This is a genomic window from Bradyrhizobium ferriligni (assembly GCF_056837965.1).
Genome location: NZ_JBXEJO010000008.1, coordinates 1 through 109,957, shown reverse-complemented (window position 1 = coordinate 109,957; position 109,957 = coordinate 1). Strand labels below are relative to the sequence as shown.

The following is a 109,957-nucleotide window of genomic DNA, read 5'->3' as shown; positions in this document are numbered from 1 at the left end:
CTCAGGCGTGTGCCGGCGCGGCGGTTCAACACAGAACGTGGAACCGTCAGATGATTGCCATCGAACCAACCTGGACGCCGGAGCGCGTCGACCAACTCAAGATCTACTTTGAAGCCGGCCTCTCCTGCCGCGACATCGCCGTCAATATCGGCGTCAGCCGCAATGCGGTGATCGGCAAGCTGTCGCGGCTGAACCTCACGCGTACGACGCCGGACGAACGACGGGCCCGGCGCAAGAAATCCGCCGCGCACGCCGTGCAGCGGGCGACCGCCAAGCAGCAGCTCCGGTTGCTTCAGGCTGTCTACGAGCAGCCCTGCGACGATGCACCGATCGTCAGCGCCAACAATTGCTCGCTGTTCGAGCTGAGCGAGCAGCGCTGCCGCTGGCCGATCAGCACCCCGGGCGCCGACGATTTCTGCTTTTGCGGCAACACGCCGCTCGGCGGCATGCCCTATTGCTCGGGGCATTACCGCCTCGCTTATCAGGCGGGCTCGCGCCAGCGCGCGATGCGCGGGTAGCCCTTGAGTGAAGCCGTCCCGTACGCGATGCGGGACGGTCGCTCAGCCGACCTTCCAGCCGGTTGCCGCTACGATGTTCTGGTAGAACTCCGGCGTGTAGGCCTGTTCCGGAGTCTTGCGCACGCGCTCGTCGAGCAGATGCGCGTCGTCGCCGACCAGGATGCGCCAGCGCTCGGCCTTGACGCCGTCGAGGATGATCTTGGCGGCGGCCGCCGCCGAGGTCGGCGCCTCGTCGCGGAAAATGCGATCGCGGTCTAGCGCAAGCTGCTGGATATCGGCATCCGACATTTTGGCAACGTCGATGCCCTGCCCCTTCAGGCGTTGACGCGCTTGCGTCAGTTCGTCAGCGGTGAGGTGATCGGAGCTGGTGCCGAGCTGCACCTTGCGCGAGTTCGACACGATCGAGGTGCCGATGTGACCGGGCATCACGACCGAGCACTTCACATGCGGCGCATTGAGGCGGAGATCGTTGATCATCGCCTCGGTGAATCCCTTCACGGCAAATTTCGCCGCGCTGTAGGCGGTGTGCGACACGCCCATGCCGACCGAGGCCCAGAAGCCGTTGACGCTCGAGGTGTTGACGATGTGCGCCTCGTCGGCCTTCACCAACAGCGGCAGGAAGGTGCGGACGCCGAGATAGACGCCGCCCCAACAGATGTTGAAGGTGCGCTCCCACTGCTCGCGCGTGTTGGAGAACAGGCTGCCGCCGCCACCGATGCCGGCGTTGTTGAACAGCAGGTGGATCTTGTCGGTCGCCTGCTGCTCGATCAGCTCATCGCGAAAGCGCTTGTAGTGATCCTCGATCGAGACGTCGGCAACGTGCGTCGTGATGCGCAGGCCCTGCGGCAGCTTCTCGACCTCGCAGAGCCGCTTGGTCTCGGCCATCGCCTCGGCCGAGACGTCGCACATCGCGACATTGCAGCCCTCGGCAACGAGCTGCCGTGCCAGCTCGCGCCCCATGCCCGTGCCGCCACCGGTGATGACGGCGATCTTTCCGGCAAAATCCTTCATGTGAGATCCGTTCCTTCCTTATTTTTCTTGCCCTGGTTCTTCTTTGTTTCGGCCGGAGCGCGGATCGCAGTCCCAACCGCTTGGCTGCGGCACCTTACATCACCGAATTGTCGCCCAGCAACGGCGCCTCCTCACGCGCAAGTGAGCCGCTTGCAGCAAATTGAAGCAGCGGCGGCGTAACGAGATCATTCCGCGTTGCGAACAATCCGACATCGACAACAGGAGACGATGATCGTGCACATCCTGAACAGATTGGTCGCGACAACGCTGATGGCGATCGCGGCCGGAATTTCCACCGCGGCCGCGGCCGCCGAGGTAATGCCAGCGAAGCAGCGCAACAGCACCTGCGCAGATGGACCACGTTGATCGCAGAGCGCGGCGCGCGGCAGCGCGCGATCGTCATAGGCGGAGCTCTGACAATGCTGGGATCAGGTCGCCCGAATTCGAATACTTATTTGCGAAGCGCGTGAGCCTCACGCGATGATCGCGTGCATGTTGGCGGCAGGCCACGCCGCGTCATGATGCGGCCCGCGCTATTCGGCGGTCTCGATGCGCACGGATGCGCGCCGCCGCAGGACGCCGGCACCCGCGCTCAGGGCCAGCTTGAACAGGCCGCGCCACGAGAAATCGATGATCACCTCATGGTGCCGCAATCCCTTGCCGCCCTTCACCAGACCGAGATCCCGGATCAGGCAATAGTGGCCGCTGCTCATGCGCGCCAGGCGGCTGTTCTTGAAGCGTCCCATGAATGGCGAGAATGCACTGCGGATCGATTCCGTCAAATCTTGACGGCGTCGAATCGGCAAGGCGACGGCAACCCGATCGCCAGCCGCAGCTTGCGCGGGCCGCGCGCGCCACCATCGTCGACGCTGGCTGCCCCCTTGAATCAAAAACCTCCGGCAGGGCATTGCCGGAGGTTTGGGAGGCTTAGCAGCCAGCTAAGAGCCATCATTCAATGTGTTGGCCGTGCCGTATATAGTTTAGTAGATCAGGTAAGTAAATAAGTTTGCGGCTGATGAATCGCATGGCTCGTCTTCGTCGTTCGCGTGGACCGAAATGGACGCAGCTCAGCTCTTCTCGGAATCTCCCGCAAACAAAAAACCCCGGCAGTTGCCTGCCGGGGTTCTGTAGGATCGTGATCAGATCAACCGGTATTACCAGTTGCGCTGAGCGCGGAAGAGCATCTGGACAGTGTCCTGATCCTTCAGCTCGTAGGTCGCGGTCGGCTTGCCGATAGCAGTCGACGATGTGGTGATGATGCCCGCATACTTCTGATCGAGGTGCGAGTAGGTCACGTCGGCCGAGAAGGTCAGGTTCTTGACCGGGGTCCAACGGGTGATCACGCCGATCTGCGCGATGTTGTAGTCGGGGTTGCAGGCGGTCACGCCAGCGCCGCCAGCGAATGCGGCACGGAACGAACCACCGACGCCAGCAACGCCGCAGATGAGCGACTTAGCCGCGTCGTTGTACGAGACAGCGGCGAACGCACCGTACAAGCTGGTGTTCCAGTAGGGATCCCAGTTGTGGGTGTACGCACCGCGCATACCCCAGGTCTTGATGGACTGCTGCTGACCGCCGGGGCCGAACACCGTGTCGGGTGCCGTTCCGAAGCCAACGCTGCCATAGACGCCCGGCAGGCTCGAACCGCCGAAGATGGCGATCGAGCTGGCCTGGCTGGCCAGTTCCTGGATGTTGTAACGGGTCGCACCGTCGGTGTAGACGCCCTGGATGTTGATGGTGTCGCCGGGTCCGGTCGGGATGTTCTTGATCGACAGGGCCAACGCACCAGCCCAACCCCACTTGTCGTCGGGATGACCGGTCAACTCGGTGCCGCCGTAGTAGGCAGCGTGGTTGTCATGCGCGGCGACCGACGCCTGGAAGATACCCCAAGCCTGGTCGACCTTGAGCGAAGCGACGAAGTCCGGAGCGATCGTGCCGGCGTAGTCGCTGGAGCCGTAAGCACCACCGACACCGAGGTTGTTCACGCCAGCCTGCATGTAGGCAACCTGGTCCTGCGCCGACAGAGCGAGCGACACGCCGTTGCCGAACTGCGCGGTGTAGGTGAACTGGTTGATGCCGTTGGTGGTGTTCACGCCACCGACGAGCGCGTCGTAGTTGTTGCCCGGATAACCGTTCCAGGGGGCAGCGAACTGCGAGACCGCCTTACCCATCGTGAAGCCGGCGAACTGGATGAAGGCATAGTAGACGCCGACCGTACCGGCAGCGACGTTGCCCGAACCTGCGTTGTTCGGCGCAGAAGACGAGCCGATCGCCGAGTACACGGTCGAGCCGTTGCCCTGGCCGGCATAGGTGTCGGACGTCCAGGTGAACACCGCATCGAAATAGGTGCGGACCACGCCGTATTCGGTCGCGGTGCGCGTATCGATGTTGAAGTCTTCACGCGAACGCCAGGTGTAGCCGTTCGTGAAACGGTTGTTGGCACCGCTGGCGCCGTTGTAGTTCGCGCCGTACACGCTGTTGCCGTTCACCACGACGTCAGCACGCACATAGCCGCCCAGCTTGATGCAGGTGTCGGTGCCGGGGATGTAGTAGAAGCCCGGACCGTAAAGCGAGCAAACCTTCACGTACTCGACCGCTTTGGCCTTGACGGGAAGATCGGCCGCCTGTGCCCCGCCGACCGCGACCAGCGCAGCCGTCGAGCCCAGGATAAGGCTCTTCAAATTCATATTAAACCTCCAAGTTGCTCATATGCGGAGAGTCCGAGGCCGCGAGCGCCCCGTGATCCTCCCGCATTGTCCAAGACCGTTTTCCCCAAACCCCGCACCCTCAGATCAATCTGTGGTGTGCGACGGACTTGAACGATCACCGCAACGGGACGATCGAGATTCCCCTACCGCCGGGTTCAATATGCATTGGCGAGTTCGCCAATCAAAATAGTTTATAAAGTCAGGAATGCGAATGCGGCCACACTGTGTCTCGCCGGCAACGCTGCCTGTAAGCCCTTTGCTTACCTGAGAAAACTTGTCACACCGCAAATAGTCCAACCGTCACACGACCATCATAATTACTTTACGTTCACTTGCGTTCGTTGGCGGCTTGCGGGAAAAAACGTACTGCAGCGCAGAAAACAAGAAATAAATCAGCACAAAGCTGAGTCGGCGCCCGAGGGAAGAGGAAGCTGTGTCAGTGACAAGGAAGGATACGACGCGCCAGCGCGCCATCGAACATCTCGACATCATCAAGCGATTCACGCTCGAGATTTCCGCCATCAACTCGCATCTGGAGCGCGTCCGTCAGTTCTGGGGCAGGTCGCTTGGCGTCAGCGGTCCGCAATGGATGATTCTCATCGCGATCTCGGATCTCGACAAGGATGAGGGCGTGCCGATCAACGTGGTGTCGAAGCTGCTGCACGTCGACCCGTCGTTCGTGACCACGCAGTCCAAGCTGCTCGAGCAGAAGGAGCTGCTGCGGCGCGCGCCCTCCCCGGCCGATGCGCGCGTGGTCCGCCTGTCGCTGACCGACAAGACCAAAAAGCACCTCGCGGGCCTCGCCGAACAGCACAAGGCGTTCAAGAAAACCGTCTTCGAGGAGTTCAGCGAGCCGGAGCTGGCCGAGTTCACGGCCAAGCTTTCGATGCTCACCAACCGCCTGGAAAAGGCCTGCCTGATTGTTGCGATGGAGGCCGAAGCCTGAAGTCGCGGCCACATCGGCCGGAAGGAACGCCGCCGAACGTTCCGAAAAATGGTCGGAGCGAGAGGATTTGAACCTCCGACCCCTAGTCTCCCAGACTAGTGCGCTAACCGGGCTGCGCCACGCTCCGATGCCGTTCCATTAGCTGCGATCCTGCGTTCGCGCAAGGCGGGGCAGGCTCTCAAAGACTGTATTCCGAGGCCGGTTCCCTTGGCAGGCGTCCTTGCCTCAGCCGTCCTTCATCGCCGCGTCGATCATCTGCCGGCAGGCAACCAGCTCCTGCAGCACGCGTTCGAGTCGCTCCCGATCGACTGACGGGACGGAGGGACGAACCGGCGGCGCCACGGCGGGCGCCTTGCCCGGCTGGGCGTGCGCCTTGTAGGTCGACAGGATCGGATCCTCGTCGGGATCGACGAATCGGTAGTCGATTCCCTTCTCGTCGCCGTCGCCCTCCTCGCCGTCGAAATCGAGGCCGTCGCTGCTCTCGAGGTCGTCGGGCTCGGCCATGCTGTTGCCGACGGCTTCCTCGACCGCGCCGAACGAGACCGCCGCGGTCTGGTCGGCGATGCCCTGCACCGACTTGATGCCGTGCTCCTTCAGGATCCGCTGCACGCCGCGGATGGTGTAGCCCTCGCCGTACAGCAGCCGGCGGATGCCCTTGAGCAGGTCGACGTCGTCGGGGCGATAATAGCGGCGTCCGCCGCTGCGCTTCATCGGCTTGATCTGCGCGAAGCGCGTTTCCCAGAATCTCAGCACATGCTGGGGAATATCGAGTTCATCAGCGACCTCGCTGATGGTACGGAACGCATCCGGCGCCTTGTCCAAATGCCCGCTCCTCTGGCTTCAATGCCTGGAGCCTTTTCCGTTCCGATTGAATCGGAACGGGGCTCCGGATTCTAGTTTTGCCGCGTTTTCTTCACGCGAACCGGGTATCCACTTCGCTTGAAAACGCTCTAGTCGGCCTTGCTGCCGTCGCCATTGGTGACGACATGGCCATTGATCCGCTGCTTCAGGATCGCCGACGGCTTGAACACCATCACCCGCCGCGGCGAGATCGGCACCTCGGTGCCGGTCTTGGGATTACGCCCGATACGCTGGCCCTTCTTGCGCACCATGAAGGAGCCGAACGAGGACAGCTTCACCGTCTCGCCCTTTTCCAGGCAATCGGTGATCTCCTTCAGCACCAACTCGACAAATGCCGACGATTCCGTGCGCGACAGACCCACCTTTTGGTAGACCGCCTCACACAAATCGACGCGCGTAACTGTTTTTCCGGTTCCCGTGGTCATCGCCTGCCCCGCACTCTCGGCGAACAATTTCTTGACTGAAATTAAAAGCTTAGCGCGCAATGGTCAACAGCGACAAGCATCCGGGTGCAGGAAAGATACCAGCAACCTGTCGATACTCTTTGGCGATGCGCTACCAGCGCACGAGCGCCGAGCCCCAGGTGAAGCCGCCGCCCATCGCCTCGAACAGCACCAGATCGCCCTTCTTGACGCGCCCGTCCTTCACGGCGACCGACAGCGCCAGCGGGATCGAGGCCGCCGATGTGTTGCCGTGCATGTCGACCGTCAGGACCACCTTCTGCGGCGCAATATGAAGCTTGTGCGCCGACGCATCGATGATTCGCTTGTTGGCCTGGTGCGGAATGAACCAGGTGATGTCCTCGGCGGTGAAGCCGGTGGCGTTGAAGGCGTCGACGATCACGTCGGTGATCATGCCGACGGCGTGCTTGAACACCTCGCGGCCCTCCATCCGGAGATGCCCGACCGTCCTGGTCGAGCCGGGCCCGCCATCGACGAACAGCTTGGCCTTGTGGCGGCCGTCGGAGCGCAGATGCGTCGTCAACACGCCGCGGTCGCTGGTGGTGCCGGAGTGCTGCTGCGCCTCCAGCACGACCGCGCCGGCGCCGTCGCCGAACAGCACGCAGGTGCCGCGGTCGTTCCAGTCGAGGATGCGCGAGAAGGTTTCGGCACCGATCACCAGCGCCCGCTTGTGGGTACCGGCGCGCAGGAAATTATCGGCGGTGGCCAACGCGAAGACGAAGCCGGAACAGACCGCCTGCAGGTCGAAGGCGACGCCATGGTTGATGCCGAGCCCGTGCTGGACGGCGACCGCGGTGGCGGGAAAGGTGTTGTCAGGCGTTGAGGTCGCGAGCACGATCAGGTCGATCGACTGCGCATCAACTTGCGCATGGGCGAGCGCGGCCTGCGCAGCCTTGATCGCAAGATGCGAGGTGAATTCGTCGTCGGCCGCGATGTGGCGCTCGCTGATGCCGGTGCGCTGCACGATCCAGTCATCCGACGTGTCGATCCGGCTGGCCAGTTCGGCATTGGTCAAAACCCGCTCCGGCAAATATGAGCCGCAGCCGAGCACTACCGAACGTATAGCAGTCACGAGACAGCCTCCTGCGCGGTCTGCGCCTGCACCAGGGCGCTGCCGTCGCGATTGAGCATCTGATTGATCTTGGTGAGGAGATCGAAGTGGGCCATCTCATAGCCAACATCCACCGCATAGGCAAAGCCTTCCGCGTTGGTGCCGCCATGGCTCTTGACCACCACGCCCTTCAGGCCGAGCAGCAGGCCGCCATTCGACTTGTTGGGATCGAGCTTGTCGCGCAGCTTCTGGAACGCGCCGCGGGCCAGCAAATAGCCGATCCGCGCCAGCCAGCTCGATGACATGGCCTCGCGCAGCAGCGTGAACATCTGGCGCGCGGTTCCCTCGGCGGCCTTGAGCGCAATGTTGCCGCTGAAACCTTCCGACACGATGACGTCGGCGAGACCCTTGCCGATCGCGTCGCCCTCGACGAAGCCGATATAGTTGAACTGGGTCGAGTTCATCGCGCGCAGCATCTCCGCCGCCTCGCGGATTTCCCCGTGCCCCTTGATCTCCTCGGACCCGATATTGAGCAGGCCGACAGTCGGCCGTTCGAGGTTGAACAGCACGCTCGCCATGGCGCTGCCCATCACCGCCAGCGTCGCCAGATGGCGGGCGTCGCCGCCGATCGTGGCGCCGAGGTCCAGCACGACAGAGTCGCCGCGCAGCGTCGGCCACACCGCCGCAAGCGCCGGGCGGTCGACACCGGGCAGCGTCCGCAGATTGACGCTGCCCATCGCCATCAGCGCGCCGCTGTTGCCGGCGGAGACCGCAACGTCGGCCTCGCCATGCTTCACGGCGTCGATCGCGAGCCACATCGAGGACGCCCTGCGGGTCCGCCGCAGCGCCTGGCTCGGCTTCTCATCGTTCTTCACGGCGACGTCGGTATGGATCACTTTCGATACCGCCTTCAGCGCCGGATGCTTGGCGAGCTCCGGCTCGATCTGGGCCCGGTCCCCCACCAGCAGGAATTCGCTGTCGGGATGACGGCTTAACGAGATTGCGGCGCCGGGAATGACGACGGAAGCGCCGACATCGCCCCCCATGGCGTCAAGCGCTATTCGAACCTTTTGAGGCATGAACGTCCCGGAAGCCTGCTTTCCCGCAGCCTTCAGACGAAGACCGCGAGCTTGAAGTCACCGCCGTCAACGGCGCGCGGCGAAACACCAACTCGCGTCCCGGCCGGGCCGCGACAATAGCGTGTCCTCGATCCGACACAACCTCTTGACCGCAAATGAGGCAGCTGCCGAACCGTCACGCAACACATCAAAGCATACCAGAAATACATTGTATTTCAATGTATTGTGACGCTTATTTGAAGTAACCGGGAACGCCGCTCGCGCAAGCTTGCAGGCAAGCCATCCCCGCAAATGTGGCGCCGGCTACCCTCAATTCCCCTTGGGCTTCTTGCCGTCCGGCTTTTCCTTCAGCGCCTTCAGCGCCGCGAAAGGATGATTTTCCGGGTCAGGCGCTTCAACCTTCTGTTCAAAGACCGCATCCACCTTGCGCGGATACGGGTCTATGCCGAGAAACAGCGCATCGGTGGCGAGCCGGCCGATGTCGATGAAGCCGCCGACGATCGGCTCCGGCGGGTCCGGCGTTTCCTCATCGCTGTCATCGGCGTCGTCGACCAGGTCGGCCATTTGCGGAATCTGCTCGGGCGGCGCGAACACCACATCGATCGGCTCATCGATCTCGTTCTCGATCGGATCGAGCGTCACCACGCAGGTCTGCCCGATCCTGGCCTTAACTCTGCCGGTGACGTGGTAGCTGCCGTCGCGCTTGGGCTGCAGGTCGAACTCTGCATGCGCGGAGACGACTTCCCGTAACTCGGCAACTTCGGCCATCGCCTTGCGCGCCGCCTCGTCGGCCGCGATCTCGCGATGCAGGCCGGTCTCCGGGATCTGCGCGACATTGACGAGAACCCGCCAAGGGTCGCGGTCGCGCCGTGCATCGGGCTGCCCTGTGGTGCCGCCGCTCATGCCGCCGTCCCCGCAGCCTGTGGTACCGGAAAGCGCCACGCGCCCTTGGCCAACGCCGCGAGATCGGCGCGCGCCAGCTCTTCGATCGCCTCCCGGGCGTAGGCGGCGAGCTCGCGGGCCTTGTCGATGTTCTGACCGTTGAGGATGTTCTTGCAGAACGACTCGGCCAGGGCCGCCTCGCTGTCGGTCAGCGCCAGATCATAGGCCGCGGTGCGGCCGTAGAAGGCTTCACCGAAGGCCTGCATGCGCTTGGGCACCGTGAGATCGCCAACGCCCATTTCGCGCAGATTGTCGTCCATATCGATGCAGAAATGATCGAACAGCGCCTGGGACAGCCCCACGCCGCCCTCGACGGATTTGAGGCGCCGCAGCACCAGCCACAGATGCATCAGAAGCAGGTCAAAACGGCCGTTAACCGTGTCCGGAACGCCCAAGTCACGGTAAAACAACGGTTCTCGCGCCTGCGTCACGATCATGCCATAGATGGTCTCAATGGTGCTGCGCGCGGGCACCCGGGGTCTTCTGAAGTGATTGAACGGCCAAAGCATGACGGGTTCCGGCTGCCGGTCCCCAAAGGGTCGCCTGTTGAGAGGCCGCCCATTGGAGCTCGGCATGATTGCAATCCATTGAGCTGCCCGGTACGTCAATGCCTCGGCCGATGCAAGGGGACGGATCAGTTCCGCCGATGAACCACACTCTTTCACGACAGTCTCGCGCCGCTTCCGCGCGCGGGTTCTTTTCGCGTCTCCGCGCCGTCGCGGCGATTGGCCTCGTCTGCGCCGCACTCGGCGGCTGCGCCGGCGAACAATTCCAGAAGGGCTACATCCTGCCCGAAGGGGCGCTCGAGCAGATCCCGATCGGCGCGAGCCAGGACCAGGTGCTCATCGTCCTCGGCACGCCCTCGACGGTCGCAACGCTGGACGGCGAGGTGTTTTATTACATCTCGCAACGGACCTCCCGCCCGGTCGCCTTCATGAATCAGCGGGTGATCGACCAGCGCGTGATCGCGGTCTATTTCGACAAGAACCGGCAGGTGCGCCGGCTCGCCAATTACGGCCTGAAGGACGGCAAGATCTTCGACTTCGTCAGCCGGTCCACGCCGACGTCGGGCCAGGAAATGTCCTACCTGACACCGCTCTTCAAGCTGCTGAGCTTCAACTAGAGCGAAGTGGACTCCGGTTCGCGTGAGAAAACGCGTCAAACCGGAGTCCAGAGCATGAGCCGCTGCGCCAAGTTGTCGCTTGCCCGAGGGGCAAGCGGTCCCCTAGTTTGCTCGCAAACAAGAGTCTGAGCAGGGGGTAAACGCATGAGAGCCAAGAGATTTTCCCGTCGTACGGTATTGTCGGGCACAGCCGCAATGACGGCCGCGTCGATCCTGCCGCGCACAAGCCTCGGCGCCGGCGACTGGCGGCCGACCGAGACCGTCCGCATCATCGTGCCGGCGGCAGCCGGCGGCTCGACCGACGTGATGGGGCGGCTGCTCGCGGCGCATTTGCAGCCGCTCTGGGGCCAGTCGGTGGTGGTGGAGAATCGCTCCGGCGCCGGCGGCACCATCGGCACATCCGAGGTCGCGCGCGCCAAGGGCGACGGCCACACCATCCTGATCGGCAATCCCGGCCCCAACGCGATCGCCTACAGCATCTTTCGCAACCTGACCTACAAGGCCGACCAGTTGCAGCCGGTCTCCAACATGATCCGGATCCCGAACATCGTGTCGGCGCATCCGTCGACCGGCCTCAAATCGATCCCCGAATTGATTGCCTTCCTGAAGAAGAACCCGGACAAGCTCACCTACGGCTCGTCCGGCACCGGACAGAGCCCTCACCTCACCGGCGCCTGGTTCCTGCAACTCACCGGGCTGAAGATGACGCATGTGCCGTTCCGCGGCGCCGGTCCCGCATTGCAGGCGGGGCTCGCCGGCGACATCCAGATCCTGTTCGACAATCTCTATCCGTCACTGCCGCAGGTGCAGGACGGCAAGCTCAACGGCCTCTGTGTCACCACGCCGGAGCGCAGCGATTCCGCACCGAACCTGCCGACGATGCGCGAGGGCGCGCCGGAACTGGCAAAGTTCGACGTCTCGTCCTGGTTCGGCGTCTTCCTGCCGAAGACCGCGCCCGCCCCGGTGCTCGACGAACTGAACCGCCAGGTCAAGGCGATGCTGGAGCGCGACGACGTCAAGAAGAACATCGCCGGCATGGGCGCGCGCGCCGACTACGGCACGCCCCAGCAATTCTCCGACTTCGTCGATGCCGAGACGAAGAAGTTCGCCGCGATCATCGAGAAGGAAGGCTTGCAGATGGAGGTGAAATAGCCTCCGAACAAGGCTCGCGCCGCGTACTCGGCGTCATCCCCGCGCAAAGGCTTCGCCTTTGTCGCTGGAGGAGCCGCGCGCTTGCGCGGCGTCTCGAAGGATGGCCGCATGCACCGCCTCTCATCCTTCGAGGCTCGCCCAGCGGCGCAATTGCGCCGCAAGGCTCGCACCTCCAGCGACAAAGGCGAAGCCTTTGCGCGGGGATGACGACTGCCGAGCTGTCGGGCGGATCGGCCGACCGCGTCCGCCATAGCGGTTGCGGCCAACGCTACGACGACTTGTTGATCTTCTTGACCTTGGCGTCGGTTGCTTCAATCGACATCGCCAGTTCCATGATCGCCTTCGACAGCAGCTCGATGGCCTCCTTCTGATCCTGTGATTTGGAAGCGCGGAGCGCGTAGTTCCGTGCGGATGAGAGTGACATCGATTGATCTCCGTGTTGTTCGCGTCTGGTTCTCGGCGGATATCGTTGAAAGTCGATCAGTTCGGTAAGCACGCCGAACGAAGCCATGCAGAAATAAAAATCCCGCGGCTCGCACCGCGGGATTTTGCGCTTCAGTCGTGTCGCGCCGCTCAGTGCGCCAGGATCGCCAGCAGCAGCAGCGCCACGATGTTGGTGATCTTGATCATCGGGTTCACCGCTGGGCCCGCCGTGTCCTTGTAGGGATCGCCGACGGTGTCGCCGGTCACCGCGGACTTGTGGGCGTCAGAGCCCTTGCCGCCGTAGTGGCCGTCCTCGATGTACTTCTTGGCGTTGTCCCATGCGCCGCCGCCCGAGGTCATCGAGATCGCGACGAACAGACCGGTGACGATGACGCCGAGCAGCATGGCACCGACCGCGGAGAAGGCCGCCGACTTGCCGGCTGCGCCGCCGCCCGCGATCGCGTAGATCAGGAAGTAGACCACGATCGGCGACAGCACCGGCAGCAGCGACGGGATGATCATCTCCTTGATCGCCGCCCGGGTCAGCAGGTCGACCGCCTTGCCGTAGTCCGGCTTGTCGGTGCCCTGCATGATGCCGGGCTTTTCGCGGAACTGACGGCGCACTTCCTCGACGATCGCACCGGCGGCGCGACCGACCGCGGTCATGCCCATCGCACCGAACAGATACGGCAGCAGGCCGCCGAACAGCAGGCCGACCACGACGTAAGGATTGTTCAGGGAGAAGTCCGGGTTGACGCCCTTGAAGTAGGCATGGGCGTTGGCGTCGCTGATGAAGAATTTGAGGTCCTGGTTATAGGCCGCAAACAGCACCAGCGCACCGAGACCGGCGGAGCCGATCGCGTAGCCCTTGGTCACCGCCTTGGTGGTATTGCCGACCGCGTCGAGCGCGTCGGTCGACTTGCGCACTTCCTTGGGCAGTCCCGCCATCTCGGCAATGCCGCCGGCGTTGTCGGTGACGGGGCCGAAGGCGTCGAGCGCGACGATCATGCCGGCCAGCGCCAGCATGGTGGCGGTCGCGATCGCGATGCCGAACAGGCCGGCCAGGCTGTAGGTGACCAGGATGCCGGCGATGATCACGATCGCGGGCAGCGCGGTCGCTTCCATCGAGACCGCAAGACCCTGAATCACGTTGGTGCCGTGACCGGTGACCGAGGCCGAGGCGATCGACTTCACCGGGCGATAGTCGGTGCCGGTGTAGTATTCGGTGATCCAGATGATCAGGCCGGTGACGACGAGACCGACCACGCCGCACCAGAACAGCGCCATGCCGGTATAGTCGACGCCGTCGAGCTTGCCGAAGCCGACCAGCCAATTGATCACGAGCGCGACGCCGACCAGCGACAGGATGCCGGTGGCGATCAGGCCCTTGTAGAGGGCGCCCATGATGGACTGGCTGGCACCGAGCTTGACGAAGAAGGTGCCGACGATCGAGGTGATGATGCAGATACCGCCGATCGCGAGCGGCAGCGTCATCATGTTCACCAGGATCGGCGTCTTGGCGAAGAAGATCGCCGCGAGCACCATGGTGGCGACCGCGGTCACCGCATAGGTCTCGAACAGGTCCGCCGCCATGCCGGCGCAGTCGCCGACGTTGTCGCCGACGTTGTCGGCGATGGTGGCCGGGTTACGCGGATCGTCCTCGGGGATGCCGGCCTCGACCTTGCCGACGAGGTCGCCGCCGACGTCCGCACCCTTGGTGAAGATGCCGCCGCCGAGACGGGCGAAGATCGAGATCAGCGAGGCGCCGAAGCCGAGCGCCACCATGGCGTCGACCACGGTGCGGCTGCCCGCTTCCAGACCCATGAACTTGACCAGCACCATAAAGTAGATGGTGACGCCGAGCAGCGCGAGACCGGCAACCAGCATGCCGGTGATCGCGCCCGCCTTGAAGGCGAGCTCGAGGCCGCCGGCGAGCGAGGTGGTTGCCGCCTGCGCGGTGCGGACGTTGGCGCGCACCGAGACGTTCATGCCGATGAAGCCGGCAGCCCCCGACAGGATGGCGCCGATCGCAAAGCCGATCGCCACGAGCAGGCCCAGGAAGTAGGCCAGCACAACGAAGATCACGATACCGACCATGCCGATCGTAGTGTACTGCCGCCGCAGATAGGCCTGTGCGCCCTCGCGCACCGCGGCCGCGATTTCCTGCATGCGGGCATTGCCCGCATCCGCGTTCAAGACCGACTGCGTCGCCCAGATCGCGTAGACGATGGAAAGCGCCCCGCAGAGCACAATCAACCATAAAGCTGTCATGTTGCCTCAGATCCTTGATGTAACCCCCGCGCCTTCTTGTGCCGCTAGGGGGCGGCAGGCGCTTATTTTGCGAGGACAATCCTCCCCAAAAACGGATTGCCTCAAATCGGGCGCGACCTTGCCAAAATCGTTACCGGTGTGCAACGCCACCTGTGGCCGAAAACGCCGATATCGGCAGCTATTTAGAAGGAAAATCGGCGCCATCAGGCGCGGGAAGTCTCGCGCTCGTTGCGTTCCGACGCGTTTCCTAACGCGAACCGGTGCCCGCTGCGCTCGAAAACGCTCTAGAAATGGCTGTAGGACAGCCGCTTCAACTTCAGTTCCCGACCCTGCCCGTCAAGGAGGCTTGGTGGCGACGAGCCTGCAATCAGGCCGCCGATTGCGGTTACCGCGACCTTGGCCTGCCGTGCGTCCCGCAGAAACGCGTCGACATGATCGCTCGGGACCGCGCACAAGAGCTCGTAATCATCACCGCCGGCCACCAACGTCTCGATATCAATCGCCTTGCGCGCGAGCAGCCCTGCGGCTGCAGACGACAACGGCACACTCGGCACATTGATCACGGCCGCCACACCACTGGCTGCGCAAAGCTTGGCCAGATCGCCGGCAAGACCGTCGGACACATCCATCGCGGCGCTGGCGTGGGTGCGGACGGCCTTGGCCAAGGAATTGCGCGGCTGCGGAACGCGGTAACGGGCGGCAAGAAAATCCCGCCCGACGACATCGTCCGCCAGAGCCGCGGCGACCGGGCCACCCCGGAGTACATCGAGGCCGAGCGCGGCGTCTCCGATTGTGCCGGTGACGAACACACGATCGCCCGCCTGAGCCCCCGCGCGATGCACCATCGTGCCCTGCGGCACCCGGCCGAACGCGGTGATCGAGATCATCAGCGGCCCCGGTGTCGAGACCGTGTCGCCACCGAACAGCGGGCAGCCGAAATGCGCGGCGTCCTCGCCGAGCGCCCGGGCAAACGGCTTCAGCCAGGCCTCCTCGGCGCCGCGCAGCGCCAGCGTCAGCACGAAGCCTGCCGGCACCGCGCCCTTGGCGGCGATGTCGGAGAGGTTCACCCGCAGCGCCTTGCGCGCCAGCGTGTCGGGCGGATCGTCGAGAAGGAAGTGCACGCCCTCGACGATGGCGTCCGTGGTGACCACGATGTCCTCGCCATCAGCCCTCAGCGCGGCGGCGTCATCGTCGAGCCCGAACGCACCCGGATCGGTCGCGAGCGGCTTGAAATAGCGCGCGATCAGGGAGTCTTCGCCGGATATCGGTTTGTCGCTCTGCGTCACGATAGCAGCCCCGTCATCCTGAGGTGCGAGCGGAGCGAGCCTCGAAGGATGCACGGCCCCAGCCGGGCCGCCGCCCTTCGAGACGGCCGCTGCGCGGCCTCCTCAGGGTGACGGTCAAGCGATCATATGTCTCCACTCAGCTCCGCACAAACTCGTCGCCGCGGAACTGGCGCGCGATCTGGTCGAGCACGGCGTTGACCATGCCGGTTTCGTCCTTCTCGACGAAGGCGTGCGCGACGTCGACATATTCGGAGACCACCACCCGGCCCGGCACGTCCTTGCGATGCTCCAGCTCGTAGGACCCTGCCCGCAGCACCGCGCGCAGGATGGCGTCGATCCGCTTCAGCGGCCAGCCCTTCGACAGCGCCTCGTCGATCAGCGGATCGAGCTTGGCCTGGTCGCGCACCACGCCGGAGACCACGTCGCGGAAAAACGCGGCTTCTGCCGGCAGGTATTTCTCGCCTTCGACCTCGTTGCCGAGCCAGTGGCTCTCGAACTCGGCGAAGATGTCGTTGATACCGGCGCCGCCAATGTCCATCTGGTAGAGCGCCTGCACTGCCGCGAGCCGTGCCGCGCCGCGGCGGTTGGCTTTTCTGTCGGGAGCTTTCGCGGGCTTCTTGTTGTCAGCCATGGTCAGGCCTTTGCCAGGCGGCGTTTGATCCGCAGCATCGCCAGCGCCGCGCGCGCCGCGTCGCCGCCCTTGTTCAGCTCGCTGGCGCGCGCCCGCGCCCAAGCCTGCGCCTCGGTGTTGACGGTGAGGATACCGTTGCCGAGCGGGAATTTCCGGCTGACGGCCAAATCCATCAATCCGCGCGAGGACTCCTGCGAGACGATTTCGAAATGGATGGTGTCGCCGCGCACCACGCAGCCGAGCGCGATCGCCGCGTCATAGGGCTTGCCGTTCGCTTCAGCCGCATCGATCGCGATGGCGATCGCCGCCGGAATCTCCAGCGCGCCCGGCACCGTGATCACGTCATGGCTGACGCCTGCGGCCTTGATCTCGGCAAGCGCGCCTTCCAGCAGCGCATCCTGGATGTCGTCATAAAACCGCGCCTCGACGATCAGCACGCGTGCGCCGGTAATGTCGGTCTGGTCCTTCAGGGGTGCGCGCCGCGCGTCAGCCATTGCAATACCAATCGGAACTTGGGGAGGAGTTGTGCAGCGTTTTAGGCGCAGCAGGGGCTAAAGCCAAGGGCAATACTGGCCCGGATGTCATCGCGATCAGCCCGATTTTTCAGGCCGGGTTCGCCTGCAATGCATAGGCCCGGGACTGGAAATCGCCCCGAAGCGAATAGGCAGATAAGGATGCCTGCCTCGGCCGCAATGTCCGGGCCGAAGCTATTTCATCTCCGACAGCCGCGCCGCGTAGCGGGCCATCAGATCGACCTCGATATTGACCTCGCTGCCGGCCTTCCAGCCGCTCAGGGTCGTGACAGCAAGCGTGTGGGGGATGATCAGCACCGAAAATGTCACGTCATCGACCGTATTCACGGTCAGCGACACGCCGTCCAGCGTGATCGAACCCTTCGCCGCGATGAAACGCGCCAGTTCGCGGCTGGTTCGCAGCTCGAAGCGCGCCATGTCGGGCAGGTCGTCGCGCTTGACGATGGTCGCGATCCCGTCGGCATGCCCGGCCACGATGTGACCGCCGAGTTCGTCGCCGATCTTGAGCGCGCGCTCGAGGTTGAGCTTGCCGCCCTGCGCCCAATGCTTGGCGGTGGTCATGCCGAGCGTCTCGGCCGCCGCATCGACATCGAACCAGGTCTTGCCATCGGCGGTGCCGGAGGCGACGACGGTGAGGCAGACGCCGTTGCAGGCGATCGAGGCGCCGTCGGCGATCGTGGTCTGGTCGTAGTCGCAGGCAATCCGCATCCGATGCAGTTGCCCCTGCGCTACCTGCTTCAGGCTGGTGATTTCACCGATATCGGTGACAATTCCGGTAAACATTACGCACGCTCGTAGATCATGAGACTGTCTTTGCCGAGGGTTTCGCTAGCACGAAGGCGAAAGGCCGGCGACTGCGTGATTGCGTCGAGCGGCATTGCGTCCAGCGCGGGAACGCCGTCGGCACCGATCGCATCAGGTCCGCGCAACAGCCAGATCTCGTCGACAAGGCCGGCTGCCACGAAAGAATTTGCCACGCGCGATCCGCCCTCGACCAGCAGCCGCGATATCCCCTTCTCCGCCAGCGCATGCAAGACGGCCGGCAGATCGAGACCTTCAGGCGCGCTGGCGGCGATGCGGATCACCTGCGCGCCGGCGGCGCCGAGCTTCACAGCGGCAGGCGCCTCCGCCATGTCAGAGGTCAGCACCCAGAGCGGCGTCTCGCGCGCCGAATGCACCAGGCGGCCGTCGCCTGAAATCCGCAGCGCGCGGTCCAGCACCAGGCGCACCGGCGAGCGCGCCGCCATCCCCGGCAACCGGCAGGTCAAGAGCGGATCATCTGCCTTGACCGTGCCGATGCCGACCAGGATCGCATCGCTCTGCGCGCGCAGCAGATGCACCCGGGTCCGCGCGGCCTCGCCTGATATCGCGACCGGCTTGTGGCCGCTGGCAGCGATCTTGTCGTCGGCGGACACCGCGAGCTTGAGGATCACATGCGGGCGCTTGTCGCGGATGCGGCGAAAGTGTCCGGCATGGTCGCGCGCAGCTTCCGCCGCACACAGCCCGACATCGACCGCGATGCCGGCGGCGCGCAGCTTGGCGTGCCCCTGCCCGGCAACTTCCGGATTGGGATCCTCGATCGCCGAGACGACGCGGGCGAGCCCGGCCGCAACCACGGCGTCCGCACAGGGCGGCGAGCGGCCGAAATGCGAGCAGGGTTCGAGCGTGACGTAGAGCGTGGCGCCGCGCGCGGCGGCACCTGCGCGCCGCAGCGCCTCGACCTCGGCATGCGGCCGGCCGCCTGCTTGCGTCCAGCCGCGGCCGACGATGATGCCGTCCTTGACGATCACGGCGCCGACCGCCGGATTGGGCCAGGTACGCCCGAGCCCGCGCCGGCCAAGCGCCAGCGCCAGTTGCATGAAGCGCAGATCGGCCGCCTTTGCCGCTTCCTTGGCTTCTTTGGCCTTCTGCGCGTACTGGTCTTCCAGAATGCGGAAGATCATTTGCGTAGCGTCGCGAGCCGCGGGTCCTCTTCGCCGGTCAACTCGTCGAGCACGGCCTCGAAGTCCTTGGCCTCGCGGAAGTTGCGATAGACTGAGGCGAAGCGCACATAGGCGACGTCGTCGAGCTGGCGCAGATGCTCCATCACGATCTCGCCGATCGCTTCCGAGGAGACCTCGGCTTCGCCGCCGCTTTCGAGCTCGCGCACGATGGTCGACACCATCTTCTCCACCCGCTCGGATTCCACCGGGCGCTTGCGCAAGGAAATCTGCAGCGAGCGCACCAGCTTGTCGCGGTCGAACGGCACGCGGCGGCCGTTGCGCTTGATGACGGTCAGCTCGCGCAACTGCACCCGCTCGAAGGTCGTGAAGCGGAAGTTGCAGGCCATGCAGACGCGACGCCTGCGAATGACCGCGGAGTCCTCGGTCGGACGCGAGTCCTTGACCTGCGTATCGAGAGAATTGCAGCTCGGGCAGCGCATCCGACGGGACCTCTACACGAGCATGATCCGGAAAAGTGCGAAGCGGTTTTCCGAAGAGATCATGCTCAAAAAAACGAACGGGCCTTACTGATAGATCGGGAAGCGATCGGTCAGCGCCTTGACGCGCTCCTTGATCGCGGCCTCGGCCAGCGGCGCCTTGCCGTCGGGCGACTGCGCCAGCGCGTTCAGCACTTCCGCGATCATGCCGCCGACCTGCTTGAACTCGGCGACGCCGAAGCCGCGCGTGGTCGCCGCCGGCGTGCCGAGACGCAGGCCCGAGGTGACGAACGGCTTTTCGGGATCGAACGGGATGCCGTTCTTGTTGCAGGTGATGGCAGCGCGCACCAGCGCCTTCTCGGAGATGTTGCCCTTCAGGCCCTTCGGCCTGAGGTCGACCAGCATCAGATGGTTGTCGGTGCCGCCCGAGACGATGTCGAGGCCGTGGCCGCGCAGCGTCTCCGCCAGCGCCTTGGCGTTCTCGACCACGTTCTTGGCGTAGACCTTGAAGTCGGGCCGCAGCGCTTCGGCGAACGCCACCGCCTTGGCGGCGATGACGTGCATCAGCGGACCGCCCTGCAGGCCCGGGAAGATCGCCGAGTTCAGCTTCTTGGCCAGCGTCTCGTCATTGGTGAGGATCAGGCCGCCGCGCGGGCCGCGCAGCGACTTGTGCGTCGTCGTGGTGGTGACGTGGGCGTGCGGCACCGGCGAGGCATGCACGCCGCCGGCCACGAGGCCCGCGAAATGCGCCATGTCGACCAACAGATACGCGCCGACCGAGTCCGCGATCTCGCGGAAGCGCTTGAAGTCCCAGGCGCGCGAATAGGCCGAGCCGCCGGCGATGATCAGCTTCGGCTTGACCTGCTCGGCCTGCTTCTGCACCGCGTCCATGTCGATGATCTGGTCCTCGCGGCGCACGGTGTAGTGCGCGGCCTTGAACCACTTGCCGGACATGTTGACCGGCGAACCGTGGGTGAGATGGCCGCCGGCCGCGAGGTCGAGGCCCATGAAAGTGTCGCCGGGCTGCAGCAGAGCCAGAAACGCCGCCTGGTTCATCTGGCTGCCGGAGTTCGGCTGGACGTTGGCGAAGCCGGCGCCGAACAGCTTCTTGGCGCGCTCGATCGCCAGCGTCTCGGCGACGTCGACCCACTCGCAACCGCCGTAGTAGCGCGCACCCGGATAACCCTCCGCGTATTTGTTGGTCATCACCGAGCCCTGCGCCTCCAGCACGGCGCGGCTGACGATGTTTTCGGAGGCGATCAGCTCGATCTCATGACGCTGCCGGCCGAGCTCGCCCTTGATCGCGGCGGCGATCTCGGGATCGGCCTCGGCGAGGGTCGCGGTGAAGAAGGAATCGGGCGCGGAAGCGGTCTTGGTGGATGAGGTCATCGGCGAAATATCTCCACCGCCGCAAGCCTTTAGGCAGGATGCGGACGGTCACGAGTGGCGGTCGAAGCTGGTTTCAGAGCGTTATCACATCGCCCCAAATTGGCCAAGCGGTTGCGGTCCCTGCCGGTCAATTATGCCAGATATGGTGGGGATGGCGGGGATTGCCAGCCGGCCGGACGGCCCGCCCGGGGACCCGGTTCCAGGCGCCAACCGCTCGTCTAGCGCTTACTTCCAACAATAATGATGGAACAGAGGACGTTTCGGACTTGAGGCAATAGGCCGGGTCCGGCTCCGCAAACGCGTCTGGCGGCGCGAACCGAACTGGCTCGCCTTCTAAGCGGCGGCTCGTCGCTACCAGTGCGCTCCGAAAGAGCATGCCCCGCTCCCGAATCTCGATCAGTCGTCCGACTCTACGGTGACTTGCGATGAAGCAAAGAGCCCTAGATCGGCAAGCAATAACTTCATTTCTACCGGTATCTCATGAACAGCCATCGCGTCCACAATCGACGTTGCTGTCAGATTGATCCCAAACTGATCTTGCAAGTGTGCGTTCATCGCGCTGAGGGCTTCCTTGCCAGGGATGACGGCTAGTCGATTGTCTTGCGAGCCCCACAATTCTTCAAATTCAGTTATTATCGCTTCGCTGAACGTAGCTTCGTTTACGCCGGAAGACCGGTGCCTCTCGAAGTTTCGACGAGCAGTAAGGTACTGAGCCTGGACGTAGGCCTTCTTTTGACGAGCGAAATCGTCCAGAAACTCCGCCGCGAATGGCTCGAATTTTGTTCGCCCGACTTTGCCGGACCTCCGCGCCTGATCAGCAGCTTTTCGCTCGGCCGCACGATCAATGGCTGCCGGAACAAGCACAAAGTTCTCAATTTCTTTCCGATGATGGATGTGCACGACCGAACAAAATTTCTCACATTCCAACGTGATAGACTCTCGCTCAACCTGACTTCGATAATCCTTGTCGAGAATTGCGGCAGCGAGTATCTTGCGCCCTAGTGTGGTCTCCATTCCGATCTTGAGGCTTCGAATTCTTTCTGGATTGAAACCTTCGACAGGAATAACTGCGAACTGCGTTCTGTTGCCAACGTTTACGTATTCAAGCTTCAGAGCGAACTTCGACAGCAGTTGAAAGTCCTGCCCCTCTACGAAAACGGCGCGTCGTGACTTGGCAAGCTGTGTCAAGATCGGATTCAAGTTCGAACCCAATATCGAGAACACTTCCTCCAGCTGACCTGGCTGTTTGATTCTGCGTCCCGTTCTCCGTTGCTTGTTGATCAACACAATGTCGTCGATTTCGGCTTCAGTGATGATCTCGGTCGAATGAGTAGCGATCAAGATGTCGGGCCCCATGTCTCTGAGAAGCTCGATCAACTGTCGCTGCAACTCCGAATGGAGGTAGATGTCCGGCTCATCAATTAAGAACAACGCGGTATCCCGCGACTGCACGATATGGGTCAACATCTGACACCAAACCTGAAATCCGAAGCCAGCCCAGAAAATTTCTCGTGGAATTCGCTCCTCGGGGCAAAACATGTGGAGACGCGGTTTTCCGTGCGTGGTCTCGACGACCGGGCGCTCTATGTCCATTCCTGGCCACGTCCGAACGAGAGCTGAGCGAAATTCGTCGAACTTTTCAGGAAAATGGTACCAAATATTTCGAAAGTTTCGCGCTGCGCGATAATTGAACAGGGCGAGCCGCGCAGCTTCTTGCTCAAACAGGTTTTCGTTGTGTTCTAACGGGCCAAGGATCGGCACAAAGCCAATTCTACAGTTGAAGGGCGATCTAAACGTACTGGGCGTAAACTGCGATTTTCCGCCCGACTGAGCGATCAAATAACAAACTCCTTGCTCGGGAAAGTAGAGTATCAATGTATTGGAATTTGATAGTTTGAACCGAATGGTAGCTGACTCGGAGTCATCGTAATTGTAGAAGAGATTCTCCTCGGCTATCGAAATGCTACTCAGATCGATGCTGTAGCCGTGAGTCATTCCTATATCGCTTGGGCCGCGAATTACCTCAGGCCGTCGGCTGAAGGCCCGCCGCATGCCGGCGGCGAGGATTCGGAACGCAGCCAGAATGGTCGATTTTCCAGCGTTATTCGGCCCCACTAGGATATTGAAGTGCTGAAGTGACAGATTGAACTTCCTAAATGCTTTGAAGCGGTGAAACTCCACCCCAACGAAGCGAGTTGCATCGTCATTTCTCATAGCTCCCCCGATTGTTGTCGCGCCGGAAACGTCTCTTTGCAGGGCACGCCCTGCCCCACTCGCGCCCACCACTTCCAGTTGTTACACTCTGGGTGGCCGTGAGCACCAACCGCAACGCCTCCTTTCGTCTAAAATCCGCACCCGGTCGTACCCCGCAGGAGCGGATGTACGATCATGACCGTGAGGTTTGCAGCTTCTTGCCGAATCGCTGGCGAAGACAGAGTTACGCCCCCTCCCGATAGCTCGGACGCCGGGATTGGCAGCTCAAGGTATCGACCTCCCTTGAACTCGGCGAAAACAGGTAGCCGATCATTCGGCTTGCGGCTCTCCCGATCACGCGACGACCGCTTCTCTCGATCACCACGCGCTCGATCGTGATGCATCGAGTCACGAGACGATTTTTGAATCGTTCGATTTTTGAATCGTTCAACACTGGATCGATTCAAAGCTCTCACGCGATGCGTGCAATTGCGCGTCATGCGCCGTTGTCTCCTGGTCACACAGCCAAGCTTTGCGCGCAACTTCGACAGCTTCTAACCGCGTGCAGGCTGCTCGCGAAAATCACCGTGATAACGACTCGCTCAAGATTTTTTTACGGAGCGTGGAATAAATGTCGTGCAGGTGGATTCGGCCGCAGCGGTTTGCTGCTTCGGCTGTCGTTGTGTTTTCGGTTGTTGGTGCGGACGATGTCTTCGCCCAGACGCAATTGCCGTCCGTGACCGTCGAAGCGCCGCAGCGGCAAGCGGCGCGATCGCAGCAGCCCGCGCAACGAACCGCACGCCCGCGCAGTGCCTCGCGCCGCGCGACAGCCGCGCCAGCGGGCGCGCAGCCACAACTCGCACAGCAGCCGGCAGGCGCCGGCGGCGGGCGCGAACGCGCCAACGGCCCGGTCACCGGTTATCTGGCGCGGCTCAGCGCCAGCGGCACCAAGACCAGCACGCCGATCATCCAGACACCGCAATCGGTGTCGGTCATCAGCGCCGAGCAGATCCGCGACCAGAAGATCGTCAGCAAGTTCGACGAGGTGCTGCGCTACACGCCGGGCGTCATCGGCGGCACCTATGGCGCCGATTTCCGCAACGACTGGTTCATGATCCGCGGCTTTCCCGCGCAGAACGAGTCGCTTTTCCTCGACGGCCTGCAGCTGTTCTACACCTCCTATGCGAGCTGGAAGCTGCAGCCCTTCAATCTCGAACGCGTCGAGGTGCTGCGCGGTCCGTCCGGCATCCTGTATGGCGGCTCGGCGCCGGGCGGCCTCGTCAACGCGGTGAGCAAGCTGCCGCAGGCGGAGCCCATTCGCTACATCGAGACCGGCGTCAACAATTTCGGCAACGCCTATACCCAGTTCGATATCGGCGGCGCGACGGCGCAGCCCGGCAATGGCCAGGTGCAGTACCGCCTGGTCGGCCAGGCCCAGGGCGGCGGCACCCAGACCGACTATGTCTACGACAACAACTTCTTCTTTGCCCCGTCGGTGACCTGGCGGCCCGATGCCGACACCAGCCTCACCGTGTTCGGCATGGCCTCGCACAGCAACACCCGCGCGCTGAACTTCCTGCCCTATGTCGGCACCGTCACCAACGCGCCGTTCGGCCGGATTCCGACCAGCCTGTTCGTCGGCGATCCCAGCGCCGACCAGTTCCGCCGCGACCAGCAGATGGTCGGCTACCAGTTCCAGAAGAGCGTGACTGACAGCGTCGATTTCCGCCAGAACGCGCGCATGGCGCATGTCGACGTCTATTATGCCGGCCTCTATGGTCTCGGCTACGCGACGACGCCGGCCGCCGCCGACATCACCCGCGGCAATTTCTACACCCGCGGCATCGCCACCCAACTCAACCTCGACAATCAGCTCGAATACCGTTTTACCACCGGCGCGCTGCAGCACACCGCGCTGGTCGGCGTCGATCTGAAATATTACGGCATCGACGACCGCCAGGGTTTTGGCATGGGCACGAATCTCAACGTGCTCAATCCGGTCTATGGCACCAACCTGCCGTACAGCGGCCCGCTCTATCAGAACGGCTATCTCGCCCAGGGCATGGCCGGGCTCTATCTGCAGGATCAGGTCAAGCTCGACCGCCTGACGGTCGTGCTGTCAGGACGCCAGGACTGGGTCGATCTCACCAACAACAACCGGATCGGCGCGTCCCAGGGCCGCGACGACAGCAAGTTCTCCGGCCGTGTCGGCGCGATCTACAATTTCGACAGCGGCGTTGCGCCCTACGTCTCCTACATGACGGGCTACAATCCGGTCATCGGCACCACCGCGGCCGGCCAATTGCTGCTGCCGGAAACCTCCGAGCAGACCGAAGTCGGCGTCAAGTACGAGCCGGTCGGGCTCAACGCGCGGTTCGGCGTCGCGTATTTCGACCTCAAGCGCAAGAACGCGCTGACCACCGATCCGAACAATCCGCTGTTCCAGACCCAGAACGGCGAAGTCACCTCGCGCGGTGTCGAGCTCGAGGCGGTCGCGAACATCACGCGCGATTTCAAGCTGGTGGCGAGCTACACCAATTACGAGCTGTTCGTCAGCAAGGACCTCAATCCTGCGCTGATCGGCACCGTGCCGACCAACGCGCCGCGGCAGCTCGCATCAGCGTGGACCGACTACACCTTCCGCGACGGCCCGCTCACGGGCTTCGGCTTCGGCGGCGGCGTGCGCTATGTCGGCTCGTCCTTTGCCGACACCGCGAACACCGCACGCGTCCCGGGGGTCGTGCTGGGCGACCTCGCCTTGCATTACGAATGGGACAACAACTGGCGCGCAGCGCTCAATGTCGTGAACGTCACCGACAAGGTCTACGTCGCGAGCTGCGCGACCATCAGCTCCTGCTATTACGGCGATCGCCGCCGCATCACGGCGAGCCTCGCCTACAAATGGTGAGCTGAACTTTCCGTTCACGGAAAATCATGTGACCGGGAGGCGGCATTCGGCCGCCTCGCTTTTTTCGCCGTCGTCAGGATGGTGTCAGCTTGTCGCGCTAGGTTTTGCGTCGCGGCGATATTTGCCGTGCCCAGACTGGCCCGCTCCGAAATGCGAGCCCCGGAGCGGGCCTTTTACGGTCTGGTCGCGCCCTAATCCTCGTTCGCCTTGAACCGCCCGAGCCCCTTGAGCACGAATGGCGCCAGCAGCGCGATCAGCGCGATGCCGAGCAGCGTCGCCGACATCGGGCTTTGCAGCAGCACCATGGGATCGCCGAGGCTGATGGCCAGCGCACGGCGCAGCTGGCTTTCGGCGATCGGCCCGAGGATCAGCCCGATCACGACGGGTGCGATCGGGAAGTCGAACCGGCGCATCAGAAAGCCCATCACGCCGAACGCCGCCAGCATCGACAGCTCGACGACCGACGGCTTCGCCGCGATCGTGCCCATGGTCGCGAACACCAGGATGCCGGCATAGAGCCAGGGCTGCGGAATCGCCAGCAGCCGCACCCAGAGCCCGACCAGCGGCAGATTGAGTACCAGCAGCATGCCGTTGGCGATGAACAGGCTCGCGATCAGGCCCCACACCAGGTCGGGCCGCTCCGCGAACAACAGCGGCCCCGGGTTGAGGCCGTATTGCTGGAAGCCCGCCAGCATCATTGCAGCCGTTGCCGAGGTCGGCAGCCCGAGCGTCAACAGCGGCACCAGCGTGCCGGCGGCGGACGCGTTGTTCGCCGCTTCCGGCCCTGCGACGCCTTCGATCGCGCCCTTGCCGAACTCCTCCGGATGTTTGGTCAGCCGCCGCTCGGTGGAATAGGACAGAAATGTCGGGATCTCCGCCCCGCCGGCCGGCAGCGCCCCGATCGGAAAACCGAACAGCGTGCCGCGCAGCCAAGGCTTCCACGACCGCCGCCAGTCCTCCCGCGTCATCCACAGCGAGCCGCGCACCGGCTCGAGCTTCTCCTCGGCGTGATGACGGCGCGAGGCGACATAGAGCGCCTCGCCGACCGCGAACAGGCCGACCGCGAGCGTCGTCACCTCGACGCCGTCGAGCAGCTCGGGGATGCCGAAGGCAAGCCGCGCCTGACCGGTCAGCTTGTCGATGCCGACCAGCCCGAGCGTGAGGCCGATGAACAGGCTGGTGAGGCCGCGGACCGGCGAGTCGCCGAAGGTTGCCGACACCGTGACGAAGGCGACGCACATCAGCGCGAAGTAATCCTCCGGCCCGAAGCGCACCGCGAAATCGACCAGCCATGGCGCGAGGAATGCGAGGCCGATGGTCGCGATGGTGCCGGCCACGAACGAGCCGATCGCCGAGGTCGCCAGCGCCGGACCGCCGCGGCCGGCCTTGGCCATCTTGTTGCCCTCGAGCGCGGTCGCCATCGACGCGCTCTCGCCCGGCGTATTGATCAGGATCGCGGTGGTCGATCCGCCATACATGCCGCCGTAATAGATGCCGGCGAACATGATAAGCGAGCCGCCGGGATCGAGCTTGTAGGTCACCGGCAGCAGCAGCGCGACCGTCAGCGCCGGACCGATGCCCGGCAATACGCCGACCGCGGTGCCCAGGAACACGCCGATCAGGGCGTAGAGCAAGTTCATCGGCTGCATGGCGACCGCCATGCCGTGCGCCAGCGCGGCGAAAGTGTCCATCACAGCAGTCGCTCCAGCAGGCCGGCGGGAAGGCTCAGCGTCAACAGCTTGTCGAACGCGAGATAAATCAGCGTCGTGATCACGAGCGCGATGGCGGTGTCGGCGAGGACGGCGCGGCGGCCGAACGCCGCCGACGTGGTGACGAACAGCGCCGAGGTCGCGAGGATGAAGCCGCCGCCAAAGCCGATGATGGCGATCAGGAGCGCCAGGCCGCCGATGATCAGCCACACCGGTATCGGATCCATGCTCTCGCGCGGCGGCAGGTTGCCGCGCAGCGCGTCGATCAGATTGCCGACCGCGAGGATGACAAGGCCGATTGCGATGACGACCGGCATCGCCTCCGGCCCCATGCCGTACATCGTGGTCGACGGCAGCTTGCTGGCGTCCCACACCAGCACCGCCGCAAGCCCGGCAAGCGCGGCCGCGATGACCACGCCGGCGCGATCGACGCGCCGCGCCGGCGCGGGCGGGAGATTTTCTGACGCCGCGTCCGGCATCACGACTTCACGAGGCCGACGGACTTCAGCACCTCGGTCACGCGCGTGATCTCCTTCTTCAGGAAATCCGCGAAGGCGTCGCCGCCGAGATAGGCGTCGTCCCAGCCCTTCTGCTTCAGGATCTCCTTCCAGGCATCGGACTTCACCATCTTCTCGACCGCATCGCTCAGCACCTTGCGCTGCTCCGGCGTGATACCGGGCGGTGCGACCACCGAGCGCCAATTGGCCAGCACGAGATCGATGCCCTGCTCCTTGAAGGTCGGGATGTCGACGCCGGGCAGACGGTTCGCCGACGTCACGCCGAGCGCGCGCAACTTGCCGGCCTTGATCTGGCCTTCATATTCGCTGAGGCCGGAAATGCCCGCCGCGACCTTGCCGCCGAGAATGGCTGCAAGCGACTCGCCGCCGCCCGAGAACGGAATGTAGTTGATCTTCTTGGCGTCGGCGCCGACCGTGCCTGCGAACAGCGCCGCCATCACATGGTCGACGCCGCCGGCCGAGCCGCCGGCAAAGGTCACCTTGGCGATATCGGCCTTCACCGCGGCGGCAAGATCCTGCGCCGTCTTGATCGGCGAGTTCGCCGGCACCACGATGACCTGGATCTCCTCGGTGAGGCGCGCAATCGGCGTCACCTGATCCAGCGTCACCGGCGACTTGTTCATGGCGAGTGCGCCCACCATGACGAAGCCGTTCACCATCATCTGGTTGCCGTCGCCCTTGGCGCCGTTGACGAACTGCGCGATGCCGACGCTGCCGCCGGCGCCGGGAACGTTGGTGACCTGGACGCTGCGCGCGACGCCGGAGGCGACGAGCGCCTGCTGCATCGAGCGCGCCGTCTGATCCCAGCCGCCGCCGGGCGCTGCCGGCGCCATCAGCTTGAGCTCGAGCTGCTGCGCGGGCGCCGGACCGCTCGCCCCAAGCAACAGCGCGACGACCGCGCCGAACAGGCGCATGTGGGATGGGATCATGGGGCTTCCTCCTGAATTTTCGGAAAGCAGCCTGCCGATCGCCGGCTGCATCCGGTCACGTGATCGCATCGCCACTCGGACAGCGCGGTCCCTTCGGGTCAGGAATCGCTCGCCGATCTCGCGTCTGCGTGTCCCTAGCGACCATTCGCCACAGCCTTCGGCAAGCCGCAGGGCGCGGCTAGCCAGTGCTGCAAATCGCCGCACCATCGCCGGTCATTTTTCGCTTGCTTTGATTCGGAGCGGCTCGCCAACGCAAGCTGGTTCTAGGAACCTTTGCCATTTCTTCCCGTTCCACCTCGGCCGATTGGTACGGCTATTGGAGGAGAGAACATGAACTTTAAGACCATTGTCGCGGCATCTTTGCTCGCCGCTTTCGTCACGCCGGCATTTGCAGCGGACGAATTCTACGTCGTGCAAGACGTGAAGACGAAGAAGTGCACGATCGTCGACAAGAAGCCGGTCGACACGACGACCACCGTCGTCAGTCCGTCGGGCACTGTCTACAAGACGCGCACCGAAGCCGAGACCGGCATGAAGAGCGTCAAGGTCTGTACCTCGGACTAGGAGGCGATCGCATGCCAGTCATCATTCTCTGGGCTGTGCCGGCGATCATCGTCATCGGCGGCGGCATCTACCTGATCGGCCATATGCACTGAAGGCAAGGAGACCTGTTATGAAGAAATTGGCTATCGGCTGCATCATGGCCGCAGCGTTCGCTACCGCCGCGCATGCCGCAACCACCATGCCCGCCACGCCGGCGGACAGTTCGACCATCACCAACTACTACAAGCAGAACGTCTACGACCCGAAGGAATCCAAGATCGGGACCATCGACGACGTGCTTGTCGACAAGTCCGGCAAGGTGACCGGTCTCGTCGTCGGGGTCGGCGGTTTTCTCGGCGCCGGCGAGAAGGACGTGATCGTGCCATTCACGGCCGTCAAGTCTCAAAAGAAAGACGACAAGTGGTGGCTCACGCTCGACGAGACCAAGGACAGCCTGAAGGCTGCGCCTGGTTTCAAATACGACCGCGCCAGCACGACCTGGAAGCCGGAGAACAAGTAGCACCGACGTCCCGCCTGCTCACTGAGAGCAGACGGAATGGGGGCGCTGTCCGGGTAATGCGCCAAACAACGAAATGGCCCCAGCACCTTTGGGGGCCTGGAGGCCGGTGCTGGGGCCGTTTGCCTGATCCGGGGCTGAGCTGTTGGAGCCAGGCAGCCCCATCCATCAAGAACCGCGCGGTTCCAGCATTAGCTTATGTAAATCGCTGCGGGATATCCCAAGGCGAGTGTCTTGCGCGCAACAGCCGATTGGCTGGGCAAAGCCGGCAGCTCAGAGCGAGGCCGGCGCGACCGTCGAATGAGGGTCTCGGTGGAGCCCTCGGTCGAATTTCAACCTGGCAATTTTCACCCGAGCAAAAGCCAGGCCATGGAGGCGATGAGAGCCACAAGCGACACGGTCGCGGCGCTCACAAAGGCAATCTCCACACCGTCGATATGGTGGTGGTTTGTATGCATTGAGCGTCCTCCTAGATGGGTGCCCGCGGACCTTGGGACAGCAGCCACGCCGTCAAATTGGCGGTGGTTTCGTCATGCCGCGCCTGCCTCAACAGGGTCTCTCGCTCTCGACAGGGAGGAAGGTTCTTGGCCCGTTGACGTAGCCGTTTGGCTTCCTGGGCAAGGCGTTTCTCAAGGGGGAAAATCTGCCTGACCCGGCGTCGTCGCTTCATGGCTCCTCTCTCCAACGCTGACGTTTGGCTGCCCCAAAGCAAAATCAAAAGCCCGGGGAGCGTGAAAAGTTCCCGCCAGCTTCGCGTCGGTGAGATCAGACGGATGGAACTGCCGCAACGGCGTGGAAGTTACAGGACATGGGCATCGCCAAGGACCTGAAGAAGCAGGCCAAGACCGCCGAGCAGGCGGCGGTGCGGACGGCTGACGAATTCGCGGCCGAGCAAATGAAGAACCTCGCCCAGGCGTTCCGGGCCCAGGCCGAGGTCGTCAAGCGAAACAAGAAAAAGAAGAAAGATGAGCTTCACCGTAAAGGCTAGGTGCAAGTTTGGAGAGATCGTGCACCGTCGCGGCACCGCCGAAGCAGCTCTGCGCAAGGCAAAAGAGCTTTCACGATCCCAGTGTTACGACATCCACATCGTGACACCTGAAGGCCGAGACTACGACTCGTCCGAGTTTGGGGATCTTCCCCGCACGCCGTTGGCTGTGCGCGTTGCTCAGAAAGGCCACACCTATCCATAGAGCAGCAGAGGTTTCAAAAAGGCCGGCTCAAAAAACGGCCCCAGCGAGGGGGTACAGGCTGAGGCCGGAGCAACTTGGTGCTCCATGCTAACCTGGACCCGACATCTGCCGCCTCTCCGTCCGGTATCGGCGCTTACGAAGTTGAGGTACCTCTTCTTGGCTACGAAACTCTTGGACCCGCCAGCCGACCAATTGTGGTCAGGATTTTTGCATCACCCATCCTGGGGCTAGAGCCATCGCCGCTCGCATGCATTTCAAGCGGGCGGCGTTCGGTTATGAGCGCCCCCCTCCGCGACCCGCCTTGCGCGCGCCATTGGCGAGACAATCAATAGCGGTTGCGATATCCCCGCCGCTGCTGACCAAATGCCGCGCGAGGATTGATGCCGCAGGTCACGTTCCTTCCGGAAGCTGACGCGAGACACTGGGCGCGGGTTCGGTACATGCAATCGCCGGGATAGCCGACGCCGCGCCCCTGCACGCACCAGGGATAATCCCGGGCGCTGGCCGGGCTCACATTTGCCAGCCCTGCAAAGCCGAACGCCAGGACGAACGCCAGGACAGCGAATAGGACAGTTGTGCGCATGATTGGCTCCTCGCAAGCAATCGAGGACCAACGGAGTGGCAAGATCAGCGTTCCCTTCGGGTCAGCGCAGGAACCATGCTCCGTCGGGTCGGTTGTCGGACACCATCCATCCCACAGAAGTCAATTGGCATGCCGTCACGACTGCTTTGGTTTCTGGCTTTTCCGGTTCTGGCTGTTCTGGGTGGCTGCGGCGATCAACTCGAGTGCGATTCAATCGAAACCCGGAAGGCCGTGCTCCAGACCATCTCCAACGATCACCGCAATCCGCTTGTCAATTTCGCCGCCAGGGAGTCAACGGCGAAGCCCACTGCGGAAAACTCAAAGCCGCAATACCTCCTCGGTGAAAAGATCGTCACGACGTCGGCCAGCGAGGACAAGCGAACATTGCAGTGTAGCGGCGGCATCTCGGTTTCCCTGGGCGACATCAAGGCTTCCAAGGAGGTCGAATTCACCGTGCAGAAATCAAGCGACGGAAAGCTGGCGGTTTCGGTTGCTCCATTTCAGTTTTGAGGTGCGACAAACTCAGTGTCATCCTGGCGAAAGCCAGGACCCATTACCCCAAATCTCAATTGTTGCGCGACGCTGGGGCCGCGATCCCGTTCATCGTCAAATGCGGTGGTTACGGGTCCTGGCCTTCGCCAGGCCGACGATCGTGTATGAGGAACCCATACCGTCATAGCCAGGTTGGCGATCCAGTACGCCGCGGCCTCTCGGCTCAATCACCGCGGCCTCTGGAATACTGGATCACCCGCTTTCGCGGTGATGACACCGAACAGCTGTTTGATAGTTGAATCAGACTGCGAAGCCACGCCGGCCTTACAGCCCGGTATACCCGGCCTTGACATGGTCGGTGCTGCCGTCGAGCTGGCGCAGATAGGTCAGCCCGCACACCGTCAACCGATGGGGATCGCGCTCGCCGGCGTCGAACAGCGTCTGCACGTACTCTGTCACCTTGGCGCGCGCTTCGTCGCTTGCAGCGGGCGTGCGGTTGAGCAGCAGATCATACGTCTGCATGATCCGATCGATCGCGGCTTCCATTGAAGTCTCCGGGTTGACGCTCAGGCGACCACCAGCGTCTCGGCCTCGAACTTCGCGATCGCCTTGTTGGCGAGGCGGAGGCGGTTCATCTCACCGCGCTGGAACAGCTTCACGATGATGCCGAGCAGGCGCTCATTGGTGGCGAAATTGTCGGGAATGGCGCCGGATTTGCGCAGATAGTTCGAGGCGATCGCGTAGGCGTCACCGACGACCTCGACATTCAGCACCTCAATCCCGCGTTCGAGCAACATATCCCTGCCTCTCCGTTGGCTAACGGATAAGCCGCAGGGAATGCCTTGGTTCCTCGCGGGGGCCCATTTATTTTCGCAGGTGCAGCATGAAAAACGCACCGGCCGGGCATGACCGATGCGTTGACTGGAGCAAGGCTGGACTGGAGGAAGGCTGCCGGTCTTCTCGAGCGGCCGGCTTGGCCATCAGGCGAAAACAGGAAGGCTCAGAGGCGATACAGGATCTGGTCGGTCCAGAAGCGCTCGAGGCGATGCAGCGACTTGTTGAGGCTCGCGAACTCCTCGTTCGAGATGCCGCCGACCTGCTCCACCGTCTTGACGTGCTTCTGATAGAGCGCATCGACGATCTTGCGGACTTCCTGGCCCTGCGGGGTCAGCCGGATGCGGACCGAGCGGCGATCGACGCGCGAGCGCTGATGATCGAGGAAGCCGAGCTCGACGAGCTTCTTCAGATTGTAGGAGACGTTGGAGCCGAGATAGTAGCCGCGGGTGCGCAGCTCGCCGGCGGTCAGTTCCTTATCGCCGATGTTGTACAGGAGCAGCGCCTGCACCGAGTTGATGTCGGCGCGGCCACGACGATCGAATTCGTCCTTGATGACGTCGAGGAGCCGGCGATGCAGCCGCTCCACCAAAGTCAGGGCTTCGAGATAGAGCGGCTGCACCGGAGCTTGACCGGTAGCGCGATCAGCGGCATCCGCCGCCGTTGTCGCAACGGCTTTCATCATGACACTTCCCCTGTTTGTCGTTTTTATCGACTTTATTCGACGAAACTTGTGTCCCGCCTGATAGGTCCAACGTAAGGGGGCCGTTTGAATATCCGCTTAAATAAGAGAATAAAGAGATCATGAATTTAAGACAGTGAATCGTGGATTAAGCCCATGGATCAAAGGCTTTTCGCAACTTTTCATTGACGGTGGCAGACCCTTGTTCACGCTTCGTCTGCCTGCCCTGTCACATTCGGAAACAGCATCGTCTGAATTCGAAACGGTGGCGTAACGGGTATGAGGGAACCCTTTACGGTGACCGATCGGTTACCGGAAAATTCTTTGAAAATTTTATCGGAGTACATCGGCGGGACGTGCACGCGACGCGCGCAAGCGGTGCTGATCCGGTGCGGGGCCAGACCGGTTCCGCCGTCGGCCCGCGCAAAGCCGGCCGGCACACGCGCCGAGATCCGGTGAAATGGGTCCCGACGGCAGGTCCCGCAGAGACGGTCCCGGAAGGGGTTGTCTCAAACGGATGCGATCTGTCGGAACCCAACTATCAGAACCAGCAATGCTGTCTTCTCGTTGCGCGCACGGCTGCCAAATTTTGCCGGCCGCGGCCAGCTATTCATGGCGTTGTCGCCACGGGGCAACAGTGCATCAGGCCATCGCCGCACGCCGGCCTATGGCGGGCGTTCGCGCGCCGACATCCAGGCCAGCGCGAGATAGGCCGCGAGCATCAGTGCCTCGAGCCCGACCACGGTGAGACTGCCGCCATAGATTCCGGGAAACATCAGCTCGATGACCGCCATCGACACCACGGTGGTCAGCCACACCACGGCGCCCCAGGGCGTCGCGAGCCAGAGCCCGACGGCGGCGACGAGTTCGATGACGGCGAAATAGATCGTGGCGGTCTGCCAGGCCATCGACTGGTTTTCGAAGGCCTCCTCCTCGCCGCCGACGAAGCCGGTCACCTGGGCCCAGTGATAGAGGCCCTTGGCGACCGAGACGACGGCCATGATGCGCAGGAAGATGACGAGGCGCCGCGTCCACGCATTGTCATCCGGCTCGATCCGGTCGGACGAGATCGCGCTCACCGAGATGGCATTGTCCCGCGCCTGATCGCGTGCAGAGGTGTCAGACATCCGAATCGCCGCATAGCGGCTGCAAAATGGGGTTCATGGGCGCAGTCTTGGCCCGCCGGGGACGCAAAATCAATTGCCGTTGCGGCAAATCAAGGGCGCCATGGATGCAATAGCGGCGCAATGACGGCGCCCCTGACAGGTGCTAGAACTGGACTTATATCAGGTCCAGACCTTATCAGGTCCAGACCAGCCGTCCGTCGAGGAGAAGAAGACATGGCGATCAAATTCGGGCGCCCGATCGAACTGCGCGATGCGCCGCGGCGCCAGACTGATGCCCTCGCCTCCCCCTCGCTCGACCTCACGATCCGGATGCGGCGCAATCGCAAGTCGGAATGGGCCCGCCGCCTGGTGCGCGAGAACGTGCTGACCACTGACGATCTGATCTGGCCGATGTTCGTGGTCGATGGCCACAACACCCGCACGCCGGTGGCCTCGATGCCCGGCGTCGACCGGCTCACCGTCGACCAGATCGTCCGTGACGCCGAGCGCGCGGCAAAGCTCAACATCCCCTGCATCGCGCTATTCCCGTTCACCGAGCCCTCGCTGCGCGACGAGCACGGCTCGGAAGCGCTCAATCCCGACAATCTGGTCTGCCAGGCGGTGCGCGCGATCAAGAAGGAGTTTCCCGACATCGGCGTGTTGTGCGACGTCGCGCTCGATCCCTTCACCAGCCACGGCCATGACGGGCTGATCGAGGGCGGCAAGATCCTCAACGACGAGACCGTCGCGGTGCTGGTGAAGCAGGCGCTGACCCAGGCCGAGGCCGGCTGCGACGTGATCGCGCCGTCGGACATGATGGACGGCCGGATCGGCGCGATCCGCGAGGCGCTCGACGACAACGGCTTCGGCGACGTGCAGATCATGTCCTATGCGGCGAAATACGCCTCCGCCTTCTACGGCCCGTTCCGCGACGCGATCGGCTCGGCCAAGACGCTGACCGGGGACAAGCGTACCTACCAGATGGACAGCGCCAATTCCGACGAGGCGTTGCGCGAGGTCGAGCTCGACATCGCCGAGGGCGCCGACATGGTGATGGTAAAGCCGGGCATGCCCTATCTCGACATCGTCCGCCGCGTGAAGGACCATTTCGCGATGCCGACCTTCGTGTACCAGGTGTCCGGCGAGTACGCGATGATCGCGGGCGCCGCCGCCAACGGCTGGATCGACGGCGAGCGCGCGATGATGGAGAGTCTGGTCGGCTTCAAGCGCGCCGGCGCCGACGGCATCCTCACCTATTTCGCGCCGAAGGCCGCCGAAAAGATCAAGGCGGAGAGCTGATAGTTTCCTCCGCCGTCATTGCGGGGAGCTCGCGACAAAATTGCAAAGCAATTTTGCGCTGAAGCGATGAAGCAATCCGTGCAGGCACGAGCTCAGCAAGCATTGCCTCGCTCCGCTCGCAATGACGGCGTGGAGGTAGAACCGCTCAATTCAGCCGCCGAATCGCCGGAATATGTCGGCTAGTTAATGTTCGCGCAGGCTTGGCGAACGCGCCTCCTGTTCCCATCTCCTGCGCGGGACTTTCATCGGAGGTTGGTCATGTCCTACGGCAATGACGGCAGCACCGGGCGCAACGAGGCCTGGCGCAACGACGGCGGCGTTCCCCCGCATGCGTTCGATCCGTTGATGCAGCCGGACCTGTTCCGCGGCGTGCTGACGCGGCGCGTGTTTGCGTTCCTGATCGACCTGTTCGTGCTGTCGGTGCCGGTGATCCTCGCGGTGATTTTCATCGCGGTGTTCGGCCTCGTCACGCTCGGTCTCGGCTGGGCGCTGTTCTGGCTGGTCTCGCCGGCCTCGATCGTCTGGGCGATCGTCTATTACGGCGCCTCGATCGGCGGGCAGCACTCGGCCACCATTGGCATGCGCATGATGGATCTGGAACTGCGGACCTGGTACGGCGCGCGCGGCTATTTCGTGCTCGGCGCCACCCACGCGGTGCTGTTCTGGGTGACGATCTCGTTCCTGTCGCCGCTGGTGCTCCTGGTTGGGCTGCTCAACGGCCGCCGCCGGCTGCTGCATGACATCATCCTCGGAACCGTCATTATCAACAGCTCGATCCGGACCCCGGTCGCTCCGGCCGCGCGGGCCTCCTATTAGGCCCGCCTAAACCAATTGACCGTTAGCCTCAGGGGGGCGATGCTCACTCGGCTGCCTGTATTGTTTGTGGAGCCCGACGATCTGACGTGACCCAGCATTCGCGTGATACTCCCCAGTTCTATTTGACGGCGCCCTCGCCCTGCCCGTATTTGCCGGGCCGCCACGAGCGGAAGGTTTTCACGCACCTGGTCGGCGACAAAGCGGGCGATCTCAACGACTTGCTGACCCATGGCGGCTTCCGCCGCAGCCAGTCGATCGCCTACCGCCCGGCCTGCGACCAGTGCCGGGCCTGCGTCTCGGTCCGGGTGATCGCAAACGAATTCCGCCCCTCCCGTAACTTCCGCAAGGTGCTGGCCCGCAACGCCGACGTCATCGGTGAGCAGCGCACCGCGGTGCCGACCTCGGAGCAATATTCGGTCTTCCGCGCCTATCTCGACCGCCGCCACCGCAACGGCGGGATGGCCGACATGACCGTGCTCGACTACGCCATGATGGTCGAGGACAGCCATGTCGAGACCCGGATCATCGAATACCGCAAGCGCAATGCCGACAGCGCGATCACCGGCCGCGGCGACGAGCTGATGGCGGTGGCGCTGACCGACGTGCTCAGCGACGGGCTGTCGATGGTCTATTCGTTCTTCGAGCCCGGGCTGGAGGCCCGCTCGCTCGGCACCTTCATGATCCTCGACCACATCGCCCGCGCCCGCCGGCAGGGCCTGCCCTACGTCTATCTCGGGTACTGGATCGAGGGCTCCAAGAAGATGGACTACAAAGGCCGCTTCCTGCCGCAGCAGCGGCTCGCGCCGTCGGGCTGGCTGCGCGTCGACGCCTCGGGCGAGGTGCTTGCCGAGCCGCAGGACTAGCTGCCGAAGAACGTATCGATCAGCAGCTTCACGTTCAGGATCACGATCAGCCCGGCGACGATCCACGCCGCCACCGCGACAGGGCGCGAAATCGCGAACGCGCCCATCTTGCGCTTGTCGGACACAAAGCGCACCAGCGGGATCACCGCGAACGGCAGCTGCATCGACAGCACGACCTGGCTGAACACCAGCAGCTGCGCCGTGCCGCTCTCGCCATAGAGCGCGGCGACCACGATGACCGGGACGATCGCGATGCCGCGGGTCACGACCCGCTGCAGCCAGTCGGGCAGCCGCAGATCGAGAAAGCCCTGCATCACGATCTGGCCGGCCAGCGTCGCCGTTACCGTCGAGTTGAGGCCGGACGCCAGCAGCGCCACGGCAAACAGCGTCGAGGCGATGCCCAGCCCAAGCAGCGGCGACAGCAGCTCGAACGCCTGGTCGATCTCGGCGACGTCGGAGTGGCCGCTCTTGTGGAAGGTCGCGGCCGCCAGCACCAGGATCGCGGCATTGACGAACAGCGCCAGCATCAGCGCGATGGTGGAATCCGTGGTCGCCCATTTGATCGCGTCGCGCCGCCCCTCCTCGGTGCGCGGATAGGCGCGGGTCTGCACGATCGAGGAGTGCAGATAGAGATTATGCGGCATCACGGTGGCGCCGATGATGCCGATCGCGATGTAGAGCATCTCCGGATTGGTGACGATCTCGCGCGACGGCACGAAGCCGCGGATCACGGCGGCAACCGGCGGCGCGGCGGCGGCGATCTGGACGACGAAGCAGACCGCGATGACGATCAGGAGCGCGATGACGAACGCCTCGAGGAAGCGGAAGCCGCGGTTCATCAGAAGCAGCAGCAGGAACGCATCGAGCGCCGCCAGCAGCGCGCCGCCGATCAGGGGAATGCCGAACAGCAGCTTGAGCGCGATCGCGGTGCCGATCACCTCGGCAAGGTCGCAGGCGATGATCGCGGCCTCGCAGGCGAGCCACAGCAGCAGGTTCACCGGGCGCGAATAGGTTGCGCGGCAGGCTTGGGCGAGATCGCGGTCGGTGGCGATGCCAAGCCGTGCTGCGAGCGCCTGCAGCAGGATCGCCATCAGGTTGGAGAGCAGGATGACCGACAGCAGCGTGTAGCCAAACTTCGATCCGCCCGCGAGGTCGGTGGCCCAGTTGCCGGGGTCCATGTAGCCGACCGAAACCAGATAGCCCGGCCCCGCGAAGGCCAGCAGTCGTCGCCACCACAGGCCGCCCGACGGCACCGCGACGGTCGCGTTCACCTCCGGCAGGCTGCGCACATGTCCGGCATCGCCCCGCCAGCCGCCTGGCACGGCATTGGGAACGGAAACGGAAGACAGTTCAGGGGTCCGAGCATCCATCCGACAAGGATGGCCGATCTCCCCCGTTATTGCAACTCATTTGCAACTGCATCTAGGCTCACGAAAATGACACCAGCCGCCCTCCTTGTAAAGCACTGAGGAAGTGCTTTACGTTAGGTGCATGATCAAGCTGCCCGTCGAGACGCCCACCGCGACGCTGCGCTACGCCCTCGCCCCTGACCCTTCAGGCACCGAGGCGATCGAGGCGACCTTTGCGGCCTACGACCGGATGATGGCGATCCTCGCCGAGGTCGCCCCCGTCGGCGCCAACCTGGTCTCGCTGCACGCCCAGGCCTACGAGAAGATCCGCAAGGAGACCGGCCTGCCCGCACGGCTGGTGACGCTCGGCCTGCGCGACCGCGCCAATTACATCGCAGGCTCCGCCGTCCGCCGGATACCGCTCGACGACAAGTTGTTTGCGATCAAGGGCCCAACTTCACTGACCATTAGCACTGTCAGCGGACGCGTCTTGGTGCCGTTCGATGTGCCGGGATATGTCTCGGGCTGGGAAAGCCCCTTCCCGGCGCATTTGATCTCGGATGGACGCGGCTACGAAATCCACATCGCCGTCAAATCGAAATCAGCACCACCGGAGGAGAAGACCATGCTTCACGAAGGCATCCTTGCGCGCATGGGCCGGCTTCTTGCCGCCATCGCGAGCCAGACCATCGACAATGTCGAGAACAACAACAAGGTCGCGCTGGTCAAACAGGCGATCCGCGAGATCGACGCCGGCGCCGACGAGGCACGCTATGCGCTCGGCAAGTCGCGCGCCGAAGAATTCCGTTTGAAGAAGCGGCGCGAAGAACTGGATACCGAAACGACCGGTCTGAACGAGAAGATTCGTCTCGCACTTGCGGAAAATCGCGAGGATCTCGCGCGCGCCGGCGTCGCACGGCAAATTGATCTGGAGTCGCAGATAATCGCGCTGGAACGCGCGATGGATTTCATCGAGCTCGAAATCGATGAGCAGACCAAGGCGCTGCAGGCCATGCTCGGCGCGCGCCGCGAGGCGGAGACGCGCTTGGCCGATCTCGAACAAAGCCTGATCCGCGAGGCCCAGGACGAAACCAGCCGGGGCCCATCCGCGACCAATACATTGAGTGCTGAGCGCGCCATGGCGGCGATCGCCCGGGTCACCAGTGTTCCCGCCTCCAGCGTGCTCGGCGACAAGGAGCTTGACGAACTCGATCGCCTGCATCGCGAAAAGGAAATCGCGGCGCGGCTTGAAAGGATCAAGTCAGAAAAATGAGTGCAGTTGGCGACATTCTGCTCGCCCCCGACGTGCGGCCCTTCGCGGTCGCGGCTGCGATCATGGTGGCACTTGGCGGTATCGAATTGCTGAGCACCATGATCGGACTTTCGATCAGCGAATTGATCGGCAAGGATTTCGCGGTCGAGGCCGAGAGCCACAACGCTCTCAGTGGCCTGTTTCTCTGGATCAACGCCGGGCGGCTTCCCCTCCTGATCCTGATCATCCTGATCCTCGGCATCTTCTCGATCGGAGGCTTCCTGCTTCAGGGACTGGCGCATGCCGCAGGCACCGCCATTCCGGTCTCGATTGCCGCGGTGGTTGCCGCCGCGGGCAGCATCCCCGTGATCAGAAATACCAGCCGCGGCCTCGCCCGCGTCATTCCGCGCGACGAGAGCTATGCGGTCAACGACAGCGACTTTGTCGGCAAGGTCGCGACCGTGTCGGTCGGCCCGCTCGATCAGGGCCTGCCCGGCCGGGTCCGTCTCAAGGATGTCTTCGGCAACTGGCACACCGTGTCGGCGCGTGCCAGCGCGGAGTCCGGGGCATTGCCGGTCGGCGCCAGCGTGCTGCTGGTCGATCGCGATGCCAAGGGCTTCATCGCGATTTCCGCTCCAGCCGACCTCGTCGACCAACAACAGTCTTCCAACAGGGCATAACACATGTGGGAACTTGCTGTACCCGTCGTTATTGGCGTCATCGTCATCCTCGTTATCGGTCTCTTGTTCGCAAAACTCTACAAGCGCTCGACCCGCGACGAGGCCTATGTCCGCACCGGCCTCGGCGGCCAGAAGGTGGTGCTCGACGGCGGCTCGCTCGTGCTGCCGATCTTCCACTCCACCGCCGCGGTGAACCTGAAGACGCTGCGGCTCGAGGTCGCGCGCGGCGGCCCGGACTCGCTGATCACCAAGGACCGCATGCGCGTCGATATCGGCGCCGAGTTCTATCTGCGCGTCAAACCCGACTCGTCGTCGATCGCGCTCGCCGCGCAGACGCTCGGCAACCGCACCAATGACGCGGCCGAGCTGCGCGAGCTGGTCGAGGCCAAGTTCGTCGACGGCCTGCGCTCGGTCGCCGCGACCATGAACCTCGAGGAATTGCAGGAGCAGCGCGCCACCTTCGTCAAGGCGGTGCAGGACGCGGTCGGCGCCGACATCCAGAACAACGGTCTCGAGCTTGAATCGGTGTCGCTGACGAAGCTCGACCAGAGCGACATCAAGCACTTCAACCCGAGCAATTTCTTCGACGCGCACGGCCTCACCACGCTGACCAAGATCACCAAGGAGCGTGAGCAGGAACGCAACCAGATCGTCCGCACCACCGAGGTCAACATCGCCCAGCAGGATCTGGTGGCGCGGCAGACCACGCTGACGATCGAAAGCACCAAGCGCGAGGCCGAGCTCGCCCAGCAGCGCGACATCGCCAACAAGACCGCCGCGATGCGCGCGCAGACGGCGCAGGTCGAGCAGACCGCGCTGCAGAACGAGGCCGAATACCGCATCCAGCAGGAGCTCGCGGTCGCCAACAAGCAGACCGAGGCCAACCAGGCCCGCGACACCCGCAAGATCGAGGCCGATCTCGCGGTCAAGCGCCGCAACACCGAGATGGAGCGCGACCTCCAGATCGTGGCGCAGGAAAGCGCCATCGCGGTCGCAGCCAAGAGCAAGGAGCAGTCGGAGGCCCAGACCATCGCCGAGACCGCGCGCGCGGTCGCGATCGCCGCCGAGGAAAAGGTCACCACCGCCCGCGCCACCGAGATCGCCGAGCGCGACAAGATCATCAACGTGATCGCGGCGCGCAAGGCGGCCGAGACCGACGCGATGCCGATCACGGTGATGGCCGAGGCCGAACGCCAGGCCGCCGCCAACAAGGCGGAAGCCACCAACGTGCTCGCCAAGGCCGATGCGGCCGCCGCCACCACCCGCGCTGCCGGCGTCAAGGCGCTCGGCCAGGCCGAAGCCGAGGTCGCGACGATGAAGGCGGAGGCGCGCAACACGCTGAGCGCCGACATGATCGCCTACGATCTCAACCTCGCGCGGATCAACGTGATCCCGAGCGCGCTCGCCGAGGCGGTGAAGCCGATCGAGAAGATCTCCGACATCCGGATCTTCGACACCGGCAGCATGCTCGGCCGCGGCGGCGCCAACGGCCACGCCAACGGCAATGGCGGCCTCGGGCTCGGCGACGGCCTCGCCGCGCAGCTGCTGTCGGTCTCGGCGTTCAAGCCGATGATCGACAAGATTCTCTCGGAGGCCGGCTTCCCGGCCGGAGCCGACGCGCTCACCAGCCTGACCAGCGCGCTGGCGCAGCGCAAGGCCGAGGTCGCCCCGTCGTCTGCAAACGGCGAGGACAGCCGTCCTGCAACACTGGTCGGCACCATCACCGGCCAGCTCGCGCCCACGCCGCAATGAAAGCGCCGAGGTGTTTGGCTGAATCAGTCTGATGGCAAACGCACTTCACCTCTCCCGCTTGCTTGCGGGGGAGGTTGGATCGCATCGACAGATGCGATCCTGTTGCCGCCTCAGGGCGTGATGTTCCCACAGATGGCGCCTGAACATGGGTGCATTCTTGCCCGTGCATGTCCGCCGTAGGTTGAACAAGTTGTTCTAGGCGAATGGCATGTCTATGAGCCGAAGCTGGATCGCCTTCGCTATCGCATGCGGCCTGTTCGACGCGTTGAGGTGCACGATCGCACGCTTCATGTGCGAACGTACCGTCTCGCAGGACAAGCCGAGGATCAGGGCAATGTCATCCGAGGTCTTCCCTTGCGCGGCGAGGGACAGGCACTCCTTCTCACGCGCGCTAAGCCAGGCCTTGGTGTCGGCGGCTTGGTTCCACAACCATCTGCGAAGAGAGGTGTTCTGGAATTGATGACACAAAGCGAACAGCGCATTGACGGCCGTCGGTGAAGAACCGGCCTCGTACTTGGTCGCGCTTTCCGAAATCGCACTGACGAACGCAAATGACCCGTTCGGCATGTGCATCGGAACCGTGATGCCGTAGTGCAGGTTCTTGTCGTTCAGGTGGTCCACGCACGCTCGCTCGCCAGCGCTCAGGCGTTCGAGGGCTTGCACGTCGACCCACCTGAGGGGCAAGGTCGTCGTGAAGCAGAACCGATAGTAGGGGTCGCAAAGGTGGCTCCAGTGCCGATCCCATCGATTTGGAAAGGCTCGCGTCTTCACGACGGGTGACGTGAAGCTGCCGTCTTGCGCTCTCGGCGTGCCGGCCATGCCGTAGGCAAAGGAAGAAAAGCCCAGGCTCGACAGGGCTTGATGCAGCGCATCCAGGGCGGACTCGAGGTCACCCGCCTGTTCAAGGTTGGCCGCGAAGCTTCCCATCAGAGCTTCGCGGTCGGTGGTGGGAAATGCGTGAGCTGCTGGGAGAGACATCAAGGTCCATCTCTCATCATGGGCAATAAATAACGGTCCTCCCGCGGCCCGCAGGTGTCAAGCCACTCTAGGCGGCCAGCTTCGGTCGCCGACGCCGCCAGGGGTGCGTCGCGCCTTCGAACGCGGACGCGATGCGGAACACCCTCAGGTCGTCATAGGCTGGACCGACAATCTGCATCCCGGTGGGCACGCTTGTTTCGGCATCGAAGCCGGTGGGCACGGACATCACCGGGAGGGTGCCGACCAGGTTGAAGGGATACGTCATGAACCAGCCGATAAATGGGTTCACCGACTTCCCGTTGATGGTGAGCGGCTCTTCGCTGCTGCGCCCTGCGACGATCTTCGTCGTCGCGGTAGTCGGACAGATCAGCGCGTCGTGGGTCTCGAAGAGCTTCGTCATCGATGCGTACATCTTCTGCCGCACGGTATTCAGGTTGTAGAACTTCGTGACGTCGAGTTTCTTGCCCTCTTCGAGAATCTTGATGACGTACGGGTCCACGTCGTTGCGGGACTTGCTCAGAAGGCTGCCTGCCAGCGCGTAGAACACGCCCTGCCACCGGGTATTCCATGTCTCTTCGATTTCCTTGGTCCAGCCGATGTCGACCTCATCGACCACGGCGCCGAGCGAACGCAGGACCGACACAGCATTGCGTGTGTTCTTCTCGACCTCAGGATCGACCGCGAAATAGCCCAGGTCCATCGACAGCGCGATCCTCATGCCGGCGATGCCGTCGAAGGTCGGCGGGATGACCACCTTGTCCCGCAGGGACGACATGTCGGCCGGATGCTGGCCGGAAGTGACATTCTGCATCAGCCCGCAATCGCCGACGCTGCGGGCCAGTTCACCATAGTGGATCAGCCATTCATTCGGGTGCTCGCGGTCGTTGGGGTTGCGTCCCCAAGGCGGCTTGTAGCCGAACACGCCGCTCATCGCAGCCGGGATGCGAATAGACCCGCCACCATCCGTGCCGTCCGACAAGGTCGTGTAGCCGGCGGCCAGGGCCGCGCCGCCTCCGCCGGTCGAGCCGCCGGGGGTATAGGCAGGGTTCCACGGGTTGTGCGTGACGCCCCAAAGCAAGGACGCCGTCACACCTGAATGCGCGAACTCCGGCGTCGTCGTGCGGCAATGCATGATCGCCCCTGCGGCGAGAAGGCGCTCAACAGTCGGCGCGGATTGGTCCGGAACGAAATCCTTGTAGAGCCGCGAGCCGTAGGTGGTGATCTTGCCCTTGACGGAGTGATAGTCCTTGATGGAACACGTGATGCCTTCCAGCGGGCGGACCGGTTCACCGCGCACGTACTTGCGCTCCGCAATCCGTGCCTGTTCCAGCGCCTCGTCGAAATAGGCGTACGTCGTTGCCTTGAGCGTCGGCTCCCATGCTTCGACCTGTTTGATCTGCGCCCGCAGCAGTTCGACCGGCGACAGCGTCTTGGCCTTGAATCTCGCGAGCGCCTCGCCGGCCGTCAGGTACGCAATGTCGTCGACATCGACCTTTTCGGACGGCCCAGCGGCGGCCGCGCGCGATGCTGCCGGTAGGACCGCCCCGGCGACGCCTGCAAGGGCGATGCTCAGGAGCCGGCGACGCTCCAGATCAGGCCGGCCTTCAAAACTCTCGTATGGGGCTTGGCTCATGATTGCTCGTTCCTGTTGGTGGAGTTCGGCTTGCGACTGGGCTGTGTGCGCCAATTCGACGCCGCGCGATTCCAAGTCGCAATTCCCCTAAAGGGTGAATCGAGATGCGAACGAGACGGAAGTGGTGCTGCGCCGTCACGCGGGCCTTTGTTTTGGTGTTGTCGGGAAACGGGTGGGATCGGATGTCTTCCAAACACACACTAAGGGCAGTCGAATTTTCCAAGGATTCCGTCATGTCCGCTGATACGCCTCGCCTGCCGGCCACCTTCAATCGCCTGGCCTGGTCCAATCTCGCCGCGCAGTCGGCCGAACAGATTGCGCTTGCGGCTGCGCCGATCGTCGCCGTGCTGCTGCTCGGCGTCGGCGAAGGCCAGACCGGCCTGTTGCAGACCGCGCTGACGCTGCCCTTCATCCTGTTTGCGATCCCCGCCGGCCTGCTCGCCGACCGCGTGTCGCGGCGGTGGGTGATGGCGGGCTCCGAGGCGCTGCGCGCGGCCGCGCTTGCCGCGATCCTGCTGCTCTTGTGGCTCGGCCTGATGACGCTGCCGCTGCTCGCCATGCTCGGCTTCATCGCGGTCTGCGGCACGGTTGCCTATAGCGTCGCTGCGCCGGCGCTGGTCCCTTCGCTGGTGACGTCACAGCAATTGCCGGCGGCGAACGCCCGCATCGAGCTCGCGCGTACCGTCGCGTTCGCCAGCGGCCCCGCGCTCGGCGGCGTGCTGGTCGGCTGGGTCGGTGCGGCGCCCGCATTCGGCTTCGCCGCGGCATTGTCGGCGATCGCAGTCGTGCTGCTCGCCGGCATCTACGAGCCGGCGCGGCAGCCTGCCCCGCGGCGCCATCCGTTGCAGGACATCAAGGAGGGCGCGGCCTTCGTGATGCACCACGCCTTGCTGCGGCCGGTGTTCATCACCCAGTTCATTTTCAACACCGCCTCCTTCCTGCTGCTCGCCGTGTTCGTGCCCTATGCGGTGCGTCATCTCGGGCTCAGCGCCACCGGCGTCGGCACCACGCTCGCGATGTACGGCGTCGGGATGGTGGTGGGCGCGCTGTTCGCCACCCGCGTGATGAAGCGGCTGGCGTTCGGCACCGTGATCGGGCTCGGCCCGGTTACCGGCTTCGTCGCCGCGGCCGTGATGGCGCTGACGACCTGGATTGCGACGCCGCTGCTCGCGGGCCTCAGCTTCTTCCTGCTCGGCGTCGGCCCGATCCTGTGGGTGATCTCGACCACCACGCTGCGGCAGTCGGTAACGCCGCCCTCGCTGCTCGGCCGCGTCTCGGCGATCAACATCATGAGTTACGGCGCGCGCCCGCTCGGCTCCGCGCTCGGCGCCATCGTCGGCGGCCTCTACGGCGCCGAGGCCTGTCTCTATCTCGCGGCCGCGATCTTCGCCGCCCAGGCGCTGGTGATCCTGATGTCGCCCGCGGTGTCGCTGACGCGGCAGCCCGACATGGTCGGCGAACCTGCGCGCTGCTGATCCCGGGTCTTCTCAGCCGTCATTGCGACTGGTTCGTCGCTTCAGCGCAAAATTGCTCTGCAATTTTGTCGCGAGCTTCTCGCAATGACGGTGGAGAGACGCTAGCTCGCCAGATACCGCTCGTATTTGCCGCCGACGACCTCGTCGGCGGCGACGGCCGGATCCAGCGTATAGAGATCCTGCGCATGGCCGATGCCGCGCAGCACGAAGCGGCCGGTGGAGACCAGATAGTTGCGGCCGGCGGCGTCGAGCCCGGTGCGAAAGTCCGTCGAAGTCAGTAGCTCGCGGTCGACCGAGGCGCACATCGAGGCGATCCGGCTGACCTCGTTGACGGCGGGCCCGACCACCGTGAAATCCAGCCGGTCCTCACTGCCGATATTGCCGTAGAAGACCTGGCCGACATGGAGCCCGACATAGGCCGTGGTGGTCGGCCGGCCCTCGTTCTCGCGGCGATCGTTCAGCACGCGGATGTTATGCCGGAATCTGTGCTCGGCCCGCAGCGCCGCCCGCTTGGCGCCTGCCACGTTCTCGCCGGTGAACATCGCCAGCACGCCGTCGCCGATCAGCTTCAGCACCTCGCCGCCGGCGTCATGGATCGCGTCGATCGAGGCCTGGGCGTAGTCGTTGAGGAACGGAATGATCTCGTCCGGGCCGATCCGCTCGCTGATCGCGGTCGAGCCGCGCACGTCGGAGTACCACAGCACGGCCTTGATCTTCTCGGTGATGCCGCGCTGCATGCGTCCGCGCAGCACCTGCTCCGCGGTATCGCGGCCGAGATAGACCCGTCCGAGCGTGCGGGCGATCTCGACCTGCGCGGCCGATTTGATCGCAAGCCCGAGCACCGGCACCAGGTCGCGCAGCGCCGCCATATGGTTCTCGTCGAACCCGTCCGAATGGCGGGTGGTGTAGTAGGAGTAGAAGCAGTCCATCTCGCCGATCGTGCCGGCCTCGCCGAAGCGATGCACGAAGGCGGCGAAATGCTTGTGGCCCTTTTCGGCCAGTTCGCCGATCATCGAGAAATCGTGCGAGGTGTCGGCGAGATCGATCACTATCTCGTCATGGCCGTTTTCGAGCATGTGGTAGAAGGCCGACCGCCGCCAGGTCTGGCTGGCCTCGCCGGTGCTGGTCGAGCCGTATTCGAAGATGTCGGCCTCATTGCTCTCGCCGTCGTTCCAGCGGAAACCGCGTCCCTCGAAGATCGGATGCAGGGTATCGATGAAGACGATGGCCCGCGACAGCGGCATGCCCGCGGCCCGGCAGCGCTCGCAGAAACCGCGCAGCAGGTCGTTTTCCGGCAGGCCCGTCAGACCCTGGCGGACCAGCCAATTCATCAGGCGCAAACGGGGCGTCAGTTCCATAAGTCGGATTATGCCGGGCAATTGGTGCGGGAGGAAGGGCTGGTCGTCGCGTGACAGATGCGGACGCCAATGCGGCATTGCAAGGCCGCCCGCCCCACCATTTCGCGCGGAACACGGCCGCCGAATGGCGCCGATTCCGCTTCCTTTTGTCCGGCCGCTCGCGCACAACAGCGCATGGACAACGACGCTGGCCCGCCAAACCCGATCCGCCGCCTCATGCAATGGGCGATCACCCCGCCGCAATCCTATGGGGTCTATCTTGTCGGTCTTATCCTGGTGTTCGTCCTGTCGTTCTACGCCGGCACGCTGAAGCCGAAGCACTCGCCTGCCCCATCGGTGACCACGCCTTCCGCCCCGCGCGGCTGATCAGACCGATTTGGTTTCCGACGTCGCGATCCAGATGCCCGCAAAGACCGCGATCAGGCCGACGATCAGATTGGCCGTGATCGGCTCGCCGACCAGTTGCTTCGCAAGCAGCCCGGCGGCGATCGGATTGACCGTCATGGTGTTGGCGACGCGGGTCGGCGAGGCCCGCTCGAGCGCCAGCACCCACAGGATGAAGGCCAGCGCACCGCCGGCTATGCCGAGATAAAGCCCCGCGATCCATTGCGATGTGCCGAACTCGCGCAGCGTCGCCAGGCTGCCGGTGAACGACCCCACCGCCACCAGCGCCGCCGCGCCGGCGCCCATGCCGACGGCAAGGAAACCGAGCGCGCTGGAGCGGCGGATGAACGGTCGCGACAACACGTTGTAGAAGGCCATGCAGAGCACCGCGGCGGCCATGATCAGTTCGCCGCGCCATGCGCCCGGTGGCGCCGCCGCCAGCCCGGATGCCAGCGCCGCCGCCACGCCGAGCACCGCGATCGAAACCCCGATCGATTTGCGCATTGTCAGCGGCTCGACGCCGAGCAAGGCGCCGACCACCATGGTGGAGAGCGGCAAGGTCGCCAGCGCCAGGCTGGCGCGCGCCGCCGTCGTGTAGGACATCGCGAGATTATAAAGCACGAAGAACACGCCGAAGAAGGCGACGCCGAGCGCCGCGACCGCCGGCAAGTCCGTGCGCCGCGGCCACTTCGCGCCGAGCAGGACCGCGGCGGGCAGCACGCAGAGAAAGCCGATCGCCCAGCGCAGGATCGCCAGTGTGATCGGGTCGGCATTGCCCGCCAGGTAACGGGTGATCGCCGCGGCGGTGCCGCCGAGGCAGCTCGAGACCAGTGCAATCGCAACGCCGATCCACTCGCCCATCCCGATCCCCATGCGTTTTCGGTTCGCTTGTGGCATCTTGCCCGGCGAGATCATTCCGGCAACTACTTCACAGGTATTCATGTCGCAGCAGCGCGATTTTTCGGCCAGCCTGCGCTGGTGGCGGCAGCGCAAGGGGCACTCGCAACTCGAGCTCGCCGGGCGCGCGGATATCTCCCAGCGCCATCTCAGCTTTCTCGAGCTCGGGCGCGCCGCACCGAGCCGCGACATGGTGATCCGGCTTGCCGCGGCGCTCGACGTGCCGTTGCGCCAGCAGAACGCGCTCTTGGTCGCGGCCGGCTTCGCGCCGGTCTGGCGGCAAACCGACCTTGCCGCGCCCGAACTCGCCCAGATCCGTTACGCGCTGGATTTCATATTGGCACAGCAGGAGCCCTTCCCGGCGGTCGTGGTCGACCGGCACTGGAATCTGCTGCTCGCCAATTCGGGCGCGGGGCAGCTGGTGGAATTCCTGGTCGGGCCGCTGGCCCCAGGCACGGCGGTCAACCTTGCCGATGCGCTGGTCGCGCCCGGTGTGTTGCGCCCCTATCTCACCAACTGGACCGAGGTGGCCGGCTATTTCATCCGCAGCGTCGAGGCCGATGCCGCCGCCGACGGCACCACTGCGACGGCGGAATTGCTCAAGCGCCTGCTGGCCTATGACGGTGTCGAGGCCGCGTTGGCCGCGCCGCCGGGGCCCACATCCGGGCCGGTGCTGCCGATGCTATTCCGCAAGGGCGACGTCAGCCTGCAATTGTTCACCACGATCGCGACGCTGGGGACGCCGCAGGACGTCACGCTGCAGGAACTGCGCATCGAAAGCTTCTTTCCGATGGACGAGGAGACCGCGCAGATTTTTCGAAACTGGTCGAAAGCGAACGCCGCCAAGGCGGCTCAATCGTAGAAGTCCGGCGACAGCTTCAGCCCGTCGCGCTGCGCCTTGTCGTGGTTGATCCAGAGCTGCGCCTTCTCTTTCGACAGCGTGTCGGCGATCCTCTGCATCGAGGCCAGCGTCTGCTCCTTGCTGGCGTTCATGCTCGGCGCGCGCCGATTGTCCCAATTGTCCCTGAAGTGAACGGCATCGCCGCTCAGCACCACCGCGCCTGTCTTCGGCAGTTTCACCAGCAGCGACTGGTGGCCGGGCGTGTGGCCCGGCGTCGACAGGATGGTGACGCTGCCGTCGCCGAACACGTCGCGGTCGCCTTCCAGCTTCGTCACGGGATGCTCGGCCTTGAAGCGCGGCGCGTTGTTGGCGCCGGGCCATTCATACTCCGCCTTCTGCACGTACAACATCGCGGCCGGGAACAGCTCGACATTGCCGATGTGATCGGGATGGGTGTGCGAGACGGCGATCGCCTTGATGTCCGACGGCTTGACGCCGAGCTGGTCGAGCTGCGCGGCGAGCGTCTTCGGCCGCCGCCAGGTGACCGCCTTCGGGTCGGCCGGCGCAAGGCCGTCCGGCATCGCCGCCACCGCGTCGGGAATCCCGGTGTCCCACAGGAACCAGCCCTGAGCATGCTTGATCAGGTAGCAATTGTCGACGAAGTCCATCGACTTGCCTTCATTGACGCCGGGCGACCAGCGTGAAATGTCGCCTGCAACGCCTTCACCGCAGTTGAGGATGTAGAGCTTCTCGACGCCCGATTTCGCCGGCTCGGCGTCCGCATGCGGCAGCGCGCCCACGGCCCAGAACAACATCGCAAGACCGATTGCCTTCTTCACGTCGCCCTCCGTTGATCACGCCGGCCATTCGCGCGGTTGCAATGTGCCGTGTCGTCGCCGCCCGTGGAAGACGGGGACATGGGTCGAGCGATCAATTGAATGCGAGTGCGTGGCGGCTGCCTAGGCTAAACCATTTCGGCCGGTGCCAGCCGGCAGGTCTCGCTGCTGATCTCGACCTGCAGCGTCGCGTGGTGGATGCTGAAGCGCTCCGAGAGCTCGGCACAGACATGATGCAGGAAGACATCGTCGTGTCCGCCGGGCCGCACCAGATGCGCGGTCAGCGCGGTCTCGCTGGTGCTCATCGCCCAGATGTGCAGGTCGTGAACTTCAGTCACGCCCTCGAGCGCGGCGAGATAGTCCCTCACCTCTTTGAGATCGATGCCCTTCGGCACCGCGTCGAGCGCGAGGTTGACACTGTCGCGGGCGAGCTCCCAGCCGCTCAGCAGCACCACCACGGCGATGACGAGGCTGATCGCCGGATCGAGCCACTGCCAGCCGGTCGCCATGATCAAGAGCGCGGCGATCATGACGCCGACCGAGACGCCGGCATCCGCCGCCATGTGCAGATAGGCGCCGCGGACATTGAGGTCGCTGTCGCGGCCGCGCATGAACAGCAGCGCGGTGCCGCCATTGATCAGGACGCCGAGCGCCGCGACCCAGACCACGGTCCAGCTTGCGACCTCCGCCGGCTCGCGCAAGCGGTTGATCGCCTCGACCGCGATGCCGCCGACCGCGATCAGGAGCAACCCGGCATTGAACAGCGCCGCCAGGATCGAGGCGCGACGGTAGCCATAGGTGTGGGTATCGGTCGGCCGCCTGCCGGCGAGCCACGCCCCGCCCCACGCCAGCAGCAGCGCGATGACGTCGGAGAGATTGTGAACCGCGTCGGAGACCAGCGCCAGCGAGTTGGCGGAATAGCCGAAGATCAGTTCCGCGACGACAAAGGCGGTGTTCAGCGACGCGCCGACCGCAAAGGCGGTGCCGAAACTGTCGGGCGCGTGGCTGTGTCCGGCATGGGAATGCCCGGCGTGGGCGCGTCCGTGAGAATGACCGCTGTGGTCGTTGTCGTGATTGTGCGCCATGGCAACCGTCGCCCGATGTCGTCGGCGACGGTTATAGCGCGGTGGAATGTGGATACTATCACACCGCGCTCGTAGCCCGCGTAGCCCGGATGGAGCGCAGCGCAATCCGGGATCCTTGCCAAACGCGAAAGCGGCCCCGGATTTCGCTTCGCTCCATCCGGGCTACAAATCCCGTTACTCCACGCCGCGATTGAACTTGTTCGACTTCGGCAGGCCGTGGGCGAGCCGGCCGGCGTCGGCGCGGTTGCCGCGCCAGTCGGCCAATTCCTTCATGGTCATGCTGTGCTCGCGGCCGGCGGAATCCTTCCAGGTCAGGCCGGCCTTGGCGTCGAACACCGCAACGTCAGACAGCGACGCGCTGGTGTATTTTTGCAGCCGCACGCCGCGGCCGCGCGCCATCTCCGGCACCTGGTCGAGGCCGAACAGCACCATCTTGTGGTTGGTCCCGATCACCGCGACGGTGTCACCGTTCACGGTCGTGATCGCGCGGGCCTCGTTCGGCATCTCGACGTTGAGCACCTGCTTGCCCTTGCGGGTGTTGCCGACGCAGTCCTCTTCCTTGACGACAAAACCCTGACCCTCGCTGCTCGCGATCAGGAACTTGCGCTCGCCCTTGTTGACGAACAGCGAGATGATCGCGGCGTCCTGCTCGAGATCGATGAACATCCGGATCGGCTCGCCATGGCCGCGGCCGCCCGGCAGTTTTGCCACGTCGAGCGAGTAGAACTTGCCGTTGGTCGCGAACAGCAGCAGCTTCGAGGTGGTCTCGGCGAAGAACGAGTGCTCGAGCTTGTCGTCGGTCTTGAAGGCAAGGCCGGAGAGATCCTCGACATGGCCCTTCAGCGTCCGCACCCAGCCCTTCTCTGATATCACGACGGTGCACGGCTCGCGCTCGACCAGCGCTTCCTCGATCGCGGCGAGGTCATGCTCGGGCGCATCGGCGAAGGTGGTGCGGCGCTTGCCGAGCGGCGTCTTGGGTCCGAAGATGTCGCGGACCTTGCGGACCTGATCGCTGACCTTGGCCCATTGCTCGGTCTCGGAAGCGAGCAGGCCCTCGATCCCCTTCAGCTCCTTGCGAAGATCCTTGTCCTCGGTGCGGATCTCCATCTCCTCCAGGCGGCGCAAATTGCGCAGGCGCATGTTGAGGATGGCGTCGGCCTGGATCTCTGACAGCTTGAAGGTCTTCATCAAGACCGGCTTCGGCTCGTCCTCGGTCCGGATGATCTTGATCACCTTGTCGAGGTTCAGATAGGCGACGAGGTGGCCGCCCAGCACTTCCAGGCGGTGCTCGATCTGGGTCCTGCGGAAGTTGGACCGGCGGACCAGCACGTCGCGCAGATGGTCGAGCCATTCGCGCAGGCACTCGGCAAGGCCGACCACCTTCGGGATGCGGCCCTTGATCAGCACGTTGAGGTTCAGCGAGATCTTGCTTTCCAGCTCGGTCAGCCGGAACAGCGACTCCATCATCAACGCCGGATCGACGGTGCGCGATTTCGGCTCGATCACGAGCCGGACGTCCTCGGCCGACTCGTCGCGGACGTCGGCAACCAGCGGCAGCTTCTTCTCGTTGATGAGTTCGGCGATCTTCTCCACGATCCGCGACTTCTGCACCAGCCACGGAATTTCGGTGACGACGACCACCCAGGTGCCGCGCGCGCCCTCTTCCTGGGTCCAGCGCGAACGGGTGCGGAACGAGCCGCGCCCCGTGGTGTAGGCCTCGACGATCGCTTCCTTGGAATCGACCACGATGCCGCCGGTCGGGAAGTCCGGGCCCTTGACCCATTTCAGCAACGCCTTCGACTTGGCGTCGGGCTTCTCGATCAGATGCAGCGCGGCGTCGCAGAGCTCGGCCGCGTTGTGCGGCGGGATCGAGGTCGCCATGCCGACCGCGATGCCCTGCGCGCCGTTGGCGAGCAGGTTCGGAAAGCCGCCCGGCAGCACCACCGGCTCTTTCGACTGGCCGTCGTAGTTGAGGCGAAACTCGACGCCGTCCTCGTCGATGCCGTCGAGCAGCAGCCGCGCGACCTCGGTCATGCGGGCTTCGGTGTAGCGGTAGGCGGCCGGATTATCGCCGTCGATATTGCCGAAGTTGCCCTGGCCGTCGACCAGCGGGTAGCGCGAGGAGAAATCCTGTGCCAAGCGTACCATGGCGTCATAGATCGCCTGGTCGCCATGCGGATGGAACGAGCCCATCACGTCGCCGACGATCTTGGCCGACTTCTTGAATGCGGCGCGCGGGTCGAGCCCGAGCAGGTCCATGCCGTAGAGGATGCGCCGGTGCACCGGCTTCAGCCCGTCGCGGGCGTCCGGCAGGGCGCGATGCATGATGGTCGAGAGCGCATAGGCGAGATAGCGCTCCTCGAGCGCGTCACGCAGCGGCACCTCGTGAATTTCGGCCGGCTCTTCCGGCGGAATCTGTCGTTTTCCCATGGGGAGGCGTTAAACCTTGGCGGTGAATCGGGCAAGCCGCGAATCACGCCAACAGCCCATCGATGCACCTGATTCGCGCGATTATTGCGCCGACTGGCCGGCCGTCCGCACGGGCTTGACGGGAGTTTCCTTGAGGCAATGGCGGGCGATTTCGATCTCGGCGTCGGTCGCACCATGGGCTCTGGCCCAGCTTTCGGCGGCCGAGGCCGAGTACCTGGCGACGTAGTAGCGGACCACCGTGCAGGAGACGCGACGGAGCACGCCCCCCTGCTCGCCGGCCATAGCGTCCGGTGGCAGCGTCAGCAACGCCGCTGAAATAATAATTCCCCGCAGAAACATCGGTCGCCCATCGATGGAACCACGCCCCCGCAATGCTTCACGAGGCGATCTCGTTCCCGTCCCGCCGCGCATGACAGGGGCGCAGGAATGTCAGTGCTTCGCGCCATCGACGTCCGAGGCGAACCCGATGACCTCGATCTCGTCAAAACAGCGGCTCGGGGCGCGGGATCACGTCCCCGCCAGCCGCCTCCGCCGCCGGGCCACGGCGTTGATAAATCCGTCGCGGGCGTCGGAATGGCCCTGGCCGCGGGGCTCCAGCACGTGGCGGAGCAGGAACAGGCCGGTGATCTGGAAGCCGTCGCGCAGATCCTGGTCCGACCAGCTGTTGGCGCCGCCCTCGCCTTCGCGCAGGAACGCCGGCAGCGGCAACAGCCGGTCGCGCCACTGCTCGCCGGCGGCGCGGGACACGGCGCCGCCGGATTTCGGCGATACATAGATCAGGTCCGACGTCTCCCCGGTGGCCGCGCAGTTTTCCAGGTCGAGCCCGAAGCCGAGCTCGGTCAGCATGGCGAGCTCGAACCGGATCAGGTGCACGGCGGCAACGCCGGCGTCCTCGAAATCGTCGAGCGTCCCTTGCAGCATCCAGTAGATGTCCTCATGCGGATCGCGCTCCGGCAGCAGCCGGGCCAGCGCCGCAAGATGCGTAACGCCGTAGACCGCATGTGACGAGCCGAGCAGCGTCGCCGCGCGCAGCCGCGTGCCCTCCAGCGCATACATGCCGAGATGCTCGTCGAGGCGCGCCCGCCACACCGCGGTCACGCTGTTGCCGGGCTGCAGCAGCGGCCGCATCCGCGAGCCGGCGCCGCCGCGCACCAGGCCGAGATGGCGGCCGTGCTCACGCGTCAACAGCTCGACGATGGCGGAGGATTCGCCATGCCGCCGCACGCCCAGCACGATGCCTTCGTCGGTCCATTCCATGCGCGGAGTCTATCAGGATTCCGCGGATGAACGCAGCTTTCCTCACGCGTCATGCCCTACGCGTTGAACCAACCCCGCGCGTCACCGGTGAAGGAATAATACAGCCCGGCCGTGGTCAGGATGCATGACACCACCTCGATGGCGCTGTCGATCTCCATGCCCCTTGCGCCGATGACCTGCACCAGGGACATCACCGACAGGACAAGCACCGCGAGCAGCGCCCAGCGCGGCCAGTTCTTGCGGTGCTGCGCGGCGAGCCGGACGAAATACATCAGCAGCAGGATCATGCAGCCGGCCGTCAGGGTCTCGCCCATGATCATCTGCTCGGTCTTCAGGACGGTCGGCGTGCGGTCCTGGAACGCCACCGACAGCGCATCCAGCGTCAGCGACAGATAGAGCAGAACCTCAAACCACAGCACATTTCTGGGCACGTTCATGCAAACGTCGACTCTTATTCCTTGGGGAATTCCAGTCCCATTTCCTTGTAGCGATCGGGATCGTCACCCCAGTTCTCACGCACCTTGACGAACAGGAACAGATGCACGGGGACGCCCATGATCTCGGCGATCTCGGCACGTGCCTGCGCGCCGATCGACTTGATGGTGGCGCCGCCCTTGCCGAGCACGATCTTGCGCTGGCTCTCGCGCTCGACAAAAATCGTCTGCTCGATGCGGATCGACTTGTCCTTGCGGTCGGTCCAGCTGTCGGTCTCGACCGTCGACTGGTACGGCAGTTCCTGATGCAGATGGCTGTAGATCTTCTCGCGCGTGATCTCGGCCGCCAGATGCCGCATCGGCGCATCCGACATCTGGTCCTCCGGATAGAGGAAGGGCCCTGCGGGCACCAGCTTGGCCAGCGTCTGGCGCAAATCGGCAACGCCGTCGCCGGACAGCGCCGAAATCATGAAGGTGTGCTCGAAGCCCATCCGCTCGTTGGCGGCCTGCGCCAGCGCCAGCAGCTTCTCGCGCTGAACGAGATCGACCTTGTTCAGCACCAGGATCTTCGGATGGGCGACGGTTTCGAGCTTGGCCAGGATCGCGTTGGCCTCTTCGTCGAGGCCCGACTTCGCATCGAGCAGCACGCAGACGAGATCGGCGTCGTGCGCGCCGCTCCAGGCGGTCGACACCATGGCGCGGTCAAGCCGGCGCCGCGGCGCGAAGATCCCGGGCGTGTCGACCAGGATGATCTGCGCGTTGCCCTCGATCACGATGCCGCGGATCAGCGCGCGCGTGGTCTGCACCTTGCGCGAAACGATCGTGACCTTGGAGCCCACCAGCGCATTGACCAGCGTCGACTTGCCGACATTGGGCGCACCGATCAGCGCGACGAAGCCACAGCGCGTCGCGTCCCCTTGCCCTTTGGCCTCGTCAGTCATTGGTGCCGACGCCTTCGCGCTCGATCATCGCGGATGCTGCCGCCTTCTCGGCCGCGCGCTTGTTGCCACCGAGGCCCTCGGCGGAGGCCAGGCCCGGCAGGTCAACCGCAACGCGGAATTGTGGATCGTGATGCGGGCCGGTGCGTTCGACCTCGCGATAGACCGGCGTCGGCAGCCCCTTGCCCTGCGCCCATTCCTGCAACACGGTCTTGGGATCGCGCAGCGGCCGGCGCAGCTTGTGCATCCGTTCGGTCCAGTTGCGCTCGACGAACTGGCGCGCGGCCTCGTAGCCGCCGTCGAGAAAGATCGCCCCGATAACCGCTTCGCAGATGTCGCCGAGCACGGACTTGCGCAGCCGGGCGCCCTCGACCGCCTTCACCATGCCGAGCTTGATGTCCTCGAGCAGCCCGAGCGCCTTGGCGACGTCGGCGCAACTCTCCTTGCGCACGAGGTCGGCGAGCCGCTTCGACAATTCGCCCTCGTCGGCCTTGGGGAACGACCGGAACAGCATGTCCGATACGATCAGCCCGAGCACGTGGTCGCCGAGGAACTCCAGCCGCTGGTAGCTGTCGGCGCGGTTGCGGGTGGCGGGCTTCAGCGCGGAGACGTGGGTGAAGGCGGTGGTCAGCAGCGCGGGATCCTGGAAGGTGTACCCGATCCGCGCCTCGGTGCCCGCGATCGCGGCCTTCTCCTCAGCGGCCTTGGCCGCCTTGCTGCGCCGCTTCTTCGGCGCGGCTGTGCTGTCGGCGGCAGGCGTCTGGCTCGGCTCGCCGGTCGGCGCTTGATCGTTGATGGCTGCGGTATCGTCGTTCATCGCACGATAGAGAATAGGCGATTCCACCGCACGGCAAGCGGCCAGCGCCAGATCATCCAGGCCTGCTCGCCCTCGGCGATCGAGAAGAAGATCATCTGGGCGCGCCCGATGATGTTCTCGAACGGCACGTAGCCGACCTGCGACAGGAAGCGGCTGTCGGTGGAGTTGTCGCGGTTGTCGCCCATCATGAAGAAATGCCCGGGCGGAACGGTGTAGACGATGGTGTTGTCCATGTAGCTGTTGTCGGTGCAGTCCAGCGTCTCATAGCTGACGCCGTTCGGCAGCGTCTCCTTCCAGCGCTTGACGCGGGCGGTCGCATCCGCCGAGCCGCAGGGATCCTCGCCGACGAAATCGCTCAGCCGCTCCCGCTTGATCGGCTCGTCGTTGATGTAGAGCAGCCCGCTCTTGACCTCGATGCGGTCGCCGGGCAGCCCGATGACGCGCTTGATGTAGTCGGTGGAGTCATCCCGCGGCAGGCGAAACACCACGATGTCGCCGCGGTTCGGCTCCGAGCCGAAGATGCGGCCCGAGAAAATGTTCGGCGAGAACGGGATCGAATAGTGGCTGTAGCCATAGGAATATTTCGAGACGAACAGGTAGTCGCCGACCAGGAGCGTCGCCTTCATCGACCCGGAGGGGATGTTGAACGGCTGGAACAGGAAGGTGCGGATAACGAGCGCGATCAGAAGAGCATGGATGACGACGCGGATGGTCTCGCCCAAGCCGCTTTCAGATTTGGTCCCGGTGGTCACGCTCATTGCTTTCCCAATTCCCGTGGACTGATGTCCACGCGGTGGCAGAACGTTCTCTTCGCGCGAAGCGTTGGGCCTTCGCGTGAGGAAAATGGCCTTGATTCTGATCTTGAGGGCAAATTCCGGCCTAAACCCGGAATCAGCGTCTCGCTCGATATAACCCTGCGGCGTTTTAGACGGTTGTTCGCAGGGGCGCAATCAATCGCCGCCTCAAAACTTCGCAATTCATTGAAATATCAATGATTTTTTAGTTTGCTGAAGTTTTCCGGCAGATTCCGGCGCCCCGCGTTCATCTGGCGGTGGCAACCGCCGAAATTATGACGAAGGCCTGGGCCAAGGGCCAATCGTCGGTGATCGAAAGATCGATCTGCGCCTGCATGCCCTCGGGCGTCAGTTCCTGGAGCCGGGCCAGCGCCCCGCCGGTCAGCCGCATCGACGGCCGCCCGCCGGGCAGGTTCACGACGCCCATGTCCTTCCACCACACCCCGCGCCGGATACCGGTGCCGAGGGCCTTGGAGCAGGCCTCCTTGGCGGCAAAGCGCTTGGCGTAGGTTGCGACCACCATCTTCTCGCTGTTGGCGCGGCGCATCGCCTTGGCGCGCTCGGCATCGGTGAAGATGCGCTCGAGGAATCGCTCGCCATGGCGCTCGATCACCTTGGCCACCCGGGTGATGTCGATCAGGTCCGAGCCGATGCCGATGATCATGCGCTGACGCCACCCTGCGCCCTGGCGCGGCCGCGGTCCATCGCCGCACGCATCTCACGCACCGTCCCGGCAATGCCGACGAACAGCGCCTCGCCCATCATGAAATAGCCGATGTTCAACTCCCGGATTTCGGGCAGCGCGGAAATCGTCTCCGCGGTGTCATAGTCGAGCCCGTGGCCGGCATGGACCTCGAGCCCGGCCGCCTGCGCGAGCCTGGCGCCGGCGACGATGCGCTTCCATTCGGCCTCCGCCTTGTCCTGGTGGCCGTCGACCACGGCGTCGCACCAGCCGCCGGTGTGGATCTCGATCACCGGCGCCTTCAGCTTGGCGGCCATCTCGATCTGCCTGGGGTCGGCCGCAATGAACAGCGAGACGCGGATGCCGGCGTCATTGAGCCGTGCGATGAACGGCGCCAGTGCGTTGTGCTGGCCGACAACGTCGAGGCCGCCTTCGGTGGTGAGCTCCTGGCGCCGCTCCGGCACCAGGCAAACCGCGTGCGGCTTGGTGGCGAGCGAGATCCGAAGCATGTCGTCGGTCGCCGCCATCTCGAAATTCAGCGGCTTGGAGATCTCGGCCTTGAGCCGCGCCATGTCCTCGTCGCGGATGTGGCGGCGGTCCTCGCGCAGATGCGCGGTGATGCCGTCGGCGCCGGCCGCGATCGCGGCAAGCGCCAGCCGCACCGGATCGGGCCGCGCACCGCCCCGCGCGTTGCGCAGGGTGGCGACGTGATCAACATTGATACCGAGACGCAGCGGCGGAGACGACATCAAATCACTCTCTGACAAACCAGTTGAACCATCCCCTCATCCTGAGGAGCGGCGCCTGCGCCGCGTCTCGAAGGATGTGGCCCCGTCTCGGGCCGCATCGTCCGGAGACGGCGCTGACGCGCCTCCCCACCATGAGGGCCGATGACAGGCGGAAGCCTAACCATTGACGCGCTCGACCCGAGCGACGACGGCCTTGGCGCGCAACTGGGCGATGATAGCGCTGAGATGCTTGAGGTCATAGACCTCAAGATCGATGGTCAGCTCCGTGAAGTCAGGCGATTGGCGCGACATGTGGATGTTGTCGATGTTGCCGTCGTGCTCGGCGATCACGGTCGCGATCTGGGCAAGGCTGCCGGGCTCGTTGACATTGTGGACCAGGATGCGCGCAGGAAAGCGCTGCGGCATGGTTTCGTCGATATCCCAGCGCACGTCGAGCCAGCGCTCCGGCTCCTCCTCGAAATCCTTCAGCGCCGGCGACTGGATCGGATAGATCGTGATCCCCTCGCCCGCCGTGACGATGCCGACGATCCGGTCGCCCGGCACCGCGCCGCCGTTCGGCGCGAACTTCACCGGCAGGTCGGAATTGATGCCACGCACCGGGATCACCGAGGTGGCGCGCGCCGGATGCGGCGGGTTCTGCGTCTTCAGCTTGGCGGCGAGGCCCTTCTTGGCGCCGTAGCGCACCAGCCGCTCTTCCTTGTAGTCGGGATACATCGCGCGCGCGACGTCGGAAGCCTTGATCTCGCCGCGCCCGACCGAGGCCATCACGTCCTCGATCGAGGTGCGCGCGAGCCGCGGCAAGGCACCCTTCAGCTTGTCGTCGGCATATTCGATCTTGGCACGGGCAAACAGGCGGTCGACGATGCGGCGGCCGAGGCCGGCATACTGGTCGCGCACGGCGTCGCGGGTGGCGCGGCGGATCGCGGCCCGCGCCTTGCCGGTGCGGGCGAGCGCTTCCCAGGCCGACGGCGGCGCGGACTGCGCCTTCGAGGTCAGCACCTCGACCTCGTCGCCGTTCTGCAGCTCGGAGGACAGCGGCGCGAACTTGCCGTTGATCTTGCAGCCGACCGCGCTGTTGCCGACGCCGGTGTGAACGGCGTAGGCGAAATCGATCACGTTGGCGTTGCGCGGCAGCGCGATCAGCTTGCCCTTCGGCGTGAAGCAGAACACCTGATCGTGGAACAGCTCGAGCTTGGTGTGCTCGAGGAATTCTTCCGGATTGGCGCTTTCCGAGAGGATGCCGATGGTGTGGCGCAGCCAGGCGAAGGCGTTGGACTCGTGCTTCATCCGCTCGTGCGGCGAGCCCGCGCCCTCCTTGTAGAAGGCATGCGCGGCGATACCGAACTCGGCGATCTGGTTCATGTCCTCGGTGCGGATCTGCAGCTCGACGCGCTGCTTGCCCGGCCCGATCACCGTGGTGTGGATCGAGCGGTAGTCGTTCTGCTTCGGGGTCGAGATGTAGTCCTTGAAGCGGCCCGGCACCACCGGCCAGGTGGTGTGGACGATGCCGAGCGCGCGGTAGCAGGCCCCGACATCGTCGAGGATGATGCGGAAGCCGTAGATATCGGACAGCTGCTCGAAGCCGACCGACTTGCGCTCCATCTTGGTCCAGATCGAAAACGGCTGCTTGCGGCGGCCGAACACCCGCGCGGTGATGCCGTTCTTCTGCAGGTTCTTGGAGAGCTGGGTTTCGATCTCGCCGATCAAATTGCGGTTGCGCTCGGCCAGTGAATCGAGCCGCTGCTTGACCACCGCATAGGCCTCGGGATCGAGCACGAAGAACGACAGGTCCTCGAGTTCCTCGCGCATCTCGTGCATACCCATGCGACCGGCCAGCGGCGCATAGATATCCAACGTCTCTTCGGCGATGCGGCGGCGCGAGGCCGGCGGCACGAATTCCAGCGTGCGCATGTTGTGCAAGCGGTCGGCCAGCTTGATCAGCAGCACGCGGACATCGTCGGCGATCGCAAGCAGCAGCTTGCGCAAATTCTCGGCCTGCTTGGCCTCGCGCGACACCAGTTCCAGCCGCTTCAGCTTGGTCAGGCCCTCGACCAGCGCGCCGATCTCGTGGCCGAACACATTGTCGATCTCGGCCCGCGTCGCCTCGGTGTCCTCGATCGTGTCGTGCAGCAGCGCCGCCACGATCGTGGCGTCGTCGAGCTTGAGGTTGGTGAGGATCGCGGCGACCTCGAGCGGATGCGAGAAATAGGGGTCGCCGGAAGCACGCGTCTGCGTGCCGTGCGCCTTCATGGCGTAGACATAGGCGCGGTTGAGCAGGTCTTCGTTGGTGTCGGGGTTATAGGAGCGGACGCGCTCGACGAGGTCATATTGTCGCATCATTCGCGTCCGCGGCTTGGCCGGCCTTTCCGCCGTGGACGACGTCGGCGCCACCGCGACCGTTTCGGTTGCAGCCTGCATCTGGATGGAACTGCGGCGTCGATACGCCATGAACTCGCTGCCTCTCGCGCGGGACCGGAATGTCCCACCTTTCTTCAATCTAGTGCGCTTTCGAATGAAGCAGCACCCCGCGCGGGCCCTGGAACCATTCAATTTCGCGCGTCCGCATAGGACGCACCGTAACAGCAAAATTGTCAACAAAAGCAAAGGCCCGGAGCAATGTCCGGGCCTTCGGTAAATCGGTTCGAAACGACGGCGAGCTTACTCGTCTTCCTCGGGCTGTTCTTCCGGGGGCGCCAGACCCTCGAGGCCCTTCAGCAGCTCTTCCTCGGTCATCCGCTCGACCGCGACCTCGGTGTCGTCGGCGTCGACGCTGGCACCGGCGGAACCGATCAGCGGCACGGTGTCGGGCTCGGGCTCGTCGACCTCGACGAACTTCTGCAGGGAGTGCACGAGCTCCTCTTTCAGGTCTTCCGGCGAGATCGTCGAATCGGCGATCTCCCGCAGCGAGACGACCGGATTCTTGTCGTTGTCGCGATCAACCGTGAGTTGCGACCCCGACGAGATCATCCGGGCGCGATGCGCGGCCAACAGGACGAGGTCGAAACGATTGTCGACCTTGTCAATGCAATCTTCGACGGTGACGCGAGCCATCTCGAGGCGCTCCGTGGTAAAAGGGACCAAACATGTAGGTTATGAGGGTTAGTTATAGGCCTAGCCCCCGTTTCGCAAGGTAAAATTTGTGATTTGCCTTCCGAACAGGCTCTGATAACCCGGTCTGACGGGGGCCAGAAGGGCCGGAGCGTCTGACGACATGGCTAGGTTGCTGTCCCAGGCGAGTAAATCTCTTCATTGCAATGTCAAGGGTCTAGGCTTTTTGCCCTCGCCTCACCATAATTGCGGTGGTGACTGTCGTGGGGAAAGATTCACAGAACTTTAGGCAGCAACGCCGGAAATTGCGCGCGGTTGATCACCGCCGCGCTAAGAACACTAACAACCACGCGAGAACACTTTGATGTCGTCACCTGTTTCCAACAAGATCGCGCTCTTCATCGACGGAGCGAATCTTTACGCCACCGCTAAGACGCTGGGCTTCGACATCGACTACAAGCGCCTCCTCAAGGAGTTCCAGAGTCGCGGCACGCTGCTCCGTGCGTTCTACTACACGGCGATCATCGAGGATCAGGAGTATTCGTCGATCCGCCCGTTGATCGACTGGCTCGATTACAACGGCTACACCGTCGTCACCAAGGCGACCAAGGAATTCATCGACGCCAGCGGCCGCCGCAAGGTGAAGGGCAACATGGACATCGAGCTCGCCGTCGATGCCATGGAACTCGCCGAACACATCGACCAGATGATTCTGTTTTCCGGCGATGGCGACTTCCGCTCGCTGGTGGAGGCCGTGCAGCGCCGCGGCGTTCGCGTCACGGTCATCTCCACCATCGCCAGCCAGCCGCCGATGATCGCCGACGAGCTGCGCCGCCAGGCCGACGTCTTCACCGACCTGGTCGAGCTGCAATCCAAGCTCGGCCGCGATCCGTCGGAACGTCCGGCCCCGCGCGAACCGCGCCACCACTCCCCGCAATTCCTGCAGCGCGCGACCACCATGGCCCCACGGGGAGCCGATGACGATTTCGACGAGTAATCTCGTCACCGCTGCCACGCGCCCCGACAGCAACTGTCCGCTCTGTCCACGGCTGGCCGAGTTCCGCGCGCAGGCGCGCGCACGCGAGCCGGGCTGGTTCAACTCACCGGTGGAATCGTTCGGCGATCCGAATGCGCGGCTGTTGATCGTCGGGCTCGCGCCGGGCCTGCAGGGCGCCAACCGCACCGGCCGTCCCTTCACCGGCGACTACGCCGGTGATCTGCTCTATGCGACCCTGCTCGAATATGGCTTCGCCAGCGGCGTCTATCAGGCGCGGCCGGACGACGGGCTGAAGCTGGTCGACGCCCGGATCAGCAACGCGGTGCGCTGCGTGCCGCCGCAGAACAAGCCGCTGCCGGCCGAGATCAACACCTGCCGGCAATTCCTCCGCGCCACCATCGCCACGATGCCGAAGCTGCGCGCGATCGTGCTGCTCGGACGAATCGCCCACGAATCGACTCTCAAGGCGCTGGATGTTCGCTTGGCGGCCGCGCCTTTTGTGCACGGTGCCGTGCATAGTGCGGGCAGATTCAAGCTCTACGACAGCTACCACTGCTCGCGCTACAACACGAACACCGGCGTGTTGACGACCGACATGTTCCGCAAGGTGTTCGCGACCGTGCGCAAGGAGCTCGGCTAGCATCCGCGACCGCCTTGGGCGGAGGCATGCACAATTTCGGAATATTAGAAATATATCCCTGAATTGCCCGACGTGTCAAGTTGCCTGGTCGAACGCCGGCCGCCGCCGGGCTACTTTGCATGGGGTTGTTCTCGATATTTTCGCAGCGTGACCTGCGACGGCCCCATCACATCACGTTGCGCTAGTCCCTCCGCGGATTGGCCTTCAGCCAAGCCAGCACGTCGCCGGCGTTCCGGTCAGGCGGGAACACCGGATAGAACACGTGCGTGATGCGCGCGTCGTCGATCACAAGCGCGAGCCGCTTGATCAGGGTCAGGCCGGCCACCGACATCGTCGGCAACTTCAACGTGTGCGTCAATTCCAGCGCTTCGTCGGACAGCACCGGGAACGGCAGATGCAGCCGCGACGCCATCTCGGTCTGGTACGCGTTGCTTTGCGTCGACAGCCCGAACACCTGGGCGGCACCGGCCGCCTTCAGTTCGGCAAACAGATCGCGGAATGCGCAGGTCTGCGGGGTGCAGCCGCGGGCGCCCGGGATCATGTCCCAATCGTCGACCAGCCCGATCTTGCCGGGCTCGCCAGTTCGCGGATAGGCGAACACCACGGTGCGGCCCTTGAGCGCCGACAGCGCCACGGCGGTGTCGTCGGTGGCGCGCAGCCTGACCGGCGGGATCGTCATGCCGACGAGGTGCGCCGCGCCGCCGTCATCGCTAGGTGCCGGAATCTTGCTCCAGTCGACGTCAGTGAGGCTGCTCTGGCTCATCGGACCCTCTCCATCCGCCGTCATCGCGATGACGCCGTTCCGCACCGTGCTATCCCCGCGCCCGCATCAGGCGGCCCTTCTCGCGGCTCCAGTCGCGCTTCTTCTCGGTCTCGCGCTTGTCGTGCAGCTTCTTGCCCTTGGCGACCGCCAGCAGCAGTTTGGCACGGCCGCGCTCGTTGAAATACAGCTTCAACGGAATGAGCGTCATGCCCTCGCGGTCGACCGCGCCGAGCAGCTTGTTGATCTGCTTGCGATGCAGCAGCAGCTTCCGCGGCCGCTTCGGCTCGTGGTTGAAGCGGTTGGCCTGCAGATATTCGGGGATATTGGCGTTGATCAGCCACAACTCGCCGTTCTTGGAATCCGCATAGGATTCCGCGATCGTGCTCTTGCCGCTGCGGATTGATTTCACCTCGGTGCCGGTCAGCGAAATGCCGGCCTCGATCGTGTCCTCGATCGCGTAGTTGAAGCGGGCCTTTCGGTTCTCGGCAACGACCTTGATGGGACGTTCGTTCTTCTCGGCCACTTTAGCTCTTCTTGAGGAGGTCGCGGATTTCCGTCAGCAGCACGGCCTCGGCGGACGGCTTCGACGGCTCGGCAGGCTTGACCTCTTCCTTGCGCTTGAACTGGTTCATGGCGCGAATGACCATGAACAGCACGAAGGCGACGATCAGGAAGTTGAGCGTCAGCGTCAGGAAGTTGCCCCAGGCCAGCACCGCACCCTGCTTCTTGGCGTCGGCGAGGTTGGTTGCGTTGACGGCCTTGGAAAGCCCGGTGAAATAGTTGGAGAAGTCGAGACCGCCCGTGATCGCGCCGATGATCGGCATGATGATGTCGCCGACCAGCGAGGTGACGATCGCGCCGAAGGCCGCACCGATGATGACGCCGACGGCGAGGTCGACGACATTGCCCTTCATGGCGAACTCGCGGAATTCCTTCAGCATGCCCATCCCCTTCTGTTCGACATTGCGCACGGCACTGGTCGCGGCGGCCGCGGTCCGGCTCAGTTGATCAGGCCGGCATGCACCATGGCGCTGCGGACCGCCTGGCGGGTCGCTTCGGTGACCGGCACCATCGGCAGGCGCAGCTTCTCGTCCAGCTTGCCGAGCAGCGACATCGCGTACTTCACCGGCGCCGGATTGCTCTCGATGAACAGGTTGGTGTGCAGCGGCATCAGCTTGTCATGGATCTTCAGTGCCGTCGTGACGTCGCCCTTCTGCCAGGCGGTCTGGAACTCCGAGCACAGCCGCGGCGCGACGTTCGAGGTCACCGAGATGCAGCCGTGGCCGCCATGGGCCATGTAGCCGATGATGGTGGCGTCCTCGCCGGAGAGCTGGTTGAAATCCTCGCCCATCGCGGCGCGCTGCTGCGAGACCCGCACCATGCTCGCGGTGGCGTCCTTGACGCCGGCAATGTTCTTCAGCTCGAACAGCCGCTTCATGGTGTCGACCGACATGTCGATCACCGAGCGCGGCGGGATGTTGTAGATGATGATCGGAATGCCGATCGCATCGTTGATCGCCTTGAAGTGCTGATACATGCCTTCCTGGGTCGGCTTGTTGTAGTACGGCGTCACGACCAGCACTGCGGTGGCGCCGGCCTTCTCGGCGTGCTCAGCGAGCTCGATCGCCTCCTTGGTCGAATTCGAGCCGGCACCGGCGATCACGGGCACGCGGCCCTTGGCCTCCTCGATGCACCACTCGACCACCCGCTTGTGCTCGTCGTGGCTCAGCGTCGGGCTCTCGCCTGTGGTGCCGACCGGCACCAGGCCGTGGGTGCCCTCGGCGATCTGCCAGTTCACGAGGCTGCGGAACGCCGCTTCGTCCACCGAGCCGTTTTTGAAGGGCGTCACCAAGGCAGTGAATGATCCCCGGAATTTTGTCTTGGCTGCCATGGACTTCCTCCAAACGCTTCAGGCTAAAGGCTAGGTCGACGGACCCTTGTTGTTGGCGTGCTTCACGTCCGTGCGACCGGCACCCGGTTGTTGCGAAACGCCATGAAAGGCAATTCATATCGGGTCTGGCCGACAGACGAAAGGGCCGTACCGTACCTATTCCCAACGGTAATCTGCGGCGCGCGAAATCGTTTCCAGCCGCGATTTTGCCGTTGTGCTGGCGCAAACAGCCGCACCGGCAGGCTTCTTAGTATTTTGTGTACGTTTTCAATCAAATAAGAACCCATGGCCCAAACGACCAGATGATTCGGGGCCGCAGAGGACTTCTGTGATCCGTTCCGTTCGCGCAGGCACATTGCGGTCGACGGCGCTGGCGACGAGCCTGGCGCTCGTTGTCGGCCTTGCCGCCATCACGGCAGATGCCTGGGCCGCCGAGGATGCTCCAACCGCAAAGCCGGCTGCCCAAGACACGGCCTCCAAGAGCGCCGCCTCCAATACCACGCCGAAGTCCGCGGCTCCGAAGGCGGCGGCTTCAAAGCCAACGGCAACCAAACCCGGCGCTGCCAAGACTGACGCAGCCAAGCCCGACGCTGCCAAGACTGACGCTCACAAGACCGAGGCTCACAAGACCGAGGCTCAAAAGACAACGTCGTCCAAGTCCGGCGCGGTCAAGACCGACGGGGCCAAGGCCGCTCCTGCCAAGACCGAAGCTCACAAGGCAACGACTCCGAAGACCCCGGAATCCAAGGGCACCACGTCCAAGACCAACACCTCCAAGACCACCGCGGCCAAGCCCGCCGCTCCGGTTGCAACGGGAACTGTATCGAGCAGGTCGGTGCCCGCGCCCGCGCTGGTTCCGGCAACCCGCCAGCATGCCGCACCGATCGCGCGCAAGCCGGTGCTGCCTGCGGCCGTGGCCGCGACATCCTCGACGTCGCAGTCGGACAAGGAAGCGCTTGCAAGCGTCGTCGAGCTGCTGCGCAAGCGCAGGCCGGCGGACGCCACCGAGGCCGAGGCCTCGATCTCCGATCCGGTCGCGCGCAAGCTTGCCGAATGGCTGATCCTGCGCAGCGAGGACAACGGCGCCTCGGTCGAGCGCTACCGCGCCTTCCTCGATGCCAATCCGAGCTGGCCGTCGCAGACCTTCCTGCGTCGCCGCATCGAGGCCTCGCTGTGGGACGACCGCCGCGACGACTCCGCGGTCTGGACCTGGTTCCAGAATGAATCGCCGGTCTCGGCCAAGGGCCGGCTCGCGCTCGCCAAGGTGATGATCGGACGCGGCGACCGCGGCAATGCCGAGCGCCTGGTCCGCGAGGCCTGGCGCAACGACGGAATGAGCGAGGACACCGAAAACACCGCGCTCGACCTGTTCGGCTCGCTACTGACTGCCGGCGACCACAAGGCACGCATGGACACCATGCTGTATGGCACCGACAACGAGGCCGCCGGCATGCGCGAAGCCAAGCGCCTTGGCTCCGGCTACGTGGCGCTCGCGAAGGCACGCATCGCCGCCACCCGCAAGGGTTCGAACCTGCGCGCGCTGCTGGAAGCCGTGCCGAGCGAGCTCTCCGGCGACACCGGCTATTTGTTCGCCAGGATTCAGTTACTCCGCCGCGAGGAGAAATTCGCCGAGGCTGCGCGGCTGATGCTGAGCGCACCGAAGGAAGCCTCCCGCCTCTACAACGTCGACGAATGGTGGATCGAGCGCCGGCTGCTGGCGCGCAAGATGATCGACACCAACGAGTTTCGCACCGCCTATCTGATCGCGCGCGACGCGGCGTTGCCGGCCCGCGACATCTACAAGACCGAGCAGGAATTCACCTCGGGCTGGATCGCGCTGCGCTTCCTCAACGATCCCGCCCTCGCCGCCCAGCATTTCGCGCGGATCGGCGTCGGCAGCGCCAACCCGACCGCGCTGGCGCGTGCCGGCTATTGGCAGGGCCGCGCCGCGGAGGCCGCCGGCCGCGGCCAGGAGGCGCGCGCCGCTTACGGACGCGCGGCCGAGCAGTCCACCAGCTATTACGGCCAGCTCGCGCGTGCCAAGCTCGGCCTGCCGCAGATCGAGCTGAACAGCGCGCCGCGCGGCCGCGGCGCCGAGCGGCTGGAGATCGTGCGCGCGGTGGCGCTGCTCTACGAAATCGACGCGCGCGAGCTCGCGATCCCGATCTTCGGCGACATGGGCGACAATGGCGATCCGGAGGCCCTCGCCGGCCTCGGCGAGCTCACCGGGCGCCACGGCGATGCCCGCGGCATGCTGCTGATGGGCAAGGCCGCGCTCAACCGCGGACTGCCGTTCGACCACTACGCCTATCCGGTCAACGGCATTCCGTCGTTCCGCCAGGTCGGGCCGGAGGTCGAGCAGAGCGTCGTCTACGCGATCGCGCGCCAGGAGAGTGCGTTCAATCCGGCGGTGGTGTCGCCGGCCCAGGCCTACGGCCTGATGCAGGTGACGCCGGACGCCGGACGTTACGTCTGCAAGCGCGCCGGCATCGGCTTCGACCTCAACCGGATGAAGACCGATCCGGTCTACAACGCGATGCTCGGCGCCGCCGAGCTCGGCGGCCTGCTCGAGGACTACCGCGGCTCCTATATCCTGACCTTCGCCGCCTACAATGCCGGCCGCGGCAGCGTGCGGAAGTGGATCGAGCGCTATGGCGATCCGCGCGATCCCAAGGTCGACGCGGTCGACTGGGTCGAGCTGATTCCGTTCTCGGAGACGCGGAACTACGTCCAGCGGATCATGGAAAACCTGCAGGTCTACCGCGCCCGGTTCGGCGGCGGCACCAAATTGCAGATCGAGGCCGATTTGCGCCGCGGCGCCAGCGTGGAATGAGCCGGCGCAACCGGTTTTCAACAGGCTTGGCGCCGTGCGCTTCCAGCCGCGATCCAGTATCGGGCTAATTCATTGTTATATCTTGCATTTTAAGCATCGAGACGCTCCGACGCCTGCCGATTGGCGCGATATATGAAGGCTCGGGAACGGCCGGCGGCCGAGCTGCCCTCAAATCACCTTGGCGCAATCTGAATCTGCCGCTTGCGGCTCAGCGCCCTCTCGGGCATATCGGCGCCATTGGAGACGTGGCCGAGTGGCTGAAGGCGGCGGTTTGCTAAACCGTTATAGGCTTGTAAAGGCCTATCGAGGGTTCGAATCCCTCCGTCTCCGCCATACTCATTGTGTGTCCAGCCCGGAGACATGGGTAACAGGTCGTACCTAAGACATGGGTGACAACCTCGTGCCGAACGGGTTGTCGAGGGGTTGCAGGGTTTTGTGCTCCAGGTCGAAGTATCCCAAATCATAGTGCATGAAGCTGACGAGCCAAATGCCGGCCCCTGGCCTGGACCGGTCGTCACCTCCGCGTGAATGAAACATCATTCCCGGCTCCGCGAAGCGAGCGCGCAACAAACCGCGCCCACGATCCCCGCATTGTTTTCTTTCACCTGAACATTTCCGGGGTAAGGCCATGCAGCAAGACAGTGGCATCCAATTCCAGGATCTCGACCAGGTTCTGCGTAACGCCCAGCTTCGCCGATCCGTCGACTTAGGCTTCTGGCTACGACAGCGCTTCCCATCCAAAGCAGGCAGGCTCGTGGTCGCAACTTCGCTGGCTTGCATGGTTGTTGCGCTGGCGATCGTTGCTGCCCCGCGGCCGGTCTCAAGCGCTGCGCTCGGCAGCGAGTGGCAATGCAGCAAGGCGGCGTTTGTTTTGACGACCTGCCGTCAAGCCGACCCTGCGCGCTCATAGCAATCGGCCGCGTCCGGGGGCAGCACGGTAGCAACGTCAATTGACATTGGTGAAACCATTGTCCGCCGACTTCGTAGCTGGAGCGCCGGCCTATTTCTTCCATTTTGGCACTACGGGCCGGCTGGGGCCGTTCGGTCTTTCCCAGTCACGAACGGCCTCACTTTTAGGTCCATCTATGACCTGCGTCAGCTTTCCCTCGGCTTGATTATTTGGCATCAAATGATCAAGAAGCCCGCACGAAGAATCCGCCGGCCGGTCGAGATCGGGCTGAAGGCGAAGAAATAAATGGATGTACCAAGTCGCGGTCTCAGGTTAGCGATCTGTTTCGCGCTGGTTCTCGTTCTGCCTGCTGCGCAGACGCCGCCGACGCTGCATTCGCGGGACGAGTGGCGTGTGGTTGACAAGGAATGTCGCGACGTCTTGCCTCCGCAGGCAAAGATACAGGCATGCCTCAACCTGCTGAGCGATCGACGCCTCCCGACCGCCTATCTTGCGTCGATCAACAGCGAAATATCGAGCACGTTCCAAAGCTTGCGGGATTACGGCAACGCCATCAAGTACAAGAAGATCGAAATTGAACGCACCTCGGCGAGGCAACCTTCTTCGTCGGGCGACGCACTTCCTGCCAGTCTCGGTGCGATGTCTCTGCGTTATACGGAGCTCGGGACACTGCAGGCACTCGATCGCCAAACCAACTTCGGCAGTCAGTCGGATGAAGCCCGCCGAGGCGCCGCTGAGGAGCAAAATAGCTACAACCTTGCGCTTCAGTACAACCCGATGAACTACAGGGCATATCGATACCGGGCTGAAATTCGCAGCCAATTCTGCGAGAGCGCGTCCGCCGCTCAGGACATGGAGGCAGCGGTCAGGTTTGCTGAACAGGCTGGAGATCAGGACGCCGCTCGAGACTTCAAGCGTGTCACGCTAGGTGCTTGCGTTCCGGCGTGGCGGCGAGACTAGTCTGCGAGACCCCATCAGGCTGTCGTTCACCCGGTGGCGCACCCTGCGCCAGACCGCCCGACCGTATTCCTACGGACCCGAGGTTGGCAGGCAACTTGCGATGTATCCGTGAATAGTTCGGCGCCGCCGTTCTCGATGTGCCGAACTCAGACATTCGGAGCACGCAAATGAACATGCATCATCGTTTTGAGACAGCTCGCGGACATGGCGGACGAGAGTCGACAGTCGGCAAGATGCTGTCCGATCTCATCCTGGCCTGCCAGCAGATCGAAGCCGATATCGCGACCGAAGAACAGCGCGCGGGAATTTACGACCGATCGGACGCGAGGTATCCGATCTTGGCAAGGTCGCTCAATGAGCGGTACGCCAATCTCAAGCGAACCATCGCCACACTCGAACAGCGTGTCGCCGAAAGATCTCAGCACAAATTGGTCACCGACGCCGCATAGCTCGATCTTTGACCAACTTCCTGTACGCTGGTAGAGCGACCGATGCGATGAAGCATCAGTGCGGGCGCTGACCGACATCAGCCGCCGCCGCGGGTGGATGGATCGAGATTTCGGTTCTCGCCAGGCTGTATCGGGCCAAAGCCCGGATATACGTACCGGTCCGGAGGGACAATCTGTTCACTTGGACGGATGATGGGGGACTGTCGCGCGCGGCGATGATGCGCAGTTGCGGCATCAGCATCCGCACTCCACAGGACCACAAGGGGCAACGTCAGGGCCAAGGAAATAGGCAAGCAAACACGTAAGGCAACGCACATTGCGATCACTCCGTTCATCGGACAGGTGATCGCCGACCGTAGCGCTGTATTCTGCCCTGGCCTCTCACATGCAATCAAAACAGCGAGATCGCCAATCCTTGACTTGCGGGTTATCGCACATCGCGGGCCGTCTTGACCGGCCGCGGAAAGACCTGCGCGCAGGCGACGCCGAGCAGCGCGAGGCCGCCGCCGATGACGTGGAATGGCCTGACCGGCTCGCCCAGCATCACGATCGCGGCTGCGGCCGTCAGCACCGGCAGCAGGTTCATGAAGATCGCGCAGCGGTTCGGGCCAAGCTGCGCGACACCGCGGATCCAGAGAAACGGCAGCACGACCGAGGCCAGCGCGCCGGCATAGACGATCAGCGGCCAGGTTTCGGCGTTGACCTGCCGCAGCGGCGCCGGCGTCGCGAGGATCGCGGGAAACATCACGGCCAGTGCGCACAGCGCCTGCATGTAGGTGGATTGCCATCCAGTGATCGGCAGGTTCCAGCGTTTCAGCAGCACGCCGTACAGCGCATAGACGATCGCGGCCAGCAGCATCAGCGCGTCGCCCGCATGCACGCCGTTCTGCAACAACGACGACAAGTCGCCGCCGCTGACGAGATAGACGAGGCCCGCAAACGACAGCGGCGCGCCGCAGATCATGCCAAGCGTTGGCGGTTCGCCGAGCAGCGCGGCACTGAGGGCGACCGTCAAGAGTGGCGTCAGCGCGGTGAACACCGCCATGTTGGTCGCGGTGGTGGTCTCGGCCGCGAGATACGACAGGCTCTGGAACAGGCACATCGCAAGGAAGCCGAGGATCGCGAGCGGACCAAGATGCGGCCAGATCTCATGCCGATTGCGCCAGGCGCCGCGCGCCACGAACGGAGACATCAAGAGCACCGCGACCAGCAGGCGATAGAAGGTGATCGCCTGCGGACCGATCGTGTGGGCCGAGAGGCGAGAGACGATGACGTTGCCTGCCCACAGCACGATGGCAAGGAAGGGATAGAGAAGTGCAGCTTTTGACTTGAACATGACCCGGCAGCGCGTTGGTGAAGGACACACCAGCAACTACCTGTCGCGCCGGAGTCCGTCTCACGCTAGACTGACCTCACCTAGCGAAATTGGGACATGCGAGATGAAGACGTGTTGGACGAGCTGATCACACGGCACCTCGACTATCACGCCACGGCGCGGCCGATGGCGGCGATGGAGATCGACTATCCGAGCGGCGCGTCGACCGGCCTGCACGCGCATCCGCGCGGCCAGCTGCTCTACGCGATCGAAGGCGTGATGGTCGTGCGATGTGCCGAAGGCACCTGGGTGGTGCCGCCCAATCGCGCGGTGTGGCTCGTGGCCGATCTCGAGCACGAGGTCCGGATGTGCGGCGCGGTCAAGATCCGCACCGTGTTCGTGGACGCCGACGCGGCTCCCAATCTGCCGCAGGCCAGCTGCGTGTTCGCGGTCTCGCCGCTGCTGCGCGAATTGTTCGTCGCCGCGATGCGCGTCCCGCTGGACTATGCGCCCGCGACCTCCGACGAGCGCCTGATGCGCGTGCTGCTCGACCAGCTGCGCGAAGTCGATGTGCTGCCGCTGCATCTGCCGATGCCGCGCGACGAAAGGCTCGCGCGGGTCTGCGCCGCGCTGGTGGCCCGCCCGGACGATGGCTCCACGGCCGAGCAATGGGCGCGCCGGCTGAAGCTGACGTCGAAGACCATCCATCGTCTGTTCGCCAGGGAGACCGGCATGACGTTCGGCGAATGGCGTCAGCAGGCACGTCTGCTGTTCGCGCTCGAACGCCTCGCGCGCGGCGCGCGCGTGGTCGATGTCGCGCTCGATGCCGGCTATGCCAGCCAGAGCGCCTTCACCGCGATGTTCCGCAAGCATTTTGGCGTGCCGCCCAACGCGTTCTATCGGTAAGCCGCCACCGGATCGCTAGCGCCCAGCGGCGGCTAGCTGGGCGACCGGACCCAGGATCCATTCCCTAAAGCCCGCGATCTTCGGAAGCGACTGCCGGTTGTCGGGACAGACGAGATAGTACGCGAACTCCTCCAGATGCGCGGTCTCGAGCAGCTGGATCAGTTCACCGCTCGCGATCTCATTTGCCACCATCGCGGCCGGCAGCAGGCCCGCGCCCTGCCCTGTCAGCACGGCCTTCAGCAGAAGGCCGCTGTCATCGAACGAGGGTCCGCGCGGCGTGCGAACCTCCGCGATGCCGTTGGCCTGAAACCACAGGCTCCACCCCTTGCGATCGGCGTCATGCACCTGCGGCCAGCTTGCGAGCGCGCCAGGAGATGCCGGTCGCCCGAGGCGCGCAACCAGCGACGGCGATGCGACCGCCACCATCTCCACGGTGACGACGCGGTCGCTGCGCAGCCCGGGATAGCGGCCAAGGCCGTGGCGCACCGCGACGTCGACGCCGCTGCGCGAGAAATCGACCACTGTGTTGCTGGTGACGATCTGCAGATCGATCTCGGGATGCGCGCCCTGAAACGAGGCCATGCGGGGCACCAGCCAGGCCGACGCAAAGAACGGCGTGACGCTCACCGTCAGCGTACCGACATCGACGGAAGCCGCGACGCGGCGCGAGGCATCCGCGATCTGGCGAAACGCGTTGCGGATCGACGGCAGATAGTCGCGGCCGGCGTCGGTGAGATAGATGCCGCGCGGCACCCGCTCGAACAGCTTCACGCCGAGATCGGCTTCGAGCGTCTTGAGCATCTGGCTGACCGCGCCCGGCGTCACGCATAGCTCCTCGGCCGCAAGCTTCACCGAGAGATGGCGAGCGGCGGATTCGAACGCCTTGAGCGCGTTCAGGGGTGGAAGCCTGCTTTCCATGATTTAGATTTTCTAATCTAACTCGTCCAGCAAATCTGGTTTGCCAACTCGGCCTTCCGGGCGCTCTATCAGCTTAATCCGATGCTGAAAGCCGCGTCAATGCAGAGAAAGTCGAGCCATGGAACTTAGATTTTCTAATCTTCTTTGCCGCTCCCGACGGCCCTGTTTTCTTGATGGAGCCAGGCCATGACCGAGGTCGCAAACAAGCTCGGCCTCCACGAGATCGCTGCAGGCGGCAAGACCGGCCCGCTCGTCAAGCGCATCAACGCGTCGCAAGCCGGCAGCCTGCCCGGCCTCCTGGACTTTCAATGGCTCGAAGCCGGACGCGGCCACATCCGCGGCCGCTTCGAGATTGCGGCAAAACACTTCTCGCCGCACGGGCTGCTGCACGGCGCATGCATCGTCGCATTGGCCGATACCGCATGCGGGTTCGGCTGCCTCGCGTCGTTGCCGGATGGCGCCATCGGCTTCGCCACCGGAGAGTTGAAGACCAACTTCATCGGCGCCGCGCGCGAAGGCGGTTTGAGCTGCGAGGCGCGCCTCGTTCACGCCGGGCGCACCACCCAGGTGTGGGACGCCGAAATCCGCAGCGAGGCGACGGACAAGACCATCGCGCTGTTTCGCTGCACGCAGATGCTGCTCTACCCGCCGGGCAAGCCCAGTGGTTACGCGGCACAGGGAGAACGATCATGAAGAATGCCGTCATGCATGCCGGTTATCAACGAACCAAGCCGTTCTACGGCTGGTATGTGGTCGCAGCAGCCTTCGTCGTCACATTGATCGGCTTCGGCAGCGCCTACACGTTCTCGTCCTTCGTCGAGTCCCTGCAGCGGGAGTTCGGCGCCTCGCGCGGCTCGGTGTCGCTGGTGTTCTCCTTCGCGGGCTTCCTGTATTTCGGCCTGGGGATGATCTCCGGTCCGCTTGCCGATCGCTGGGGCGCACGCAGGCTCACTGGCCTCGGAATGGCGCTGGTCGGTCTCGGCATGGTGCTGGCGGGACAGGCCCAGACCATCCTCCAGGTCTATGCCGCCTACAGCATCGGGATCGGCGCCGGCGTCGGTTGCGCCTACGTTCCGACCTTGGGCGCCGTGCAGCGCTGGTTCGTCAGGCGGCGCGGCTTTGCGTCGGGCCTCGCCGTCAGCGGGATCGGGGTCGGCACATTGGTGATGCCCCCGCTCGCGACCTGGCTGATCACGAGCCTCGGCTGGCGCGATGCCTATGTCGTGCTGGGCGTTGTCGCCGCCGGCGCCGGGATCGGTGCCTCGCTGCTGATCGCGGACGATCCGCGCCGCTACGGCACCGGACCGGACGGCGATCCGCTCGAGACGGTTTCGGGCGCGCCGCTCCGCCAAGGCGTCTCGATCCGCGCTGCGGTGCGGACCGCGCGCTTCGCCGGGCTCTATGCCGCCTGCCTGATCAGCGCGTTCGGCGTGTTCGTGCCCTTCGTGCACCTCGTGCCCTTTGCGGTCGATCATCAGGTCGCGCCTACGCTTGCCGTGCTGCTGCTCGGGATGATCGGGGTCGGCAGCACCGCCGGCCGGTTCTTCCTCGGCGGCATCGCCGACCGGGTCGGCCGCGATGCATTCCTGGTCGCGATGTATCTCGGCATGGCCGTCTCGCTGGCGATCTGGGCGATCGCCGGCACCTTCTGGTCGCTCACGGTCTTCGCGCTGCTGTTCGGCCTGTTCTATGGCGGCTGGGTCGCGATCCTGCCCGCTGTCGTCACCGACCATTTCGGCGGCCGCAATGTCGGCGGCATCATCGGCATCCTCTACACCAGCGTCGCTGTTGGCACGTTGCTGGGCCCGAGCGCCGCCGGCTTCGCCTACGACATCAGCCACAGCTACTTCATTCCGGTGGCGATCAGTGCAGCCGCCAACCTCGTCGCCGCCCTCATCGCGATGGCGACCATGCGAACGGCCTCGCCGATCGTTTCGGTTGCGCAGGGGTGAAGCCTCCTGACGGTCGGCGATCCCTGTGCTAGCGTTCCGGGCTCACCTGCCCGATCGCTTCAAGACCTCTGTGATCACTCCGTTCGCCATGACCAATACCTGGAATTATCGGCGAGCGGACAGTGACGGCATCGTCGAGCTGGCATCGTGGCGCGGCGCCGGCTCGCTTGGCCTCAAGCCGCACTTCCATGACGAGAACCAGATCGTGCTGGTGCTGTCAGGGTCGCGCGCCTTTCGCATCGGCGGCGCGACCGTCACCGTGCCTGCCGGCCATGCTGCGCTCATTCCGGCGGGAATGCTGCATGCACCCATGACGATGTCGGACGAGGAAACGGTCTGCCTGAACGCCTACGTTCCAGCCGGCCGCGTCTGCTCGTCGGTGCGGATCATCCGCTTCGGGCAGCGTTGGCGGAACCTCGACGAGATCTCGCCTGAGCACGTCGGCGAGATCGCCGGCGACATCCTGTCGCGCGCGCCATCCCACCCCGCCGGGTGCACCGACAGGACGAAGCTCGGCATCGCGCTGACCGAGAGCGTCGCGCCGATCGGCGCGATTGCCGCCGGCTTCGGGCGAAGCCGCGAAGGGTTCAGCCGCATGGTCAGCCGCGAGCTCGGCATCCCGCCGCATACCTTCCGCCTGCTGGCCCGCCTCAATCTTGCCCGGCAATTGCTGCGCGCGGGCGAGCCGATCGCAGCAGCCGCGGCCGATGCGGGCTTTTCCGACCAGAGCCACCTCACCCGGCTGTTCCGCCGCACCTTCGGCACGACGCCGGGCGTCTACTGGCGCGGCTGAACCGACGTCACAGACGTTCCAGACCGATTGGCGCGCCGCCCGCTAGCCTGCTCACCCTCAAGAGGGTGAAGGATGGATACCCAGACAAGTCTTCTGCTGCTGGCGGCCGGGGTCGCCGGAGGGATCATCAATGCACTGGCGGGCGGCGCGACGCTCATCACCTTTCCGGCGATGCTCGCAGCGGGCCTGCCGGCCGTCATCGCCAATGCGTCGAATGCGGTGGCGATCTCGCCGGGGCATTTGATCGCAGCGCTCGCCGATCGCGGCAAGCTGCCGCCGCCGACGCGGCGCACGATCCGCTTCGTCGCGGTCGCCACGGTGGGCGGCGCGGTCGGCGCCGGCGTGCTGTTGCTGCTTCCCGAGCGGCTGTTCCTGCTGCCGGTACCAGCCTTGATTGCATTCGCAACGTTGCTGTTCGGCTTCGCGCCGCAGATCCAAGGATGGACCCTCGGGCGCGAGAGGGCCGCAGCGCTGCCCTCGACCGGCGCGAGCAGTGCCGGGCTGGGGCTGGCGTGCATCTATGGAGGCTTCTTCGGCGCCGGTCTCGGCGTCATCCTGACCGCGGTGCTGTCGATCACCGAGCCCAACGACATCAGGGCGATCAAGGCGTTGAAGAACCTGCTCGCGACCTGCGTGTCGCTCGCCGCCACATTGATCTTTGTCTTTGAGGGAGCAGTGCGGTGGCCGGAGACCTTGGCGATGCTGCTCGGCGCCATGATCGGCGGCTATGCCGGAGGCTTCCTGATCCGGATCCTTCCCGGCCACATCGTCCGGCAGTTCGTCATCGTGGCCGGAGCGCTGATGACCGTGATCTACGCGGCGCGATACTGGTTCTAGATGGAGCGAGGGAGCCGAGGCTCCCATCGATATCGGTTGCCTTAGTGCGTCGTCATCCAGGCGCGGGCTTCGCGCTGGGCAGCTGCGATCTCGACATCGGACATCTGCTCGGCGACTTCGCGGCGGTGCGCGATCGCGTCAGTACGTCCCTTGAGCGCCGCCAGGTTGAACCATTTGTGCGCCGCGATGAGGTTGACCACACCGGAGCGGCCGCTCGCCCAATACATGCCACGTTCGAACAGCACGTCCTGGATCGCCGTTGCGGCAACCGGGACAGCGCTTTCCTGATCGATGACCCCCTGAAACATTCTCATTCCCCTTTTTGTTGTTGGCCGCCCTCCCCCGAGCGCGGCCCCCGTCCACTGTTAAAACTACCCTGTCATCCCCAGGCTGATCTCTTGATCATGCCCCGCGCCGATCCTTGGGATCACCGCGTGCCGGTTGCCGGCTTGTTGGGATGATCATGGCCCATCAAATTTGAAGAGCGGTTTAAGTATCGCGATGAACGGGATGTAAATCGGCACCGCCAGGGGCGCCTCCGGGAATCGCAGAAGTGCCTGTGCCGCAGGCACTTCCTTGCATTCGTGAACGTCGGTTTACCCTGGTGCTTGGGACAACGATAACCATGGCGGACATTGGCCGCGGGCGGCGGCAGGTCCCGCCAGGGATCAGTTTTCGAAATTGGCGGCGGGGCGGCGCGACCAATCGACGAGCCGCGGAGCGGCGTGCGGTCGGGTGCACAGACAAAAGCAACGCGAGGCCGTCAGGCCCAACGTCGATCCGGAATGGGGATGGGGAAAGTGGCTGCCGGGCGCGGACTGCGCGGGCCGCCGGAACGAGGGGGTCGGCGAACACGTCAGGACCAGATTTCAGCTCGGCATTCTCGCCGGTGAAATTGCGGAACCAAGCGGGCTCCGCACCGAACGAAGAAATCTCTGTTTCTTCTGCCGGACCGGTTTTGGGAAGGTTGCCCTCTCCGAAATTCGATCCAGCCGTTTGACCTGATGTCTCGCCGACACCCTCTTTCGTCAGCTAGAGCCTTAGGTGGATGTGCCTCTCAGCAGTCCGTCCGCTGGCTCTCGCGACGTGCCGGCGTCAAGCCGCCGGCAATCCTCTCGAGGCGAGAGGCTTACTTCTTCTTGGCGACCTTGCGGGTCTTCTTCGCAGTCTTCTTCACTGCGCTCTTCGCCTTCTTCGCCTTCTTCGCCTTCTTTGCCTTCTTAGCCATGTTGCCCTCCAGTATGTGAGATGGCTCTTACTTCGCTGCGTGCACTCGGGAATCGATATGCACTACTTCCCGAATACACCAACAGACCGAAAAAAACAGTGTCCCGCTTAAGGAAGTGTTGACGCAGCGCTGGCAGTGCGCACCGTGCGCGCCGCCGTTCAAATCGACGCGTCATTCGCGCGACGATGCAAGAAACGCAACGGCCGCCGACATCGGCATTTGTCAACGTTGCAGGAAACGCCTTCTGTTGTAGGCTTTTCTTGAATTCGCATTCGAGCGATCGACGCGCGACCGTCATTGCGTTGAGTCGCGAGCGCCAACGAAATGCGGCGCGTCGCCGACGCCGAGTCGTAATTTTTGGCAACGAAAAAATTTTCGTGGGTAAGACGGGTTTTGCCTCGTTTGAGGTCATCCGAACCGGATTTGCGAACGAATCGCGGCTTCGGCGATTCGGCGCCGATGGTGCCGGCGCGACCGCGAACGGAGGGTGTGAGGCAGGATCACGCCGTGTTCACGCGCGCGCGACGACGCCGGAGGTGACGGCAAGGAAGCATGCAAGGGAGCATGATCCGGTTGGATCATGCGCCAAGGACAACATCATTGTCCTGTTGTTCAGATGCCGAGCTTCGACTTCAAGAGGTCGTTGACCGCCTGCGGGTTCGCCTTGCCGCCCGACGACTTCATCACCTGACCGACGAACCAGCCGACCAGTTGCGGCTTCGCCTTCGCCTGCTCGACCTTGTCGGGATTGGCCGCGATGATGTCGTCGACCACCTTCTCGATCGCGCCGAGGTCGGTGACCTGCTTCATGCCGCGCGCCTCGACGAGCGCGCGCGGATCGCCGCCTTCCTGCCAGACGATCTCGAACAAGTCCTTGGCGATCTTGCCGGAAATCGTTCCCTCGCCGATCAGGTCGACGATCGCGGCGAGCTGCTCCGCCGACACCGGCGAGGCTGCGATCTCGACGCCTTCCTTGTTGAGACGACCGAACAGTTCGTTGATCACCCAGTTGGCGGCGAGCTTGCCGTCGCGCGCCTTGTCGGCAAGACCCGACAACACCGTCTCGTAGAACTCCGCGCTCTCGCGCTCGGCCACCAGCACGCTCGCATCATAGGGCGACAGACCGAAGCCCGTAATAAAACGGGACTTCTTCTCGTCCGGCAGTTCCGGCAGCTGCGCCTTCAGATTGTCGACGAAGGCCTGGCTGAACTCGAGCGGCAACAGATCGGGATCGGGGAAGTAACGGTAGTCGTGCGCCTCTTCCTTGGAGCGCATCGAGCGGGTCTCGCCCTTGTTCGGGTCGAACAGCCGGGTTTCCTGGTCGATCGAGCCGCCGTCCTCGATGATCTCGATCTGACGCCGTGCCTCGTACTCGATCGCCTGGCCGATGAAGTTGACCGAGTTCATGTTCTTGATTTCGCAGCGGGTGCCGAACGCGGTCTCGCCGTAACGGCGCACCGAGACGTTGACGTCGGCGCGCAAATTGCCCTTCTCCATGTCGCCGTCGCAGGTGCCGAGGTAGCGCAGGATCGAGCGCATCTTGGTGACGTAAGCCTTGGCCTGCTCGGCGTCGCGGATGTCGGGCTTGGAGACGATCTCCATCAGCGCGACGCCGCAACGGTTGAGGTCGACATAGGACATCGTCGGCGACTGATCGTGCAGCAACTTGCCGGCGTCCTGCTCCAAGTGCAGCCGCTCGATCCCGATCGTGACGCTGCGGCCGCCGTCGAGCTCGAGCGACACCTCGCCCTCGCCCACGATCGGCGACTTGTACTGGCTGATCTGGTAGCCCTGCGGCGAGTCCGGATAGAAATAGTTCTTGCGGTCGAACACCGAGCGCAGGTTGATTTTCGCATTCAGCCCGAGACCGGTGCGCACCGCCTGGCGGACGCACTCCTCGTTGATCACGGGCAACATGCCCGGCATCGCGGCATCGACCAGCGAGACATGGGAATTGGGCTCGCCGCCGAACGCGGTCGATGCGCCGGAGAACAACTTTGCGTTCGAGGTGACCTGGGCATGGATCTCCATGCCGATCACGACCTCCCAATCGCCGGTGGCGCTCTTGATCAGCTTGTGCGGGGCGGCAGATGCGGTCATGGATCTCGGTTTCCGGATAAAGGATATCTGGGATGGATTGGGCTTCGCGCAACCAATCGCGCCAGTCAAGCCGCCTTGCACCTATGGACCCCCTCATGGTGAGGAGCGCGGAACGCGCGTCTCGAACCATGAGGCCCCGCCCGCGACCTACATCCTTCGAGACGCTTGCTTCGCAGGCTTCTCAGGATGAGGATAGACGGTGTCGATGGGCGGCCGAAATCTAGAGCCCGCGCCGGAACTGCTGGTAGGCCTTGCTCGAGCGCAGCGCGTCGGCGCCGCCCGCAATCAGCTGGTCGACCTGCTCCGGCGGCAGCGACAGCCGCGTCGGGATGGCGTTCAGGATGCCGGCGCGGTCCGGTCCAAGCCGGTCGAAGCCGAGCCGCTCGACATAGATCGCGACGTCGCCGCATTTCCAGCCGGCGCCGACGCCGAGCCGGCTGCGCTCCGCCGCCGACAGCCCGCAGCGCCAGCGCTTCAGCTTGCCGGACCAGTCCTCGGCGAGCGCCGTGAAGGCGGCGTAGCTGGAGCGCACGCTGGCATCGATCGCGGTGTCGGCGGCCGCGGACACCAGTTCGACGCCGCTCGGCCCTTCGAGCGTCTGCACGAAGTCGCCGGAGATGCCGCGGCCGGCGTCGACCACCAGGAACAGGATGCGCTTCAGCTTGGCCGCCTGCCGTTCGTTCAGCGGCTCGTAGGGACGTTGCGCGGCGAGCAAGCCGATGCTCAGCCCCGACAGGCCGTAATTGTCGACGAGGCCGCCATCGAGCAGCTTGACGTAGCGCATCGAGCCGTCGCGGTAATGCGCCTGGGCCTCGGCGTAGGCGCGCAGCAGCGGCTGTGCGTTCGGATCGTTGCGCACCCGCTCGAGCCAGGCCGGCAGCGGCGCGGCGCAACCGCCGGGATAGGTTTGCAGCACGATCGGGGCGAATGCCAGCGGCACCGCGGCGGATGCCGCCACCGCTTCGGCGACACGATACGATCTGATGTCGCTGCACAAGGCGTCGAACGATGTCTTGCCGAACACGAACGGCGTGCGGTTGTAGATATCAGACGCGTTGATCCAGACCCGCGGCCGGCGATCGTCGGCCAGTGCGTCGAACCGCGCGCCGTCGAACAAATTCTGATCGAGCCAGTCGGTGAACTGGCTGTCGTTGACGCCGCCGCCGAGCGCGCGCCCGATATTGCCGAGCGAGATCCGGGTCTTCAGTCCCTCCTCGGCGTTGCGCAGCAGGAAGCGCTGGCGGAAATCGTCGAGCGCCGCGCGGCGCTTCAATCCGAAATAGGCGGCGGTGACCGATCCGCCGGAGACGCCGGAGACGAAGTCGACGCGGTCGAGCAGCGTCTTGGTGCCCGCCGCGCTCGACCGCGTATGGTCAAGCTCCTCCAGCACGCCGAAGGAAAACGCCGCCGCGCGGGTGCCGCCGCCGGAGAACGACAGCGCGAGCAGCAGATCATCTTCGTAGGCCGGAATGTCGCGCGCGCTGCTGTTGTCGGCGAGCGCGGCGCCGAGCGGCACATTGCCGGGCAGATTGTAGACGGAGGCGCAGCCGGCAAGGCCCGCCGCCACCACGGCCACCAGCATTGCTGACAGCCATCCCCCTATGCCCGACCCACGCACGAATACTCTCTTTTGCCGCTGGCCCCCGCCCGGTTCCATTAGCCTATCACGGCCAATCTGGGCGGCGGCATGGCGGCCGAAACAGGGTTAATGCTCGCGGTGCCTCCGCACCGGCGTCCTTTAGCCGCGCTGCGCCAGCAGCGTGGCTACGATCCGCTCCCACTCGGCTTCGAGCGTGTCCGTTGCGACCGGCTGGCCGGCCTGGCGATACCAGTAGCCGGCATTGCCGAGATCGCCCTCGACGCGATGCAGATGGGCATGCACCCAGGCCGAATTGGCGTCGCTCTCGTCCTGCACGATGCGGTGCGCCTGGTCCCAATCGCCCTTCTTCGCCCACCACAATGCGGCGAGCGGCGGCGACAGCGCCGCATCAGGCGCGGCGTCAGCGAGACTGGCGCGGAAATCCGCCATCGCTCACCACCATTTGGGCGCCGTGAAGCGGCCCGCCGCTTGCTCGATCACCTCGCCGAGCGAGAACAGCGTCTCCTCGTCGAACGGACGGCCGATCAATTGCAGACCGAGCGGCAGACCTTGCGAGTCCTTGCCGGCGGGCACGGCGATGCCCGGCAGGCCCGCCATGTTCACGGTCACGGTGAAGATGTCGTTGAGATACATCTCGACCGGATCGGCGCCGCCCTTCTCGCCGATGCCGAACGCGGCCGACGGCGTCGCCGGCGTCAGGATCGCGTTCACGCCCTTGGCGAAGCAGTCCTCAAAATCCTTCTTGATCAGCGTCCGCACCTTCTGCGCACGCAGATAATAGGCGTCGTAGTAGCCGGCCGACAGCACATAGGTGCCGATCAGCACGCGGCGGCGCACCTCGTCGCCAAAACCATCGGCGCGGGTGTTCTCGTACATCTCGATGATGTTCCTGCCCGGTTCGCGCAGCCCGTAGCGCACGCCGTCATAGCGCGCGAGGTTCGACGAGGCCTCGGCCGGCGCCACGATGTAATAGGCCGGCAGCGCATATTTGGTGTGCGGCAGCGACACCTCGACGAGCTCGGCGCCGGCGGCCTTCAGCCACTGCGCGCCCTCGCTCCAGAGCTTTTCGATCTCGGCCGGCATGCCGTCGAGCCGATATTCCTTGGGGATGCCGATCTTCATGCCCTTCACGGATTTTCCGATCGCGGCCTCGTAATCCGGCACGGCGATGTCGACCGACGTGGTGTCCTTGGGATCGTGCCCCGCCATCGAGCGCATCAAGATCGCGGCATCGCGCGTCGAGCGCGCGATCGGGCCGGCCTGGTCGAGCGAGGACGCAAACGCGACGATGCCCCAGCGCGAGCAGCGGCCATAGGTCGGCTTGATGCCGACGGTCGCGGTGAACGCGGCGGGCTGGCGGATCGAGCCGCCGGTGTCGGTCGCGGTCGCGCCCATGCAGAGAGCAGCCGCCACCGCCGAAGCCGAGCCGCCGGACGAGCCGCCCGGCACCAGCGTGGTGTTGGAGCCCTCACGCCGCCACGGGTTGGTGACCGGGCCGAAGCACGAGGTCTCGTTGGACGAGCCCATCGCGAACTCGTCATTGTTGAGTTTGCCGAGCAGCACCGCGCCGTCGCGCCAGAGCTGCGAAGTCACCGTCGACTCGTAGGGCGGAATGAAATTGCCGAGGATCTTCGAGCACGCCGTGGTCCTGATGTCGCGGGTCGCGAACAAGTCCTTGATGCCGAGCGGGATGCCGGCGAGCGGTCCGCCCTCGCCTTTTGCAATTTTCACGTCGGCGGCCCTGGCCATCTCGCGGGCACGGTCCGGCGTTTCGAGCACATAGGCATTGAGCACGCGCGCGGCTTCGATGGCTGCGAGATGCGCATCGGTCAGTTCGCGAGCGGTGAAAGACTTGCTCACCAGGCCCTCGCGGGCCTCGGCGATCGTCAGCGATGTCAAATCAGTCATTTATTGATCGGGCTGCAGAAGAACGGAGACAGGGTCTTGTCGTTGGCGGGATCGTCTTGGCGCGCCAGGCTATTTGCCTTGGCGTTTTCCTTGGCGCGCTCGGCGTCGAGCGCCTCGAGATGGTCGAGCACGGCGTCCATCGCCGCGTTGGGATCGGCGACCTTCCCCTTGCGCTCCATGGCATCGAGGAAGTCCATATAGGCCTTGTAGGCCTTCTCATCGTCGCACAGCAGACACATTGGGTTTTGTCGCTTTTGTTTGACGCGTTTTCTTCACGCGAACCGGGATCCACTTCGCTCGAAAACGCCTTGCTTGCGTTACTCGACCACCTTCGGCACCAGGAAGAAGTCGTTCACGGTGTCGGGCGCGTTGCGGACGATGACGTCGGCGATCTCGCCGTCATTGACCACATCGGCGCGCTTCCTCATCTCCATCGGGGTCACCGAGGTCATCGGCTCGACGCCGTCGATATTCACTTCCGACAGCTGCTCGACAAAGGCCAGCATCGCGTTCAGTTCGCCCTGGAGATGGGGAACTTCGGCGTCGCTGACCGCGATCCGCGCCAGATGCGCGATACGACGGACGGTCGTGGCGTCTACGGACATTATATAGGGCCTCGGGGCTGAAAGGTCAGGCTGAAAGGTCAGCCTGCCGTATAGCAGAGGCCGGTTTTGCGCCGCAACCGCGCGAATTTGCCCGCCCAACGGGGCCTTGGAGCCCATCCGGCGATCGGGCAAGACACCCTGCCACCCATTCCGGCTGCGAAACGCACGACGAAACCACTTCGCGGCTGCCGCGAAGTCGTCCCGAAACATACACGGCGCCTACTCGACCCAAACAAAAAGTTCGGAGCGCGTCATGTCAATGCTCAACGGCAGCCCCCGCCCGGAGGGCTGGGACCCCGCCCTCTGGTCAATCGGCACGGCGCTGGGGGTCGCGATCCTCTACGTGGCATGTCTGGTCTGAAAGAGCTGGCGCGTCAGGCCTGAGACAGAGCCCCCATCCGCGCCAGCGCCGCGCCCGCCAGCGCGCGGGTCAACTCGGCCGCCGGCATTTCCTTGCCCATCCGCACCGCCTGCCCGGCCCACAGATTGGTGAAATCGACCTTGCCCTGTTTTTCGGCGGCCGCCTTCAACGGTCCGAGGGCGGTCGCCGCATGCGGGAACGCCGGCGCGTCCGGCGAGATCGGGCCGACCTCGCGCATCACGCGGTTGGCGACGCCGCGCGCCGGGCGGCCGGTCATCACATTGGTGATGACGGTCGATTCGTCGCTCGCCTGCGCCAGCGCGATACGGGCCTGCGCCGTCACCTTGGACTCCGGACAGCGCAGATAGGCCGAGCCGACCTGCACGCCGGAGGCGCCGAGCGCGAATGCCGCGGCGATCCCGCGCCCGTCGGCGATGCCGCCGGCGGCGACGACCGGCACCTTCACCGCATCCGCCACCTGCGGCAGCAGCGAAAACGTCCCGGGCTGCTCGGCGATGTTGTCGGTCAGGAACATACCGCGATGGCCGCCGGCATCGGCGCCCTGCGCGATGATGACGTCGGCACCGTTCTCCTCGAGCCAAATCGCCTCCTTCACCGTCGTTGCCGACGACATCACGGTGGCGCCGGTGGCCTTCACCCGCTGCAGCAGTTTTGGCTCCGGCAGGCCGAAATGGAAGCTGACGACCTCGGGCTTCAACTCCTCAACCACGGCGCAGAACGCCGCATCGAACGGCGCGCGGTTCGCCGCATTGATCAGTGCATTCGGATCGAGACCGTGTTCGCGATAGTAAGGCGCCAGCCGCTGCCGCCAGTTCGCCTCGCGCGCCGGATCCGCGTCGACCGCCTTGTGGCAGAAGAAGTTGAGGTTGACCGGCGCTGAGACGCGCTGGCGGATGATGTTGACCTGCTCGCGCGCCTTCTCGGCCGACAGCATCGCGCATGGCAGCGAGCCGAGCCCGCCGCCCTGCGCCACCGCAATCACCAGCTCCGCATCCATCACGCCGGCCATCGGCGCCAGCACGATCGGGAATTCGGTCTTGAAGCGATCGATCAATCGACGGTCCGGCCACATGGTGTGTCTCGCACTTGTTCAGGTCAATGAGGAAAGAGAGTTGCGCCGGCCCTGCAGCGACTGCTCGGCCTCGGCGACGATGCGACCGACGATCTCGGCCGCCGGAACGATATCATGGATCAGGCCGACGGACTCGCCGGCAAACACCGCGGCGACATCGAAATTGGCCGCGGCCCTCGCGGCGGCATACTCCACCGCGATGTCGTCAGCGCGCTGCATCAGCTCGATCTCGCGCCCGCTCCAGCGCCGCAGATGATCGTTGGCAAGCGAACGCGCGGTGAACGGCGCCGGCCACATCAGCTTGCGCGACCAGTCGAACACCACGCCGCGCACCGTCTCGCCGCTCTTTGCCGCACAGATCAGCTGCTTGGCCTGCTCGGCCGCGTCGGCCTCGACGCTGGCGTAGAAGCGGGTTCCCATCAGCACGCCGGATGCGCCGAGCATCATCATCGCCGCGAGGCCACGCCCGTCCGCGATGCCGCCGGCCGCCACCACAGGCACGCGCCCTGCCGCGAAATCGATGATCGCCGGCACGATGTCGAGCGTGGTGCGCGATGCGCCGTGACCGCCCGCCTCCGTGCCTTGCGCGATCAGGATGTCGGCGCCGCAATCGAGCGCCTGCCTCGCCATCTCCTCGCTCTGCACCTGACAGATCAGAAGCGCGCCTGCGGCCTTGATCTTCGGCGCGAATGGCGCGGGATCGCCGAATGACAGCATCACCGCACGCGGCCGCGCATCCAGCGCGATGTCGATCAGCTCGGGCTGCTTTGCGAGGCTCCAGGTGATGAAGCCGATGCCGAACGGCTTTGCAAAACCCTTCAGCTTCGCGGTCTCGGTCCGCAGCCGCATCTTGTCGCCGTAGCCGCCGCCCAGAATGCCGAAGCCACCGGCATTGCTCACCGCCTTGACCAGCCCGCTGCCGGCAATCGTGTCCATCGGCGCAAGCAGGATCGGATGCTCGATACCCAGACGAGCCGTCAATTCGGTGCTGATCGGCATGCGCTTGCTCCCTGTTCTGGACTTGCTGTTCTGGACTTGCAGCCTAAGCGGGCCTAACATTCTCGGATAATGAATACTAGAGAACGCTACCATCTCTAAATCAGAACGGTGGTCCCAGATGGAATTGACCGACCTGCTCACCTTTTCCACCGTCGCCCGGCTCGGCGGCATCACCCGGGCCGCCGACGAGCTGAACACCGTGCAGTCGAACGTCACCCAGCGCATCAAGGCGCTGGAGGCCGAGATCGGCACCGCGCTGTTCGAGCGCCACAGCCGCGGCATGTCGCTGACCGGCGCCGGCCGCCGCCTGTTGCCCTATGCGCAGCGCATGGCGGCGCTGTCGCGCGAAGCCGTGCTCGCCGCGCGCGATGATGGGGAGCCGAAGGGTCCGCTGTCGATCGGCTCGATGGAAACCACCGCCGCGGTGCGGCTGCCGACGCTGCTCGCCGAGTTTCATCGCCGCTATCCGGCGGTGCGCCTGACGTTGCGTACCGCGCCGACCGCCGACCTCGTTGCCGCCGTGCTCGACGGCTCGCTCGACGGCGCCTTTGTCGCCGGTCCGATCGAGCATGCCGAACTGTCGGCGACATCAGCCTTCACCGAGGAACTGGTGCTGGTCACCGCGCAGCGCTGGAAATCGCTGGCCGCATTGCGCGCCGGCACGCCGGAGTCGGGCCCGACCGCGCTGGTGTTTCGCACCGGCTGCACCTACCGGCAGCGTCTCGAACAGGTGTTCACCGAGTTCGGCTGGCCATCGGCCGCCCGCTTCGAGTTCGGCACGCTCGACGGCATGGTCGGCTGCGTCGCCGCCGACATGGGCGTCACCCTGCTGCCGCGCGCCGTCGTCGAACGCGATCACGTCCAGCGCGACATCAATATCCACAAGCTCAATCCGCAGCATGCGCGTGTCGAGACGTTGTTCATCCAGCGCCGCACCGCGCATCAGTACAGCGCCTTGCAAGGGCTGGCCGCGTGCCTTCCCGGCGACGACCGTGTGATCGCTGCCTGACCGGCGTTTTCGCATGGACGCCTGCCCGCAGCCGGGCTTTGCCTCGGCGCGCGGCTGCGTGCTAATCGCAAGGGCATGCCCGCCCCCATCCTTCCCCTGATCGAAGCTGCGCCGCACTGGCCCGAGCGCGGCGCGCTTGTCGGCCTCGACCTCGGCACCAAGACCATCGGAGTCGCCGCGTCCGATCCCGACCGGCGGCTCGCCACCGGCGTCGAGACCATCCAGCGCAAGCAGTTCAAGGCCGACGCGGCGCGGCTGCTCGCGATCGCCGCCGAACGCAACGCCGTCGGCTTCGTGCTCGGCCTGCCGATCAACATGGACGGCAGCGAAGGCCCGCGCGCGCAATCGACCCGGGCCTTTGCCCGCAACCTCGCCGGCCTCACCGCGCTTGCGATCGGGCTGTGGGACGAGCGGCTCTCGACCGCGGCGGTCGAGCGCGAGCTGATCGGGATGGACGTCAGCCGCGCCCGGCGCGCCGAGGTGATCGACGAGCACGCCGCGATCTTCATCCTGCAGGGTGCGCTGGACCGGCTCGCGAAGTTGCGCGGGGAGCGCTGAAAATGGCCGTGGTGATCGCGGCGCTGCTGCCGGTGTTCCTCCTGATTGTGCTCGGCTTCGTCCTGAAGCGCACGCTGATGCAGCTCGATACGCAATGGCACGGGCTGGAGCAGCTGACTTATTACGTGCTGTTCCCGGTGCTCCTGGTGCAGACATTGGTGAAGGCCGACCTGACCAAGGTGCCGGTCGCGGGCGTCGGCGGCGCGCTGCTGCTCGCGGCGCTGGTGATGTCGCTGTTCTGTCTCGCGCTGCGCGGCCCGCTGGCCCGCGCCGGCGTTGACGGTCCCGCCTTCACCTCGATCTTCCAGGGCGCGACGCGCTGGCAGACCTATGTCGCGCTGTCGGTGTCGCGCAATCTCTATGGCAGCACAGGCCTTGCGCTGGCTTCGGTCGCGATGGTCGCGATCATCCCGCTGGTCAATGTGTTCAGCGTCGCCGTGCTGGCGAAATATGCCTCGTCGGAGAAGCGGTCGACCGGCGTCATCGTGATGACGGTCGTGAAGAACCCGCTGATCTGGGCCTGCGTCATCGGGCTCGTCATCAATGTCGCGCACATCCCGCTGCCGCAGATCTGGCATGACGTCGCCGACGCGCTCGGCGGCTCGTCGCTGGCGATCGGCCTGCTCGTCACCGGGGCCGGGCTGCATCTGGAAGGCATCTTCCGGCCCAGCCTGGCCGCCAGTATCGCGCTGGTGCTGAAACTCGTGCTGATGCCCGTCCTGACCGTCGCGCTCGCGGTGTGGTTCGGCGTTACCGGGTCCAATCTCGCCATCGTCGCAGCCTGCGCCGCGGTACCGACCTCGCCGTCAGCCTATGTGCTGGCGCGCCAGATGGGTGGCGACGCGCCGTTGCTCGCCCAGATCATCACCCTGCAGACGATTTTGGCCGCGATCACGATGCCGATCGTGATCGCCGCGGTCGGGCCCTAGAGGGCGTATCCGAGCGGCCTGGAATAGCGCCGCGCCTATCGGCTGCTACCAGACTTCGCGATAGTTCGCGAACTTGCGCAGGGTCTTGTCATAGCGGGCCGGTACGATCCAGGGCAACAGAAACCTAAAGATCGCGTTCGGAAGCGGCGAGCGAAGCCGCACATAGAGATCGAGCGGATCGAGGTCGTGCCGCATCCGGAATTTCGGTTCGTAGCTGAGACCCGTGCTTCGAAGCCACCTGTAACCGTTGGCGATCGCCCAATTCATCATGTCGCGAATAGTGTAGTAATAGAGATGAAGGTCGAGTGCGACGCCATAGTCGAGGCCGACATACTCCCAGAACAGGCTGTCGCCTTCGACCATGCAAAGGCTGAAGGCGATCACCTTCCCGCCACGGCGCCAGATGAAGAAGCGGACCTTGTCCTTCATGTCGCTGCCGAGCCGGCGGAGATAGTCGGCTGTCAGTTTCTCGAAACGGAACTTCGAACGGTCGAAGACCTGCAGGTAGAGCGGATAGATCTCGTCGACGGCATCCCTTGCGTCGTCGGTGACGGTAAGAGCTATGGTTTCACCGTCGGTTGCCTTGAATTTCTTGCGGAGCTGCCAGCGCGCCGACCGCGGCAGCGCATTTTGCATGTAGGCATCGAAGTCGTCGTGCTCGATATTGAGCGCCGTCATCGGCATGCTCGGCGCGCGGGCGAAGCCGCGCCGGACGAAGCAATCCAGCACCGGCCTGTAGCGCGCGGGGAATTCCTTCAGGACGATGAGCTGCGCCCGGCACGATCTTGCGAGAGTGACGATTTCGCTGCAAAGAATCTCCGCGATCTTGCCGGACGGCACCGTGCTTGATCCGGCAAGATGCCCTTCCCCGGCGAAGCATCCGACCATCAGGGTGCGCATTCTGAGAAACCCGGGAACGAAGCGTCGGATGCGCGCCAGCAACGGCTGCCATTCCGCTCCAAGTCCTTCGAGAATGTCCTGGTCGAGAAGAAAAAACGGCTGGACGGCGTGGAGACAGCCCGCCCGGTCGATGATTGCGAAGTACCGGTACTCGACACGCTCGCGGAGCGTATCCTCCAGGATCTCGTAGTAACGGTGATCCTTGCGCAGGTCGGCGAAACTGGCGGCCCAGGCGGGACAACCGGCGATTTCCTCGCGCGTCACGATCTTCACGCAAAATGGCGCTGTAGCAGCCGCCGCGTGCGCTACACTTGTAGTATCAGCCAGACTGACTGCGTCTGACGCCAACGCAATGCTCCGGGTGATGAAAAGTCTTTCAATACAGTATCAATGTACCTGATTTGGCCGGGGGCTCCTGTACCATCCGCGCAACAAATTATTTCTTTCGAAGCCGCGTCGCGCCGAGCGGCGCGCGCTCTCCCGCGATCGACCGGCCCGCCGGTCGCGGCGACGTAGCGTCACAACGCACCCTTGCGCTTCAGCAAGCAGCGAAAGCCCGCAACGATTGGGCGCGGCTCGTATGGCTTCGCCTGACCGCGCTATTTTCCGGACGAACCGACGAACGCCGTATCCAGCACATCACCGATCGGCTGCCAGCTACGGCCATCGAACTGAAGCAACCGCAATTGCTCGACCGGTCGGAACTGAGCGGTGTTGATCTTGATGCCGGGGAGCAGAGCGGACGCCTGATAATCCCTGAGCGCCGCGGCCTGCTTCATGACGTTCTCGCGCGACAGGTCGTTGCCGCATTGCCTGAGCACCTCGACCATCGTTTCGGCGGCGGCATAGCCGTAGACTGCCGCCGCGTCATCCTTGCCGCCGGCTTTGGTATACTTGTCCAGGAAGCTGTGCCAGCCGCCCTGCTCCGTTCTCCAGGCCGGATCGCTCGCATCCTTCAGGAACGCGGCGGTGATGACCCCGGTCGCATTCTCCGTGCCGGCCGGCTTGAGCACCGTCTCGATCGATGACGCCATCTGGTTCACGACAAACACCGGCCGCCAGCCGTGGTCGGCCGCGGCCCGGATCACCTTGGCGGCATTTTCCGGCACTCCGGCAAATACAAAGACCTCGGCGCCCGATTGCTTCAGGATCGAGACGTGGCCGTCCAGATGCTGATCGTCGACATCATAGGCGATGTCGACCCTGATGTTGTGGGCGACGTCACCCAGCCCTTGTACCAACCCCTTGAACAATTCGCGCCCGAACTGGTCATTCTCCCAAAGCGCCACGATTTTCTTGCCGGGATAGAAAGCCTGGATGTAGTTGGCGTAGATGCGCCCCTCCTCGCGATACGAAGGCTGCCAACCCATGGTCCATGGATAACGCGACGGCTCGCTGAGATCGTGATCGCCGGAAGCAACAAAAAGCTGGGGGATCTTCCGTTCGTTGAGATATTTCCGCACCGCCAGATTCCCCGGCGTGCCGAACGAACCGAACATCAACAGCACATTGTCGGTCTCGACCAGAATGCGCGTGAGATCCATGGCGTTGGAGGGATCCGACAGATCGTCGTAGGACATGAAGCGGATCTTGCGGCCATTGATGCCGCCGCGTTCGTTGATCATCTCGAAATAGGCGGCTTCCGCCTTGCCGATCTGGCCGAAAATCTCCAGCGCGCCACTGTACGGCATGACATTGCCGATGCGGATTTCGGTGTCGGTAACGCCCTGGTCGCGCACCTGCTGCGTGATGGCGCCGAGAGACGCCAGCGCGACGACGCCGGCCAGGATTGCTCGGATCAGGATAGCCATGGGAAGAGCTCGCACGACGGCAGCCGCCGCTGCCTGGTTTCAGTCCGGCCCGCGCTCATTCATTGATCCAGATCATAGCACTCGGACGGGATGCTGGCATCCCCTTCGTCAACCTTCCGATGGGCGGCGATGCGCCGCTACTGGTTCCGGATCATCATGCTGCGGAGGATCACGGAGGCCGTTACGATACCGATCGTGATCGCGGCGATTGCGCCTTAAGGTGAGCGTTCGAAGATCATCGCGCTTGTTCTGCCCTCTCGTGGCAGCATCAGGCCGGGCGTGAACCATGTCGACTTCGGGCCAGGATCCGACGTTCGCGGGAAATGCGCAAATCTCCTTTTTGCCTTTACCATCGCTTCAAGCCCGGCTTGCTAGGCTCATACACGCCTTCCCATGCAACCAGCGGGCCGCACGCATGAACAATAATTCGAGTTCGCCTGCCTTCGACGACCGTCAGCTTTGCCTCTGGCTCGCGACTCTTTCGCCCGCCGATCTGTCCGTAAATGAAGGCGCGGCGGCACGCCCCGGTAGCGCGATGGTCACGTCGGTGGGGAGCCACAATGATGTGTTGTGGTCGCAGATGGAACGCACAAACTGGACGCAACGGATCGCGGTCGACGACTTGCCCATGGCGCACCTAGCAAGCAGTTACACCTTCACTGAAACGGGCGCGCGCGCCGTAAAGACGGCACTTACTGAGCTTGTCACCCGAAAGGTGCAGCTTATGAGAAACGTCAAGGGCTTCGACGCTAGTGCGCCCGAACGCGTGAGGCAGCTGTGCGGCGTCTTCAGTTGGCTGGGCCTGAGAGCAATGTCCCAACTAACGCTTGCGCAGGAAGCGAAGCCCACGACCAGTGAAGCCCAGGCTCGGCAGCGTGACTGCATCCTGGCACTGGAAGAGATCCGCAAGGGTGTTTCAATGGCTGGACTGTACATAGCCGAGGCCATTTCGCGTGGTCCCGACAGCGAGGTTGGGCAGGACTGCCTCGAGCGGACCACCAAAGGCCTGCGCTATGCGGAACAATGTCTGACGGAATGGACGGCCGAGATGTACGCTGAGCGCCCCGGCAAGCCCTCACTGCTGTCCTGAGCCGATCAGCCCGCCAGCCACCAGGTCTGGATCGTCGCCGCGAAATTGTTCAGCCCGTGCAGCAGGATGGTCAGCCATGTCGAGCCGGTGCGGAAGCGCAAATAGCCGAACAGGAGGCCGATCGTCAGCACCTGGCAGAGGAAGAACCAGTCGTACTGCAGGTGCATCACGGTCCAGACGATCGACGACAGCAGGATCGCGCCGTAAGGGCCGAGCCTGGATTCCGACCAGCCGCGGTAGAGCCAGCCGCGCGCGAACAGCTCCTCCCAGAGCGGGGCGGCCACGGCGAAGGCGATCACCAATAGCCACAGCGCGCTGTGCTCCTGCGCCGATTTCAGCACGTCGCCCATGAAGCCCGGCGCCACCTCGCGGCCGGCGGCCCGGGACACCATGTCCCAAGCCCCCACCAGCACGACGAGCGCGACGATGCCGATGATCACGTTCTTCCACGATGTCCCGCGCAGCCCGAGGTAGTCGGCGAACGGGATCCGGGTCCGGCGGATCGCGAACCACAGCACCAGCAACACCATCGGCAGGCCGGCGAGGACCGAGAGCGAGATCGTCAGACCGTCGGCGACCACATGGGTGATGCCGGCGGTCGACACCTCCCCGCCCTGCGCGACGATGCGCCAGACGATGACCGTGACCTGGCCGACGAACATCGCGGCGAAGATCAGAAGGCCCCACAGCGCGGTGCCCCAGAATTTCCAGACCCGCGGGGGGAGCGGCGGCGGTTCGATCGCGGCAGTCGCGTCTTGCGGCGTGAGAGAATCCATCAGCGAACCTCGGCTCTATCAATTCGTCATGGCCGGGCTTGTCCCGGCCATCCACGTCTTTCCTTGCCCTGTCGAAGCAAAGACGTGGATGCCCGGCACAAGGCCGGGCATGACGGTGGTCAATGTGGTCATGGCAGCGCCCGCGCCAGCAGCGCGCGCTGATCGGCATCGGATAAGTCCACCGCGCCGTACATGCCGGCGTGGCGTTCGGCAAGCCGTGTCGCCGCGAACAGCTCGGCGTCTTTCGGCGAGACCTGGTTGAGCGCCGCGGTTGCCGCCAGGAGCGCCAGCTGCTCGACCCCAAGCCGCGCGACGCGCTCGCTGTCCGGCCGCCGGAACGACTGCCCGATCGAGGCAACAGCCTCAGCGGCGCCGGGCAGGCCCCTGGTCTCGTCGGCGAGCGCGCGCAGCACCGCGAGCGCGGCGTCGGCCTCGCGGCCGAGCGCGCGCAGCACGTCGAGGCACATCACGTTACCGGAGCCCTCCCAGATCGCGTTGACCGGCGACTCCCGGTAATGGCGCGCCAAAATGCCTTCCTCGACATAGCCATTGCCGCCGAGGCACTCCATCGCCTCATAGAGGAAGCCGGGCGCGCTCTTGCAGGTCCAGTATTTGATCGCCGGCGTCAGCAGCCGCATATAGGCGGCCTCGCCCGCATCGGCCGGCGCGCGATCGAAAGCACGGCAGAGCCGCATCACCAGCGCGATCGACGCCTCGACGTGCAGCGCCATGTCCGACAGCACCGCCTGCATCAGCGGCTGGTCGGCGAGATGCTTCTGGAACACGCTGCGGTGCCGCGCGTGATTGAGCGCATGCGCCAGCCCCGAGCGCATCAGCCCGGCGGAGGCGATCGCACAATCCTGCCGCGTCAGCTGCACCATCTGGATGATGGTGCGGATGCCCTTGCCCTCCTCGCCGATCAGCTCGGCATAAGCGCCGTGGAATTCGACCTCCGACGAGGCATTGGAGCGGTTGCCGAGCTTGTCCTTCAGGCGCTGGAAGTGGATCGCGTTGACCGTGCCGTCGGGCGCAAAGCGCGGCATGAAGAAACAGCTCAGCCCGTCCATCGTCTGCGCCAGCACCAGGAAGGCGTCGCACATCGGCGCCGACATGAACCATTTGTGCCCGGTGACGCGCCAGGCCTCGCCGTCGCGCTCGGCGCGCGTCATGTTGGCGCGCACATCCGTGCCGCCCTGCTTTTCCGTCATGCCCATGCCGAGCGTCATGCCGCGCTTGGTCCACCACGGCGCAAAGCTCGGGTCGTAGGCGCGCGTTCCGATGACCGGCATCGTCTTCGCCAGAATATCCGGCTGCGAGGCCAGCGCCGCGACCGAGGCGCGCGTCATCGTGATCGGGCAGAGATGGCCGGTCTCGACCTGGGAAGCGAGGTAGAACTTTGCTGCGCGCACCACCTCGGCCGCCCCGCCGCGCGGCCTGCCGTCGGCGCACCAGGTCGAGTTGTGCACGCCGGCATGTGCGGAGTGCGCCATCAGCTCGTGATAGGCCGGATGAAACTCGACTTCGTCGCGGCGATTGCCCCGGGCATCGAACAAGCGCAGTTTCGGCGTGTTCTCGTTGGCAACGCGGCCGCGCTCCGCCATGGCAGCGGATCCCCAATGCTTGCCGAAATCGGACAGCTCAGCCGTTGCCGCCGCTCCGCCATTGGCGGCAACCGCCGCGGCTAGCGGCGCGTCCACCGTGAACAGGTCGACATTTTCGAACGGCGGCGACTGGTTGAAGACGTCGTGGGTGGCAAACGGAGCCTGCGTCATGGTCTCCTCGGGAACTGGTCTATACGCATGCGGCCCGAACGACCGCCGTCCTCCGGCCGGGATCACGGACCAGCCGCGGCGCAATGGAATCGGAGGATCATAAGCCTGCGAGCCGGCGCGGGGCAGCGAAAAGTACGGGTCTGCTAGATGCTTCCATGCCTTAGATGCTTCCGTGCCTCGGCGCATGGCGGCCGAGCCAGCGGTCGACCCAGTCATTGACGCGGGTCCGGTTCGCCTCCTTCCTGGAAGCCTGGACAGGAAAGATGTCACCGCTGCTCAATTGCCGATCATCGGGATAGGCCGCCAACTGCAGGTTGGACTCGTGCGCGGCGCCGTCCACCGGCGAGATGTAGGCAAACCGGATCTCGATCTTGTGCTTGATGTCGGCGCCCTGCCATTTCGGATGATGGCGTGCCAGCAGCTCGGTAAGCTCGCAAGGCAACAGATCGGAGGTCGAGCTTCGCGACCCCTCGGTCTTCTCCATGTAGCATTGCTCCCTGACGCTGCTGACGCGCGCGTCGATCGGCCGGAAGTTCAGCCGCTTGTCGAGCTCGCCGTAGACATAGAAGCTCGCGACGGCGATAGCGATCAAACCGTAGAGGCCAAGGCGCATGGTTGTGCTTCCGTCCTGTCGAACCGTGGCGGTCAGATCGAACGCGTCTTGTCCGCCTTGGTCTTGGAGGCAAGGACAGGAAACACGTCCCCGGCGCGCAGCGGCTTGCCATTGGGGAAGTAGGACATCTGTAGGCTCGACTGGTGCGTGGCCCCGTCGACCGGCGAAACATAGACGACCTTCACCTCGATCTTGTGCTTCAGGTCATAGCCCTGCCACTTCGGATGTTCCTTGCGCAGCAACTCGGCGATTTCGCAGCGGGTCAGGTCGGAGGTCGACGTCGTCTTGGTGATGACGCCGCGCTCGACCTTTTCCAGATAGCATTGCTCGCTGACGCCGCTGATGCGGGCATCGACGCGCTGATAATTCGCGCTCTTGTCGTGTCGATCGTAAATCAAGACGCCGGCGACGCCGACGACAACAATTGCAATGGCTGCGAAACGCATGCTGCATGCTCCCGTGTTGCCCGCACTTCATACGGCCACAATTAAGGAGTGTTGAAAGCGCGCTCGGCTACTTTTGCGATGGCAAGCGTCGTCTTGCGAAAATGCTTCGGATTTGAGGAAAATCCTGCGCTAGAGCTTCGGCTCTGATTGAATCGGAATCGAAGCTCCAGTCTCTTGTTCTGACGCATTTTCTTCACGCGAACCGGTGTCCACTTCGCTCGAAAACGCGCTACCGCACCCGGACGATCGGGAAGTCGTAGGCCGGCCCGCCCGCCCCCGGCAGCGAAAAGTGCCACCATTCCTTGGCATAGTTCGCGAACCCCTGCCGGGTCATCGCCGCGACCAGCATGGTGCGCCAGCGTCTCTGCGCCGGCGTGATCGAGCTGGCCGCGGTGTGGGCCTTCACGTCGGAACAGTCGTAGCCGGTGCCCATGTCGACGCTGCCCTCCGGGGGCGCGCGGCGGCCGGCGCGGTGCAGTCGGCATAGTTCCTGGCCGGATCGGACTTGCGCGAATTGTCGGCGCGAAGATCGACCAGCGTGAGATCGACCGCGCCTCCGGTCGAATGCCCCGAATGGGTGGCGATGTAGCCGAGGCGGAACAGGTCCGCCTTCGAGAAAGCCGGGTTGTAGCGCCGCTCGGCGACCGTCTCCGTGCCGTTCTTCGCCCACGCCACCATGTCGGCGACGGCACGGGCCGGCCGGTAGCAATCGAACATCTTTAGCGACAGTCTTTGCCGGGCCAGTTCCTGCTGCACCGCCTTGAGCCGAAGCCCGACCTCGCGCTTCACCACGCATTCCGCCGCGCCATAGCCCGCGATCGGCCGCCCCATGAAATTGTTCGCGCTGGCGTAGCGGATGTCCTGGACGATGGTCGGGTCGATGTCGCGGAGGAACGCGAAGTCGCCGGGCAAGTTCTGAGCGAAGGCAGGCGAGACCGCCCCTGCGATCAACGCGATGGCCATCCATGCGATCACGACAATTTTCACGAGGTCTCGCTCCGGCGTCACGGCGGGGTATAGCCCGTCAGGAGGACGGCGTCGCTGCCGCTCCGCCTTTGCCCGGCCATCCACGTCTTGTTCCGGAAACCCCGCAAAAGCAAGGCGCGGATGTCCCGCGGCGAGCCCCGGCAGGACTGCCGAGAAGGCGGCGACATCTTACTCGGGGAAAACTCCCGCGAGCCCTCTTCGCGCTTGCCCCACCGGCCATCCGCGCCTATAGCTCTCGCTTTAATGACCCCATCATTGAAATCGACTTTTGTCCTCGGTCACCGGCATCTGCTGGGCATCGAGGGCCTTTCCGCTGACGACATCACGGGCCTGCTCGACCTCTCCGAGGAGTATGTCGAGCTCAACCGCCAGGTCGACAAGAAGCGCGCCAGCCTGCGCGGCCGTACCCAGGTCAATCTGTTCTTCGAGGCCTCGACCCGGACCCAGTCCTCGTTCGAGATCGCCGGAAAACGCCTGGGCGCCGACGTCATGAACATGTCGGTGTCATCGATGTCGACCCGCAAGGGCGAGACCCTGATGGACACCGCGGTGACGCTGAACGCGATGCATCCGGACATCCTGGTGGTACGCCACCACGCCTCCGGCGCGGTCGAGCTTCTGGCGCGCAAGGTTGACGGTTCCGTGATCAATGCCGGCGACGGCAGCCACGAGCACCCGACCCAGGCGCTGCTCGACGCGCTGACGATCCGCCGCAACAAGGGCCGGCTCGAGGGGCTGACGATCGCGATCTGCGGCGACGTGCTGCATTCGCGCGTGGCGCGCTCAAACATCTTCCTGCTCAACACGATGGGCGCGCGCGTCCGCGTGGTGGCCCCTTCCACCCTGCTGCCGCCCGGCATCGAGCGGATGGGCGTCGAGGTCGCGCGCGACATGCGCGAGGGGCTGAACGGCGCCGATATCGTGATGATGCTGCGGCTGCAGCGCGAACGCATGAACGGCTCCTTCGTACCGTCGTCGGGCGAGTACTTCCACTATTTCGGCCTCGACCAGAAGAAGCTCGGCTACGCCAAGCCGGATGCGCTGGTGATGCATCCTGGCCCGATGAACCGCGGTGTCGAGATCGACACCTTCGTCGCCGACGGCGCGCAGTCGCTGATCCGTGAACAAGTCGAAATGGGTGTGGCAGTGCGTATGGCGGTGCTCGAAGCACTCGCCCGCAACCTGCCGAACGCGTGATGCCATGCTGACCGACCGCCGCCCCATCCTGCTCGCCAACGCCCGCGTCATCGACCCGTCCCGCGACTTCGACGGTCCGGGCGACGTCCTGATCGCCGACGGCGTGATCCGTGACGCCAAGCGCGGCATCGGCGCCGCCGGCGTCCCCGAAGGCACCGACATCGTCAATTGCGCCGGCAAGATCGTGGCCCCCGGCCTGATCGACATGCGCGCCTTTGTCGGCGAGCCCGGCGCCAGCCATCGCGAGACCTTCGCCTCCGCCAGCCAGGCCGCCGCGGCCGGCGGCATCACCACCATCATCTGCCAGCCCGACACCTCTCCGGTGATCGACAATTCGGCGACCGTCGATTTCGTGCTGCGCCGCGCCCGCGACACCGCGATCGTCAACATCCATCCGATGGCGGCGCTGACCAAGGGCATGCAGGGCCAGGAGATGACCGAGATCGGCCTGCTCAAGGCCGCCGGCGCCGTCGCCTTCACCGACGGCGACCGTAGCGTCACCAACGCCCAGGTAATGCGGCGCGCGCTGACCTATGCCCGCGATTTCGACGCGCTGATCGTGCATCACACCGAGGACCCGCATCTGGTGGGCGAAGGCGTGATGAACGAGGGCGAATTCGCCACAAGGCTCGGCCTCGCCGGCATTCCGACCGCGGCCGAGTCGATCATGCTCGAGCGCGACATGCGGCTCGCGGGGCTCACCGGCGGCCGCTATCACGCGGCCTCGCTGACCTCGACCGAATCGCTGGAAATCCTCAAGCGCGCCCGCGACGCCGGCTACAATGTCTCGGCCTCGGTCTCGATCAACCACGTGACGCTGAACGAGAACGACATCGGCCCCTACCGCACCTTCCTCAAGCTGGCGCCGCCGCTGCGCACCGAGGAGGATCGCAAGGCGCTGGTCGCCGCGCTCGCCTCCGGGCTGATCGACGTCGTGATGAGCGACCACAATCCGCAGGACGTCGAGGTCAAGCGGCTGCCGTTCGCGGAAGCGGCGAGCGGCGCGGTCGGCCTGCAGACCATGCTGCCGGCGGCGCTGCGGCTGATCCACAATGGCGAGATGGACTTCAAGACGCTGATCCGGGCGATGTCGACGCGGCCGGCAGAATTGCTCGGCTTGCCCGGCGGCACGCTGCGCGCGGGCGCGCCGGCCGACGTCATCGTGATCGACGCCGACACGCCCTGGGTGCTCGACCGCGACGATCTCAAATCACTGTGCAAGAACACGCCCTTCGACGACGCCCGCTTCTCGGGCCGCGTGACGCGGACGATCGTCGGCGGACGGACCGTGTACGAGCACGTCTGAAACTGGGGTGGAACTCAGCGCGACGCGAGTTGCGACATCGCTTCCATCGTTGTGCCAACGACGATGGCCGCGACGTAAACGACAAAGAAAAACTGCTCCAGCCGCCTGCGAACAGAAGCCATGATAAGCTCCCTCATTACCAAGGCCATGGTGCGCATTTATGGTTAATATTTCATTGACGGCACGGCCCCATTCGGGCGGGACCGACCGAAGGAACCACCGCGATGTCTGCTGATGGCTTGCTGCCGGTCGCCTTCCTGATCGGCTACCTGCTGGGCTCGATCCCGTTCGGCATGGTGCTGACCAGGATGGCCGGCACGCAGGATCTGCGCACGGTCGGCTCGGGCAATATCGGCGCCACCAACGTGTTGCGCACCGGCCGCAAGGGCCTCGCCGCGGCGACTCTGCTCGGCGACATGTTGAAGGGCACCGTCGCCGTCATCATCGCAGGCACCATCGACGGCCCGAACGCGGCGATGCTGGCGGCGCTGGGGGCTTTCCTTGGCCACCTCTTCCCGGTCTGGCTCAAGTTTCGCGGCGGCAAGGGTGTCGCGACCTATCTCGGCGTGCTGCTCGGCCTGTTCTGGCCGGCGGCGCTGATCTTTGCCGTGATCTGGCTCGGCACCGCCTACACCACGCGCTACTCGTCGCTGTCGGCGCTGATCGCGGCGTTCGTGACGCCGCTGTTCCTGTGGTGGTTCGGCCACAACGCGCTCGCCTCGCTGTTCGCCGTGCTGACGCTGCTGCTGTTCTACATGCACCGCGAGAACATCCAGCGCCTGCAGGCCGGTACCGAAGGCAAGATCGGCGAGCGGAAGTAGCGCAGGCGCTACCGCTTCAGCGCGTCCTCGACAAAGCTCGCCGCCGCCAGCGCCTTCGCATCATCGCCAAAGCCCGCGATCACGGTGACGCCGACCGGCAATTCGCCTTCGGCGGTCAGCGTCGGCACGTTGACGCAGGGCACGCCCATCAAGGTCCAAAGCCGGTTGTAACGGGGATCGCCGGTCGACGCCAAACCCTTGGGCGCCGCGCCCGGCGCCGACAGCGTCACGAGCACGTCGACCTCGGTGAGAACAGCAGCCAGCGCCTGCCGCGCGCGCAGCGTGACGTCCATCGCCGCGTCGTACTCCGCCGGCGTGCCGCCCTGCTTTCGTCGAGCCGGCCGCGCAGCAGCGGCGGCATCGCATCGTAGTTCTGGCCGTATTCCCAGGCGAACGACTGATGCGCCTCGAACTCCTGCACCACCGGATGGATCCGCCAGGCTTCCGCGATGATCTCAGGCAGCGCGAGTTCGCGCACGGTCGCACCCGCCTGCTCCGCCGCGCGCGCCGCCTTCTGCAACGCCTCCGCGCCGGAAGGTTCCGGCGAACCGGCGAAGGCCTGCGTGACCACGCCGATGCGCGGCGCGGAAACCTTCGACGGCACCACCAGCTCAGGCCGCCTGGTCATCGCAGCGAGCCCCAGCGCGACATCACGCACGCCGGCGCCGAACAGCCCGACGGTGTCGAGCGTCCAGGAGAAGCATTTCACGCCGACGGTCGGCAGCAGCCGGTAGCTCGGCTTGATCGCGGCGACGCCGCAGAACGAGGCCGGCCGGATCACCGAACCGCCGGTCTGCGTGCCGAGCGCCAGCGGGATCATCCCGGCCGCGACCGCTGCGGCCGAGCCCGACGACGAGCCGCCCGGCGTGTGCGCGTGATTGTGCGGATTGAGCGTTGCGGTCGGATCGTTCGCCGCGAATGCCGTCGTCGTGGTCTTGCCGATGATGGTGGCGCCGGCCTGCTTCAGCGCCATCACGACCGGCGCGTCGGCGCGCGGCTGATGCCCGCGGTAGATCGCGGCGCCCATCTCGGTCGGGAGGTCGGCGGTATCGATGATGTCCTTGATGCCGACCGCAATCCCGCGCAACGGCCCGGCTTGTTGCGCGCGCGCCGTCTCGTCGAGGCGGACGAAGGCGCCGATGGTCTTGTCCTGCGCCGCGATGGCGTCCCGCGTCTGAGTGATGGCGGCATCGGTCGACATTTCGCCGGAGGCGATGCGGCGTTGGAGATCGGCAAGCGAAATCATCGGCGGACGTCCTGTTTCTTGATGGTTCTTGACGGTTTTTTGGCGGCTTCTTGCCACGCGCTTTTAGCGCGTCGCGCGCGGCTGCGCCAATGTCGCAGTTGATCACAATCTCAGGTTGGGCGAAGCTGCGGCCCGCATGCATGACCGCTCGCCAAGCCCCGCAAAACTCACCGACACCGAACGGCTCAACCGCCTGCGGCTGATCCGCTCCGACAATGTCGGCCCGCGCACCTTTGCATCGCTGCTCCGCCATTTTGGCGACGCGGCGCACGCGCTGGAACGCCTGCCCGATCTGGCGCGCCGCGGCGGCGCCTCGGGCCCCGGACGGATCTGCAGCGAGGCCGACGCCGCCGCAGAGCTCGCAACCTGCCGCAAATTCGGCATCGATCTCGTCGCACCGGAGGAAGCCCATTATCCGGCGCGGCTTGCCACCATCGACGACGCGCCGCCGCTGCTTGGTGTGCGCGGCGCGCGCGAGGCCCTGATGCGGCCGATGATCGCGATCGTCGGCTCCCGCAACGCCTCCGGCGCCGGGCTGAAATTTGCAGGCCAGCTTGCGCGCGATCTCGGCGATGCCGGCTTTGTCGTGATCTCCGGCCTCGCCCGCGGCATCGATCAGGCGGCGCACCGCGCCACCGTTGCGAGCGGCACAGTCGCCGTGCTGGCCGGCGGCCACGACAGGATCTACCCGCCGGAGCATGAGGATCTGCTGGCCGCCCTGCTCAAGCACGGCGCGGCGATCTCGGAGATGCCGCTCGGCCATGTGCCACGGGCGCGCGACTTCCCCCGCCGCAACCGCCTGATCTCGGGCGCCTCGCTCGGCGTCGTGATCGTCGAGGCCGCGCATCGCTCGGGCTCGCTGATCACGGCGCGGATGGCGGCCGAACAGGGCCGCGAAGTGTTCGCGGTGCCGGGCTCGCCGATCGATCCGCGCGCCGCCGGCGCCAACGATTTGATCAAGCAAGGTGCCACCTTGGTCACCGAAGCCGCCGACGTCATCAGCGCGGTGACGCCGATCATGGAGCGGCCGGTGATGCTTGGCGCGCGCGAGGACGACGAGCCGCTGGACTTTGCCACTGATAGCGGCGATCGCGCCCGCATCATCGATCTGCTCGGGCCGAGCCCGATCAGCCTCGACGATCTGATCCGGATGGCCGATGTGTCACCCGCCGTGGTCCGCGCGGTGCTGCTCGAGCTCGAACTCGCCGGCAAGCTCGAGCGCCACGGCGGCGGGCTGGTGTCGATGATTTGACGAGCTGAATATCTCGCTCGCGCAAACGCCTGTCCGTCATCCTGAGGAGCGCGCAGCGCGTCTCGAAGACGGCCCGACTGGTGGCCGTGCATCCTTCGAGACGCCTGCTACGCAGGCTCCTCCAGCGACAAAGGCGAAGCCTTTGCGCGGGGATGACGGGTCTACTTGTCCGAACGCGAAGGCTCCGAACTCAGCCTTCGCCATTCCGCGCATCGAAGTCGTTTCGCGCGCCCTCGATCTCCGGCAGATGCGCGAACGCCCATTCGCCGAGCGCCATCACAGGCACCGCCAGCCCGCGCCCGAGGTCGGTCAGTTCGTAGTCGACCCGCGGCGGAATGGTCGGAAATACCGTGCGCGTCACCAGGCCATCGCGCTCCAGCCCGCGCAGCGTCAAGGTCAGCATGCGCTGCGAGATGCCGTTGATCATCCGCTTCAGCTCGTTGAAGCGGCGCGGTCCATCGCGCAGCAACATGATGACCAGCACGCTCCATTTGTCGCCAACTCGCGACAGCACCGAGGCCACGCCGCGGCAGTCCTGATGCGTCCCGGGACCACGCGGCAGGCCGGTTTCGGCGGTTACATCGATGTGCTCGGGTTCCATTGGTGTGCTCGGGTTTCAAAAATGTGCGTTCTTGCGGAGATTTAAGACGGTCACTCATATAGCGCCAGTTACAAACCTATACCAAAGGTGACCTCAGCCATGAAACTTCTGCACATCGATTCCTCAGTCCTCGGCCCCCACTCCGTCAGCCGCCAGGTCTCCGCCGCCGCCGTCGAGCGGCTGCGCCAAGCCAATCCGGGCCTCGTCGTCAGCTATCGCGACCTCAGCCAGACCCCGCTCGCCCACCTCTCCGGCCTGCACCTCGCCGCCGGTCAGGGCGCCGCGCCGGACCCGTCGGTGCGCGACGACATCGCGACCGGCCAGGCCGTGCTGCACGAGTTCCTCGCGGCCGACATCGTCGTGATCGGCGCGCCCATGTACAATTTCACGATTCCGAGCCAGCTCAAGGCCTGGATCGACCGCATCCTCGTCGCGGGCAAGACCTTCAAATACGGCGCCGGCGGCGTCGAGGGACTGGCCGGCAACAAGCGCGTCATCATCGCGATCTCGCGCGGCGGATATTACGGCGCCGACACGCCGATGGCCGCGCTCGAGCACCTCGAGACCTATCTGCGCGGCGTGTTCGGCTTCATCGGCGTCAGGAATGTCGAGTTCATCCCCGCCGACGGCATCCAGGTCGGCCCCGAGCATCGCGAAAAGGCGGTTGCGGGCGCGCTGCAGGCCGCCGGCAACCTGAACGCCGCCTGATGTGATTCAAAGCGCCTGCCGTCGCTCGGCGGCGGCAGGCCGTTCAGGTGGAGAAACTCAGAACCAGACGCCCTGAATGCCGAGGATGACGGCGACCAGCGAGATCAACAGGCCGATGCCGGAAAACAGTGCGACCGCCACGAACTGTGACGTGTCCGAACTTTCCGAAGCGGACGAAACCGGGATCGACGTCGAAATGCGGGCTGCTTTCGGCATGGCGGCACTCCAAATGATTCCGTGGTGAAAAATTCCCCGCCCAATCAGGAGTCCGGGGAGTACGTCAAAGGTTCAATACACGCGATGATAGTCGCGCACGAAATCGGCCGGTGTGAAGCGCTTCACACCGGCCGTTCGTTACAATGAGAAACAAACCAGAGCGTTTTCGAGCGAAGTGGGTACCGGTTCGCGTGAAGAAAACGCGTCAGAATAAAACCAGAGCCCCGGTCCGATTTAATCGGAACGGAAAGACTCTATCCGCGATAGATCGGCGCGCCTGCGGGCGACGCCGTCGCGCCGCCATCGATGAACAGCTCCTGCCCCTGCACATGCGCAGCGTCGTCTGACGCCAGGAACAGCACGGTCTTCGAGATGTGATCGGGTTCGCCGATACGGCCGAGCGGCGTGGTCTTGCCGATCCGCTGCTCGAATGCCTTCTCGGCCTCGGGCGTCGCGATCGCCGCGCCCCAGATCGGGGTGCGCACCGCGCCCGGCGCCACCACATTGACGCGGATGTTGCGCGGCGAGAATTCTGACGCCATCACCCGCGCCATCGCGCGCACGCCGGCCTTGCTCGCGGCATAGGCCGAATAGCCGGGATTGCCGAGCACGGAAATCACCGAGCCGTTGAGAATGATCGATGCGCCGTCGTTGAGATAAGGCGCGACCGCCTGCACCGTGAAGAACACACCGGTGAGATTGGTGCGGATCACATTCTCGAAGGCGGCCAGCGTGGTGCCGCCGACCGGCGTCTGGCCGGGAATGCCGGCATTGGCGAACAGCACGTCATACTTGCCGAACTTCTCGGCGCCCTGCTTCACCGCGGCTTCCAGCGCCGCGACGTCGGTGGCATCGGCGGCCACCGCGAACGCGTTCGGCCCGAGCTCCTTGGCTGCCGCCGCAAGCGTCTCCTTGTTGCGCCCGGTGATGACGACCTTGGCGCCTTCGGCCACGAACAGCTTTGCTGTCGCGAGCCCGATGCCGCTGTTGCCGCCGGTGATCAACGCCGTCTTGTTCGCCAGTCTCATGTCCGCCTCCAGTTGGTTGCATTATTAAACTTCGTTGCCTAGCTAAGGCATACGGTTTAATATTGCAACCACACAAGGTCGTGATGGCCCAAATTCCTGGAGACAGTCGGTGAAACGAACCAGCCTTGCAGGCGACAGCTGTCCCGTCGCACGCGCGCTCGACGTGTTCGGCGACTGGTGGTCGCTGTTGATCATCCGCGACGCCAGCCTCGGCCGGCGCCGCTTCGGCGAATTCCAGGTGAGCCTCGGGCTTGCCAAGAACATCCTTGCCACACGGCTGCGCACGCTGGTCGAGCGCGGCATCCTGAAGACGGTCCCCGCCTCCGACGGCAGCGCCTATCAGGAGTATGTCCTGACGCCGAAGGGCCACGGCATCTTTCCGATCCTGGTCGCGCTGCGGCAATGGACCGAGGAATTCGACGAGCATCCGGACGAGATCGCGACCATCCTGGTCGACCGCGACAAGGGCAAGCCGGTGAAGAAGCTCGCGCTGTACTCGCAGGACGGACGCGTGCTCGGCGCCGCCGACACTGCGCTGAAGCCGCGGCCTGCTGCAAAGCGCGCGCGTCGCCTCGCGACTGCGTAGGATGGGTGTTGCCGGTACGACACGACGGGCAACTCAGCAAAACCTGTCAACCCTCGCGCGCGAAAATATTTCGCTTTATCCGAAGCGCACCTCGGTGTATGGTTTGCCCATCTCACCCGATCGAGGGGCGCTGCGCATCGTCACGGGTGTTGCGGTGAGATGCGGTGGACGCCAGGCGTGTGACTGACGAGAGCACGCAAGGCGGACGGTGAAATCGTGCAGGCCTGACGCCCTAGCGGCAGGTGTCTTTTCGCAGGACGTGAACGCGTCGTTGCGAAGACGGTGACAAAAAAGCCCAGTCTCGCCGGGGAGAGCACGTATAAGCCGTAACCCATCGCGCAGGGAAAGCCGGGTTGTTTCCGGTTACACCTGTGGTCCTACCCCCGTGCTTT

The 109,957-nt window shown here is 64.6% G+C and carries 109 protein-coding genes, 2 tRNA genes and 2 pseudogenes; 41 read left to right on the top strand and 72 right to left on the bottom strand.

Translation table 11 applies throughout. The features are described 5' to 3' along the window. The first annotated feature begins 50 nt into the window (after nucleotides 1-50). Complete coding sequence (locus AC1VNY_RS06710; protein ID WP_482404581.1) at nucleotides 51-518, top strand: GcrA family cell cycle regulator; 468 nt, start codon at nucleotides 51-53, stop codon at nucleotides 516-518. 42 nt (nucleotides 519-560) lie between these two features. Here the strand turns inward: AC1VNY_RS06710 and AC1VNY_RS06705 are convergent, their stop codons facing one another. Next, nucleotides 561-1,529 (bottom strand): SDR family oxidoreductase, encoded by a 969-nt coding sequence (locus AC1VNY_RS06705; protein ID WP_370168103.1) that lies wholly within the window; start codon nucleotides 1,527-1,529, stop codon nucleotides 561-563. Between the two features lie 228 nt (nucleotides 1,530-1,757). Here AC1VNY_RS06705 and AC1VNY_RS06700 point away from each other — a divergent pair, with 228 nt between their 5' ends. Further along, on the top strand, nucleotides 1,758-1,895 hold the full coding sequence (locus AC1VNY_RS06700; protein ID WP_482404580.1) for a hypothetical protein: 138 nt from the start codon (nucleotides 1,758-1,760) through the stop codon (nucleotides 1,893-1,895). Between the two features lie 167 nt (nucleotides 1,896-2,062). On the opposite strand, the gene AC1VNY_RS06695 is transcribed toward AC1VNY_RS06700, so the two are convergent. Together AC1VNY_RS06695 and AC1VNY_RS06690 are read right to left on the bottom strand one after the other, a co-directional pair. Continuing rightward, nucleotides 2,063-2,242, bottom strand: a complete 180-nt coding sequence (locus tag AC1VNY_RS06695; protein WP_304500318.1) for a hypothetical protein — start codon at nucleotides 2,240-2,242, stop codon at nucleotides 2,063-2,065. Nucleotides 2,243-2,683: 441 nt separating this feature from the next. Further along, nucleotides 2,684-4,216, bottom strand: a complete 1,533-nt coding sequence (locus tag AC1VNY_RS06690; protein ID WP_482404579.1) for a porin — start codon at nucleotides 4,214-4,216, stop codon at nucleotides 2,684-2,686. Nucleotides 4,217-4,670: 454 nt separating this feature from the next. Here AC1VNY_RS06690 and AC1VNY_RS06685 point away from each other — a divergent pair, with 454 nt between their 5' ends. Then, on the top strand, nucleotides 4,671-5,183 hold the full coding sequence (locus tag AC1VNY_RS06685; RefSeq protein ID WP_482404578.1) for a MarR family winged helix-turn-helix transcriptional regulator: 513 nt from the start codon (nucleotides 4,671-4,673) through the stop codon (nucleotides 5,181-5,183). A gap of 49 nt (nucleotides 5,184-5,232) precedes the next feature. Here the strand turns inward: AC1VNY_RS06685 and AC1VNY_RS06680 are convergent. The 7 genes from AC1VNY_RS06680 to AC1VNY_RS06650 all read right to left on the bottom strand — a co-directional run bounded on the left by AC1VNY_RS06680 (nucleotide 5,233) and on the right by AC1VNY_RS06650 (nucleotide 10,086). Beyond that, nucleotides 5,233-5,310, bottom strand: a tRNA-Pro gene (locus tag AC1VNY_RS06680). 98 nt (nucleotides 5,311-5,408) lie between these two features. Further along, nucleotides 5,409-6,005, bottom strand: coding sequence for a MerR family transcriptional regulator (locus AC1VNY_RS06675; RefSeq protein WP_461191643.1), 597 nt, complete (start codon nucleotides 6,003-6,005; stop codon nucleotides 5,409-5,411). A gap of 128 nt (nucleotides 6,006-6,133) precedes the next feature. After that, nucleotides 6,134-6,469 (bottom strand): integration host factor subunit alpha, encoded by a 336-nt coding sequence (locus tag AC1VNY_RS06670; RefSeq protein ID WP_035631661.1) that lies wholly within the window; start codon nucleotides 6,467-6,469, stop codon nucleotides 6,134-6,136. 130 nt (nucleotides 6,470-6,599) lie between these two features. Then, nucleotides 6,600-7,577, bottom strand: coding sequence for a beta-ketoacyl-ACP synthase III (locus tag AC1VNY_RS06665; RefSeq protein ID WP_482404577.1), 978 nt, complete (start codon nucleotides 7,575-7,577; stop codon nucleotides 6,600-6,602). Next, nucleotides 7,574-8,635, bottom strand: a complete 1,062-nt coding sequence (plsX, locus tag AC1VNY_RS06660; protein ID WP_482404576.1) for a phosphate acyltransferase PlsX — start codon at nucleotides 8,633-8,635, stop codon at nucleotides 7,574-7,576. The genes AC1VNY_RS06665 and plsX overlap by 4 nt, the downstream gene beginning before the upstream one ends. Nucleotides 8,636-8,944: 309 nt before the next feature. Next, nucleotides 8,945-9,538 carry a YceD family protein gene (locus tag AC1VNY_RS06655; RefSeq protein WP_482404575.1) on the bottom strand — a complete coding sequence of 198 codons (594 nt, stop codon included), beginning with the start codon at nucleotides 9,536-9,538 and terminating at the stop codon, nucleotides 8,945-8,947. Continuing rightward, complete coding sequence (locus tag AC1VNY_RS06650) at nucleotides 9,535-10,086, bottom strand: ubiquinol-cytochrome C chaperone family protein (RefSeq protein ID WP_482404574.1); 552 nt, start codon at nucleotides 10,084-10,086, stop codon at nucleotides 9,535-9,537. Before AC1VNY_RS06650 ends, AC1VNY_RS06655 begins: the two co-directional genes overlap by 4 nt. A gap of 137 nt (nucleotides 10,087-10,223) precedes the next feature. On the opposite strand from AC1VNY_RS06650, the gene AC1VNY_RS06645 reads away from it, so the two are divergent. After that, nucleotides 10,224-10,700 carry an outer membrane protein assembly factor BamE gene (locus AC1VNY_RS06645; RefSeq protein ID WP_018271914.1) on the top strand — a complete coding sequence of 159 codons (477 nt, stop codon included), beginning with the start codon at nucleotides 10,224-10,226 and terminating at the stop codon, nucleotides 10,698-10,700. A 144-nt stretch (nucleotides 10,701-10,844) separates the two neighbouring features. Beyond that, nucleotides 10,845-11,852 (top strand): Bug family tripartite tricarboxylate transporter substrate binding protein, encoded by a 1,008-nt coding sequence (locus AC1VNY_RS06640; protein ID WP_482404573.1) that lies wholly within the window; start codon nucleotides 10,845-10,847, stop codon nucleotides 11,850-11,852. A gap of 268 nt (nucleotides 11,853-12,120) precedes the next feature. Here AC1VNY_RS06640 and AC1VNY_RS06635 read toward each other — a convergent pair whose 3' ends face one another. The 10 genes from AC1VNY_RS06635 to AC1VNY_RS06590 form a co-directional block, all read right to left on the bottom strand. Further along, nucleotides 12,121-12,276, bottom strand: coding sequence for a hypothetical protein (locus AC1VNY_RS06635; RefSeq protein WP_167350400.1), 156 nt, complete (start codon nucleotides 12,274-12,276; stop codon nucleotides 12,121-12,123). Nucleotides 12,277-12,425: 149 nt separating this feature from the next. Further along, nucleotides 12,426-14,546, bottom strand: coding sequence for a sodium-translocating pyrophosphatase (locus tag AC1VNY_RS06630; RefSeq protein ID WP_482404572.1), 2,121 nt, complete (start codon nucleotides 14,544-14,546; stop codon nucleotides 12,426-12,428). Between the two features lie 284 nt (nucleotides 14,547-14,830). Then, entirely contained in the window at nucleotides 14,831-15,832 is a 1,002-nt protein-coding gene (gene thiL / locus AC1VNY_RS06625) for a thiamine-phosphate kinase (protein WP_482404571.1), read from the bottom strand. Between the two features lie 136 nt (nucleotides 15,833-15,968). Beyond that, nucleotides 15,969-16,463 (bottom strand): transcription antitermination factor NusB, encoded by a 495-nt coding sequence (gene nusB / locus AC1VNY_RS06620; RefSeq protein WP_038385411.1) that lies wholly within the window; start codon nucleotides 16,461-16,463, stop codon nucleotides 15,969-15,971. A gap of 2 nt (nucleotides 16,464-16,465) precedes the next feature. Next, nucleotides 16,466-16,957, bottom strand: coding sequence for a 6,7-dimethyl-8-ribityllumazine synthase (gene ribH, locus AC1VNY_RS06615; RefSeq protein ID WP_482404570.1), 492 nt, complete (start codon nucleotides 16,955-16,957; stop codon nucleotides 16,466-16,468). A gap of 213 nt (nucleotides 16,958-17,170) precedes the next feature. Further along, complete coding sequence (locus tag AC1VNY_RS06610) at nucleotides 17,171-17,779, bottom strand: riboflavin synthase (RefSeq protein WP_304495613.1); 609 nt, start codon at nucleotides 17,777-17,779, stop codon at nucleotides 17,171-17,173. Beyond that, on the bottom strand, nucleotides 17,779-18,939 hold the full coding sequence (gene ribD / locus AC1VNY_RS06605; RefSeq protein WP_482404569.1) for a bifunctional diaminohydroxyphosphoribosylaminopyrimidine deaminase/5-amino-6-(5-phosphoribosylamino)uracil reductase RibD: 1,161 nt from the start codon (nucleotides 18,937-18,939) through the stop codon (nucleotides 17,779-17,781). The genes AC1VNY_RS06610 and ribD overlap by 1 nt, the downstream gene beginning before the upstream one ends. Next, a complete protein-coding gene (nrdR, locus tag AC1VNY_RS06600) occupies nucleotides 18,936-19,418 on the bottom strand; it encodes a transcriptional regulator NrdR (RefSeq protein WP_016844999.1) in 483 nt (160 codons plus the stop codon). The genes ribD and nrdR overlap by 4 nt, the downstream gene beginning before the upstream one ends. Nucleotides 19,419-19,502: 84 nt before the next feature. Further along, nucleotides 19,503-20,804, bottom strand: coding sequence for a serine hydroxymethyltransferase (gene glyA, locus AC1VNY_RS06595; protein ID WP_482404568.1), 1,302 nt, complete (start codon nucleotides 20,802-20,804; stop codon nucleotides 19,503-19,505). 396 nt (nucleotides 20,805-21,200) lie between these two features. Next, entirely contained in the window at nucleotides 21,201-23,018 is a 1,818-nt protein-coding gene (locus AC1VNY_RS06590; protein ID WP_482404567.1) for an AAA family ATPase, read from the bottom strand. Between the two features lie 610 nt (nucleotides 23,019-23,628). On the opposite strand from AC1VNY_RS06590, the gene AC1VNY_RS06585 reads away from it, so the two are divergent. After that, the gene (locus tag AC1VNY_RS06585; RefSeq protein WP_482404566.1) at nucleotides 23,629-25,905 is read left to right on the top strand and encodes a TonB-dependent siderophore receptor; all 2,277 of its coding nucleotides are present in this window, start codon (nucleotides 23,629-23,631) and stop codon (nucleotides 25,903-25,905) included. Nucleotides 25,906-26,096: 191 nt separating this feature from the next. Here the strand turns inward: AC1VNY_RS06585 and AC1VNY_RS06580 are convergent, their stop codons facing one another. Genes AC1VNY_RS06580 through AC1VNY_RS06570 form a run of 3 tightly spaced genes read right to left on the bottom strand, consistent with a single transcriptional unit; the run spans nucleotide 26,097 to nucleotide 29,061 of the window. Then, nucleotides 26,097-27,596 (bottom strand): tripartite tricarboxylate transporter permease, encoded by a 1,500-nt coding sequence (locus AC1VNY_RS06580; protein WP_057020728.1) that lies wholly within the window; start codon nucleotides 27,594-27,596, stop codon nucleotides 26,097-26,099. Next, nucleotides 27,596-28,093: a tripartite tricarboxylate transporter TctB family protein gene (locus AC1VNY_RS06575; RefSeq protein ID WP_482404565.1), complete on the bottom strand. Its 498-nt coding sequence runs from the start codon at nucleotides 28,091-28,093 to the stop codon at nucleotides 27,596-27,598. The genes AC1VNY_RS06580 and AC1VNY_RS06575 overlap by 1 nt, the downstream gene beginning before the upstream one ends. Beyond that, complete coding sequence (locus tag AC1VNY_RS06570) at nucleotides 28,093-29,061, bottom strand: Bug family tripartite tricarboxylate transporter substrate binding protein (protein WP_482404564.1); 969 nt, start codon at nucleotides 29,059-29,061, stop codon at nucleotides 28,093-28,095. Before AC1VNY_RS06570 ends, AC1VNY_RS06575 begins: the two co-directional genes overlap by 1 nt. 330 nt (nucleotides 29,062-29,391) lie before the next feature. On the opposite strand from AC1VNY_RS06570, the gene AC1VNY_RS06565 reads away from it, so the two are divergent. The 3 genes from AC1VNY_RS06565 (at nucleotide 29,392) to AC1VNY_RS06555 (ending at nucleotide 31,109) form a co-directional block, all read left to right on the top strand. Then, the gene (locus tag AC1VNY_RS06565; protein WP_482404563.1) at nucleotides 29,392-29,625 is read left to right on the top strand and encodes a hypothetical protein; all 234 of its coding nucleotides are present in this window, start codon (nucleotides 29,392-29,394) and stop codon (nucleotides 29,623-29,625) included. A gap of 109 nt (nucleotides 29,626-29,734) precedes the next feature. Continuing rightward, nucleotides 29,735-30,124, top strand: coding sequence for a PRC-barrel domain-containing protein (locus AC1VNY_RS06560; RefSeq protein WP_482404562.1), 390 nt, complete (start codon nucleotides 29,735-29,737; stop codon nucleotides 30,122-30,124). 805 nt (nucleotides 30,125-30,929) lie between these two features. Continuing rightward, the gene (locus AC1VNY_RS06555) at nucleotides 30,930-31,109 is read left to right on the top strand and encodes a hypothetical protein (protein ID WP_028340956.1); all 180 of its coding nucleotides are present in this window, start codon (nucleotides 30,930-30,932) and stop codon (nucleotides 31,107-31,109) included. Between the two features lie 527 nt (nucleotides 31,110-31,636). Here AC1VNY_RS06555 and AC1VNY_RS06550 read toward each other — a convergent pair. After that, nucleotides 31,637-31,894, bottom strand: coding sequence for a DUF3551 domain-containing protein (locus AC1VNY_RS06550; RefSeq protein ID WP_482404561.1), 258 nt, complete (start codon nucleotides 31,892-31,894; stop codon nucleotides 31,637-31,639). A 129-nt stretch (nucleotides 31,895-32,023) separates the two neighbouring features. On the opposite strand from AC1VNY_RS06550, the gene AC1VNY_RS06545 reads away from it, so the two are divergent. After that, nucleotides 32,024-32,404 (top strand): hypothetical protein, encoded by a 381-nt coding sequence (locus AC1VNY_RS06545; protein ID WP_482404560.1) that lies wholly within the window; start codon nucleotides 32,024-32,026, stop codon nucleotides 32,402-32,404. A 306-nt stretch (nucleotides 32,405-32,710) separates the two neighbouring features. Here the strand turns inward: AC1VNY_RS06545 and AC1VNY_RS06540 are convergent, their stop codons facing one another. The 4 genes from AC1VNY_RS06540 to AC1VNY_RS06525 form a co-directional block, all read right to left on the bottom strand. Beyond that, nucleotides 32,711-32,932 carry a hypothetical protein gene (locus tag AC1VNY_RS06540; protein WP_016845010.1) on the bottom strand — a complete coding sequence of 74 codons (222 nt, stop codon included), beginning with the start codon at nucleotides 32,930-32,932 and terminating at the stop codon, nucleotides 32,711-32,713. Between the two features lie 20 nt (nucleotides 32,933-32,952). Continuing rightward, on the bottom strand, nucleotides 32,953-33,183 hold the full coding sequence (locus tag AC1VNY_RS06535) for a hypothetical protein (protein ID WP_016845011.1): 231 nt from the start codon (nucleotides 33,181-33,183) through the stop codon (nucleotides 32,953-32,955). Between the two features lie 203 nt (nucleotides 33,184-33,386). Beyond that, on the bottom strand, nucleotides 33,387-33,905 hold the full coding sequence (ldtR, locus tag AC1VNY_RS06530) for a transcriptional regulator LdtR (RefSeq protein WP_018271925.1): 519 nt from the start codon (nucleotides 33,903-33,905) through the stop codon (nucleotides 33,387-33,389). Between the two features lie 662 nt (nucleotides 33,906-34,567). Further along, nucleotides 34,568-35,029, bottom strand: coding sequence for a DUF6163 family protein (locus AC1VNY_RS06525; protein ID WP_016845013.1), 462 nt, complete (start codon nucleotides 35,027-35,029; stop codon nucleotides 34,568-34,570). A 213-nt stretch (nucleotides 35,030-35,242) separates the two neighbouring features. On the opposite strand from AC1VNY_RS06525, the gene hemB reads away from it, so the two are divergent. The 3 genes from hemB to AC1VNY_RS06510 all read left to right on the top strand — a co-directional run bounded on the left by hemB (nucleotide 35,243) and on the right by AC1VNY_RS06510 (nucleotide 37,986). Continuing rightward, nucleotides 35,243-36,307, top strand: coding sequence for a porphobilinogen synthase (hemB, locus tag AC1VNY_RS06520; protein WP_028340959.1), 1,065 nt, complete (start codon nucleotides 35,243-35,245; stop codon nucleotides 36,305-36,307). A gap of 258 nt (nucleotides 36,308-36,565) precedes the next feature. Next, the gene (locus tag AC1VNY_RS06515) at nucleotides 36,566-37,123 is read left to right on the top strand and encodes an RDD family protein (RefSeq protein ID WP_482404559.1); all 558 of its coding nucleotides are present in this window, start codon (nucleotides 36,566-36,568) and stop codon (nucleotides 37,121-37,123) included. 86 nt (nucleotides 37,124-37,209) lie between these two features. Beyond that, a complete protein-coding gene (locus AC1VNY_RS06510) occupies nucleotides 37,210-37,986 on the top strand; it encodes an arginyltransferase (protein WP_028340961.1) in 777 nt (258 codons plus the stop codon). Here the strand turns inward: AC1VNY_RS06510 and AC1VNY_RS06505 are convergent. Next, nucleotides 37,983-39,356: an Nramp family divalent metal transporter gene (locus tag AC1VNY_RS06505; RefSeq protein ID WP_482404558.1), complete on the bottom strand. Its 1,374-nt coding sequence runs from the start codon at nucleotides 39,354-39,356 to the stop codon at nucleotides 37,983-37,985. The genes AC1VNY_RS06510 and AC1VNY_RS06505 overlap by 4 nt on opposite strands. Nucleotides 39,357-39,477: 121 nt before the next feature. On the opposite strand from AC1VNY_RS06505, the gene AC1VNY_RS06500 reads away from it, so the two are divergent. The 3 genes from AC1VNY_RS06500 to AC1VNY_RS06490 are packed head-to-tail and all read left to right on the top strand — an operon-like array spanning nucleotide 39,478 to nucleotide 43,019. Further along, nucleotides 39,478-40,608 carry a PspA/IM30 family protein gene (locus tag AC1VNY_RS06500; RefSeq protein WP_482404557.1) on the top strand — a complete coding sequence of 377 codons (1,131 nt, stop codon included), beginning with the start codon at nucleotides 39,478-39,480 and terminating at the stop codon, nucleotides 40,606-40,608. After that, nucleotides 40,605-41,267, top strand: coding sequence for an OB-fold-containig protein (locus tag AC1VNY_RS06495; RefSeq protein ID WP_482404556.1), 663 nt, complete (start codon nucleotides 40,605-40,607; stop codon nucleotides 41,265-41,267). The genes AC1VNY_RS06500 and AC1VNY_RS06495 overlap by 4 nt, the downstream gene beginning before the upstream one ends. Nucleotides 41,268-41,270: 3 nt before the next feature. After that, on the top strand, nucleotides 41,271-43,019 hold the full coding sequence (locus AC1VNY_RS06490; protein WP_482404555.1) for a flotillin family protein: 1,749 nt from the start codon (nucleotides 41,271-41,273) through the stop codon (nucleotides 43,017-43,019). A gap of 195 nt (nucleotides 43,020-43,214) precedes the next feature. On the opposite strand, the gene AC1VNY_RS06485 is transcribed toward AC1VNY_RS06490, so the two are convergent. After that, nucleotides 43,215-43,946, bottom strand: coding sequence for a helix-turn-helix transcriptional regulator (locus tag AC1VNY_RS06485; protein WP_482404554.1), 732 nt, complete (start codon nucleotides 43,944-43,946; stop codon nucleotides 43,215-43,217). A gap of 118 nt (nucleotides 43,947-44,064) precedes the next feature. Next, entirely contained in the window at nucleotides 44,065-45,630 is a 1,566-nt protein-coding gene (locus AC1VNY_RS06480) for an amidase (protein WP_482404553.1), read from the bottom strand. A gap of 233 nt (nucleotides 45,631-45,863) precedes the next feature. On the opposite strand from AC1VNY_RS06480, the gene AC1VNY_RS06475 reads away from it, so the two are divergent. Then, a complete protein-coding gene (locus AC1VNY_RS06475) occupies nucleotides 45,864-47,105 on the top strand; it encodes an MFS transporter (protein WP_482404552.1) in 1,242 nt (413 codons plus the stop codon). 101 nt (nucleotides 47,106-47,206) lie between these two features. Here AC1VNY_RS06475 and AC1VNY_RS06470 read toward each other — a convergent pair whose 3' ends face one another. Next, nucleotides 47,207-48,463: an adenylate/guanylate cyclase domain-containing protein gene (locus AC1VNY_RS06470; protein ID WP_092078051.1), complete on the bottom strand. Its 1,257-nt coding sequence runs from the start codon at nucleotides 48,461-48,463 to the stop codon at nucleotides 47,207-47,209. A 174-nt stretch (nucleotides 48,464-48,637) separates the two neighbouring features. Here AC1VNY_RS06470 and AC1VNY_RS06465 point away from each other — a divergent pair, with 174 nt between their 5' ends. Continuing rightward, nucleotides 48,638-48,829, top strand: a complete 192-nt coding sequence (locus AC1VNY_RS06465) for a hypothetical protein (protein ID WP_038385381.1) — start codon at nucleotides 48,638-48,640, stop codon at nucleotides 48,827-48,829. Here AC1VNY_RS06465 and AC1VNY_RS06460 read toward each other — a convergent pair whose 3' ends face one another. Then, complete coding sequence (locus AC1VNY_RS06460) at nucleotides 48,830-49,708, bottom strand: DMT family transporter (RefSeq protein ID WP_482404551.1); 879 nt, start codon at nucleotides 49,706-49,708, stop codon at nucleotides 48,830-48,832. It abuts the gene before it with no gap. A 79-nt stretch (nucleotides 49,709-49,787) separates the two neighbouring features. Here AC1VNY_RS06460 and AC1VNY_RS06455 point away from each other — a divergent pair, with 79 nt between their 5' ends. Beyond that, nucleotides 49,788-50,606, top strand: coding sequence for a helix-turn-helix domain-containing protein (locus AC1VNY_RS06455; protein WP_482404550.1), 819 nt, complete (start codon nucleotides 49,788-49,790; stop codon nucleotides 50,604-50,606). Here the strand turns inward: AC1VNY_RS06455 and AC1VNY_RS06450 are convergent. The 13 genes from AC1VNY_RS06450 to rpoZ all read right to left on the bottom strand — a co-directional run bounded on the left by AC1VNY_RS06450 (nucleotide 50,597) and on the right by rpoZ (nucleotide 63,658). Then, complete coding sequence (locus AC1VNY_RS06450) at nucleotides 50,597-51,400, bottom strand: N-acyl homoserine lactonase family protein (RefSeq protein ID WP_482404610.1); 804 nt, start codon at nucleotides 51,398-51,400, stop codon at nucleotides 50,597-50,599. The genes AC1VNY_RS06455 and AC1VNY_RS06450 overlap by 10 nt on opposite strands. A gap of 149 nt (nucleotides 51,401-51,549) precedes the next feature. After that, on the bottom strand, nucleotides 51,550-52,506 hold the full coding sequence (locus AC1VNY_RS06445; protein WP_482404549.1) for a cation diffusion facilitator family transporter: 957 nt from the start codon (nucleotides 52,504-52,506) through the stop codon (nucleotides 51,550-51,552). Nucleotides 52,507-52,680: 174 nt separating this feature from the next. After that, entirely contained in the window at nucleotides 52,681-54,936 is a 2,256-nt protein-coding gene (parC, locus tag AC1VNY_RS06440; protein ID WP_482404548.1) for a DNA topoisomerase IV subunit A, read from the bottom strand. An 81-nt stretch (nucleotides 54,937-55,017) separates the two neighbouring features. Next, the gene (locus tag AC1VNY_RS06435; RefSeq protein ID WP_035631644.1) at nucleotides 55,018-55,275 is read right to left on the bottom strand and encodes a hypothetical protein; all 258 of its coding nucleotides are present in this window, start codon (nucleotides 55,273-55,275) and stop codon (nucleotides 55,018-55,020) included. A gap of 168 nt (nucleotides 55,276-55,443) precedes the next feature. Next, complete coding sequence (recO, locus tag AC1VNY_RS06430) at nucleotides 55,444-56,193, bottom strand: DNA repair protein RecO (protein WP_482404547.1); 750 nt, start codon at nucleotides 56,191-56,193, stop codon at nucleotides 55,444-55,446. Nucleotides 56,194-56,249: 56 nt separating this feature from the next. Further along, entirely contained in the window at nucleotides 56,250-56,630 is a 381-nt protein-coding gene (locus AC1VNY_RS06425; protein ID WP_212061773.1) for a hypothetical protein, read from the bottom strand. Nucleotides 56,631-56,644: 14 nt separating this feature from the next. Then, a complete protein-coding gene (era, locus tag AC1VNY_RS06420; protein WP_482404546.1) occupies nucleotides 56,645-57,568 on the bottom strand; it encodes a GTPase Era in 924 nt (307 codons plus the stop codon). Next, nucleotides 57,561-58,382, bottom strand: a complete 822-nt coding sequence (rnc, locus tag AC1VNY_RS06415) for a ribonuclease III (protein WP_028340976.1) — start codon at nucleotides 58,380-58,382, stop codon at nucleotides 57,561-57,563. Before rnc ends, era begins: the two co-directional genes overlap by 8 nt. Beyond that, on the bottom strand, nucleotides 58,379-59,140 hold the full coding sequence (gene lepB / locus AC1VNY_RS06410) for a signal peptidase I (protein ID WP_028333840.1): 762 nt from the start codon (nucleotides 59,138-59,140) through the stop codon (nucleotides 58,379-58,381). Before lepB ends, rnc begins: the two co-directional genes overlap by 4 nt. 283 nt (nucleotides 59,141-59,423) lie before the next feature. Beyond that, on the bottom strand, nucleotides 59,424-59,840 hold the full coding sequence (gene acpS, locus AC1VNY_RS06405) for a holo-ACP synthase (protein ID WP_482404545.1): 417 nt from the start codon (nucleotides 59,838-59,840) through the stop codon (nucleotides 59,424-59,426). Then, on the bottom strand, nucleotides 59,837-60,607 hold the full coding sequence (locus AC1VNY_RS06400; RefSeq protein ID WP_482404544.1) for a pyridoxine 5'-phosphate synthase: 771 nt from the start codon (nucleotides 60,605-60,607) through the stop codon (nucleotides 59,837-59,839). Before AC1VNY_RS06400 ends, acpS begins: the two co-directional genes overlap by 4 nt. 156 nt (nucleotides 60,608-60,763) lie before the next feature. Beyond that, nucleotides 60,764-63,055 (bottom strand): RelA/SpoT family protein, encoded by a 2,292-nt coding sequence (locus tag AC1VNY_RS06395; protein WP_028340980.1) that lies wholly within the window; start codon nucleotides 63,053-63,055, stop codon nucleotides 60,764-60,766. Between the two features lie 210 nt (nucleotides 63,056-63,265). Continuing rightward, nucleotides 63,266-63,658, bottom strand: a complete 393-nt coding sequence (rpoZ, locus tag AC1VNY_RS06390) for a DNA-directed RNA polymerase subunit omega (protein ID WP_016844003.1) — start codon at nucleotides 63,656-63,658, stop codon at nucleotides 63,266-63,268. Nucleotides 63,659-64,019: 361 nt separating this feature from the next. On the opposite strand from rpoZ, the gene AC1VNY_RS06385 reads away from it, so the two are divergent. Both AC1VNY_RS06385 and AC1VNY_RS06380 read left to right on the top strand, forming a co-directional pair. Then, nucleotides 64,020-64,652: a LabA-like NYN domain-containing protein gene (locus AC1VNY_RS06385; RefSeq protein ID WP_016844002.1), complete on the top strand. Its 633-nt coding sequence runs from the start codon at nucleotides 64,020-64,022 to the stop codon at nucleotides 64,650-64,652. Continuing rightward, a complete protein-coding gene (locus tag AC1VNY_RS06380; RefSeq protein ID WP_482404543.1) occupies nucleotides 64,633-65,292 on the top strand; it encodes a uracil-DNA glycosylase in 660 nt (219 codons plus the stop codon). Before AC1VNY_RS06385 ends, AC1VNY_RS06380 begins: the two co-directional genes overlap by 20 nt. Nucleotides 65,293-65,473: 181 nt before the next feature. Here AC1VNY_RS06380 and AC1VNY_RS06375 read toward each other — a convergent pair whose 3' ends face one another. From AC1VNY_RS06375 to dapA, 4 genes are read right to left on the bottom strand one after another with little or no spacing between them, the layout of a single operon-like run. After that, complete coding sequence (locus AC1VNY_RS06375; RefSeq protein WP_482404542.1) at nucleotides 65,474-66,055, bottom strand: peroxiredoxin; 582 nt, start codon at nucleotides 66,053-66,055, stop codon at nucleotides 65,474-65,476. Nucleotides 66,056-66,104: 49 nt separating this feature from the next. Then, nucleotides 66,105-66,578, bottom strand: coding sequence for an SsrA-binding protein SmpB (gene smpB, locus AC1VNY_RS06370; RefSeq protein WP_461194056.1), 474 nt, complete (start codon nucleotides 66,576-66,578; stop codon nucleotides 66,105-66,107). A gap of 1 nt (nucleotide 66,579) precedes the next feature. Then, nucleotides 66,580-66,996 carry a large conductance mechanosensitive channel protein MscL gene (gene mscL, locus AC1VNY_RS06365; RefSeq protein WP_461194110.1) on the bottom strand — a complete coding sequence of 139 codons (417 nt, stop codon included), beginning with the start codon at nucleotides 66,994-66,996 and terminating at the stop codon, nucleotides 66,580-66,582. 59 nt (nucleotides 66,997-67,055) lie between these two features. Then, nucleotides 67,056-67,946 (bottom strand): 4-hydroxy-tetrahydrodipicolinate synthase, encoded by an 891-nt coding sequence (gene dapA / locus AC1VNY_RS06360; RefSeq protein ID WP_028333835.1) that lies wholly within the window; start codon nucleotides 67,944-67,946, stop codon nucleotides 67,056-67,058. A gap of 328 nt (nucleotides 67,947-68,274) precedes the next feature. On the opposite strand from dapA, the gene AC1VNY_RS06355 reads away from it, so the two are divergent. The 5 genes from AC1VNY_RS06355 (at nucleotide 68,275) to AC1VNY_RS06335 (ending at nucleotide 73,098) form a co-directional block, all read left to right on the top strand. Then, a complete protein-coding gene (locus tag AC1VNY_RS06355) occupies nucleotides 68,275-70,779 on the top strand; it encodes a transglycosylase SLT domain-containing protein (protein WP_482404541.1) in 2,505 nt (834 codons plus the stop codon). A gap of 239 nt (nucleotides 70,780-71,018) precedes the next feature. Then, nucleotides 71,019-71,112 (top strand) — tRNA-Ser (locus AC1VNY_RS06350). 295 nt (nucleotides 71,113-71,407) lie between these two features. Then, a complete protein-coding gene (locus tag AC1VNY_RS06345; RefSeq protein ID WP_482404540.1) occupies nucleotides 71,408-71,689 on the top strand; it encodes a hypothetical protein in 282 nt (93 codons plus the stop codon). 285 nt (nucleotides 71,690-71,974) lie between these two features. Further along, entirely contained in the window at nucleotides 71,975-72,649 is a 675-nt protein-coding gene (locus AC1VNY_RS06340; protein WP_482404539.1) for a hypothetical protein, read from the top strand. A 167-nt stretch (nucleotides 72,650-72,816) separates the two neighbouring features. Further along, complete coding sequence (locus AC1VNY_RS06335; RefSeq protein WP_038385365.1) at nucleotides 72,817-73,098, top strand: hypothetical protein; 282 nt, start codon at nucleotides 72,817-72,819, stop codon at nucleotides 73,096-73,098. A gap of 427 nt (nucleotides 73,099-73,525) precedes the next feature. Here the strand turns inward: AC1VNY_RS06335 and AC1VNY_RS06330 are convergent, their stop codons facing one another. Further along, the gene (locus AC1VNY_RS06330) at nucleotides 73,526-74,434 is read right to left on the bottom strand and encodes a DMT family transporter (protein ID WP_482404538.1); all 909 of its coding nucleotides are present in this window, start codon (nucleotides 74,432-74,434) and stop codon (nucleotides 73,526-73,528) included. Nucleotides 74,435-74,530: 96 nt separating this feature from the next. On the opposite strand from AC1VNY_RS06330, the gene AC1VNY_RS06325 reads away from it, so the two are divergent. Beyond that, nucleotides 74,531-75,319 carry an AraC family transcriptional regulator gene (locus AC1VNY_RS06325; protein WP_482404537.1) on the top strand — a complete coding sequence of 263 codons (789 nt, stop codon included), beginning with the start codon at nucleotides 74,531-74,533 and terminating at the stop codon, nucleotides 75,317-75,319. A 15-nt stretch (nucleotides 75,320-75,334) separates the two neighbouring features. Here the strand turns inward: AC1VNY_RS06325 and gcvA are convergent, their stop codons facing one another. Continuing rightward, a complete protein-coding gene (gene gcvA, locus AC1VNY_RS06320; RefSeq protein ID WP_482404536.1) occupies nucleotides 75,335-76,237 on the bottom strand; it encodes a transcriptional regulator GcvA in 903 nt (300 codons plus the stop codon). A gap of 186 nt (nucleotides 76,238-76,423) precedes the next feature. Here gcvA and AC1VNY_RS06315 point away from each other — a divergent pair, with 186 nt between their 5' ends. The 4 genes from AC1VNY_RS06315 (at nucleotide 76,424) to AC1VNY_RS06300 (ending at nucleotide 79,819) form a co-directional block, all read left to right on the top strand. Further along, nucleotides 76,424-76,930 (top strand): PaaI family thioesterase, encoded by a 507-nt coding sequence (locus AC1VNY_RS06315; RefSeq protein ID WP_482404535.1) that lies wholly within the window; start codon nucleotides 76,424-76,426, stop codon nucleotides 76,928-76,930. Then, nucleotides 76,927-78,189 carry an MFS transporter gene (locus AC1VNY_RS06310; protein ID WP_482404534.1) on the top strand — a complete coding sequence of 421 codons (1,263 nt, stop codon included), beginning with the start codon at nucleotides 76,927-76,929 and terminating at the stop codon, nucleotides 78,187-78,189. Before AC1VNY_RS06315 ends, AC1VNY_RS06310 begins: the two co-directional genes overlap by 4 nt. A gap of 88 nt (nucleotides 78,190-78,277) precedes the next feature. Then, a complete protein-coding gene (locus AC1VNY_RS06305; RefSeq protein ID WP_482404533.1) occupies nucleotides 78,278-78,982 on the top strand; it encodes a helix-turn-helix domain-containing protein in 705 nt (234 codons plus the stop codon). Between the two features lie 72 nt (nucleotides 78,983-79,054). Beyond that, entirely contained in the window at nucleotides 79,055-79,819 is a 765-nt protein-coding gene (locus tag AC1VNY_RS06300) for a sulfite exporter TauE/SafE family protein (RefSeq protein WP_482404532.1), read from the top strand. 41 nt (nucleotides 79,820-79,860) lie between these two features. Here the strand turns inward: AC1VNY_RS06300 and AC1VNY_RS06295 are convergent, their stop codons facing one another. From AC1VNY_RS06295 to AC1VNY_RS06255, 9 genes are all read right to left on the bottom strand, one after another. Further along, nucleotides 79,861-80,127, bottom strand: coding sequence for a hypothetical protein (locus AC1VNY_RS06295; RefSeq protein ID WP_018271956.1), 267 nt, complete (start codon nucleotides 80,125-80,127; stop codon nucleotides 79,861-79,863). 1,532 nt (nucleotides 80,128-81,659) lie between these two features. After that, nucleotides 81,660-83,147 (bottom strand): Asp-tRNA(Asn)/Glu-tRNA(Gln) amidotransferase subunit GatB, encoded by a 1,488-nt coding sequence (gene gatB / locus AC1VNY_RS06290; RefSeq protein ID WP_482404531.1) that lies wholly within the window; start codon nucleotides 83,145-83,147, stop codon nucleotides 81,660-81,662. Nucleotides 83,148-83,367: 220 nt separating this feature from the next. Beyond that, the gene (locus AC1VNY_RS06285) at nucleotides 83,368-84,729 is read right to left on the bottom strand and encodes a patatin-like phospholipase family protein (RefSeq protein WP_168858152.1); all 1,362 of its coding nucleotides are present in this window, start codon (nucleotides 84,727-84,729) and stop codon (nucleotides 83,368-83,370) included. Nucleotides 84,730-84,885: 156 nt separating this feature from the next. Then, nucleotides 84,886-85,176, bottom strand: coding sequence for a hypothetical protein (locus AC1VNY_RS06280; protein ID WP_482404530.1), 291 nt, complete (start codon nucleotides 85,174-85,176; stop codon nucleotides 84,886-84,888). A gap of 3 nt (nucleotides 85,177-85,179) precedes the next feature. Then, a complete protein-coding gene (gene gatA, locus AC1VNY_RS06275) occupies nucleotides 85,180-86,655 on the bottom strand; it encodes an Asp-tRNA(Asn)/Glu-tRNA(Gln) amidotransferase subunit GatA (protein WP_482404529.1) in 1,476 nt (491 codons plus the stop codon). Beyond that, on the bottom strand, nucleotides 86,652-86,894 hold the full coding sequence (locus AC1VNY_RS06270) for a hypothetical protein (protein ID WP_482404528.1): 243 nt from the start codon (nucleotides 86,892-86,894) through the stop codon (nucleotides 86,652-86,654). Before AC1VNY_RS06270 ends, gatA begins: the two co-directional genes overlap by 4 nt. 78 nt (nucleotides 86,895-86,972) lie before the next feature. After that, on the bottom strand, nucleotides 86,973-87,260 hold the full coding sequence (gene gatC, locus AC1VNY_RS06265; RefSeq protein WP_016843980.1) for an Asp-tRNA(Asn)/Glu-tRNA(Gln) amidotransferase subunit GatC: 288 nt from the start codon (nucleotides 87,258-87,260) through the stop codon (nucleotides 86,973-86,975). Nucleotides 87,261-87,634: 374 nt separating this feature from the next. Then, complete coding sequence (locus tag AC1VNY_RS06260; protein WP_482404527.1) at nucleotides 87,635-88,714, bottom strand: NAD(P)H-dependent flavin oxidoreductase; 1,080 nt, start codon at nucleotides 88,712-88,714, stop codon at nucleotides 87,635-87,637. 18 nt (nucleotides 88,715-88,732) lie between these two features. Beyond that, complete coding sequence (locus AC1VNY_RS06255) at nucleotides 88,733-89,773, bottom strand: NAD(P)H-dependent flavin oxidoreductase (RefSeq protein ID WP_482404609.1); 1,041 nt, start codon at nucleotides 89,771-89,773, stop codon at nucleotides 88,733-88,735. Nucleotides 89,774-89,831: 58 nt separating this feature from the next. Here AC1VNY_RS06255 and AC1VNY_RS06250 point away from each other — a divergent pair, with 58 nt between their 5' ends. The 3 genes from AC1VNY_RS06250 (at nucleotide 89,832) to AC1VNY_RS06240 (ending at nucleotide 92,209) form a co-directional block, all read left to right on the top strand. Next, nucleotides 89,832-90,722: a LysR substrate-binding domain-containing protein gene (locus AC1VNY_RS06250; RefSeq protein ID WP_482404526.1), complete on the top strand. Its 891-nt coding sequence runs from the start codon at nucleotides 89,832-89,834 to the stop codon at nucleotides 90,720-90,722. Nucleotides 90,723-90,797: 75 nt separating this feature from the next. Next, entirely contained in the window at nucleotides 90,798-91,280 is a 483-nt protein-coding gene (gene ruvX / locus AC1VNY_RS06245; RefSeq protein WP_018271965.1) for a Holliday junction resolvase RuvX, read from the top strand. Between the two features lie 2 nt (nucleotides 91,281-91,282). Further along, nucleotides 91,283-92,209 carry an AEC family transporter gene (locus AC1VNY_RS06240; protein WP_375762982.1) on the top strand — a complete coding sequence of 309 codons (927 nt, stop codon included), beginning with the start codon at nucleotides 91,283-91,285 and terminating at the stop codon, nucleotides 92,207-92,209. Between the two features lie 45 nt (nucleotides 92,210-92,254). Here the strand turns inward: AC1VNY_RS06240 and AC1VNY_RS06235 are convergent, their stop codons facing one another. Together AC1VNY_RS06235 and AC1VNY_RS06230 are read right to left on the bottom strand one after the other, a co-directional pair. Then, complete coding sequence (locus AC1VNY_RS06235; RefSeq protein ID WP_482404525.1) at nucleotides 92,255-93,382, bottom strand: GNAT family N-acetyltransferase; 1,128 nt, start codon at nucleotides 93,380-93,382, stop codon at nucleotides 92,255-92,257. A gap of 326 nt (nucleotides 93,383-93,708) precedes the next feature. Beyond that, nucleotides 93,709-94,920, bottom strand: coding sequence for an ABC transporter substrate-binding protein (locus AC1VNY_RS06230; protein ID WP_482404524.1), 1,212 nt, complete (start codon nucleotides 94,918-94,920; stop codon nucleotides 93,709-93,711). Nucleotides 94,921-95,335: 415 nt separating this feature from the next. Here AC1VNY_RS06230 and AC1VNY_RS06225 point away from each other — a divergent pair, with 415 nt between their 5' ends. Then, nucleotides 95,336-96,010, top strand: coding sequence for a hypothetical protein (locus AC1VNY_RS06225; protein ID WP_482404523.1), 675 nt, complete (start codon nucleotides 95,336-95,338; stop codon nucleotides 96,008-96,010). Between the two features lie 5 nt (nucleotides 96,011-96,015). Here AC1VNY_RS06225 and AC1VNY_RS06220 read toward each other — a convergent pair whose 3' ends face one another. The 5 genes and pseudogenes from AC1VNY_RS06220 to AC1VNY_RS06200 form a co-directional block, all read right to left on the bottom strand. Next, nucleotides 96,016-96,786 (bottom strand): CPBP family intramembrane glutamic endopeptidase, encoded by a 771-nt coding sequence (locus AC1VNY_RS06220; RefSeq protein ID WP_482404522.1) that lies wholly within the window; start codon nucleotides 96,784-96,786, stop codon nucleotides 96,016-96,018. A gap of 128 nt (nucleotides 96,787-96,914) precedes the next feature. After that, the gene (locus AC1VNY_RS06215; RefSeq protein ID WP_482404521.1) at nucleotides 96,915-98,558 is read right to left on the bottom strand and encodes an acyl-CoA dehydrogenase family protein; all 1,644 of its coding nucleotides are present in this window, start codon (nucleotides 98,556-98,558) and stop codon (nucleotides 96,915-96,917) included. Between the two features lie 160 nt (nucleotides 98,559-98,718). Continuing rightward, the gene (locus AC1VNY_RS06210) at nucleotides 98,719-99,171 is read right to left on the bottom strand and encodes a hypothetical protein (RefSeq protein ID WP_482404520.1); all 453 of its coding nucleotides are present in this window, start codon (nucleotides 99,169-99,171) and stop codon (nucleotides 98,719-98,721) included. A gap of 32 nt (nucleotides 99,172-99,203) precedes the next feature. After that, a complete protein-coding gene (locus AC1VNY_RS06205) occupies nucleotides 99,204-99,617 on the bottom strand; it encodes a hypothetical protein (RefSeq protein WP_461194085.1) in 414 nt (137 codons plus the stop codon). Nucleotides 99,618-99,846: 229 nt separating this feature from the next. Further along, nucleotides 99,847-100,580, bottom strand: a pseudogene (locus AC1VNY_RS06200) (M15 family metallopeptidase). Between the two features lie 267 nt (nucleotides 100,581-100,847). On the opposite strand from AC1VNY_RS06200, the gene AC1VNY_RS06195 reads away from it, so the two are divergent. The 3 genes from AC1VNY_RS06195 to plsY all read left to right on the top strand — a co-directional run bounded on the left by AC1VNY_RS06195 (nucleotide 100,848) and on the right by plsY (nucleotide 103,928). Beyond that, entirely contained in the window at nucleotides 100,848-101,801 is a 954-nt protein-coding gene (locus tag AC1VNY_RS06195) for an aspartate carbamoyltransferase catalytic subunit (RefSeq protein ID WP_026192854.1), read from the top strand. Nucleotides 101,802-101,805: 4 nt separating this feature from the next. Then, the gene (locus AC1VNY_RS06190) at nucleotides 101,806-103,107 is read left to right on the top strand and encodes a dihydroorotase (protein WP_028341014.1); all 1,302 of its coding nucleotides are present in this window, start codon (nucleotides 101,806-101,808) and stop codon (nucleotides 103,105-103,107) included. A gap of 224 nt (nucleotides 103,108-103,331) precedes the next feature. Then, entirely contained in the window at nucleotides 103,332-103,928 is a 597-nt protein-coding gene (plsY, locus tag AC1VNY_RS06185; protein WP_038385335.1) for a glycerol-3-phosphate 1-O-acyltransferase PlsY, read from the top strand. An 8-nt stretch (nucleotides 103,929-103,936) separates the two neighbouring features. On the opposite strand, the pseudogene AC1VNY_RS06180 reads toward plsY, so the two are convergent. Next, nucleotides 103,937-105,174 (bottom strand): annotated as a pseudogene (locus AC1VNY_RS06180) (amidase). Between the two features lie 136 nt (nucleotides 105,175-105,310). Between AC1VNY_RS06180 and dprA the strand changes: the two are divergent. Beyond that, complete coding sequence (gene dprA / locus AC1VNY_RS06175; RefSeq protein WP_482404519.1) at nucleotides 105,311-106,426, top strand: DNA-processing protein DprA; 1,116 nt, start codon at nucleotides 105,311-105,313, stop codon at nucleotides 106,424-106,426. 190 nt (nucleotides 106,427-106,616) lie between these two features. Here the strand turns inward: dprA and AC1VNY_RS06170 are convergent, their stop codons facing one another. Then, complete coding sequence (locus AC1VNY_RS06170; RefSeq protein ID WP_038380388.1) at nucleotides 106,617-107,027, bottom strand: winged helix-turn-helix transcriptional regulator; 411 nt, start codon at nucleotides 107,025-107,027, stop codon at nucleotides 106,617-106,619. 99 nt (nucleotides 107,028-107,126) lie between these two features. Between AC1VNY_RS06170 and AC1VNY_RS06165 the strand changes: the two genes are divergently transcribed. Next, nucleotides 107,127-107,735, top strand: coding sequence for an FMN-dependent NADH-azoreductase (locus tag AC1VNY_RS06165; protein ID WP_482404518.1), 609 nt, complete (start codon nucleotides 107,127-107,129; stop codon nucleotides 107,733-107,735). A 57-nt stretch (nucleotides 107,736-107,792) separates the two neighbouring features. On the opposite strand, the gene AC1VNY_RS06160 is transcribed toward AC1VNY_RS06165, so the two are convergent. Together AC1VNY_RS06160 and AC1VNY_RS06155 are read right to left on the bottom strand one after the other, a co-directional pair. Beyond that, nucleotides 107,793-107,951, bottom strand: coding sequence for a hypothetical protein (locus AC1VNY_RS06160; protein WP_482404517.1), 159 nt, complete (start codon nucleotides 107,949-107,951; stop codon nucleotides 107,793-107,795). A 254-nt stretch (nucleotides 107,952-108,205) separates the two neighbouring features. Continuing rightward, complete coding sequence (locus AC1VNY_RS06155) at nucleotides 108,206-108,979, bottom strand: SDR family NAD(P)-dependent oxidoreductase (RefSeq protein ID WP_038385329.1); 774 nt, start codon at nucleotides 108,977-108,979, stop codon at nucleotides 108,206-108,208. Nucleotides 108,980-109,088: 109 nt separating this feature from the next. Between AC1VNY_RS06155 and AC1VNY_RS06150 the strand changes: the two genes are divergently transcribed. Next, a complete protein-coding gene (locus AC1VNY_RS06150) occupies nucleotides 109,089-109,565 on the top strand; it encodes a winged helix-turn-helix transcriptional regulator (RefSeq protein ID WP_461194093.1) in 477 nt (158 codons plus the stop codon). The last annotated feature ends 392 nt before the right edge of the window (nucleotides 109,566-109,957 follow it).

Excerpts from the sequence above, each read along its gene's own strand:
- AC1VNY_RS06710 (WP_482404581.1), top strand. The coding sequence starts at position 51 with ATGATTGCCATCGAACCAACCTGGACGCCGGAGCGCGTCGACCAACTC.
- AC1VNY_RS06705 (WP_370168103.1), bottom strand. The coding sequence starts at position 1,529 with ATGAAGGATTTTGCCGGAAAGATCGCCGTCATCACCGGTGGCGGCACG.
- AC1VNY_RS06700 (WP_482404580.1), top strand. The coding sequence starts at position 1,758 with ATGATCGTGCACATCCTGAACAGATTGGTCGCGACAACGCTGATGGCG.
- AC1VNY_RS06695 (WP_304500318.1), bottom strand. The coding sequence starts at position 2,242 with ATGAGCAGCGGCCACTATTGCCTGATCCGGGATCTCGGTCTGGTGAAG.
- AC1VNY_RS06690 (WP_482404579.1), bottom strand. The coding sequence starts at position 4,216 with ATGAATTTGAAGAGCCTTATCCTGGGCTCGACGGCTGCGCTGGTCGCG.
- AC1VNY_RS06670 (WP_035631661.1), bottom strand. The coding sequence starts at position 6,469 with ATGACCACGGGAACCGGAAAAACAGTTACGCGCGTCGATTTGTGTGAG.
- plsX (WP_482404576.1), bottom strand. The coding sequence starts at position 8,635 with ATGCCTCAAAAGGTTCGAATAGCGCTTGACGCCATGGGGGGCGATGTC.
- AC1VNY_RS06655 (WP_482404575.1), bottom strand. The coding sequence starts at position 9,538 with ATGAGCGGCGGCACCACAGGGCAGCCCGATGCACGGCGCGACCGCGAC.
- AC1VNY_RS06650 (WP_482404574.1), bottom strand. The coding sequence starts at position 10,086 with ATGCTTTGGCCGTTCAATCACTTCAGAAGACCCCGGGTGCCCGCGCGC.
- AC1VNY_RS06645 (WP_018271914.1), top strand. The coding sequence starts at position 10,224 with ATGAACCACACTCTTTCACGACAGTCTCGCGCCGCTTCCGCGCGCGGG.
- AC1VNY_RS06640 (WP_482404573.1), top strand. The coding sequence starts at position 10,845 with ATGAGAGCCAAGAGATTTTCCCGTCGTACGGTATTGTCGGGCACAGCC.
- AC1VNY_RS06635 (WP_167350400.1), bottom strand. The coding sequence starts at position 12,276 with ATGTCACTCTCATCCGCACGGAACTACGCGCTCCGCGCTTCCAAATCA.
- AC1VNY_RS06630 (WP_482404572.1), bottom strand. The coding sequence starts at position 14,546 with ATGACAGCTTTATGGTTGATTGTGCTCTGCGGGGCGCTTTCCATCGTC.
- nusB (WP_038385411.1), bottom strand. The coding sequence starts at position 16,463 with ATGGCTGACAACAAGAAGCCCGCGAAAGCTCCCGACAGAAAAGCCAAC.
- ribH (WP_482404570.1), bottom strand. The coding sequence starts at position 16,957 with ATGGCTGACGCGCGGCGCGCACCCCTGAAGGACCAGACCGACATTACC.
- AC1VNY_RS06610 (WP_304495613.1), bottom strand. The coding sequence starts at position 17,779 with ATGTTTACCGGAATTGTCACCGATATCGGTGAAATCACCAGCCTGAAG.
- ribD (WP_482404569.1), bottom strand. The coding sequence starts at position 18,939 with ATGATCTTCCGCATTCTGGAAGACCAGTACGCGCAGAAGGCCAAAGAA.
- nrdR (WP_016844999.1), bottom strand. The coding sequence starts at position 19,418 with ATGCGCTGCCCGAGCTGCAATTCTCTCGATACGCAGGTCAAGGACTCG.
- glyA (WP_482404568.1), bottom strand. The coding sequence starts at position 20,804 with ATGACCTCATCCACCAAGACCGCTTCCGCGCCCGATTCCTTCTTCACC.
- AC1VNY_RS06590 (WP_482404567.1), bottom strand. The coding sequence starts at position 23,018 with ATGAGAAATGACGATGCAACTCGCTTCGTTGGGGTGGAGTTTCACCGC.
- AC1VNY_RS06585 (WP_482404566.1), top strand. The coding sequence starts at position 23,629 with ATGTCGTGCAGGTGGATTCGGCCGCAGCGGTTTGCTGCTTCGGCTGTC.
- AC1VNY_RS06580 (WP_057020728.1), bottom strand. The coding sequence starts at position 27,596 with ATGGACACTTTCGCCGCGCTGGCGCACGGCATGGCGGTCGCCATGCAG.
- AC1VNY_RS06575 (WP_482404565.1), bottom strand. The coding sequence starts at position 28,093 with ATGCCGGACGCGGCGTCAGAAAATCTCCCGCCCGCGCCGGCGCGGCGC.
- AC1VNY_RS06570 (WP_482404564.1), bottom strand. The coding sequence starts at position 29,061 with ATGATCCCATCCCACATGCGCCTGTTCGGCGCGGTCGTCGCGCTGTTG.
- AC1VNY_RS06565 (WP_482404563.1), top strand. The coding sequence starts at position 29,392 with ATGAACTTTAAGACCATTGTCGCGGCATCTTTGCTCGCCGCTTTCGTC.
- AC1VNY_RS06560 (WP_482404562.1), top strand. The coding sequence starts at position 29,735 with ATGAAGAAATTGGCTATCGGCTGCATCATGGCCGCAGCGTTCGCTACC.
- AC1VNY_RS06555 (WP_028340956.1), top strand. The coding sequence starts at position 30,930 with ATGGGCATCGCCAAGGACCTGAAGAAGCAGGCCAAGACCGCCGAGCAG.
- AC1VNY_RS06550 (WP_482404561.1), bottom strand. The coding sequence starts at position 31,894 with ATGCGCACAACTGTCCTATTCGCTGTCCTGGCGTTCGTCCTGGCGTTC.
- AC1VNY_RS06545 (WP_482404560.1), top strand. The coding sequence starts at position 32,024 with ATGCCGTCACGACTGCTTTGGTTTCTGGCTTTTCCGGTTCTGGCTGTT.
- AC1VNY_RS06540 (WP_016845010.1), bottom strand. The coding sequence starts at position 32,932 with ATGGAAGCCGCGATCGATCGGATCATGCAGACGTATGATCTGCTGCTC.
- AC1VNY_RS06535 (WP_016845011.1), bottom strand. The coding sequence starts at position 33,183 with ATGTTGCTCGAACGCGGGATTGAGGTGCTGAATGTCGAGGTCGTCGGT.
- ldtR (WP_018271925.1), bottom strand. The coding sequence starts at position 33,905 with ATGATGAAAGCCGTTGCGACAACGGCGGCGGATGCCGCTGATCGCGCT.
- AC1VNY_RS06525 (WP_016845013.1), bottom strand. The coding sequence starts at position 35,029 with ATGTCTGACACCTCTGCACGCGATCAGGCGCGGGACAATGCCATCTCG.
- hemB (WP_028340959.1), top strand. The coding sequence starts at position 35,243 with ATGGCGATCAAATTCGGGCGCCCGATCGAACTGCGCGATGCGCCGCGG.
- AC1VNY_RS06515 (WP_482404559.1), top strand. The coding sequence starts at position 36,566 with ATGTCCTACGGCAATGACGGCAGCACCGGGCGCAACGAGGCCTGGCGC.
- AC1VNY_RS06505 (WP_482404558.1), bottom strand. The coding sequence starts at position 39,356 with ATGGATGCTCGGACCCCTGAACTGTCTTCCGTTTCCGTTCCCAATGCC.
- AC1VNY_RS06500 (WP_482404557.1), top strand. The coding sequence starts at position 39,478 with ATGATCAAGCTGCCCGTCGAGACGCCCACCGCGACGCTGCGCTACGCC.
- AC1VNY_RS06495 (WP_482404556.1), top strand. The coding sequence starts at position 40,605 with ATGAGTGCAGTTGGCGACATTCTGCTCGCCCCCGACGTGCGGCCCTTC.
- AC1VNY_RS06490 (WP_482404555.1), top strand. The coding sequence starts at position 41,271 with ATGTGGGAACTTGCTGTACCCGTCGTTATTGGCGTCATCGTCATCCTC.
- AC1VNY_RS06485 (WP_482404554.1), bottom strand. The coding sequence starts at position 43,946 with ATGGGAAGCTTCGCGGCCAACCTTGAACAGGCGGGTGACCTCGAGTCC.
- AC1VNY_RS06480 (WP_482404553.1), bottom strand. The coding sequence starts at position 45,630 with ATGAGCCAAGCCCCATACGAGAGTTTTGAAGGCCGGCCTGATCTGGAG.
- AC1VNY_RS06475 (WP_482404552.1), top strand. The coding sequence starts at position 45,864 with ATGTCCGCTGATACGCCTCGCCTGCCGGCCACCTTCAATCGCCTGGCC.
- AC1VNY_RS06470 (WP_092078051.1), bottom strand. The coding sequence starts at position 48,463 with ATGGAACTGACGCCCCGTTTGCGCCTGATGAATTGGCTGGTCCGCCAG.
- AC1VNY_RS06465 (WP_038385381.1), top strand. The coding sequence starts at position 48,638 with ATGGACAACGACGCTGGCCCGCCAAACCCGATCCGCCGCCTCATGCAA.
- AC1VNY_RS06460 (WP_482404551.1), bottom strand. The coding sequence starts at position 49,708 with ATGGGCGAGTGGATCGGCGTTGCGATTGCACTGGTCTCGAGCTGCCTC.
- AC1VNY_RS06455 (WP_482404550.1), top strand. The coding sequence starts at position 49,788 with ATGTCGCAGCAGCGCGATTTTTCGGCCAGCCTGCGCTGGTGGCGGCAG.
- AC1VNY_RS06450 (WP_482404610.1), bottom strand. The coding sequence starts at position 51,400 with ATGTTGTTCTGGGCCGTGGGCGCGCTGCCGCATGCGGACGCCGAGCCG.
- AC1VNY_RS06445 (WP_482404549.1), bottom strand. The coding sequence starts at position 52,506 with ATGGCGCACAATCACGACAACGACCACAGCGGTCATTCTCACGGACGC.
- parC (WP_482404548.1), bottom strand. The coding sequence starts at position 54,936 with ATGGGAAAACGACAGATTCCGCCGGAAGAGCCGGCCGAAATTCACGAG.
- AC1VNY_RS06435 (WP_035631644.1), bottom strand. The coding sequence starts at position 55,275 with ATGTTTCTGCGGGGAATTATTATTTCAGCGGCGTTGCTGACGCTGCCA.
- recO (WP_482404547.1), bottom strand. The coding sequence starts at position 56,193 with ATGGAATGGACCGACGAAGGCATCGTGCTGGGCGTGCGGCGGCATGGC.
- AC1VNY_RS06425 (WP_212061773.1), bottom strand. The coding sequence starts at position 56,630 with ATGAACGTGCCCAGAAATGTGCTGTGGTTTGAGGTTCTGCTCTATCTG.
- era (WP_482404546.1), bottom strand. The coding sequence starts at position 57,568 with ATGACTGACGAGGCCAAAGGGCAAGGGGACGCGACGCGCTGTGGCTTC.
- rnc (WP_028340976.1), bottom strand. The coding sequence starts at position 58,382 with ATGAACGACGATACCGCAGCCATCAACGATCAAGCGCCGACCGGCGAG.
- lepB (WP_028333840.1), bottom strand. The coding sequence starts at position 59,140 with ATGAGCGTGACCACCGGGACCAAATCTGAAAGCGGCTTGGGCGAGACC.
- acpS (WP_482404545.1), bottom strand. The coding sequence starts at position 59,840 with ATGATCATCGGCATCGGCTCGGACCTGATCGACATCACCCGGGTGGCC.
- AC1VNY_RS06400 (WP_482404544.1), bottom strand. The coding sequence starts at position 60,607 with ATGTCGTCTCCGCCGCTGCGTCTCGGTATCAATGTTGATCACGTCGCC.
- AC1VNY_RS06395 (WP_028340980.1), bottom strand. The coding sequence starts at position 63,055 with ATGGCGTATCGACGCCGCAGTTCCATCCAGATGCAGGCTGCAACCGAA.
- rpoZ (WP_016844003.1), bottom strand. The coding sequence starts at position 63,658 with ATGGCTCGCGTCACCGTCGAAGATTGCATTGACAAGGTCGACAATCGT.
- AC1VNY_RS06385 (WP_016844002.1), top strand. The coding sequence starts at position 64,020 with ATGTCGTCACCTGTTTCCAACAAGATCGCGCTCTTCATCGACGGAGCG.
- AC1VNY_RS06380 (WP_482404543.1), top strand. The coding sequence starts at position 64,633 with ATGACGATTTCGACGAGTAATCTCGTCACCGCTGCCACGCGCCCCGAC.
- AC1VNY_RS06375 (WP_482404542.1), bottom strand. The coding sequence starts at position 66,055 with ATGAGCCAGAGCAGCCTCACTGACGTCGACTGGAGCAAGATTCCGGCA.
- mscL (WP_461194110.1), bottom strand. The coding sequence starts at position 66,996 with ATGCTGAAGGAATTCCGCGAGTTCGCCATGAAGGGCAATGTCGTCGAC.
- dapA (WP_028333835.1), bottom strand. The coding sequence starts at position 67,946 with ATGGCAGCCAAGACAAAATTCCGGGGATCATTCACTGCCTTGGTGACG.
- AC1VNY_RS06345 (WP_482404540.1), top strand. The coding sequence starts at position 71,408 with ATGCAGCAAGACAGTGGCATCCAATTCCAGGATCTCGACCAGGTTCTG.
- AC1VNY_RS06340 (WP_482404539.1), top strand. The coding sequence starts at position 71,975 with ATGGATGTACCAAGTCGCGGTCTCAGGTTAGCGATCTGTTTCGCGCTG.
- AC1VNY_RS06335 (WP_038385365.1), top strand. The coding sequence starts at position 72,817 with ATGAACATGCATCATCGTTTTGAGACAGCTCGCGGACATGGCGGACGA.
- AC1VNY_RS06330 (WP_482404538.1), bottom strand. The coding sequence starts at position 74,434 with ATGTTCAAGTCAAAAGCTGCACTTCTCTATCCCTTCCTTGCCATCGTG.
- AC1VNY_RS06325 (WP_482404537.1), top strand. The coding sequence starts at position 74,531 with ATGCGAGATGAAGACGTGTTGGACGAGCTGATCACACGGCACCTCGAC.
- gcvA (WP_482404536.1), bottom strand. The coding sequence starts at position 76,237 with ATGGAAAGCAGGCTTCCACCCCTGAACGCGCTCAAGGCGTTCGAATCC.
- AC1VNY_RS06315 (WP_482404535.1), top strand. The coding sequence starts at position 76,424 with ATGACCGAGGTCGCAAACAAGCTCGGCCTCCACGAGATCGCTGCAGGC.
- AC1VNY_RS06310 (WP_482404534.1), top strand. The coding sequence starts at position 76,927 with ATGAAGAATGCCGTCATGCATGCCGGTTATCAACGAACCAAGCCGTTC.
- AC1VNY_RS06305 (WP_482404533.1), top strand. The coding sequence starts at position 78,278 with ATGACCAATACCTGGAATTATCGGCGAGCGGACAGTGACGGCATCGTC.
- AC1VNY_RS06300 (WP_482404532.1), top strand. The coding sequence starts at position 79,055 with ATGGATACCCAGACAAGTCTTCTGCTGCTGGCGGCCGGGGTCGCCGGA.
- AC1VNY_RS06295 (WP_018271956.1), bottom strand. The coding sequence starts at position 80,127 with ATGTTTCAGGGGGTCATCGATCAGGAAAGCGCTGTCCCGGTTGCCGCA.
- gatB (WP_482404531.1), bottom strand. The coding sequence starts at position 83,147 with ATGACCGCATCTGCCGCCCCGCACAAGCTGATCAAGAGCGCCACCGGC.
- AC1VNY_RS06285 (WP_168858152.1), bottom strand. The coding sequence starts at position 84,729 with ATGCTGGTGGCCGTGGTGGCGGCGGGCCTTGCCGGCTGCGCCTCCGTC.
- AC1VNY_RS06280 (WP_482404530.1), bottom strand. The coding sequence starts at position 85,176 with ATGGCGGATTTCCGCGCCAGTCTCGCTGACGCCGCGCCTGATGCGGCG.
- gatA (WP_482404529.1), bottom strand. The coding sequence starts at position 86,655 with ATGACTGATTTGACATCGCTGACGATCGCCGAGGCCCGCGAGGGCCTG.
- AC1VNY_RS06270 (WP_482404528.1), bottom strand. The coding sequence starts at position 86,894 with ATGTGTCTGCTGTGCGACGATGAGAAGGCCTACAAGGCCTATATGGAC.
- gatC (WP_016843980.1), bottom strand. The coding sequence starts at position 87,260 with ATGTCCGTAGACGCCACGACCGTCCGTCGTATCGCGCATCTGGCGCGG.
- AC1VNY_RS06260 (WP_482404527.1), bottom strand. The coding sequence starts at position 88,714 with ATGTGGCCGGACCGTCGATTGATCGATCGCTTCAAGACCGAATTCCCG.
- AC1VNY_RS06255 (WP_482404609.1), bottom strand. The coding sequence starts at position 89,773 with ATGTTAGGCCCGCTTAGGCTGCAAGTCCAGAACAGCAAGTCCAGAACA.
- AC1VNY_RS06250 (WP_482404526.1), top strand. The coding sequence starts at position 89,832 with ATGGAATTGACCGACCTGCTCACCTTTTCCACCGTCGCCCGGCTCGGC.
- ruvX (WP_018271965.1), top strand. The coding sequence starts at position 90,798 with ATGCCCGCCCCCATCCTTCCCCTGATCGAAGCTGCGCCGCACTGGCCC.
- AC1VNY_RS06240 (WP_375762982.1), top strand. The coding sequence starts at position 91,283 with ATGGCCGTGGTGATCGCGGCGCTGCTGCCGGTGTTCCTCCTGATTGTG.
- AC1VNY_RS06230 (WP_482404524.1), bottom strand. The coding sequence starts at position 94,920 with ATGGCTATCCTGATCCGAGCAATCCTGGCCGGCGTCGTCGCGCTGGCG.
- AC1VNY_RS06225 (WP_482404523.1), top strand. The coding sequence starts at position 95,336 with ATGAACAATAATTCGAGTTCGCCTGCCTTCGACGACCGTCAGCTTTGC.
- AC1VNY_RS06220 (WP_482404522.1), bottom strand. The coding sequence starts at position 96,786 with ATGGATTCTCTCACGCCGCAAGACGCGACTGCCGCGATCGAACCGCCG.
- AC1VNY_RS06215 (WP_482404521.1), bottom strand. The coding sequence starts at position 98,558 with ATGACGCAGGCTCCGTTTGCCACCCACGACGTCTTCAACCAGTCGCCG.
- AC1VNY_RS06210 (WP_482404520.1), bottom strand. The coding sequence starts at position 99,171 with ATGCGCCTTGGCCTCTACGGTTTGATCGCTATCGCCGTCGCGAGCTTC.
- AC1VNY_RS06205 (WP_461194085.1), bottom strand. The coding sequence starts at position 99,617 with ATGCGTTTCGCAGCCATTGCAATTGTTGTCGTCGGCGTCGCCGGCGTC.
- AC1VNY_RS06195 (WP_026192854.1), top strand. The coding sequence starts at position 100,848 with ATGACCCCATCATTGAAATCGACTTTTGTCCTCGGTCACCGGCATCTG.
- AC1VNY_RS06190 (WP_028341014.1), top strand. The coding sequence starts at position 101,806 with ATGCTGACCGACCGCCGCCCCATCCTGCTCGCCAACGCCCGCGTCATC.
- plsY (WP_038385335.1), top strand. The coding sequence starts at position 103,332 with ATGTCTGCTGATGGCTTGCTGCCGGTCGCCTTCCTGATCGGCTACCTG.
- dprA (WP_482404519.1), top strand. The coding sequence starts at position 105,311 with ATGCATGACCGCTCGCCAAGCCCCGCAAAACTCACCGACACCGAACGG.
- AC1VNY_RS06170 (WP_038380388.1), bottom strand. The coding sequence starts at position 107,027 with ATGGAACCCGAGCACATCGATGTAACCGCCGAAACCGGCCTGCCGCGT.
- AC1VNY_RS06165 (WP_482404518.1), top strand. The coding sequence starts at position 107,127 with ATGAAACTTCTGCACATCGATTCCTCAGTCCTCGGCCCCCACTCCGTC.
- AC1VNY_RS06160 (WP_482404517.1), bottom strand. The coding sequence starts at position 107,951 with ATGCCGAAAGCAGCCCGCATTTCGACGTCGATCCCGGTTTCGTCCGCT.
- AC1VNY_RS06155 (WP_038385329.1), bottom strand. The coding sequence starts at position 108,979 with ATGAGACTGGCGAACAAGACGGCGTTGATCACCGGCGGCAACAGCGGC.